At 65.1% G+C, this 115,343-nt stretch carries 105 protein-coding genes, 1 tRNA gene, 1 pseudogene and 1 riboswitch (2 of these 108 only partly in view); of the genes and pseudogenes, 85 read left to right on the forward strand and 22 right to left on the reverse strand.

The window, feature by feature from the left end; translation table 11 throughout:
- The 9 genes from WS45_RS27030 to ugpQ all read left to right on the forward strand — a co-directional run.
- On the forward strand, positions 1–540 hold the 3' end of the coding sequence (locus WS45_RS27030) for a type IV pilus secretin PilQ (protein WP_059702556.1). It extends 1,104 nt beyond the left edge of the window; the window shows 540 of its 1,644 coding nt (coding positions 1,105–1,644); its start codon lies off the left edge, out of view; its stop codon occupies positions 538–540.
- Between the two features lie 40 nt (positions 541–580).
- Complete coding sequence (gene aroK, locus WS45_RS27035; protein ID WP_059535597.1) at positions 581–1,135, forward strand: shikimate kinase AroK; 555 nt, start codon at positions 581–583, stop codon at positions 1,133–1,135.
- On the forward strand, positions 1,132–2,211 hold the full coding sequence (gene aroB, locus WS45_RS27040) for a 3-dehydroquinate synthase (RefSeq protein WP_059692381.1): 1,080 nt from the start codon (positions 1,132–1,134) through the stop codon (positions 2,209–2,211). The genes aroK and aroB overlap by 4 nt, the downstream gene beginning before the upstream one ends.
- Before the next feature lie 41 nt (positions 2,212–2,252).
- On the forward strand, positions 2,253–3,461 hold the full coding sequence (locus WS45_RS27045) for a deoxyguanosinetriphosphate triphosphohydrolase (protein WP_059692380.1): 1,209 nt from the start codon (positions 2,253–2,255) through the stop codon (positions 3,459–3,461).
- 90 nt (positions 3,462–3,551) lie between these two features.
- Complete coding sequence (gene ugpB / locus WS45_RS27050) at positions 3,552–4,886, forward strand: sn-glycerol-3-phosphate ABC transporter substrate-binding protein UgpB (RefSeq protein WP_059702558.1); 1,335 nt, start codon at positions 3,552–3,554, stop codon at positions 4,884–4,886.
- Positions 4,887–4,985: 99 nt separating this feature from the next.
- Positions 4,986–5,870, forward strand: coding sequence for a sn-glycerol-3-phosphate ABC transporter permease UgpA (gene ugpA, locus WS45_RS27055; protein WP_059535674.1), 885 nt, complete (start codon positions 4,986–4,988; stop codon positions 5,868–5,870).
- On the forward strand, positions 5,867–6,712 hold the full coding sequence (ugpE, locus tag WS45_RS27060) for a sn-glycerol-3-phosphate ABC transporter permease UgpE (RefSeq protein ID WP_059535604.1): 846 nt from the start codon (positions 5,867–5,869) through the stop codon (positions 6,710–6,712). The genes ugpA and ugpE overlap by 4 nt, the downstream gene beginning before the upstream one ends.
- 32 nt (positions 6,713–6,744) lie before the next feature.
- On the forward strand, positions 6,745–7,830 hold the full coding sequence (locus tag WS45_RS27065) for a sn-glycerol-3-phosphate import ATP-binding protein UgpC (protein ID WP_059702559.1): 1,086 nt from the start codon (positions 6,745–6,747) through the stop codon (positions 7,828–7,830).
- 28 nt (positions 7,831–7,858) lie between these two features.
- Positions 7,859–8,623 carry a glycerophosphodiester phosphodiesterase gene (ugpQ, locus tag WS45_RS27070; protein WP_059692377.1) on the forward strand — a complete coding sequence of 255 codons (765 nt, stop codon included), beginning with the start codon at positions 7,859–7,861 and terminating at the stop codon, positions 8,621–8,623.
- A 164-nt stretch (positions 8,624–8,787) separates the two neighbouring features.
- On the opposite strand, the gene WS45_RS27075 is transcribed toward ugpQ, so the two are convergent.
- A complete protein-coding gene (locus WS45_RS27075) occupies positions 8,788–9,519 on the reverse strand; it encodes an OmpW/AlkL family protein (RefSeq protein ID WP_059692376.1) in 732 nt (243 codons plus the stop codon).
- A 193-nt stretch (positions 9,520–9,712) separates the two neighbouring features.
- On the opposite strand from WS45_RS27075, the gene WS45_RS27080 reads away from it, so the two are divergent.
- The 5 genes from WS45_RS27080 to thpR all read left to right on the forward strand — a co-directional run bounded on the left by WS45_RS27080 (position 9,713) and on the right by thpR (position 19,313).
- Positions 9,713–10,426 (forward strand): transposase, encoded by a 714-nt coding sequence (locus tag WS45_RS27080; protein ID WP_059467849.1) that lies wholly within the window; start codon positions 9,713–9,715, stop codon positions 10,424–10,426.
- A 288-nt stretch (positions 10,427–10,714) separates the two neighbouring features.
- Positions 10,715–15,418 carry a glutamate synthase-related protein gene (locus WS45_RS27085; protein WP_059702561.1) on the forward strand — a complete coding sequence of 1,568 codons (4,704 nt, stop codon included), beginning with the start codon at positions 10,715–10,717 and terminating at the stop codon, positions 15,416–15,418.
- 85 nt (positions 15,419–15,503) lie between these two features.
- On the forward strand, positions 15,504–16,970 hold the full coding sequence (locus WS45_RS27090; protein ID WP_059535614.1) for a glutamate synthase subunit beta: 1,467 nt from the start codon (positions 15,504–15,506) through the stop codon (positions 16,968–16,970).
- Between the two features lie 307 nt (positions 16,971–17,277).
- Positions 17,278–18,768 carry an alanine/glycine:cation symporter family protein gene (locus WS45_RS27095; RefSeq protein ID WP_059702564.1) on the forward strand — a complete coding sequence of 497 codons (1,491 nt, stop codon included), beginning with the start codon at positions 17,278–17,280 and terminating at the stop codon, positions 18,766–18,768.
- A complete protein-coding gene (gene thpR, locus WS45_RS27100; protein WP_059702566.1) occupies positions 18,765–19,313 on the forward strand; it encodes an RNA 2',3'-cyclic phosphodiesterase in 549 nt (182 codons plus the stop codon). The genes WS45_RS27095 and thpR overlap by 4 nt, the downstream gene beginning before the upstream one ends.
- 67 nt (positions 19,314–19,380) lie before the next feature.
- Here the strand turns inward: thpR and WS45_RS27105 are convergent, their stop codons facing one another.
- Complete coding sequence (locus tag WS45_RS27105; RefSeq protein ID WP_059535620.1) at positions 19,381–21,150, reverse strand: ABC transporter ATP-binding protein/permease; 1,770 nt, start codon at positions 21,148–21,150, stop codon at positions 19,381–19,383.
- 267 nt (positions 21,151–21,417) lie between these two features.
- Positions 21,418–21,541: riboswitch (TPP riboswitch) on the forward strand.
- Between the two features lie 234 nt (positions 21,542–21,775).
- On the opposite strand from WS45_RS27105, the gene WS45_RS27110 reads away from it, so the two are divergent.
- The 29 genes from WS45_RS27110 (at position 21,776) to tatC (ending at position 43,215) form a co-directional block, all read left to right on the forward strand.
- Entirely contained in the window at positions 21,776–22,912 is a 1,137-nt protein-coding gene (locus tag WS45_RS27110) for an FAD-dependent oxidoreductase (RefSeq protein ID WP_059702568.1), read from the forward strand.
- A 32-nt stretch (positions 22,913–22,944) separates the two neighbouring features.
- Positions 22,945–23,142: a sulfur carrier protein ThiS gene (gene thiS / locus WS45_RS27115; RefSeq protein ID WP_014898319.1), complete on the forward strand. Its 198-nt coding sequence runs from the start codon at positions 22,945–22,947 to the stop codon at positions 23,140–23,142.
- A gap of 39 nt (positions 23,143–23,181) precedes the next feature.
- Positions 23,182–23,997, forward strand: a complete 816-nt coding sequence (locus WS45_RS27120; protein ID WP_039322226.1) for a thiazole synthase — start codon at positions 23,182–23,184, stop codon at positions 23,995–23,997.
- A complete protein-coding gene (gene thiE / locus WS45_RS32750; protein ID WP_063896562.1) occupies positions 23,994–25,118 on the forward strand; it encodes a thiamine phosphate synthase in 1,125 nt (374 codons plus the stop codon). Before WS45_RS27120 ends, thiE begins: the two co-directional genes overlap by 4 nt.
- A gap of 84 nt (positions 25,119–25,202) precedes the next feature.
- Positions 25,203–26,024 carry an ABC transporter ATP-binding protein gene (locus tag WS45_RS27130; protein WP_059535623.1) on the forward strand — a complete coding sequence of 274 codons (822 nt, stop codon included), beginning with the start codon at positions 25,203–25,205 and terminating at the stop codon, positions 26,022–26,024.
- On the forward strand, positions 26,021–26,788 hold the full coding sequence (gene mlaE / locus WS45_RS27135; protein ID WP_059535625.1) for a lipid asymmetry maintenance ABC transporter permease subunit MlaE: 768 nt from the start codon (positions 26,021–26,023) through the stop codon (positions 26,786–26,788). Before WS45_RS27130 ends, mlaE begins: the two co-directional genes overlap by 4 nt.
- Positions 26,789–26,812: 24 nt before the next feature.
- The gene (gene mlaD / locus WS45_RS27140; RefSeq protein WP_059702570.1) at positions 26,813–27,373 is read left to right on the forward strand and encodes an outer membrane lipid asymmetry maintenance protein MlaD; all 561 of its coding nucleotides are present in this window, start codon (positions 26,813–26,815) and stop codon (positions 27,371–27,373) included.
- Between the two features lie 32 nt (positions 27,374–27,405).
- Positions 27,406–28,371, forward strand: a complete 966-nt coding sequence (locus WS45_RS27145) for an MlaA family lipoprotein (RefSeq protein WP_059535678.1) — start codon at positions 27,406–27,408, stop codon at positions 28,369–28,371.
- 110 nt (positions 28,372–28,481) lie between these two features.
- Positions 28,482–29,111, forward strand: coding sequence for an MlaC/ttg2D family ABC transporter substrate-binding protein (locus tag WS45_RS27150; RefSeq protein WP_059535680.1), 630 nt, complete (start codon positions 28,482–28,484; stop codon positions 29,109–29,111).
- Entirely contained in the window at positions 29,108–29,383 is a 276-nt protein-coding gene (locus WS45_RS27155; RefSeq protein WP_059535629.1) for an STAS domain-containing protein, read from the forward strand. Before WS45_RS27150 ends, WS45_RS27155 begins: the two co-directional genes overlap by 4 nt.
- Before the next feature lie 192 nt (positions 29,384–29,575).
- Positions 29,576–30,502 (forward strand): ABC transporter ATP-binding protein, encoded by a 927-nt coding sequence (locus WS45_RS27160; RefSeq protein ID WP_059535631.1) that lies wholly within the window; start codon positions 29,576–29,578, stop codon positions 30,500–30,502.
- Complete coding sequence (locus WS45_RS27165; RefSeq protein ID WP_059535633.1) at positions 30,499–31,254, forward strand: ABC transporter permease; 756 nt, start codon at positions 30,499–30,501, stop codon at positions 31,252–31,254. The genes WS45_RS27160 and WS45_RS27165 overlap by 4 nt, the downstream gene beginning before the upstream one ends.
- 50 nt (positions 31,255–31,304) lie before the next feature.
- Positions 31,305–31,544, forward strand: a complete 240-nt coding sequence (locus WS45_RS27170) for a BolA family protein (RefSeq protein ID WP_006477131.1) — start codon at positions 31,305–31,307, stop codon at positions 31,542–31,544.
- A 13-nt stretch (positions 31,545–31,557) separates the two neighbouring features.
- A complete protein-coding gene (gene murA, locus WS45_RS27175) occupies positions 31,558–32,907 on the forward strand; it encodes a UDP-N-acetylglucosamine 1-carboxyvinyltransferase (RefSeq protein WP_059702572.1) in 1,350 nt (449 codons plus the stop codon).
- Complete coding sequence (hisG, locus tag WS45_RS27180; RefSeq protein WP_006751807.1) at positions 32,904–33,557, forward strand: ATP phosphoribosyltransferase; 654 nt, start codon at positions 32,904–32,906, stop codon at positions 33,555–33,557. Before murA ends, hisG begins: the two co-directional genes overlap by 4 nt.
- A gap of 24 nt (positions 33,558–33,581) precedes the next feature.
- Positions 33,582–34,898 (forward strand): histidinol dehydrogenase, encoded by a 1,317-nt coding sequence (gene hisD, locus WS45_RS27185; protein ID WP_059692366.1) that lies wholly within the window; start codon positions 33,582–33,584, stop codon positions 34,896–34,898.
- 119 nt (positions 34,899–35,017) lie between these two features.
- Positions 35,018–36,091 carry a histidinol-phosphate transaminase gene (hisC, locus tag WS45_RS27190; RefSeq protein ID WP_059535638.1) on the forward strand — a complete coding sequence of 358 codons (1,074 nt, stop codon included), beginning with the start codon at positions 35,018–35,020 and terminating at the stop codon, positions 36,089–36,091.
- A gap of 65 nt (positions 36,092–36,156) precedes the next feature.
- On the forward strand, positions 36,157–36,744 hold the full coding sequence (hisB, locus tag WS45_RS27195; RefSeq protein ID WP_006751804.1) for an imidazoleglycerol-phosphate dehydratase HisB: 588 nt from the start codon (positions 36,157–36,159) through the stop codon (positions 36,742–36,744).
- A gap of 62 nt (positions 36,745–36,806) precedes the next feature.
- On the forward strand, positions 36,807–37,427 hold the full coding sequence (locus WS45_RS27200; RefSeq protein ID WP_059535640.1) for a MarC family protein: 621 nt from the start codon (positions 36,807–36,809) through the stop codon (positions 37,425–37,427).
- A complete protein-coding gene (hisH, locus tag WS45_RS27205) occupies positions 37,424–38,065 on the forward strand; it encodes an imidazole glycerol phosphate synthase subunit HisH (RefSeq protein ID WP_059535642.1) in 642 nt (213 codons plus the stop codon). The genes WS45_RS27200 and hisH overlap by 4 nt, the downstream gene beginning before the upstream one ends.
- Before the next feature lie 175 nt (positions 38,066–38,240).
- Positions 38,241–38,996 carry a 1-(5-phosphoribosyl)-5-[(5-phosphoribosylamino)methylideneamino]imidazole-4-carboxamide isomerase gene (gene hisA, locus WS45_RS27210; RefSeq protein WP_059535644.1) on the forward strand — a complete coding sequence of 252 codons (756 nt, stop codon included), beginning with the start codon at positions 38,241–38,243 and terminating at the stop codon, positions 38,994–38,996.
- Between the two features lie 106 nt (positions 38,997–39,102).
- A complete protein-coding gene (gene hisF, locus WS45_RS27215) occupies positions 39,103–39,876 on the forward strand; it encodes an imidazole glycerol phosphate synthase subunit HisF (protein ID WP_059535646.1) in 774 nt (257 codons plus the stop codon).
- A complete protein-coding gene (gene hisI / locus WS45_RS27220; RefSeq protein ID WP_059692364.1) occupies positions 39,876–40,289 on the forward strand; it encodes a phosphoribosyl-AMP cyclohydrolase in 414 nt (137 codons plus the stop codon). The genes hisF and hisI overlap by 1 nt, the downstream gene beginning before the upstream one ends.
- Positions 40,286–40,651 carry a phosphoribosyl-ATP diphosphatase gene (locus WS45_RS27225; RefSeq protein WP_044845953.1) on the forward strand — a complete coding sequence of 122 codons (366 nt, stop codon included), beginning with the start codon at positions 40,286–40,288 and terminating at the stop codon, positions 40,649–40,651. The genes hisI and WS45_RS27225 overlap by 4 nt, the downstream gene beginning before the upstream one ends.
- A 71-nt stretch (positions 40,652–40,722) precedes the next feature.
- Positions 40,723–41,115 carry a DUF4870 family protein gene (locus WS45_RS27230; RefSeq protein ID WP_059449807.1) on the forward strand — a complete coding sequence of 131 codons (393 nt, stop codon included), beginning with the start codon at positions 40,723–40,725 and terminating at the stop codon, positions 41,113–41,115.
- Between the two features lie 29 nt (positions 41,116–41,144).
- On the forward strand, positions 41,145–41,510 hold the full coding sequence (locus tag WS45_RS27235; protein ID WP_044845951.1) for a histidine triad nucleotide-binding protein: 366 nt from the start codon (positions 41,145–41,147) through the stop codon (positions 41,508–41,510).
- 93 nt (positions 41,511–41,603) lie between these two features.
- Positions 41,604–41,834, forward strand: a complete 231-nt coding sequence (gene tatA / locus WS45_RS27240) for a Sec-independent protein translocase subunit TatA (protein ID WP_034183658.1) — start codon at positions 41,604–41,606, stop codon at positions 41,832–41,834.
- A gap of 26 nt (positions 41,835–41,860) precedes the next feature.
- The gene (gene tatB, locus WS45_RS27245; protein WP_059535650.1) at positions 41,861–42,391 is read left to right on the forward strand and encodes a Sec-independent protein translocase protein TatB; all 531 of its coding nucleotides are present in this window, start codon (positions 41,861–41,863) and stop codon (positions 42,389–42,391) included.
- A gap of 41 nt (positions 42,392–42,432) precedes the next feature.
- Complete coding sequence (gene tatC, locus WS45_RS27250; RefSeq protein ID WP_044845948.1) at positions 42,433–43,215, forward strand: twin-arginine translocase subunit TatC; 783 nt, start codon at positions 42,433–42,435, stop codon at positions 43,213–43,215.
- 225 nt (positions 43,216–43,440) lie between these two features.
- On the opposite strand, the gene WS45_RS27255 is transcribed toward tatC, so the two are convergent.
- Positions 43,441–44,646 carry a Do family serine endopeptidase gene (locus WS45_RS27255; RefSeq protein ID WP_059702575.1) on the reverse strand — a complete coding sequence of 402 codons (1,206 nt, stop codon included), beginning with the start codon at positions 44,644–44,646 and terminating at the stop codon, positions 43,441–43,443.
- 21 nt (positions 44,647–44,667) lie between these two features.
- Between WS45_RS27255 and WS45_RS27260 the strand changes: the two genes are divergently transcribed.
- The 8 genes from WS45_RS27260 to WS45_RS27295 all read left to right on the forward strand — a co-directional run bounded on the left by WS45_RS27260 (position 44,668) and on the right by WS45_RS27295 (position 50,586).
- Complete coding sequence (locus WS45_RS27260; RefSeq protein WP_059535656.1) at positions 44,668–45,414, forward strand: Nif3-like dinuclear metal center hexameric protein; 747 nt, start codon at positions 44,668–44,670, stop codon at positions 45,412–45,414.
- Between the two features lie 218 nt (positions 45,415–45,632).
- The gene (gene petA, locus WS45_RS27265) at positions 45,633–46,253 is read left to right on the forward strand and encodes a ubiquinol-cytochrome c reductase iron-sulfur subunit (RefSeq protein ID WP_059535658.1); all 621 of its coding nucleotides are present in this window, start codon (positions 45,633–45,635) and stop codon (positions 46,251–46,253) included.
- Positions 46,253–47,635: a cytochrome b gene (locus tag WS45_RS27270; protein ID WP_059535660.1), complete on the forward strand. Its 1,383-nt coding sequence runs from the start codon at positions 46,253–46,255 to the stop codon at positions 47,633–47,635. The genes petA and WS45_RS27270 overlap by 1 nt, the downstream gene beginning before the upstream one ends.
- 21 nt (positions 47,636–47,656) lie before the next feature.
- Positions 47,657–48,415 (forward strand): cytochrome c1, encoded by a 759-nt coding sequence (locus WS45_RS27275; protein WP_059686460.1) that lies wholly within the window; start codon positions 47,657–47,659, stop codon positions 48,413–48,415.
- A gap of 94 nt (positions 48,416–48,509) precedes the next feature.
- A complete protein-coding gene (locus WS45_RS27280) occupies positions 48,510–49,121 on the forward strand; it encodes a glutathione S-transferase N-terminal domain-containing protein (protein WP_006400565.1) in 612 nt (203 codons plus the stop codon).
- Between the two features lie 70 nt (positions 49,122–49,191).
- Entirely contained in the window at positions 49,192–49,713 is a 522-nt protein-coding gene (locus tag WS45_RS27285; protein ID WP_059449799.1) for a ClpXP protease specificity-enhancing factor, read from the forward strand.
- Between the two features lie 19 nt (positions 49,714–49,732).
- Positions 49,733–49,808 (forward strand) — tRNA-Thr (locus WS45_RS27290).
- Positions 49,809–50,382: 574 nt separating this feature from the next.
- Positions 50,383–50,586, forward strand: a complete 204-nt coding sequence (locus WS45_RS27295; RefSeq protein ID WP_059535665.1) for a hypothetical protein — start codon at positions 50,383–50,385, stop codon at positions 50,584–50,586.
- An 81-nt stretch (positions 50,587–50,667) separates the two neighbouring features.
- Here the strand turns inward: WS45_RS27295 and WS45_RS27300 are convergent, their stop codons facing one another.
- Positions 50,668–51,468 (reverse strand): cystine ABC transporter substrate-binding protein, encoded by an 801-nt coding sequence (locus tag WS45_RS27300; RefSeq protein WP_059535667.1) that lies wholly within the window; start codon positions 51,466–51,468, stop codon positions 50,668–50,670.
- 337 nt (positions 51,469–51,805) lie between these two features.
- On the opposite strand from WS45_RS27300, the gene WS45_RS27305 reads away from it, so the two are divergent.
- From WS45_RS27305 to WS45_RS27340, 11 genes and pseudogenes are all read left to right on the forward strand, one after another.
- Positions 51,806–54,991 carry a type VI secretion system Vgr family protein gene (locus WS45_RS27305; protein ID WP_059702577.1) on the forward strand — a complete coding sequence of 1,062 codons (3,186 nt, stop codon included), beginning with the start codon at positions 51,806–51,808 and terminating at the stop codon, positions 54,989–54,991.
- A gap of 50 nt (positions 54,992–55,041) precedes the next feature.
- Positions 55,042–59,688 (forward strand): RHS repeat-associated core domain-containing protein, encoded by a 4,647-nt coding sequence (locus tag WS45_RS27310; RefSeq protein WP_082722032.1) that lies wholly within the window; start codon positions 55,042–55,044, stop codon positions 59,686–59,688.
- On the forward strand, positions 59,672–60,250 hold the full coding sequence (locus WS45_RS35295) for a hypothetical protein (RefSeq protein ID WP_156437285.1): 579 nt from the start codon (positions 59,672–59,674) through the stop codon (positions 60,248–60,250). The genes WS45_RS27310 and WS45_RS35295 overlap by 17 nt, the downstream gene beginning before the upstream one ends.
- The gene (locus WS45_RS35300) at positions 60,250–60,606 is read left to right on the forward strand and encodes a hypothetical protein (RefSeq protein ID WP_156437286.1); all 357 of its coding nucleotides are present in this window, start codon (positions 60,250–60,252) and stop codon (positions 60,604–60,606) included. The genes WS45_RS35295 and WS45_RS35300 overlap by 1 nt, the downstream gene beginning before the upstream one ends.
- A gap of 361 nt (positions 60,607–60,967) precedes the next feature.
- Positions 60,968–62,785 carry an RHS repeat-associated core domain-containing protein gene (locus WS45_RS27315; protein ID WP_441294167.1) on the forward strand — a complete coding sequence of 606 codons (1,818 nt, stop codon included), beginning with the start codon at positions 60,968–60,970 and terminating at the stop codon, positions 62,783–62,785.
- 2 nt (positions 62,786–62,787) lie between these two features.
- Positions 62,788–63,330, forward strand: coding sequence for a hypothetical protein (locus WS45_RS27320; protein ID WP_059702579.1), 543 nt, complete (start codon positions 62,788–62,790; stop codon positions 63,328–63,330).
- A gap of 859 nt (positions 63,331–64,189) precedes the next feature.
- Positions 64,190–64,687: an Imm21 family immunity protein gene (locus WS45_RS27325; RefSeq protein ID WP_059702580.1), complete on the forward strand. Its 498-nt coding sequence runs from the start codon at positions 64,190–64,192 to the stop codon at positions 64,685–64,687.
- 27 nt (positions 64,688–64,714) lie between these two features.
- Positions 64,715–64,870: pseudogene (locus WS45_RS36580) on the forward strand (RHS repeat-associated core domain-containing protein); the annotation flags it as partial.
- 274 nt (positions 64,871–65,144) lie between these two features.
- On the forward strand, positions 65,145–65,648 hold the full coding sequence (locus tag WS45_RS35310; protein ID WP_156437287.1) for a hypothetical protein: 504 nt from the start codon (positions 65,145–65,147) through the stop codon (positions 65,646–65,648).
- Positions 65,649–65,833: 185 nt separating this feature from the next.
- Entirely contained in the window at positions 65,834–66,418 is a 585-nt protein-coding gene (locus WS45_RS27335) for a hypothetical protein (protein ID WP_156437288.1), read from the forward strand.
- 212 nt (positions 66,419–66,630) lie between these two features.
- On the forward strand, positions 66,631–66,957 hold the full coding sequence (locus WS45_RS27340; RefSeq protein WP_059702590.1) for a DUF7716 domain-containing protein: 327 nt from the start codon (positions 66,631–66,633) through the stop codon (positions 66,955–66,957).
- Between the two features lie 94 nt (positions 66,958–67,051).
- Here WS45_RS27340 and icmH read toward each other — a convergent pair whose 3' ends face one another.
- The 3 genes from icmH to tssJ all read right to left on the reverse strand — a co-directional run bounded on the left by icmH (position 67,052) and on the right by tssJ (position 69,892).
- Positions 67,052–67,834 (reverse strand): type IVB secretion system protein IcmH/DotU, encoded by a 783-nt coding sequence (icmH, locus tag WS45_RS27345; RefSeq protein WP_059532829.1) that lies wholly within the window; start codon positions 67,832–67,834, stop codon positions 67,052–67,054.
- Positions 67,831–69,177, reverse strand: a complete 1,347-nt coding sequence (gene tssK, locus WS45_RS27350) for a type VI secretion system baseplate subunit TssK (RefSeq protein ID WP_059532826.1) — start codon at positions 69,175–69,177, stop codon at positions 67,831–67,833. Before tssK ends, icmH begins: the two co-directional genes overlap by 4 nt.
- Before the next feature lie 103 nt (positions 69,178–69,280).
- The gene (tssJ, locus tag WS45_RS27355; protein ID WP_059532823.1) at positions 69,281–69,892 is read right to left on the reverse strand and encodes a type VI secretion system lipoprotein TssJ; all 612 of its coding nucleotides are present in this window, start codon (positions 69,890–69,892) and stop codon (positions 69,281–69,283) included.
- 377 nt (positions 69,893–70,269) lie between these two features.
- On the opposite strand from tssJ, the gene WS45_RS27360 reads away from it, so the two are divergent.
- From WS45_RS27360 to WS45_RS27425, 14 genes are all read left to right on the forward strand, one after another.
- The gene (locus WS45_RS27360; protein ID WP_059532820.1) at positions 70,270–70,902 is read left to right on the forward strand and encodes a tetratricopeptide repeat protein; all 633 of its coding nucleotides are present in this window, start codon (positions 70,270–70,272) and stop codon (positions 70,900–70,902) included.
- Positions 70,903–70,946: 44 nt separating this feature from the next.
- Positions 70,947–71,462 carry a type VI secretion system contractile sheath small subunit gene (gene tssB / locus WS45_RS27365; protein WP_044845930.1) on the forward strand — a complete coding sequence of 172 codons (516 nt, stop codon included), beginning with the start codon at positions 70,947–70,949 and terminating at the stop codon, positions 71,460–71,462.
- A gap of 15 nt (positions 71,463–71,477) precedes the next feature.
- Positions 71,478–72,968, forward strand: a complete 1,491-nt coding sequence (gene tssC, locus WS45_RS27370; protein WP_039320274.1) for a type VI secretion system contractile sheath large subunit — start codon at positions 71,478–71,480, stop codon at positions 72,966–72,968.
- A 70-nt stretch (positions 72,969–73,038) separates the two neighbouring features.
- The gene (locus WS45_RS27375; RefSeq protein ID WP_006477093.1) at positions 73,039–73,542 is read left to right on the forward strand and encodes an Hcp family type VI secretion system effector; all 504 of its coding nucleotides are present in this window, start codon (positions 73,039–73,041) and stop codon (positions 73,540–73,542) included.
- A gap of 62 nt (positions 73,543–73,604) precedes the next feature.
- On the forward strand, positions 73,605–74,090 hold the full coding sequence (tssE, locus tag WS45_RS27380) for a type VI secretion system baseplate subunit TssE (RefSeq protein ID WP_059465243.1): 486 nt from the start codon (positions 73,605–73,607) through the stop codon (positions 74,088–74,090).
- A 79-nt stretch (positions 74,091–74,169) separates the two neighbouring features.
- Positions 74,170–76,005, forward strand: a complete 1,836-nt coding sequence (gene tssF / locus WS45_RS27385; protein WP_059532816.1) for a type VI secretion system baseplate subunit TssF — start codon at positions 74,170–74,172, stop codon at positions 76,003–76,005.
- A complete protein-coding gene (gene tssG / locus WS45_RS27390) occupies positions 75,969–77,069 on the forward strand; it encodes a type VI secretion system baseplate subunit TssG (RefSeq protein ID WP_059532813.1) in 1,101 nt (366 codons plus the stop codon). The genes tssF and tssG overlap by 37 nt, the downstream gene beginning before the upstream one ends.
- Positions 77,070–77,113: 44 nt before the next feature.
- Positions 77,114–79,783 (forward strand): type VI secretion system ATPase TssH, encoded by a 2,670-nt coding sequence (gene tssH, locus WS45_RS27395; RefSeq protein ID WP_059702592.1) that lies wholly within the window; start codon positions 77,114–77,116, stop codon positions 79,781–79,783.
- 43 nt (positions 79,784–79,826) lie between these two features.
- Positions 79,827–80,948: a type VI secretion system protein TssA gene (gene tssA, locus WS45_RS27400; protein WP_059532808.1), complete on the forward strand. Its 1,122-nt coding sequence runs from the start codon at positions 79,827–79,829 to the stop codon at positions 80,946–80,948.
- 65 nt (positions 80,949–81,013) lie between these two features.
- Positions 81,014–83,695, forward strand: a complete 2,682-nt coding sequence (locus WS45_RS27405) for a type VI secretion system Vgr family protein (protein ID WP_059702593.1) — start codon at positions 81,014–81,016, stop codon at positions 83,693–83,695.
- 2 nt (positions 83,696–83,697) lie between these two features.
- Complete coding sequence (locus WS45_RS27410; RefSeq protein ID WP_059692348.1) at positions 83,698–85,134, forward strand: hypothetical protein; 1,437 nt, start codon at positions 83,698–83,700, stop codon at positions 85,132–85,134.
- A gap of 16 nt (positions 85,135–85,150) precedes the next feature.
- Positions 85,151–85,879: a hypothetical protein gene (locus WS45_RS27415; protein WP_156437289.1), complete on the forward strand. Its 729-nt coding sequence runs from the start codon at positions 85,151–85,153 to the stop codon at positions 85,877–85,879.
- 284 nt (positions 85,880–86,163) lie between these two features.
- The gene (locus tag WS45_RS27420; RefSeq protein WP_059702598.1) at positions 86,164–86,448 is read left to right on the forward strand and encodes a hypothetical protein; all 285 of its coding nucleotides are present in this window, start codon (positions 86,164–86,166) and stop codon (positions 86,446–86,448) included.
- Between the two features lie 24 nt (positions 86,449–86,472).
- Positions 86,473–86,922, forward strand: a complete 450-nt coding sequence (locus WS45_RS27425) for a hypothetical protein (RefSeq protein WP_156437290.1) — start codon at positions 86,473–86,475, stop codon at positions 86,920–86,922.
- Positions 86,923–87,201: 279 nt separating this feature from the next.
- Here WS45_RS27425 and WS45_RS27430 read toward each other — a convergent pair whose 3' ends face one another.
- The 5 genes from WS45_RS27430 to WS45_RS27450 all read right to left on the reverse strand — a co-directional run bounded on the left by WS45_RS27430 (position 87,202) and on the right by WS45_RS27450 (position 94,861).
- Complete coding sequence (locus WS45_RS27430) at positions 87,202–87,777, reverse strand: hypothetical protein (RefSeq protein WP_059702601.1); 576 nt, start codon at positions 87,775–87,777, stop codon at positions 87,202–87,204.
- A gap of 36 nt (positions 87,778–87,813) precedes the next feature.
- Positions 87,814–88,764, reverse strand: a complete 951-nt coding sequence (locus WS45_RS27435; RefSeq protein ID WP_059692343.1) for an OmpA family protein — start codon at positions 88,762–88,764, stop codon at positions 87,814–87,816.
- Between the two features lie 4 nt (positions 88,765–88,768).
- On the reverse strand, positions 88,769–89,758 hold the full coding sequence (gene tagF, locus WS45_RS27440; RefSeq protein WP_059607872.1) for a type VI secretion system-associated protein TagF: 990 nt from the start codon (positions 89,756–89,758) through the stop codon (positions 88,769–88,771).
- The gene (gene tssM, locus WS45_RS27445; RefSeq protein WP_059702603.1) at positions 89,755–93,714 is read right to left on the reverse strand and encodes a type VI secretion system membrane subunit TssM; all 3,960 of its coding nucleotides are present in this window, start codon (positions 93,712–93,714) and stop codon (positions 89,755–89,757) included. The genes tagF and tssM overlap by 4 nt, the downstream gene beginning before the upstream one ends.
- Positions 93,715–94,015: 301 nt before the next feature.
- Positions 94,016–94,861 (reverse strand): M15 family metallopeptidase, encoded by an 846-nt coding sequence (locus tag WS45_RS27450; RefSeq protein ID WP_059532780.1) that lies wholly within the window; start codon positions 94,859–94,861, stop codon positions 94,016–94,018.
- 121 nt (positions 94,862–94,982) lie between these two features.
- Between WS45_RS27450 and WS45_RS27455 the strand changes: the two genes are divergently transcribed.
- The gene (locus tag WS45_RS27455; RefSeq protein WP_059702605.1) at positions 94,983–95,948 is read left to right on the forward strand and encodes a hypothetical protein; all 966 of its coding nucleotides are present in this window, start codon (positions 94,983–94,985) and stop codon (positions 95,946–95,948) included.
- 213 nt (positions 95,949–96,161) lie between these two features.
- Entirely contained in the window at positions 96,162–97,190 is a 1,029-nt protein-coding gene (locus WS45_RS27460) for a transporter (protein WP_059692393.1), read from the forward strand.
- Positions 97,191–97,297: 107 nt separating this feature from the next.
- Here the strand turns inward: WS45_RS27460 and WS45_RS27465 are convergent, their stop codons facing one another.
- Positions 97,298–99,466, reverse strand: coding sequence for a M1 family metallopeptidase (locus WS45_RS27465; RefSeq protein WP_059532774.1), 2,169 nt, complete (start codon positions 99,464–99,466; stop codon positions 97,298–97,300).
- Positions 99,467–100,110: 644 nt separating this feature from the next.
- Here WS45_RS27465 and WS45_RS27470 point away from each other — a divergent pair.
- From WS45_RS27470 to WS45_RS27480, 3 genes are all read left to right on the forward strand, one after another.
- Positions 100,111–100,605, forward strand: a complete 495-nt coding sequence (locus tag WS45_RS27470; protein WP_059532770.1) for an LEA type 2 family protein — start codon at positions 100,111–100,113, stop codon at positions 100,603–100,605.
- Between the two features lie 125 nt (positions 100,606–100,730).
- The gene (locus WS45_RS27475) at positions 100,731–101,864 is read left to right on the forward strand and encodes a methyltransferase (protein WP_059702607.1); all 1,134 of its coding nucleotides are present in this window, start codon (positions 100,731–100,733) and stop codon (positions 101,862–101,864) included.
- A gap of 89 nt (positions 101,865–101,953) precedes the next feature.
- Positions 101,954–102,838, forward strand: a complete 885-nt coding sequence (locus tag WS45_RS27480; protein WP_059702609.1) for a class I SAM-dependent methyltransferase — start codon at positions 101,954–101,956, stop codon at positions 102,836–102,838.
- 55 nt (positions 102,839–102,893) lie between these two features.
- Here WS45_RS27480 and WS45_RS27485 read toward each other — a convergent pair whose 3' ends face one another.
- Together WS45_RS27485 and WS45_RS27490 are read right to left on the reverse strand one after the other, a co-directional pair.
- Complete coding sequence (locus WS45_RS27485) at positions 102,894–103,466, reverse strand: DUF1415 domain-containing protein (protein ID WP_059692336.1); 573 nt, start codon at positions 103,464–103,466, stop codon at positions 102,894–102,896.
- 81 nt (positions 103,467–103,547) lie between these two features.
- A complete protein-coding gene (locus WS45_RS27490; RefSeq protein WP_059702611.1) occupies positions 103,548–104,171 on the reverse strand; it encodes a TetR/AcrR family transcriptional regulator in 624 nt (207 codons plus the stop codon).
- 217 nt (positions 104,172–104,388) lie between these two features.
- Between WS45_RS27490 and WS45_RS27495 the strand changes: the two genes are divergently transcribed.
- The 3 genes from WS45_RS27495 (at position 104,389) to WS45_RS27505 (ending at position 107,943) form a co-directional block, all read left to right on the forward strand.
- Positions 104,389–105,672, forward strand: coding sequence for an MFS transporter (locus WS45_RS27495; RefSeq protein WP_059702613.1), 1,284 nt, complete (start codon positions 104,389–104,391; stop codon positions 105,670–105,672).
- Positions 105,673–105,830: 158 nt separating this feature from the next.
- Positions 105,831–106,436, forward strand: coding sequence for a nitroreductase family protein (locus WS45_RS27500; RefSeq protein ID WP_059702615.1), 606 nt, complete (start codon positions 105,831–105,833; stop codon positions 106,434–106,436).
- Positions 106,437–106,692: 256 nt separating this feature from the next.
- The gene (locus tag WS45_RS27505; protein ID WP_059702617.1) at positions 106,693–107,943 is read left to right on the forward strand and encodes an Hsp70 family protein; all 1,251 of its coding nucleotides are present in this window, start codon (positions 106,693–106,695) and stop codon (positions 107,941–107,943) included.
- A 102-nt stretch (positions 107,944–108,045) separates the two neighbouring features.
- Here the strand turns inward: WS45_RS27505 and WS45_RS27510 are convergent, their stop codons facing one another.
- Positions 108,046–108,249: a cold-shock protein gene (locus WS45_RS27510; protein ID WP_006477070.1), complete on the reverse strand. Its 204-nt coding sequence runs from the start codon at positions 108,247–108,249 to the stop codon at positions 108,046–108,048.
- Between the two features lie 420 nt (positions 108,250–108,669).
- On the opposite strand from WS45_RS27510, the gene WS45_RS27515 reads away from it, so the two are divergent.
- A complete protein-coding gene (locus WS45_RS27515; RefSeq protein WP_059532754.1) occupies positions 108,670–110,268 on the forward strand; it encodes an APC family permease in 1,599 nt (532 codons plus the stop codon).
- 108 nt (positions 110,269–110,376) lie between these two features.
- On the opposite strand, the gene WS45_RS27520 is transcribed toward WS45_RS27515, so the two are convergent.
- The 6 genes from WS45_RS27520 to hemA form a co-directional block, all read right to left on the reverse strand.
- On the reverse strand, positions 110,377–111,168 hold the full coding sequence (locus tag WS45_RS27520; protein ID WP_059702618.1) for a DODA-type extradiol aromatic ring-opening family dioxygenase: 792 nt from the start codon (positions 111,166–111,168) through the stop codon (positions 110,377–110,379).
- 220 nt (positions 111,169–111,388) lie between these two features.
- Complete coding sequence (locus WS45_RS27525) at positions 111,389–111,985, reverse strand: UbiX family flavin prenyltransferase (RefSeq protein WP_059702619.1); 597 nt, start codon at positions 111,983–111,985, stop codon at positions 111,389–111,391.
- 13 nt (positions 111,986–111,998) lie between these two features.
- On the reverse strand, positions 111,999–112,310 hold the full coding sequence (grxD, locus tag WS45_RS27530) for a Grx4 family monothiol glutaredoxin (RefSeq protein ID WP_011883132.1): 312 nt from the start codon (positions 112,308–112,310) through the stop codon (positions 111,999–112,001).
- A gap of 67 nt (positions 112,311–112,377) precedes the next feature.
- Positions 112,378–113,220: a peptide chain release factor N(5)-glutamine methyltransferase gene (gene prmC / locus WS45_RS27535; RefSeq protein WP_059702620.1), complete on the reverse strand. Its 843-nt coding sequence runs from the start codon at positions 113,218–113,220 to the stop codon at positions 112,378–112,380.
- Positions 113,221–113,227: 7 nt separating this feature from the next.
- Positions 113,228–114,310, reverse strand: coding sequence for a peptide chain release factor 1 (gene prfA / locus WS45_RS27540; RefSeq protein WP_059532743.1), 1,083 nt, complete (start codon positions 114,308–114,310; stop codon positions 113,228–113,230).
- A gap of 81 nt (positions 114,311–114,391) precedes the next feature.
- Positions 114,392–115,343, reverse strand: partial view of a glutamyl-tRNA reductase gene (hemA, locus tag WS45_RS27545; protein WP_059465273.1) — the 3' portion only. 347 nt of this gene lie beyond the right edge of the window; the window shows 952 of its 1,299 coding nt (coding positions 348–1,299); its start codon lies beyond the right edge, outside the window; it ends in the stop codon at positions 114,392–114,394.

Raw genomic sequence — 115,343 nt, forward strand, 5'->3', positions numbered from 1 at the left:
ATCGTTTCGAGCCCGCGCGTGGTGACGGCCGACCGCGTGAAGGCAATCGTCGAACAGGGCTCGGAGCTGCCGTACCAGGCGAAAGTCGGCAACGGCGTGAGCGGCGTGCAGTTCCGCCGCGCGACGCTGAAGCTCGAGGTCGAGCCGCAGATCACGCCCGACGGGCGCGTCGTGCTCGACCTGGACGTGACGAAGGACAGCATCGGCGAGCCGACGGCGGCCGGCCCGGCGATTCATACGAAGCACGTCCAGACGCGCGTCGAGGTCGAGGACGGCGGAACGGTCGCCATCGGCGGGATTTACGAGCAGTTGAACCGGGACGATGTGACGCGGGTGCCGCTCTTGGGCAAAATACCGGTTCTGGGCGCGCTTTTCCGACACCGCGCGCGGCGCGACCAGCGCAACGAACTGGTCGTCTTCATCACGCCGACGGTCGTCGGCGCGCGTTGCGAAACGGTCGGCGCGGGCGACGCGGATGCGGGAAAAACGGGGCCGGAAGCCGGTGGCGCAGGCTCGACAAGGCAGCCGCTTTGCCAGTAAGCTGCGCCACACACCAGCAAGATTCAAGCAGAGGAAGCCGTTGCAAGCGCGGGACCCACACGCAAACGTATTTTTCGTCGGCCTTATGGGAGCGGGTAAGACCACCGTGGGCCGTGCGGTCGCGCGCCGGCTCGACAGGACGTTCTTCGACTCCGACCACGAAATCGAGGCCCGCACGGGTGCGCGCATTCCGGTGATCTTCGAGATGGAGGGCGAGGCCGGGTTTCGCGATCGCGAATCGCAGGTGATCGCCGATCTGACGCAGCGCGAGAACATCGTGCTCGCGACGGGCGGCGGCGCGGTGCTGCGCCCCGAAAATCGCGATTGCCTGAAAGCCAACGGCATCGTCATCTATCTGCGCGCCAATCCGCACGATCTGTGGCTGCGCACGCGCAAGGACAAGAACCGCCCGCTGTTGCAGACCGACGATCCGAAGGCGCGTCTCGAAGCGCTCTACGAAGTCCGCGATCCGCTGTACCGCGAATGCGCGGACTTCATCATCGAGACCGGCCGTCCGTCGGTCAACGGCCTCGTCAACATGGTGCTGATGCAACTCGAACTGGCAGGCGTCGTCGCCAAGCCGCTACAAGCATGATTACCGTCAACGTCGATCTGGGCGACCGCGCCTACCCGATTCACATTGGTGCCGGCCTGATCGGCCGCACCGAGCTGTTCGCCCCTCACATCACCGGTTCGTCGGTCACGATCGTCACGAACACGACGGTCGATCCGCTCTACGGCGACGCGCTGCGCGCGGCGCTCGCGCCGCTCGGCAAGCGCGTCTCGACGGTCGTGCTGCCGGACGGCGAAGCCTACAAGAACTGGGAAACGCTGAACCTGATCTTCGACGGCCTGCTGACCGAGCGCGCCGACCGCAAGACGACGCTCGTCGCACTCGGCGGCGGCGTGATCGGCGACATGACCGGCTTCGCCGCCGCGTGCTACATGCGCGGCGTGCCGTTCATCCAGGTGCCGACGACGCTGCTGTCGCAGGTCGATTCGTCGGTCGGCGGCAAGACGGGCATCAACCACCCGCTCGGCAAGAACATGATCGGCGCGTTTTACCAGCCGCAGGCCGTGATCGCCGATATCGGCGCGCTTACCACGCTGCCCGATCGCGAGTTGGCGGCCGGTGTGGCCGAGGTCATCAAGACGGGCGCGATCGCCGATGCGGCATTCTTCGACTGGATCGAGGCGAACGTCGATGCGCTGAACCGCCGCGAGCCCGCCGCGCTCGCGCACGCGGTGAAGCGCTCGTGCGAGATCAAGGCGAGCGTGGTCGCGGCCGACGAACGCGAAGGCGGGCTGCGCGCGATCCTGAATTTCGGCCATACGTTCGGCCATGCGATCGAGGCCGGGCTCGGCTACGGCGAGTGGCTGCACGGCGAAGCGGTCGGCTGCGGGATGGTGATGGCGGGCGACCTGTCGGTGCGGCTCGGCCTCCTCGACGAAGCGTCGCGGCAGCGGCTCGATGCGGTGATCGCCGCCGCGCACCTGCCGGTTCGCGGGCCGGCGCTCGGCGATGCGCGCTATATGGACCTGATGCGCGTCGACAAGAAGGCCGAAGCCGGTGCGATCAAGTTCATCCTGCTGAAGCGATTCGGCGATACGCTGATCACCCAGGCGCCCGACGAAGCCGTGTTCGCCACGCTGGCGCAGACGACCCGGTAACGGCGCCCCGGATGCCCCGGCGCCCCTGACATGGAGGAGACGTGAGCGAGACATCCAGCAGCAAACCGTCCAAAGCCGGCCGCGCATCCGTCGCGGCGCTGGCCGAGCCGCCGACGCTGGCGGCGCTGGAAGCCCATCTCGCTCCGTATGCCGCCCATGCGTCGCAGTCGCGCGGCCGCCGCCATCACGAAACCCCGCCAGCGGCGCGCACCGAATTCCAGCGCGACCGCGACCGCATCGTTCATTCCACCGCGTTCCGCCGGCTCGAATACAAGACGCAGGTCTTCGTCAATCACGAAGGCGACCTGTTTCGTACCCGCCTCACGCACAGCCTCGAAGTCGCGCAGATCGCGCGTTCGGTCGCGCGCAACCTGCGGCTCAACGAGGATCTCGTCGAAGCGATCTCGCTCGCGCACGATCTCGGTCATACGCCGTTCGGCCATGCGGGGCAGGATGCGCTGAACGCGTGCATGCGCGAGCACGGCGGCTTCGAGCACAACCTGCAGAGCCTGGCCGTGGTCGATGAACTCGAGGAGCATTACGGCGCGTTCAACGGCCTGAACCTGTGCTTCGAGACGCGCGAAGGCATCCTCAAGCACTGCTCGCGCGAGAACGCGCGCAAGCTCGGCGCGCTCGGCGAGCGCTTTCTGCAAGGCCGCCAGCCGTCGCTGGAAGCGCAGCTCGCGAACATCGCGGACGAAATCGCGTACAACAACCACGACGTCGACGATGGCCTGCGCTCCGGCCTGATCACGATCGAGCAACTCGCCGAAGTCGAGCTGTGGCAACGCCACTACGACGCCGCGCTCGCCGAATTCCCGCATCTGGAAGGCCGCCGCCTCGTCCACGAGACGGTGCGCCGCATCATCAACACGCTGATCGTCGACCTGATCGACGAGACCACGCGCAATCTCGCGCGCGTCGCGCCCGCGTCGCTCGACGACGTGCGCGCCGCGCCGCAGCTCGTCGCGCACAGCGAGGCGATCGCCGCGCAGGCGGCCGCCCTCAAGCGTTTCCTGTTCAAGAACCTGTATCGCCACTACAAGGTGATGCGCATGGCGAACAAGGCGCAGCGCGTCGTCACCGGGCTGTTCGATGCGTTCATCGACGATCCGCGCCTGCTGCCGCCGCCGTACCAGTCGGACGACGACGCGCACCAGCCGCGCCTCGTCGCGCACTACATCGCCGGCATGACCGACCGCTTCGCGCTGAAGGAATATCAGCGCCTGTTCGTCGTCAACGACAACTGACTGTCACAAACGATCACTAGACTTCGCCGGTTCAATGGCGACGGGAATGTTGCACACGCTGTTGGTAACGTTTTCATAGGAGAGAGGTCGATGAAGAAGAAGCCCGCGGGGACCATGATTCGCTCGATCGCGCTGGGCGGCGCGTTGATGTTCGGTGTGCAGCATGCGGCGTTCGCCGTGATGGAGATCCAGTTCTGGCATGCGATGGAGTCGGCGCTGGGCGAGCGCGTGAATGAACTCGCCACGCAGTTCAACGCATCGCAGAGCGACTACAAGATCGTGCCGGTCTTCAAGGGCACCTACGACCAGGCACTCGCGGCGGGTATCGCCGCCTATCGCAGCGGCAACGCGCCGGCGATCCTCCAGGTCTACGAAGTCGGCACCGCGACGATGATGCAGGCGAAGAAGGCCGTCGTGCCGGTGTACGACGTGTTCAAGCAGGCCGGCGTGCCGCTCGACGAAAAGGCGTTCGTGCCGACCATCGCGAGCTACTACAGCGATGCGAAGACGGGCCATCTCGTGTCGATGCCGTTCAACAGCTCGACGCCGGTGCTGTACTACAACAAGGATGCGTTCAAGAAGGCCGGGCTCGATCCGAACCAGCCGCCGAAGACGTGGGCCGACGTGCAGGCCGCCGCGGAGAAGCTGCGCAAGTCCGGGATGACGTGCGGCTTCACGACTGGCTGGCAAGGCTGGATCCAGCTCGAGAACTACAGCGCGTGGCATGCGCTGCCGTTCGCGAGCCGCAACAACGGCTTCGACGGCACCGATGCGGCGCTCGAATTCAACAAGCCGCAGCAGATCGCGCACATCGCGTTCCTGCAGCAGATGCAGAAGGACGGCACGTTCACGTACGCGGGCCGCAAGGACGAAGCGTCCGCGAAGTTCTACAGCGGCGACTGCGGGATCCTGACGACGTCGTCGGGCGCGCTCGCGAACGTGCAGAAGTTCGCGAAGTTCAGCTACGGCACCGGCATGATGCCGTACGACGCGAACGTGAAGGGCGCGCCGCAGAACGCGATCATCGGCGGCGCGAGCCTGTGGGTGCTGGGCGGCAAGGATCCGGCGACCTACAAGGGCGTCGCGAAATTCCTCGCGTTCCTGGCCTCGCCGCCGATCGCCGCGAAGTGGCACCAGGAAACGGGCTACCTGCCGGTCACGACGGCCGCGTACGACCTCACGCGCCAGCAGGGCTTCTATGCGAAGAACCCGAGCGCGGAAACCGCGATCAAGCAGATGATGAACAAGCCGCCGCTGCCTTACACGAAGGGGCTGCGTCTCGGCAACATGCCGCAGATCCGCACGGTCGTCGACGAGGAACTGGAGCAGGTCTGGGCGCAGAAGAAGTCGCCGAAGGACGCGCTCGATTCCGCGGCCTCGCGCGGCGACGAGCTGCTGCGCCGCTTCGAGAAGTCGGGCGGCTGATCCCGCATCGCGCTCGTGCCGCCGGCCGCCGCATCGCATATGCGAGCGGGCGGCTGGCGGCGCGGTTCCTTTCCCGTTTCGCCTGACCGGATGCCCGCGATGCAATCCCGTTCCCGTTTCGGCGCGAGCCTGCTGCCGTACCTGCTCATCGCGCCGCAGCTCGCGATCACCGCCGTATTCTTCCTGTGGCCGGCCGGCGTCGCGCTGTGGCAGTCGACGCAGATGCAGGATGCATTCGGCACGTCGAGTGAATTCGTCGGCTTCGCGAACTTCACGCACCTGTTCGCCGATCCGCTGTACCTCGACTCGTTCCGCACGACGCTGGTGTTCAGCTCGCTCGTCACGGTCAGCGGGCTCGTCGTGTCGCTGCTGCTCGCCGCGTGCGCCGACCGCGTGATCCGCGGCGCGCGCGTGTACCGCACGCTGCTGATCTGGCCGTACGCGGTCGCGCCGACGATCGCGGCCGTGCTGTGGGCGTTCCTGTTCAACCCGAGCATCGGGCTCGTCACCTATGCGCTCGCGAAGGGCGGCATCGTGTGGAATCACGCGCTGAACGGCAGCCAGGCGATGTTCCTCGTCGTGCTCGCGTCGGTGTGGAAGCAGGTGAGCTACAACTTCCTGTTCTTCTACGCGGGGCTGCAGGCGATCCCGCGCTCGCTGATCGAGGCGGCGGCGATCGACGGCGCCGGCCCGGTGCGGCGCTTCTTCAACATCGTGCTGCCGCTGCTGTCGCCGACGAGCTTCTTCCTGCTGGTCGTGAATCTCGTCTACGCGTTCTTCGACACGTTCCCGGTGATCGACGCGGCCACCGCCGGCGGCCCCGCGCAAAGCACGAAAACGCTGATCTACAAGATCTTCACGGAGGGTTTCCAGGGCCTCGACATCGGCAGTTCGGGCGCGCAGTCGGTCGTGCTGATGATCATCGTCGTCGGCCTGACGGTGATCCAGTTCCGATTCGTCGAACGCAGGGTGCAATACGCATGATCGAAAATCGCAAGGGCTTCGACCTGTTCTGCCACGCGGTGTTGATCGCGGGCGTCGTGCTGATCGTGTTCCCGGTGTACGTCGCGTTCTGCGCGGCGACGATGAACGCGCAGGAAGTGTTCACGATCCCGCTGTCGCTGGTGCCGAGCACGCACCTGCTGGAGAACATCGCTTACATCTGGGGGCACGGCAGCGGCGGCACGACGGCGCCGTTCGGCCGGCTGCTCGTCAACAGCTTCGTGATGGCGCTCGGGATCGCGGTCGGCAAGATCGCGGTGTCGATCCTGTCCGCGTACGCGATCGTCTATTTCCGCTTTCCGTTTCGCAACACCGCGTTCTGGCTGATCTTCATCACGCTGATGCTGCCGGTCGAGGTGCGGATCTTCCCGACCGTGCAGGTCGTGTCGACGCTCCACCTGACGAACACGTACGCGGGGCTTTCGCTGCCGCTGATCGCGTCGGCGACCGCGACGTTCCTGTTCCGCCAGTTCTTCATGACGCTGCCCGACGAGCTGATGGACGCCGCGCGCATCGACGGCGCGGGGCCGCTGCGCTTTTTCTGGGACGTGGTGCTGCCGCTGTCGAAGACGAGCATCGCGTCGCTGTTCGTGATCACGTTCATCTACGGCTGGAACCAGTATCTGTGGCCGATCCTGATCACGACGGAGGCGTCGCTGTCGACGGCGGTGGTGGGCATCAAGACGATGATCGCGAGCGGCGACGCCGCGACCGAGTGGCAATACGTAATGGCGGCGACGCTGCTGGCGATGATTCCGCCGCTCGTCGTCGTGCTGGCGATGCAGCGCTGGTTCGTGCGCGGCCTCGTCGATTCCGAGAAATGAACCACGGACGGTAACCGGGAGAAGGACCAGGTATGGCTGCGCTGAGCTTGAAGGGCGTCAGGAAATCCTACGACGGCAAGCAGCATGTGCTGCATGGCATCGACGTGGAGATCGCCGACGGCGAATTCATCGTGCTGGTCGGGCCGTCGGGCTGCGGCAAGTCGACGCTGCTGCGGATGATCGCGGGGCTCGAGACGGTGACGGACGGCGAGATCGCGATCGGCGAGCGCGTGGTCAACGCGCTGGAGCCGAAGGATCGCGACATCGCGATGGTGTTCCAGAATTACGCGCTGTATCCGCACATGACGGTCGCGCAGAACATGGGCTACGGGCTGAAGATCCGCGGCATCGAGCGCGCGACGATCGACGCGCGGGTGGCCGCGGCCGCGAAGATCCTCGAGCTCGAGCCGCTGCTCGCGCGGCGGCCGCGCGAGCTGTCGGGCGGCCAGCGGCAGCGTGTCGCGATGGGGCGCGCGATCGTGCGCGAGCCGTCCGTGTTCCTGTTCGACGAGCCGCTGTCGAACCTCGATGCGAAGCTGCGCGTGCAGATGCGGCTGGAGATCCAGCGGCTGCATGCGCGGCTCGCGACGACGAGCGTGTACGTGACGCACGACCAGATCGAGGCGATGACGCTCGCGCAGCGCGTGATCGTGATGAACCGCGGCTATGCGGAGCAGATCGGCGCGCCGGTCGACGTGTACGAGAAGCCGGCGACGGTGTTCGTCGCGGGCTTCATCGGCTCGCCGGCGATGAACCTGATGCACGGCCGGCTGTCCGAGGATGGCGCGACGTTCACGGTCGCGGGCGGCGGCCCGGCGCTGCCGGTTGCCGGCGCGCCCGGCATCGGCACCGCGATCGCTCCGGGGCGCGACTGGGTGCTCGGCGTGCGGCCGGAGCACATGACGCCGCAGCCGGGTGTCGCGCAGGCGACGCTGCCGGTCGACTCGTGCGAGCTGCTCGGCGCGGACAACCTCGCGCACGGCCGCTGGGGCAACCACGACGTCGCGGTGCGCCTGCCGCACGCGGATCGTCCCGCGCGCGGCACGGCGCTGGCCGCCGCGCTGCCCGCGCATCGGCTGCACTTCTTCGATCCCGAGACCGGCAAGCGTGCCGGCTGACCCTGACGCACCCGCTGAGAGGCGCACGATGACTTTCCGTTCCGACTGGCCTTATCCGCGCGTCGTCGCCCATCGCGGCGGCGGCACGCTCGCGCCGGAGAACACGCTCGCCGCGTTCGACGAAGGTGCGCGGCGCGGTCACCGGATGGTCGAGTTCGACGCGAAGCTGTCCGCCGACGACGTGAGCTTCCTGCTGCACGACGACACGGTCGACCGCACGTCGAACGGCAGCGGGCCGGCAGCGGGCATGCGCTACGCGGCGCTGGCCGCGCTCGACGCGGGCGCCTGGTTCGACGCGCGTTTCGCGGGCGAGCGGATGCCGACGCTCGAGGCGGCGGCGGCACGCTGCATCGCGCACGGGCTGGCGGCGAACGTCGAGATCAAGCCGTGCCCGGGCCGCGAGCGCGACACCGGGCAGCGGGTGGCGGCCGATGCGGCCGCGTACTGGCACGGCGCGGCCGTGCCGCCGCTGCTGTCGTCGTTCTCGTTCGACGCGCTGCAACAGGCGCGCGCAAGCGCACCGGCGCTGCCGCGCGGGATGCTGTACGAGGCGGTGCCGGACGACTGGCACGCGCAGGTCGTCGGCGCGCTCGGCTGCGTATCGTTGCATGCGAACCACAAGACGCTCGACGAACCGCTCGTGCGCGCGATCAAGGCGGCCGGGCTGCGCATCCTGGTCTACACGGTCAACGATCTCGCCCGGGCGCGCGAACTCGTGCGCTGGGGCGTCGATGCGGTCTGCACGGACCGCATCGACCTGATCGGCCCCGAGGCACTGGACGACATCACGTAGCGAGCGGTCCCGCGCGATGATGGATGCGGGAAAACCCTGAGACAAAAAAACGACGCCCCGGCGGGATTTCCGCCGGGGCGTTTTGCGTCGAGGAGACGTTACGTCACGAAAAATCCGCTACAAATTGCAGCAGGATTAACCATTCCCCAAATATTCGACTACGCTTAGAAGCGGTAGCCGACGTTCAGGTACGTGACGATCGGGTTGAGCGAGATCTTCGCTTTCGAGGTTTCGGTCAGGGTGCCGACCGGCGTCCGGCGGGCGGTCGTGAAGGTCGCGGTCACGCTGACCGGGATGTACGAGATCGACAGGCCCCCGAACCAGTGCTTCGTGAAGTTGTACGTGAAGCCGGCGTTGAGCACGGGCGCCCACTGGTTGCTGGTCGTGGCGCTGGTCGGGCCGCCGAGCACGCCGTTCTCGAAGCTGCTGTTCGTGATCTTTGCGCCGGTGAACCAGACATACGTCGCGCCGACGCCGAGATACGGACGGAACTTCGCGTTGGCGTCGTTGAAGTGATAGCGAAGCAGGACGGCGGGGCTCCACTGGTACGCACGGCCGAGTACGCCGAACTTTTCGAACTGACCCTTGCCGGTAATGTCGAACTTCGGCGGTATCCCCATGACGAGCTCGGTGGAGATGTGGTCGGTGACGAAGTAGCCAGCGGCGAGCCCGAGCGTATCGGCGTCGTTGATGCCGGCGCCGGTGTTGGGAATCGATTGGTTGATGGGCGTGCCGCCGACGCGGTACAGGAACAGCGGATCGCTGCTGTCCTGCGGCGACAGGTGGAACCAGCCGGTGCTGACGTAGAAATCACCTGCGGATTGTGCTTGTGCCGCACCGCTCGCAAACGTGAATGCGAGCGCTGCAGCCCCCGTAATGGCCAGTTTTCGTTTCATTGTGTCTCCTCCGATCTAAGGCGTGCTCATTATGACGACTGCGTTTAAAACCAAACAAGCTCGTAAGTTAGAGTTTTCACCCTAGGATTAGTACGACCGTACGCTTCCGCGCCCCGCCGGGATTGGCATTCTACGCAGGTGCGCAATTTCGGACCTTCGGGTATTTCCTAACGCGTTCAAACGGACATTCAGCATGGCACGGTTAGCACGACTCTACGTTCCCGACCAGCCGCAGCACGTGATACTGCGCGGCCTGGATCAGCAACCCGCGTTCGTCGACGACCAGGACTACGAACTCTTCATCGATTGTCTGAAGGCCGCGGCACGCGATCATCACCTTTCGGTGCATGCCTACGTGCTGCTTCCGCGTCAGGTGCAGCTCCTCGTGACGCCGAGCGACGAGGCAAGCCTGCCGAAGGCGATGCAGGCGGTCGGTCGCCGCTACGTCGCGCACTTCAACCGACGTTATTCGCGTCGCGGCACCTTGTGGGAAGGCCGGTATCGCGCGACCGTGATCGAAGGCGAGCGCTATTTCCTGCTCGCGAGCCGCGTGGTCGAGATGAGCCCGGTGCGCTCGCAACTGGTCGCGACGGCCGACGCCTATCGCTGGTCGAGCTATCGGCACCACGTCGGGCTCACCGTCGACAGCCTGATCACCGACCATCCGCTCTACTGGGCACTCGGCAACACGCCATTCGATCGTCAGCGTGCGTACAAGGAGCTCTGCGAGCAGCCGCTCGACGAGCGGCAGGCCGACCAGCTCCAGCAGGCGACGCTGAAGGGCTGGGTGCTCGGCGGCGAGAACTACCGCGAGTGGGCGGCGCGCACCGCGAACCGCCGCGTATCGCCGCTGCCGCGCGGACGCCCCAGAAAGGTGCGTGAAAATACCCCGCCGATCCAGCAGTAACGCGGGAAAGGCGGATCACGAGGCGGCGCTGCGGGCGCCGCTTCTTTTTGCACCAAAACGATACGGCCCTAATAAAACAGCACCAGATCAGAGCATTCATTTAATTGGGGTTCGATCAAGCGGTTTTTGTTGCTATTCCTTTGATTCGTCGCGTATATTCCGAATTCCGGTGGCCCGGGTGAAGCTCGCCCAACCACTGTCGGCCGTGCCGTCTCCCGTCGGGAGCGGGATCGACGGCAACAAAAAATGGTTCAACGGCCCTCGCGGCCCCTTTACGACGGTGTCCCCATGAACGACCACCAGCAGCCGCTCGCCGCGGTGCCCGCCGCACAAGGTCTGTACGACCCGCAAAACGAACACGACGCCTGCGGCGTCGGCTTCGTCGCTCACATCAAGGGCAAGAAGAGCCACGAGATCATTCAGCAGGGTCTGAAGATCCTGGAGAACCTCGATCACCGCGGCGCGGTCGGTGCCGATCCGCTGATGGGCGACGGCGCCGGCATCCTGATCCAGATTCCGGACGCGTTCTATCGCGAGGAAATGTCGAAGCAGGGCGTGACGCTGCCGCCGGCCGGCGAATACGGGGTCGGGATGATCTTCCTGCCGAAGGAAAACGCGTCGCGTCTCGCGTGCGAGCAGGAGCTCGAGCGGACGGTGCGGGCAGAAGGTCAGGTCGTGCTCGGCTGGCGCGACGTGCCGGTCGACCATGCGATGCCGATCTCGCCGACCGTGAAGGCGAGCGAGCCGCTGATCCGCCAGATCTTCATCGGGCGCGGCAAGGACATCATGGTGACGGACGCGCTCGAGCGGAAGCTGTACGTGATCCGCAAGACCGCGAGCCACCGCATCCAGGCGCTGAAGCTCAAGCACGGCAAGGAATACTTCGTGCCGTCGATGTCGGCGCGCACGATCGTCTACAAGGGGCTGCTGCTGGCGGGCCAGGTCGGCGTGTACTACCGCGACCTGCAGGACGGGCGCGTCGTGTCGGCGCTCGCGCTCGTGCACCAGCGCTTCTCGACCAACACGTTCCCGGCATGGGAGCTGGCTCACCCGTACCGGATGATCGCGCACAACGGCGAGATCAACACCGTGAAGGGCAACGTGAACTGGCTGAACGCGCGTACCGGCGCGATCGCGTCGCACGTGCTCGCCGACGACCTGCCGAAGCTGTGGCCGCTGATCTACCCGGGCCAGTCGGACACCGCGTCGTTCGACAACTGTCTCGAACTGCTGGTGATGGCCGGCTACCCGCTCGTGCACGCGGTGATGATGATGATCCCGGAAGCCTGGGAACAGCACACGCTGATGGATGAGAACCGCCGCGCGTTCTACGAATACCACGCCGCGATGATGGAGCCGTGGGACGGCCCCGCCGCGATCGCGTTCACGGACGGCCGCCAGATCGGCGCGACGCTCGACCGCAACGGCCTGCGCCCGGCGCGCTACATCGTGACCGACGACGACCTCGTGATCATGGCGTCGGAAGCCGGCACGCTGCCGATCCCCGAATCGAAGATCGTCAAGAAGTGGCGCCTGCAGCCGGGCAAGATGTTCCTGATCGACATGGAACACGGCCGCATCATCGACGACAAGGAACTCAAGGACAACCTCGCGAACGCGAAGCCGTACAAGAGCTGGATCGACGCCGTGCGCATCAAGCTCGACGAGATCGAGCCGAAGGCCGAGGACGTCGCGGCCGGTCGCACGCAGGGCGCGGCGCTGCTCGATCGCCAGCAGGCGTTCGGCTACACGCAGGAAGACCTGAAGTTCCTGATGGCGCCGATGGCGCAGCAGGGCGAGGAAGCCGTCGGCTCGATGGGCAACGACTCGCCGCTCGCGGTGATGTCGAACAAGAACAAGACGCTCTATCACTACTTCAAGCAGCTGTTCGCGCAGGTCACGAACCCGCCGATCGACCCGATCCGCGAGAACATGGTCATGTCGCTCGTGTCGTTCATCGGCCCGAAGCCGAACCTGCTCGACACGAACAACATCAACCCGCCGATGCGTCTCGAAGTGTCGCAGCCGGTGCTCGACTTCAAGGACATCGCGAAGATCCGCGCGATCGACCAGTACACGGGCGGCAAGTTCAGCGCATACGAACTGAACATCTGCTATCCGGTCGCATGGGGCAAGGAAGGCATCGAGGCACGCCTCGCGTCGCTGTGCGCGGAAGCCGTCGACGCGGTCAAGTCGGGCTACAACATGCTGATCGTGTCGGACCGCAAGACGGACGCCGAGCACGTCGCGATCCCGGCGCTGCTCGCCACGTCGGCGATCCACACGCACCTCGTCCAGCAAGGGCTGCGCACGAGCACGGGCCTCGTCGTCGAGACGGGCTCGGCGCGTGAGACGCACCACTTCGCGCTGCTCGCGGGCTATGGCGCGGAAGCCGTGCACCCGTACCTCGCGATGGAAACGCTCGCGAAGATGGCGGAAGGCCTGCCGGGCGACCTGTCGCCGGAGAAGGCCGTCTACAACTTCACGAAGGCGGTCGGCAAGGGCCTGCAGAAGGTGATGTCGAAGATGGGCATCTCGACGTACATGTCGTACACGGGCGCGCAGATCTTCGAAGCGCTCGGCCTGTCGAGCGACCTCGTCGAGAAGTACTTCAAGGGCACGGCATCGAAGGTCGGCGGCATCGGCCTGTTCGAAGTCGCGGAAGAGGCGATCCGCCTGCACCGCGATGCGTTCGGCGACAACCCGGTCCTGCGCGACATGCTCGACGCGGGCGGCGAGTACGCGTACCGCGTGCGCGGCGAAGATCACATGTGGACGCCGGATTCGATCGCGAAGCTCCAGCACGCGACGCGCAGCAACTCGTACCAGACGTACAAGGAATACGCGCACCTGATCAACGACCAGACCAAGCGTCACATGACGTTCCGCGGCCTGTTCGAGTTCAAGGTCGAGCCGACCAAGGCGATCCCGATCGACGACGTCGAGCCGGCCAAGGAGATCGTCAAGCGCTTTGCGACGGGCGCGATGTCGCTCGGTTCGATCAGCACCGAAGCGCACGCGACGCTCGCGATCGCGATGAACCGGATCGGCGGCAAGTCGAACACCGGCGAAGGCGGCGAGGACGAGAAGCGCTACCGCAACGAACTGCGCGGCATTCCGATCAAGTCGGGCGAGACGCTGAAGTCGGTGATCGGCGACGAGATCGTCAGCGACATTCCGCTGAAGGACGGCGATTCGCTGCGCTCGAAGATCAAGCAGGTCGCGTCGGGCCGCTTCGGCGTCACCGCCGAGTACCTGGCATCGGCCGACCAGATCCAGATCAAGATGGCGCAGGGCGCGAAGCCGGGCGAAGGCGGCCAGCTGCCGGGCCACAAGGTGTCGGAATACATCGGCAAGCTGCGTTACTCGGTGCCGGGCGTCGGCCTGATCTCGCCGCCGCCGCACCACGACATCTACTCGATCGAGGATCTGGCACAGCTGATCCACGACCTGAAGAACGTGAACCCGAGCTCGAGCATCTCGGTGAAGCTGGTGTCGGAAGTCGGCGTCGGCACGGTCGCGGCGGGTGTCGCGAAGGCGAAGGCCGACCACGTCGTGATCGCCGGCCATGACGGCGGCACGGGCGCATCGCCGCTGTCGTCGGTCAAGCATGCGGGCACGCCGTGGGAACTCGGCCTCGCCGAAACGCAGCAGACGCTGGTGCTGAACCGCCTGCGCGGCCGCATCCGCGTGCAGGCCGACGGCCAGATGAAGACGGGCCGCGACGTCGTGATCGGCGCGCTGCTCGGCGCGGACGAATTCGGCTTCGCGACGGCGCCGCTCGTCGTCGAGGGCTGCATCATGATGCGCAAGTGCCACCTGAACACGTGCCCGGTCGGCGTCGCGACGCAGGATCCGGTGCTGCGTGCGAAGTTCAAGGGCCAGCCCGAGCACGTCGTGAACTACTTCTTCTTCGTCGCCGAGGAAGTGCGCGAGATCATGGCGCAGCTCGGCATCGCGAAGTTCGACGACCTGATCGGCCGCGCCGACCTGCTCGACACCCGCAAGGGCATCGAGCACTGGAAGGCGAAGGGCCTCGACTTCTCGCGCGTGTTCTACCAGCCGGAAGAATGCGAGGACGTCGCGCCGCGTCACGTCGACGTGCAGGATCACGGCCTCGAGCGCGCGCTCGACCACGTGCTGATCGAGAAGGCGAAGGCCGCGATCGAGAACGGCGAGCACGTGTCGTTCATCCAGCCGGTGCGCAACGTGAACCGCACGGTCGGCGCGATGCTGTCGGGCGTGATCGCGAAGAAGCACGGCCACGACGGCCTGGCCGACGACGCGGTGCACATCCAGCTGAAGGGCACGGCCGGCCAGAGTTTCGGCGCGTTCCTCGCGAAGGGCGTGACGCTCGACCTCGTCGGCGACGGCAACGACTACGTCGGCAAGGGCCTGTCGGGCGGCCGGATCATCATCCGTCCGACCAACGACTTCCGCGGCAAGTCCGAGGAAAACATCATCTGCGGCAACACGGTGATGTATGGCGCGATCGAAGGCGAATCGTTCTTCCGCGGCGTCGCGGGCGAGCGCTTCTGCGTGCGTAACTCGGGCGCGACGGCGGTCGTCGAAGGCACGGGCGACCACGGTTGCGAATACATGACGGGCGGCACGGTCGTCGTGCTCGGCGAAACCGGGCGCAACTTCGCGGCCGGCATGTCGGGCGGTCTCGCGTACATCTACGATCCGGAAGGCACGTTCGCGGCGAAGTGCAACAAGTCGATGGTCGCGCTCGAGCCGGTGCTGCAGCAGGCCGAGCAGGAGCGCACGGTCGACCGTGCGCTCTGGCATGAGGGCACGACGGACGAAGCGTTGCTCAAGGGGCTCGTCGAGCGTCATTTCCAGTTCACGGGTTCGCCGCGCGCGAAGTCGCTGCTGGAAAACTGGGACGCGGCGCGCCGCCAGTTCGTGAAGGTGTTCCCGCACGAATACAAGCGCGCGCTGGGCGAGATCGGTGCGAAGAAGGCGGCGAAGGAAGTGCTGGCCGCCTGAGCGACGAACGACATAGCGAATGCCGCGCGCGCATGATTGCCGCGCGCGGCTCCCCCACCCGATACACCGAACAGAAGAGCACCTTATGGGCAAGGCAACCGGTTTTCTGGAGTTCGAACGCCGCCACGAGGCGTACGAAGCACCGCTCACGCGCGTGAAGCACTACAAGGAATTCGTCGCGGCACTGACCGACGCGGACGCGAAGGTTCAGGGCGCGCGCTGCATGGACTGCGGCATCCCGTTCTGCAACAACGGCTGCCCGGTCAACAACATCATCCCGGACTTCAACGATCTCGTTTACCGCCAGGACTGGCAGCAGGCGATCGAAGTCCTGCATTCGACCAACAACTTCCCCGAGTTCACGGGCCGCATCTGCCCGGCGCCGTGCGAGGCAGCCTGCACGCTCGGGATCAACGACGATCCGGTCGGCATCAAGTCGATCGAGCACGCGATCATCGACAAGGCCTGGGCGGAAGGCTGGGTGAAGCCGCTGCCGGCCGAGCACAAGACGGGCAAGAAGGTCGCGGTCGTCGGTTCCGGCCCCGCGGGTCTCGCGGCCGCGCAGCAGCTCGCGCGCGCCGGCCACGACGTGACGGTGTTCGAGAAGAACGACCGCATCGGCGGCCTGCTGCGTTACGGGATCCCCGACTTCAAGCTCGAGAAGTGGCTGATCGATCGCCGCATGCGCCAGATGGAAGCGGAAGGCGTGACGTTTCGCACCAGCGTGTTCATCGGCAAGGACGCGCTGCCGGACTCGATCGGCAACATGGCGAAGGAAACCATTTCGCCGGAGACGCTGAAGGAAGAATTCGACGCGGTCGTGATCGCGGGCGGCTCGGAAACGCCGCGCGATTTGCCGGTGCCGGGCCGGGAGCTCGCCGGCGTGCATTTCGCGATGGACTTCCTGCCGCAGCAGAACCGCGTGAATGCGGGCGACAAGCTCGTCGACCAGCTGCTCGCGAAGGGCAAGCACGTGATCGTGATCGGCGGCGGCGATACGGGTTCGGACTGCGTCGGCACGTCGAACCGTCACGGCGCGAAGCAGGTCACGCAGTTCGAACTGCTGCCGCAGCCGCCGGAAGAGGAAAACAAGCCGCTCGTGTGGCCGTACTGGCCGATCAAGCTGCGCACGTCGTCGTCGCACGAGGAAGGCTGCGAGCGTGACTGGGCGGTCGCGACGAAGCGTCTCGAAGGCAAGAACGGCAAGGTCGAGAAGCTGATCGCGGTGCGCGTCGAGTGGAAGGACGGCAAGATGCAGGAAGTGCCGGGCTCCGAGTTCGAGATGAAGGCCGACCTGGTGCTGCTCGCGATGGGCTTCACGCAGCCGGCAGCCACCGTGCTCGAGGCGTTCGGCGTCGCGAAGGACGCACGCGGCAACGCGCGCGCGGCGACCGAAGGCGATCGCTCGTACTACACGTCGGTCGACAAGGTGTTCGCGGCAGGCGACATGCGTCGCGGTCAGTCGCTCGTCGTCTGGGCGATTCGCGAAGGCCGCCAGTGCGCGCGCTCGGTCGACGCGTACCTGATGGGGCATTCGGAACTGCCGCGCTGAGCTGAAGCGCGCGAGCGGGTTTCGAGGAAAACCGGGCGTCCGAAAGGGCGCCCGGTTTTTTTATGGTGCGGCGTTCTGCCGATATTCAATCGTCCGCAGGCACGCAGCCGTCGTCCGCTGTCGCCTCGCCACGCGCCCCGCATCTTTCCGAAGCGTCGCCTAACCTGATCACATCAGGCATCGATGTTCCGCGATCCGGAAACCTTTCGTTTTGTAATAATCCTTGGAAATTGTCATATCATGTCGCCCGACCGGCCGCGTTCGCGCGGCCGCCGCATTTGACTGACCCCATTTACAAGGACTCTGAATGGAAGCATTCGTGCATGGGCTGATCGACGCCGTCAACGGCGTGCTGTGGAATTACGTGCTGATCGCGCTGCTGCTCGGCGCCGGCGCGTGGTTCACGTTGCGGTTCCGGATGATCCAGCTGAAGGCGCTGCTCCTCAGCATCAAGCTGGTCGGCAGCAAGGGCGAGCCGGGCAGCATCTCGTCGTTCCAGGCGTTCGCGACCGGGCTCGCGAGCCGCGTGGGCACCGGCAACATCGCCGGCGTCGCGGTCGCGCTGACGGTCGGCGGGCCGGGCGCGATCTTCTGGATGTGGATGACGGCGCTCGTCGGGATGTCGTCGGCGTTCGTCGAAGCGACGCTCGCGCAGATCTTCAAGGTGTCGCATCCGGACGGCAGCTATCGCGGCGGCCCCGCGTACTACATCCAGACGGGCCTGCGCTCGCGCGGCTTCGGCGTGCTGTTCTCGCTGTCGCTGATCCTCGCGTTCGGCTTCGTGTTCAACGCGGTGCAGGCCAACGCGATCGCCGATGCGTTCCATACGTCGTTCGGCTGGAGCCGCGAGACGGTCGGCCTCGGCCTCGTGCTGCTCACCGCGCCGCTCATCTTCGGCGGGATTCGCCGCATCGCGTCGGTTGCGCAGGTGATCGTGCCGGTGATGGCGATCGGCTACCTCGCGCTGGCCGTCTACGCGGTCGCGACGCACGTCGCGCTGGTGCCGGGCGTGATCGCGCTGATCGTGAAGAGCGCGTTCGGGCTCGAGCAGGCGGCGGGCGGCCTGACCGGCTACGCGGTCAGCCAGGCGGTCGCGATGGGCGTGAAGCGCGGGTTGTTCTCGAACGAGGCCGGCATGGGCAGCGCGCCGAATGCGGCCGCGACCGCGAGCGTGCGGCATCCGGTCGTGCAGGGGCTGATCCAGATGCTCGGCGTGTTCGTCGACACGATCGTGATCTGCAGCGCGACCGCGTTCGTGATCCTGCTGTCGGGCCAGTACGAACTCGGCGCCGGCATGGAGGGCGCGGCGCTCACGCAGCGCGCGATCGCGAGCCACGTCGGCGACTGGGGCGGCATTTACATGGCCGTTGCGATCTTCTTCTTCGCGTACTCGTCGGTGATCGGCAATTACGCCTACGCGGAAGGCAACGTCGACTTCATCACGAAGCGGCGCGGCGTGCTGCCGCTGTTCCGCATCGCGGTGCTCGGCATGGTGATGTTCGGCAGCGTCGGGCAACTGCCGCTCGTATGGGCAATGGCCGATACGAGCATGGGGCTGATGGCGATCATCAACCTGGTCGCGATCCTCGCGCTCGGCAAGTATGCGCATGCCGCGTGGCGCGACTATCGCCGCCAGCGCGCGGAGGGTATTGCCGATCCGGTGTTCACGCGCAACACGATTCCCGAGCTCGCGCGCGTGCTGCCGGCCGACGTGTGGGGCGAGCACGGCCCGCTGCCGCAGCGTCCGGTGTCGGCCGATGCGGTGGCCGAGGCGCGCGTGGCGGTGCGCGAGTCATGAACGGCGACCGGCTCCGTGCGTTCGTCGCGCTGATGCCCGATGCGGCATCGCGCGACGCTCTGCACGCGCTGCCGGTCACCCGAGGCGCGCGGCGCACGCTGCCCGCGCAACTGCACGTGACGCTCGCGTTCATCGGCGCGATCGAACGCGCGCGTTGCGACGCGCTGGCCGCACGCCTGCCGGCGCTCGCGGCCGCGCATGCGCTGCCGTTGCAGCCGGTCGAGCGGATTGCGTGGTGGCCGAGCCTGCCGCGCGCGAGACTGATCGTCGCGGAACTCGCGCCCGATCCCGCCTGTGCGGCGCTGAATGCCGACTTGTCCGCGCTGCTGCTCGAACTGGGCGTGCCGGCCGACCGCCGGCCGTTCAGGCCGCACGTCACGCTCGCGCGGCTGCCGCGCGACGCGGACGGGCAGCCCGCGCACGGCGGTGCGACCGGGCGGCCGGTCGCGCTGCGTTTCGTCGCGCTGACGTTATTTGAAAGCCGGCTGTCGCACGACGGCGTGTCGCATGTGCCGATCGTGTCGGTGCCCGTCGGGCGGGCGTAGCGGGAAGGCGGGCGGGACGAGGAAGAGAACAAGGCCGGCGCGGTATGCGCCGGCCTTTTTGTTTCGGTTACGCGGCGACCTTGTCGCTGTCGTTCACGCGTTCGACGTTGATCGTGCCGACGTGGAACGCGGCCAGCGATTCGCGATGCGCGATGCTGACAATCGCGGCTTTCGGCAGCCGTTCGGCGAGCAGGTGATAGAGCCGCGCTTCGTTGTCGGCGTCGAGCGCGCTCGTCGCTTCGTCGAGGAACAGGAAGTCGGGCTTGTGCAGCAGCACGCGCGCGCCGGCCAGACGCTGCTGTTCGCCCGGCGACAGCACGCGCGTCCAGTGGCCGGTTTCGTCGAGGCGGCCGACGTAGTCTTCCAGCCGGCACGCGCGCAGCGCGTCGCGGCACGCGTCGTCGGTGAACGCGTCGGGCGCGGCCGGATAGGTGAGCGCGGCCTTCAGCGTGCCGATCGGCAAATAGCTGGTTTGCGGCACGAACATCATCCGCGCGCCGACCGGCGCGTCGATCGCCCCGTCGCCGAACGGCCACAGGCCCGCGAGCGCGCGCATGAACGTGCTCTTGCCGGAACCCGACTTGCCGACCACGAGCCAGCGCGAGCCGGGCTCGATCGTCACGTTGCCGATGTTCGCGAGCGCGTTGCCGTTCGGCAGCGCGAGCTTCAGCGACGAAGTCGACAGCTTCGCGGCATCGACGTAGTGCAGGTTGATGCCGCCGTGCTCGGTCGCGGGCGACAGGCTTTCCTTCAGGTGTGACGTGCCCATCACGCGCTTGAATTCACGCAGACGGTTGACGGTCGCGCGCCATTCGACGAGGGTCGAGTAACTGTTGATGAACCACGAGAACGAATCGCTGACGGTGCCGAACGCGGACGCAATCTGCATCAGCACGCCGAACGAGAATGCGCCCGCGAAATAGCGCGGCGCCGCGACGACGAGCGGAAAGATGATCGCGATCTGACTGTAGAAGGCCGTGACGAACGTGAGGCGCTTCGTGTACTTCATCACGCGCCACCAGTTGTCGCGAATGCGCGTGAACAGCGTCTGCGCGGTGCCGATCTCGGTTTTCTCGCCGTCGTAGAACGCGATCTGCTCGGCGTTCTCGCGCACGCGGATCAAGCCGAAGCGGAAGTCCGCCTCGACGCGCTGTTGCTGATAGTTGATCGACACGAGCGGGTGGCCGACCTTCTGGATGATCAGCGAGCCGACCACCGCATACAGCGCGGCCGCCCAAACCATGTACCCGGGAATCGCGACAGGCGTCGCGCCGAGCGTGATCGTCAGCGCGCCCGCGAGCGACCACAGGATCGTGATGAACGACACGAGCGTGACGACCGTCGACAGCAGGTCGAGCGACAACGTGAGCGTGGCCGTCGCGAACGACTGGAGATCGTCGGTGATCCGCTGGTCGGGGTTGTCGGCGAGGCGGTCGCGCTCGATCCGATAGAACGCGCGATCGCCGAGCCATTGGCCGAGGAAGCGGTCGGTGAGCCACTGGCGCCAGCGGAACCCGAGCATCTGGCGCAGATAGCGGCCGTAGACGGCGAGGATGATGAATGCGAACGCGAATGCCGAGAACTGCATCAGCAGACCGGGGAAGTCTTGAACGTTCTTCGACTGCAGCGCGTTGTAGAACCCCACGTTCCACTTGTTCAGCTTGACGTTGATCCAGACCACGCAGAGATTGATCGCGATGATCGTGACCAGCAGCCCCCACGCGATTTTCCATTCGGACGACACCCAGTAGGGCTTGATGAGGCTCCACGCGGATACCGGGCGCTCGTCCTGCGGCGCGTCGGAGGCGGAGCGGACGGGATCGATCGATTGGGTCATGTGCTTCCTGATGAGTAGCCGGCGCGTGCCGGGCGGAGCCGGACGCGCGCCGCGATACGGTATGCCGGGACGGAGTGCCGACTGACGGCGGGCGTCCGGATGGTGACCCGCGCGTCTTAAACGGCACTTAAGGCCGGCGGTGACGCGGCAACCGGCCGCTCGCGCGGCCGGCCTGCGGGCATTGTGCCAGAGCGGCGCGACGCGACGGCGAATTTGCCGCAAGGGGGACAGTTTGCGGCGCTTTCCGCTTTTATGGTCTAATGGCCGACGACGAAACAGGGGTGCTTCGAGCGCGGCCGACGGACAGTTCCGGGCGACGCGGCGAGGCTGAGAAAGACCCTTCGCACCCGATCCGGGTAATACCGGCGAGGGAAGTTTCTGATCCCGCCGGGCCGCGCTGGCTGCCATCCCACATGGTCAGCGCCCGAGTCCCGCCCGGCCGGCCTTTGCTGCCGGTTTCGTCCTTTTGGGTACGCGCGTTGCGCGTTACGGAAGGAATGATGACCGCTCAATCTTCAGTCTTTTGCGCTGTTCCCGATCCGCTGTCGCGTGCGTCCGCACGGGACGGTGCGCGCGCGTCGACGCTCGTCGCACGCGCCCGCGCGGTTCGCGAGGAGGGCGCGCGATGAACCTCCACGTTTCCCGGCCCGATTTCGCGGTACTCGGCGGCGGCCTCGTCGGCCGTCTGATCGCGTGGCGGCTTGCGGGCGACGGGCATCGCGTCGCGCTGTACGAGCGCGGCGGCCCGGACGGCGAGCAGTCGGCCGCGTGGATCGCGGCCGCGATGCTCGCGCCGCTCGCCGAGGCGGCGAGCGCCGAACTGCTGATCACCGAGCTCGGCGCGGCATCGCTCGCGCGCTGGCCGCAATGGCTCCCGGAACTGCCCGAACCTGTGTTCTTCCAGCAGCACGGCACGCTCGTCGTCTGGCATCAGGCGGATCGCGCCGAGGCGCCGCTGTTCGAGCGGCGCGTGCGCGCGAACGCGCCGGCCGAGCTGTTCGACGGTGGCTTCGTCGCGCTGGCCGGCGCGCAGGTCGACGCGGCCGAGCCCGCGCTCGCGGGGCGCTTCGCGCGCGGCCTGATGCTGCCGCGCGAGGGGCAGCTCGACAACCGGCAGGCGCTGCGCGCACTCGCGGCGGGCCTCGCGCAACGCGGCGTCGAGCTGCACTGGCACGCGACGATCGACGACGCGAACCGGCCCGACGCGCATTTCACGATCGATTGCCGCGGGCTCGGCGCGAAATCCGCGCTGCCCGCGCTGCGCGGCATCCGCGGCGAAGTCGCGCGCGTGCACGCGCCGGGCATCGGGCTCACGCGGCCCGTGCGGCTGCTGCATCCGCGCTATCCGCTGTACATCGCGCCGAAACAGGACGACCTGTACGTGATCGGCGCGACCGAAGTGGAGGGCGAGGACATGTCGCCCGTCAGCGTGCGCTCGGCGCTCGAACTGCTGAGCGCGGCGTTTTCCGTGCACCCGGCGTTCGGCGAGGCGCGCATCCTCGAACTGAACGCGCAATGCCGCCCGACGTTGCCCGATCACCGCCCGGCGGTGATCTGGGACGGCGCGACGACGCTGGCCGTCAACGGCCTGTACCGGCACGGCTTCATGATCGCGCCGGAAGTCGCGCACGCGGCGGTCGCGTTCGCGCAAGCGGCGCTCGGCGGCGCATTCGCCGATGCCGACGCGTTCGCCGCGTGGCGCGATGCCGCGCGCTGGCCGACGCTCCTTCATCACCGCGACGACGCGCGCCAGCCGGCCTGACGCGCGCCGCCGACCGAATTCGATCAAGCCTCATGGATATCCAGATCAACCAACAGACGCTGACGCTGCCCGACGGCGCGACGGTGGCCGACGCGCTCGCCGCGTACGGCGCGCGTCCGCCGTACGCGGTCGCGCTGAACGGCAATTTCGTCGCGCGCACGCAGCATGCGGCGCGCGCGCTCGCGACGGGCGACAAGCTCGACGTGGTGCACCCCGTCGCGGGCGGCTGAGCGCCACCGGTTCGCCCTCCGCTCTTCCAGGAAAACGACATGACGTCCCTCACTTCCGCCGACGCGCTGACGCTGTACGGCGAAACCTTCGCAAGCCGCGTGCTGCTCGGCACGTCGCGCTACCCGTCGCTGCAGTCGCTGTCCGATTCGATTGCCGCGTCGCGCCCCGGGATGGTGACGGTCGCGCTGCGCCGCCAGATGACCGGCGGCACCGCCGAGGCCGGCTTCTTCGATCTGCTCAAGCGTCACGCGGTGCCGCTGTTGCCGAACACGGCGGGCTGCCAGACCGTCGCCGAAGCGGTGACGACCGCGCACATGGCGCGCGAGGTCTTCGATACCGACTGGATCAAGCTCGAGCTGATCGGCGACGACTACACGCTGCAGCCCGATCCGGTCGGGCTGATCGAGGCGGCCGCGCAACTGGTCAAGGACGGCTTCAAGGTGCTGCCGTACTGCACCGAGGATCTCGTGATCGGCCGGCGTCTGCTCGACGTCGGTTGCGAGGCGCTGATGCCGTGGGGCGCGCCGATCGGCACGGGCAAGGGCGTCGTGAATCCGTACGGGCTGCGCGTGCTGCGCGAGCGGCTGCCGGACGTGCCACTGATCGTCGACGCCGGGCTCGGCGTGCCGTCGCACGCGTGCCAGGTGATGGAGTGGGGCTTCGACGGCGTGCTGCTGAACACGGCCGTGTCGCAGGCCACGCATCCGGAAATCATGGCGCGTGCGTTCGCGCAAGGCGTCGAGGCCGGCCGTGCGGCCTATCTCGCCGGGCCGATGGATGCGCGCGAGACTGCGCACGCGAGCACGCCGGTCGTCGGGATGCCGTTCTGGCACCAGGACGGGGGCGGCGCATGAGCGTGCGCTTCGCCGATGCATTCTGGCCGCCGGCCGACGAGCTGGCCGAAGCGGCCGAGCGGATTCGCGCCCGCCTGGGCGACTGGCCGACCGGCACGACGCCGTGGCGGCTGTGCGTCGCGGCGCCCGACGTGCCGGCCGACGGCGACGTGCTGATCGTGTCGGCCGGCGATCGTGCCGCGCAGGCGCGCGCGTCGGCTGCGTCGCGCCCCGCGTCGCCGGACGCGGTCGCGATCGAGTTCGACGAACACGGCGCGGTGCTGCATGCCGCGGGCGTGCGCCACGCGCTGGAAGCCGCGCATCCGCTCGCCGACGACTGGATCGCGGCGCTCGCGGCGTTCCTCGATTGCGGCTTCGCGCCGATCGACGCGCTGGTGCTCGCGCTCGCGTGGCGCGACGGCGACGAAGCGCGCGGGGCCGATGCGTGGCCGGTCGATGCCGCGCGGTTCCCGCGCGTCGCCGGCCTGGCCTCGGCACCCGAGCCCGCATTCCCGCCGTGCCCCGCGCAACTTGGCCTTTATCCGGTCGTCCCCGACGCCGAATGGGTCGAACGCGTGCTCGAGTGCGGCGTGCGAACCGTGCAACTGCGCGTGAAAGGCGCGGATCCGGACGCGTTGCGCCGGGAAGTCGCACGGGCGGTCGCGGCGGGGCGCCGTTATCCCGATGCGCGCGTGTTCATCAACGATCACTGGCAGATCGCGATAGAAGAGGGCGCGTACGGCGTACATCTGGGTCAGGAGGACCTGGAAACGGCCGATCTGGCCGCGATCGCGCGCGCCGACCTGCGGCTCGGGCTGTCGAGTCACGGTTATTACGAGATGTTGCGCGCGTTGCACGAGCGCCCGAGTTATCTGGCGCTCGGCCCCGTGTACGCGACCGCGACCAAGGCGGTCGCGGCGCCGCCGCAAGGCCTCGCGCGGATTGCCCGCTATGCGCGCTTCGCGGGCGCGCGGGCGCCGCTCGTCGCGATCGGCGGCGTGGGGCTCGACGCGTTGCCGGACGTGCTGGCGACGGGCGTCGGCAGCGTCGCGGTGGTCAGCGCGGTCACGGGCGCAGACGATTATCGGGCGGCGATTGTTGCGTTGCAGCAATGTTTTGCCCGACAATTTGACAATCATTGACCGCGGGGCTCGGAACGGCGTCACGACATCATTCCAATGCAGGCCCTATAATTCGGCGTTCTGCGTAAAAGGACTGTCAGCTCCGTGAGCCCCACTCCTACCGAGACACTGCTGGAACTTCGCGACGTCGACTTTGGCTACGGCGACCGCCTCGTCCTGTCGAACCTGAACATGCGCTTCGGGCGCGGCCAGGTCGTCGCCGTCATGGGCGGGTCGGGTTGCGGCAAGACGACCGTGCTGCGCCTGATCGGCGGCCTGGTGCGCGCACGCCGCGGCCAGGTGCTGTTCGACGGCGCCGACGTCGGCGCGCAGACGCGCGACGGCCTGTACGCGCTGCGCCGCAAGATGGGCATGCTGTTCCAGTTCGGCGCGCTGTTCACCGACATGTCGGTGTTCGAGAACGTCGCGTTCGCGCTGCGCGAACACACCGACCTGCCCGAAGACCTGATCCGCGACCTGGTGCTGATGAAGCTCAATGCGGTCGGCCTGCGCGGCGCGCGCGACCTGATGCCGTCCGAGGTGTCCGGCGGGATGGCGCGCCGCATCGCGCTTGCGCGCGCGATCGCGCTCGACCCGCAGCTCATCATGTACGACGAACCGTTCGCGGGCCTCGATCCGATCTCGCTCGGCATCACGGCGAACCTGATCCGCACGCTGAACGAGGCGCTCGGCGCAACGTCGATCCTCGTCACGCACGACGTGCCGGAATCGTTCGCGATCGCCGACTACGTGTATTTTCTGGCCAATGGCGGCGTGCTCGCGCAGGGCACGCCCGACGAGCTGCGCGCGTCGACCGACCCGAGCGTGCGCCAGTTCATCGACGGCGCGCCGGACGGCCCGTTCAAATTTCATTACACGAGCCCGCCGCTGGCTGCGGATTTCGGGCTCGGCGGAGGGCGCGCATGATCAGCGCGATCGGACGTTACGTCATCGGCGGCCTCGAGCGCGCGGGCTACGGCACGCGGCTGTTCGTGCGCCTCGTGCTGGAATTCTTCCCGCTGCTGCGCCGGCCGCGGCTGGTCACGAAGCAGATCCACTTCCTCGGCAACTATTCGTTCGTGATCATTGCCGTGTCGGGCCTGTTCGTCGGCTTCGTGCTCGGCCTGCAGGGCTATTACACGCTGAATCGCTACGGGTCCGAGCAGGCGCTCGGCCTGCTGGTCGCGCTGTCGCTGGTGCGCGAGCTCGGCCCGGTCGTGACCGCGCTGCTGTTCGCGGGCCGCGCGGGCACGTCGCTCACGGCCGAGATCGGCCTGATGAAGGCCGGCGAGCAGCTCACCGCGCTCGAGATGATGGCCGTCGATCCGCTCAAGACGGTGATCGCACCGCGCCTGTGGGCCGGCATCATCGCGATGCCGCTGCTCACCGCGATCTTCAACGCCGTCGGCGTGCTCGGCGGTTATTTCGTCGGGGTCGTGCTGATCGGCGTCGATCCGGGCGCGTTCTGGTCACAGATGCAGGGCGGGGTCGAGGTGTGGGCCGACGTCGGCAACGGCGTGATCAAGAGCATCGTGTTCGGGTTCGCCGTGACCTTCATTGCACTGTTTCAGGGGTATGAAGCGAAGCCCACGCCCGAGGGCGTGTCGCGCGCGACGACCAAGACGGTCGTGTTCGCGTCGCTCGCCGTACTCGGCCTCGATTTCCTGCTGACCGCGCTGATGTTCAGCTAAGCCTCAGCCAAGCCAAATTTTGGGATGACGATGAAAAAGACTGCTCTCGACTTCTGGGTCGGCCTGTTCGTGGTGGTGGGCTTCCTTGCGGTGCTGTTCCTGGCGCTCAAGGTCGGCAACATGAGCTCGCTGTCGTTTCAGCCGACCTACTCGGTGAGGATGAAATTCGACAACATCGGCGGGCTGAAGCCGCGCGCCGCCGTGAAGAGCTCGGGCGTCGTGGTCGGCCGCGTGAAGTCGATCGCCTTCGACACCAACACCTACCAGGCGCTGGTGACGATCGATATCGACGGCCAGTATCCGTTCCCGAAGGATTCGTCGGCGAAGATCCTGACGTCGGGCCTGCTCGGCGAGCAGTACATCGGCCTCGATCCGGGCGGCGACACCGAAATGCTGAAGGCGGGCGATACGATCACGATGACGCAGTCGGCGATCGTGCTCGAGAACCTGATCGGCCAGTTCCTGTACAGCAAGGCAGCCGACGCGGGTGGCGCGAAGCCGGCATCGGGGGCCGCGGCCGCGGAGGCCGCACCCGCGCCGGTCGCGGTGCCGGCCTCCGCGGTGTCCGGTTCGACCGCCCAATAACCACACGAGAGAAAGACAAGAGGGTAATGACCATGCAGACGATCCGCATCAGGCACGCCGCGCTCGCGGTGGCGGCAGTCGCCGCGTTGAGCGGTTGCGCGACCGTGCAGACGCCGACCAAGGGCGATCCGCTCGAAGGCTTCAACCGGTCGATGTACAAGTTCAACGACACGGTCGACACGTACGCGCTGAAACCGGTCGCGAAGGGCTACCAGTACGTGGTGCCGCAGCCGGTGCGCGACAGCGTGACGAACTTCTTCTCGAACATCGGCGACGTCTACATCGCCGCGAACAACATCGTGCAGTTGCGAATCGCGGACGGCGTCGGCGACATCATGCGCGTCGTGATCAACACGGTGTTCGGCGTCGGCGGCCTGTTCGACGTCGCGACGATCGCGAAACTGCCGAAGCACACGGCCGACTTCGGGATCACGATGGGCCGCTACGGCATGCCGTCGGGCCCGTATCTCGTGCTGCCGCTGCTCGGCCCGAGCACGCTGCGCGACACGGCAGGCCTCGGCGTCGACTACGTGGGCAATCCGCTCACCTACGTGAAGCCGGACAGCCTGAGCTGGGGCCTGTTCGGCGTGAACCTCGTCAACACGCGTGCGAACCTGCTCGGCGCGGGCGACGTGCTGGATGCCGCGGCGCTCGACAAGTATTCGTTCGTGCGCAACGCGTACCTGCAGCGCCGCCAGATGCTGATCGACAACGCGCGCGGCGAGGCCTCGACGGCGTCGAGCAACGACGCGCTGCCGAAGTACGACCTGCCGGACGACGGCGCGGCACCGGCGGCAGCCGGCGCGGCGGGAACGGCGGGTGCGGCCGCGGTCGGCGGCGCGACGGCGCCGGCCGGCGCATCGGGCGCGGCCGTCGCCGCACCGGCGTCGGGCGGTGCCGAAGCACCGAACCCGGCCAGCGCGACGAACGTGCCGGCAATGCAGATGACGCCGCCCGCTCCGGGCGGGATTCGTTTCCCGAGCATCAAGCTGCACTGACCCATTTACATTCGTTACAGCCGGAAACGATTGAGTCGGTGGCGCACGCGAACTTGCGCGTAAGCTACCGGCTCCAACCTACGCATCGACTCTTCATGCAGGTCACTATGATGAAAAAACTGTTCCTGATCCCCGTTTTCGCGGCGCTGTTCTCGTTCGGCAGCGCAGCCCACGCGCAAGTCGACCAGTCGAACCCGCAGGCGCTGATCAAGACGGCGACGCAGCAGGTCCTCGACGAGGTCAAGCAGCAGACGATCAAGCAGGGCGACACCAACCGCATCATTACGATCGTCAACAAGGACATCCTGCCGTACACCGATTTCCGCCGCACCACGCAGCTCGCGATGGGTCGCAACTGGCGTACGGCATCGGCCGAGCAGCAGCAACAGGTTCAGGAGCAGTTCAAGCTGCTGCTGATCCGCACGTATTCGGGCGCGCTCGCGCAGCTGAAGCCGGACCAGCAGATCCAGTACCCGCCGTTCCGCGCCGATCCGGCCGACACCGACGTGGTCGTGAAGACGGTCGCGATGAACAACGGCCAGCCGGTGCAGATCGACTATCGCCTGTACAAGTCGGCGAATGGCTGGAAGGTGTATGACCTGAACGTGCTCGGCGCGTGGCTGATCCAGACGTACCAGCAGCAGTTCAACGAGAAGATCCAGCAAAGCGGCGTGGACGGCCTGATCCAGTTCCTGACGCAGCGCAACCAGCAACTTGCCGCCGGCAAGCAGGCGTCGTGAGCGCCTTCGAAGCAGGCTCTTCGCTGACCGTCGCGAGCGCGAAGTCCGCGCTCGCGGACGGTCTTGCGCGCATCGGCGCCGGCGCGACCGCCGTCGATTGCGCGGCGCTGACGCAGTTCGACTCGTCCGCGCTCGCCGTGCTGCTCGCATGGCAACGTGCCGCCAAAGCGCGCGGCGCGACCCTCGACCTCCTCAATCTCCCGCAGAAGCTCGCCAGCCTCGCGCGCGCCTACGGCGTCGACGCGCTCATCGACGGCACCGGGCGACATTGACCCTGTCCGACCGAAGCCTGCCGCGCCAGCCGGCGCGCGCACGCTTCAGGCCGCGCGCCGCCTGCGCCGGCCCCACCAGCCGGTTTGCCCTATAATCAAGCGTTTTGCGGGGCAGCCAATCGGCGTCCGGCCCCCATTTTCTTTCGCAGCAAGCACAGAATAGGCGTCGCGGCCCTTGCGCCGCGCACAGTCATGTCAGCCATAGAAATCCGTCACGTCAAGAAGCGCTACAAATCGCTTCAGGCGCTCAAGGGCGTCAGCCTGTCGGTCGAGGAAGGCGAGTTTTTCGGTCTGCTCGGCCCGAACGGCGCAGGCAAGACCACGCTCATCAGTATCCTCGCCGGGCTTGCCCGGGCCGATGAAGGCAGTATCTCGGTGCGCGGCCACGACGTCGTCAAGGACTTCCGCGATGCGCGCCGTGCGCTCGGCGTCGTGCCGCAGGAACTCGTGTTCGACCCGTTCTTCACCGTCCGCGAGACGCTGCGGATCCAGTCCGGCTATTTCGGGCTGCGCCACAACGACGACTGGATCGACGAAGTGATGGCCAATCTCGACCTCACCGAGAAGGCCGACGCGAACATGCGCGCGCTGTCGGGCGGGATGAAGCGCCGCGTGCTGGTCGCGCAGGCGCTCGTGCACCGGCCGCCCGTGATCGTGCTCGACGAGCCGACCGCCGGCGTCGACGTCGAACTGCGCCAGACGCTGTGGCAGTTCATCTCGCGGCTGAACCGCGAGGGCCACACGATCGTCCTGACCACCCATTACCTGGAAGAAGCCGAGTCGCTGTGCGACCGCATCGCGATGCTGCGTCGCGGTGAAGTCGTCGCGCTCGATCGCACCGACGCGCTGCTGCGCCGCTTCGCGGGCCTGCAGCTGTACCTGCGGTTCTCGACCGGCGCGCTGCCCGCCGAGCTGCGCGGGCTGGAGACCGATCCGGCCGCGCGCGCGCCGGGCGAGCATCTGCTGCGCCTCACGAGCTACGACGATGTCGAGCGCATCCTTGCGCAGTGTCGCGCGGCCGGCTGCACGTTCGACGAGATCGAGGTCCGCAAGGCCGACCTCGAGGATGTGTTCGTCCAGGTGATGAACGGGGCCGAGGTCATCGAGGGTCTGGCATGAGCGGTTTTCAAACGCTGTTCTACAAGGAACTCCTGCGCTTCTGGAAAGTGTCGTTCCAGACGGTGTGCGCGCCGATCGTGACGGCGCTGCTGTACCTGACGATCTTCGGCCATGCGCTGTCGGGCCGCGTCGAGGTGTATCCGGGCGTCGAGTACGTGAGCTTTCTCGTGCCGGGCCTCGTGATGATGAGCGTGCTGCAGAACGCGTTCGCGAACAGCTCGTCGTCGCTGATCCAGTCGAAGATCACCGGCAACCTCGTGTTCGTGCTGCTGCCGCCGTTGTCCTACAGGGACATCTTCGGCGCGTACGTCCTTGCGTCCGTCGTGCGCGGGCTCGCGGTCGGCACGGGCGTGTTCGTCGTGACGATCTGGTTTATCCCGATGCATTTCGCGGCGCCGTTGTTCATCATCGCGTTCGCGCTGCTCGGCTCGGCGATCCTCGGCACGCTCGGGCTGATCGCCGGCATCTGGGCCGAGAAGTTCGACCAGCTCGCCGCGTTTCAGAACTTCCTGATCATGCCGCTGACGTTCCTGTCCGGCGTGTTCTATTCGACGCACTCGCTGCCGCCCGTGTGGCGCGAGATCTCGCGTCTCAACCCGTTTTTCTACATGATCGACGGCTTCCGTTACGGGTTCTTCGGCGCGTCCGACATCAACCCGCTCACGAGCCTCGCGATCGTCACCGGTTTCTTCGTGCTGCTCGCGATGTTCGCGATGCGGCTGCTCGCGACCGGCTACAAACTGCGTCATTGATATCGACGGCGGCGGCCGCCGCGGGCGGCGCGCGCCGACAGGAGCCCCTCATGTTGCCGACTCCCGAACAGGTCAAGCAATACATCGCCGGCGGTCTCGCCTGCACTCATCTGGAAGTCGAAGGCGACGGCCAGCATTTCTTCGCGACGATCGTGTCGGCGGCCTTCGAAGGCAAGCGGCCGATCCAGCGGCACCAGCTCGTTTATGCGGCGCTCGGCGATCGCATGAAGCAGGAAATTCACGCGCTCAGCATGAAGACGCTGACGCCCGCCGAATGGCAGAACGCATAACCGGAACCACTGAGTGCAAGTCACCGTCAACGAGCGCGACGCCGTCCAGAGCGTCGCCACGGCACACCCGGCCGCCAACGGGGAATCGCAGGGACATGGGATGGACAAGCTGGTGATCGAAGGCGGTCGCCGGTTGTCGGGCGAGATCGTCGTGTCGGGCGCGAAGAACGCCGCGCTGCCGATCCTGTGCGCGGGGCTGCTCAGCGCCGAGCCGGTCGAACTCGACAACGTGCCGAACCTGAAGGACGTGCGCACCACGCTGAAGGTGCTGAGCCAGATGGGCGTGAAGAGCGAAACGGACGGCTGCCGGGTGCAACTCGACGCGTCGCGCGTCGACAACCTCGTCGCGCCGTACGAGCTCGTCAAGACGATGCGCGCGTCGATCCTCGTGCTCGGGCCGCTGCTCGCGCGCTTCGGCGAGGCGAAGGTGTCGCTGCCGGGCGGCTGCGCGATCGGCGCGCGGCCGGTCGACCAGCACATCAAGGGCCTGCAGGCGATGGGCGCCGAGATCAGCATCGAGCACGGCTTCATCGAGGCGCGCGCGAAGCGCCTGAAGGGCGCGCGCATCGTGACCGACATGATCACGGTGACGGGCACGGAAAACCTGCTGATGGCCGCGACGCTGGCCGATGGCGAGACGGTGATCGAGAACGCGGCGCGCGAGCCGGAAGTGAGCGATCTCGCGCACCTGCTGGTCGCGATGGGCGCGAAAATCGACGGCATCGGCACCGACCGCCTCGTGATCCAGGGTGTCGAGCGGCTGCATGGCGCACGCCATTCGGTGATTCCCGACCGCATCGAGGCCGGCACGTTCCTGTGCGCGGTCGCGGCGGCGGGCGGCGACGTGATGCTGACGGGCGTGCGCCCGCACATCCTCGACGCGGTGATCGACAAGCTGCGCGAGGCCGGCGTGTCGATCGAGGAAGGCGACAGCTGGCTGCGCGTGAAGATGGACCGCCGCCCGTCGGCGGTGACGATCCGCACGTCGGAATACCCGGCGTTTCCGACCGACATGCAGGCGCAGTTCATGGCCCTCAATTCGGTCGCGACGGGCACCGCGCAGGTCGTCGAGACCATTTTCGAGAACCGCTTCATGCACGTGCAGGAGCTGAACCGGCTCGGCGCGAACATCACGATCGACGGCAACACGGCGCTCGTGACCGGCGTCGACAAGCTGTCCGGCGCGAACGTGATGGCGACCGACCTGCGCGCGTCGGCGAGCCTCGTGATCGCCGGGCTGCGCGCCGAAGGCGAAACGCTCGTCGACCGCATCTATCACCTGGACCGCGGCTACGACCGCATGGAAACCAAACTGACCGCCGTCGGCGCGAACGTGCGCCGCCTCTCCGGGAGCCAAGCATGACCGCGCCGCTGACCCTCGCCCTGTCGAAGGGCCGGATTTTCGAGGAAACCCTGCCGCTGCTGGCGGCCGCCGGCGTGCAGGTGGCCGAGGATCCGGAAACGTCGCGCAAGCTGATCCTGCCGACGACCGATCCGAACCTGCGCGTGATCATCGTGCGTGCGAGCGACGTGCCGACCTACGTCGAATACGGCGCGGCCGATTTCGGCGTGGCCGGCAAGGACGTGCTGGTCGAGCACGGCGGCTCGGGCCTGTACCAGCCGATCGACCTGAACATTGCGCGCTGCCGGATGTCGGTGGCGGTGCCGGCCGGTTTCGACTATGCGAACGCGGTGCGCCAGGGCGCACGCCTGCGGGTCGCGACCAAATACGTCGAAACGGCACGCGAGCACTTCGCCGCGAAAGGCGTGCACGTCGACCTGATCAAGCTGTACGGCTCGATGGAGCTGGCGCCGCTGGTCGGGCTGGCCGACGCGATCGTCGACCTCGTCAGCTCGGGCGGCACGCTGAAGGCGAACAATCTGGTCGAGGTCGAGGAGATCATGGCGATCTCGTCGCGCCTCGTCGTGAACCAGGCTGCGCTGAAGTTGAAGCGCGCGGCGCTCAAGCCGATTCTCGACGCGTTCGAACGCGCGTCGCAGAATGGCAATTGAGCGCATCACCGTAACGGAATTCCCATGGCCATCACCATCCGCAAACTCGATTCGACGAGCGACGGCTTCGACGCCGCGCTGCGTGCGGTGCTCGCGTTCGAGGCGAGCGAGGACGAAGCGATCGAGCAGTCGGTCGCGAAAATTCTCGCCGACGTGAAGTCGCGCGGCGACGCCGCGGTGCTCGAGTACACGAACCGCTTCGACCGGCTGGACGCCAGCAGCGTCGCCGCGCTCGAACTGCCGCAGGACGCGCTGCAGACGGCGCTCGACGGCCTCGCGCCGAAGGCGCGCGCGGCGCTGGAAGCCGCTGCCGCGCGCGTGCGTGCGTACCACGAGAAACAGAAGATCGAGTGCGGCACCCATAGCTGGCAGTACACGGAAAGCGACGGCACGGTGCTCGGCCAGAAGATCACGCCGCTCGACCGCGTCGGCCTGTACGTGCCGGGCGGCAAGGCCGCGTATCCGTCGTCGGTGCTGATGAACGCGATTCCCGCGCGCGTCGCGGGCGTCGGCGAGATCGTGATGGTCGTGCCGACCCCGGACGGCGTGAAGAACGACCTCGTGCTCGCTGCGGCGCTGCTTGGCGGCGTCGATCGCGTGTTCACGATCGGCGGCGCGCAGGCGGTCGGCGCGCTCGCATACGGCACGGCCACGGTGCCGCCGGTCGACAAGATCTGCGGGCCGGGCAATGCATACGTCGCGTCGGCGAAGCGCCGCGTGTTCGGCACGGTCGGCATCGACATGATCGCCGGCCCGTCGGAAATCCTCGTGCTGTGCGACGGTACGACCGATCCGAGCTGGGTCGCGATGGACCTGTTCTCGCAGGCCGAACACGACGAGCTTGCGCAGTCGATCCTGCTGTGCCCGGACGCCGCGTTCCTCGAGCGCGTCGAGAAGGCGATCGACGAGCTGCTGCCGACGATGCCGCGCCAGGACGTGATCCGCGCGTCGCTGGAAGGCCGCGGCGCGCTGATCAAGGTGCGCGACATGGCCGAAGCGTGCCGGATCGCGAACGACATCGCGCCGGAGCACCTCGAGATTTCCGCGCTGGAGCCGCAGCAATGGGGCCAGCAAATCCGCCACGCCGGCGCGATCTTCCTCGGCCGCTACACGAGCGAAAGCCTCGGCGACTACTGCGCGGGCCCGAATCACGTGCTGCCGACGTCGCGCACCGCGCGCTTCTCGTCGCCGCTCGGCGTGTACGACTTCATCAAGCGTTCGAGCCTGATCGAAGTCAGCGCCGAAGGTGCGCAGACGCTGGGCGAGATCGCCTCGGAGCTTGCATACGGCGAAGGGCTGCAGGCGCACGCGCGCAGCGCCGAGCTCCGGATGAAGGGGTGACGCGCGCCGGAGCCGCCGCCGATGCAGCGGTTCCGGTCGACGAGGAGGCCCGGCGCAGGGCGGCAGCCGCCGCCTTGCCGACCATTTGACGCCGGCGCGACGCACGCCGGCTTGAGACCATGACGACGCCACAAGACATCATCCGCCGCGACGTGCTCGCGATGACGAGCTACCCGGTGCCCGACGCGAGCGGCTTCGTGAAGCTCGACGCGATGGAGAACCCGTATTCGCTGCCGGCACCGCTCGCGGCGGCGCTCGGCGAACGCCTCGCGCAGGTCGCGCTGAACCGCTACCCGGCGCCGCGCCCGGGCGCGCTGCTCGACAAGCTGCGCCGCGCGATGGGCGTGCCGGCCGCATGCGACGTGCTGCTCGGCAACGGCTCGGACGAAATCATCAGCATGATGTCGGTGGCGTGTGCGAAACCGGGCGCGAAGGTGCTCGCACCGGTGCCGGGTTTCGTGATGTACGAGTTGTCGGCGAAGTTCGCGCAGCTCGAATTCGTCGGCGTGCCGCTCAAGGCCGACCTGACGCTCGACGCCGACGCGATGATCGCGGCGATCGCCGAGCACCGGCCCGCGCTCGTCTATCTCGCTTACCCGAACAACCCGACCGGCACGCTGTACGACGAGGCCGACGTCGAGCGGATCATCGCGGCCGCGCCGCACAGCCTGATCGTGATCGACGAGGCGTACCAGCCGTTCGCGGAGCGTTCGTGGCTGCCGCGCGCCGCCGAGTTCGACAACGTCGTCGTGATGCGCACGGTGTCGAAGCTCGGCCTCGCGGGGATCCGCCTCGGCTATCTCGCCGGGCTTCCGGCGTGGCTGACCGAGTTCGACAAGGTGCGCCCGCCGTACAACATCAACGTGCTGACCCAGGCAACCGCCGATTTCCTGCTCGACCACCTCGACGTGCTCGACGCGCAGGCGGCCGAACTGCGTGCGGAACGCACGCGCCTCGCGCAGGCCGTGGCCGCGCTGCCGGGCACGACGGTGTTCCCGAGCGCCGGCAATTTCCTGCTGGTGCGCGTGCCGGACGCAGCCGCCGTGTTCGATGCGCTGCTCACGGAGCGGGTGCTGGTCAAAAACGTGAGTAAAATGCATCCGTTGCTGTCCGAATGCGTGCGGCTGACCGTCGGTTCTCCCGACGAAAACGCGCGCCTGCTGGCTGCTTTGAAACTCGCACTGCCCGGTTGAGCCCACGGCGCGGCGGCGCGTGACGATCAATCCCCATTTACATCAGACTCAATCAAGGAATTGCCATGCGTGTGGCGGAAGTCGTTCGCAATACCAGCGAAACGCAGATCCGTGTGAAGCTCGATCTCGACGGGACGGGCCGGCAGAAGCTGGCCACCGGCGTGCCGTTTCTCGACCATATGCTCGACCAGATCGCGCGACATGGTCTGATCGATCTCGAGGTCGAAGCGCATGGCGATACCCATATCGACGACCACCACACGGTCGAGGATGTCGGCATCACGCTCGGTCAGGCCGTCGCGAAGGCGATCGGCGACAAGAAGGGCATCCGCCGCTACGGCCATTCGTACGTGCCGCTCGACGAGGCGCTGTCGCGCGTCGTGATCGATTTCTCGGGCCGGCCCGGTCTTGAATTCCACGTACCGTTCACGCGTGCGCGGATCGGCACGTTCGACGTCGATCTCTCCATCGAATTCTTCCGCGGGTTCGTGAACCACGCGGGCGTCACACTGCACATCGACAACCTGCGCGGCATCAACGCGCATCATCAGCTCGAAACGGTGTTCAAGGCCTTCGGCCGGGCGCTCCGTGCGGCGGTGGAGCTCGACGAGCGCGCGGCGGGACAGATTCCGTCGACGAAGGGCAGCCTCTAACTTCCGAACGGACAGGACGCCAACGACAACCTCACGGCTTCGGCGCGGCGCGCCGGCTTGCGATGGATCTGCTCAAATCGTTCATTTCGCTGCTGGCGCTGATCAACCCGATCGGCGCGGTGCCGTTTTTCCTGAGCCTGACGGCGCAGCAGTCGGACATCGAGCGGCGCCGCACGATCCGGATCGCGTCGGTGTCGGTGTTCTGCGTGATGACGGTGACGACGCTGCTCGGGCAGCAGATCATCGATTTCTTCGGCATTTCGGTCGGCTCCCTTGAAGTGGGCGGCGGCATCATCATGTTGCTGATGGCGATCAACATGCTGAACGCGCAGATCGGCAACACGCGATCGACGCCGGAGGAGCGCCACGAGGCCGAGCTGAAGGACAACATCGCGGTCGTGCCGCTGGCGATTCCGCTGCTCACGGGCCCCGGCTCGATCAGCACGGTGATCATCTATGCGGCGAACTCGCATCACTGGTATGAGCGAGCCGGACTCGTCGCGATCGGCGCGGTCCTGGCTCTGCTGTGTTTCTTCGCGATGCGGCTTGCCGAGCCGATCGCGAACTGGATCGGCCGCACCGGCATCAACATCGCCACGCGGCTGATGGGTTTGATGCTGTCGGCGCTGGCGGTGGAATTCATCGTCAATGGACTGAGGGCGCTACTGCCTGCACTGAGATGAAAACTTCGATTGCGATTGTGGATTATGGGATGGGCAACCTGCGCTCGGTCGCGCAGGCGCTCAAGAAGGCCGAACCGGCCGCCGACGTGGCGATCGTCGATACGCCGGCCGCGATTCGCGCGGCCGACCGCGTCGTGCTGCCCGGCCAGGGCGCGATGCCCGACTGCATGCGCTGCCTCGGCGAATCGGGGCTGCAGGAAGCAGTGATCGAGGCGTCGCGCACGAAGCCGCTGCTGGGCGTGTGCGTCGGCGAGCAGATGCTGTTCGACTGGAGCGCGGAAGGCGACACGAAGGGTCTGGGCCTGTTGCCCGGCAAGGTCGTGCGCTTCGAGCTCGACGGCCGGCTGCAGGACGACGGCTCGCGCTTCAAGGTGCCGCAGATGGGCTGGAACCGCGTGCACCAGTCGCAGCCGCACCCGCTGTGGGACGGCGTGCCCGACGACGCGTATTTCTACTTCGTGCACAGCTATTACGTGCGCCCGGACAACCCGGCGCACACGGTCGGCGAAACGGCATACGGCGCGCCGTTTACGTCCGCGGTCGCGCGGGACAACCTCTTCGCGACCCAATTCCACCCCGAGAAAAGCGCGGAGGTCGGGTTGCGTCTGTATCGCAACTTCGTACACTGGAAACCGTGAACGTCGTGTGCGTGCCACAGTCGGCGGGCCGGAAAGGCCCGTTCGCAAGCCCGCTATTGGCGGGAACAGGCCCTATGCGCCGAAAGAGTTGTACTAAACTAGCGAGACGGCGCGGCACCGGTTTGGCCGGTGCGCGCCGGATTCTTTTCATTTTCCACGACGACACCCGATTGCTATGTTGCTGATTCCGGCCATCGATCTCAAAGACGGTCAGTGTGTGCGCCTCAAACAGGGCGATATGGACCAGGCCACGATTTTCTCCGAGGACCCGGCGGCGATGGCCCGCAAGTGGGTCGATCTCGGCGCCCGGCGGCTGCATCTGGTCGACCTGAACGGCGCGTTCGCCGGCAAGCCGAAGAATCTCGAAGCGATCGAAGCGATCCTCGACGAAGTCGGCGACGAAATCCCCGTGCAGCTCGGCGGCGGCATCCGCAGCCTCGAGACGATCGAGAAGTATCTCGACGCCGGCCTCTCCTACGTGATCATCGGCACCGCGGCCGTGAAGGACCCGGGCTTCCTGCAGGACGCGTGCACCGCGTTCGCGGGCAACATCATCGTCGGGCTGGACGCGAAGGACGGCAAGGTCGCGACCGACGGCTGGAGCAAGCTGACGGGCCACGAGGTGATCGATCTCGCGCGCAAGTTCGAGGACTACGGCGTCGAATCGATCGTCTACACGGACATCGGCCGCGACGGGATGCTGCAGGGCATCAACATCGAAGCAACCGTGAAGCTCGCCCAGGCGGTCGGCATTCCGGTGATCGCAAGCGGCGGCCTGTCGAACCTCACCGACATCGAGAACCTCTGCGAAGTGGAGGAACACGGCGTCGAAGGCGTGATTTGCGGACGTGCGATCTACTCCGGCGATCTCGATTTCGCGGCCGCGCAAAAACGCGCGGACGAACTGAACGGCGAACTCGACGACGCCTGAGCGCGGTCGTTCCGTTCGCCGGGGTCGCCAGCAGGCGGCCCCGACCGGACGCCTCGCGCGAGGCGTCCGTAACCGGCCGTCCCATCGCGGCATTTGGCGCAACATCATGGCTCTAGCTAAACGCATCATCCCCTGCCTGGACGTGACCGCCGGGCGTGTCGTCAAGGGCGTCAACTTCGTCGAACTGCGCGATGCCGGCGATCCCGTCGAAATCGCCCGCCGCTACGACGACCAGGGCGCCGACGAACTGACGTTCCTCGACATCACCGCGACCTCCGACCAGCGCGACCTGATCCTGCCGATCATCGAGGCCGTCGCGTCGCAGGTCTTCATTCCGCTGACCGTCGGCGGCGGCGTGCGCGCCGTCGAGGACGTTCGGCGCCTGTTGAACGCCGGCGCGGACAAGGTCAGCATGAATTCGTCGGCGGTCGCGAACCCGCAGCTCGTGCGCGACGCGGCCGACAAGTACGGCTCGCAGTGCATCGTCGTCGCGATCGACGCGAAGCGCGTGTCGGCCGACGGCGAGGCGCCGCGCTGGGAAGTCTTCACGCACGGCGGCCGCAAGGGCACGGGCATCGACGCGATCGAATGGGCGCGCAAGATGGCCGAGCTCGGCGCGGGCGAAATCCTGCTCACGAGCATGGACCGCGACGGCACGAAGTCCGGCTTCGACCTCGCGCTCACGCGCGGCGTGTCGGACGCGGTGCCGGTGCCGGTGATCGCGTCGGGCGGCGTGGGCTCGCTGCAGGACCTCGCGGACGGCATCAAGGACGGCCGCGCCGACGCAGTGCTGGCCGCGAGCATCTTCCACTACGGCGAGCACACGGTCGGCGAGGCGAAGCGCTTCATGGCCGATCAGGGCATTCCGGTGAGGCTGTGATGACGACGGAAACGAAATCCCCCGCGTGGCTCGACAAGGTCCGCTGGGACGACAACGGCCTCGTGCCGGTGATCGCGCAGGAAGCGTCGACGAACGACGTGCTGATGTTCGCGTGGATGAACCGCGAGGCGCTGGCGAAGACGATCGAGACGCAGCGCGCGGTCTACTATTCGCGTTCGCGCAAGCGCCTGTGGTTCAAGGGCGAGGAGTCGGGCCACGTGCAGCACGTGCACGAGGTGCGGCTCGACTGCGACGAGGACGTCGTGCTGCTGAAGGTCGAGCAGGTGTCGGGCATCGCATGCCACACCGGCCGGCATTCGTGCTTCTTCCAGAAATTCGAAGGCACCGTGGACAGCGGCGACTGGGTCGCGGTCGATCCGGTGCTGAAAGACCCCGAACACATCTACAAATGACGCAATCGACCGAAGACACGCTGCTGCGCCTCGCGGCCGTGATCGATAGCCGCAAGGGCGGCGACCCCGAACAATCGTACGTATCGCGCCTGTTCCACAAGGGCGACGACGCGGTGTTGAAGAAGATCGGCGAAGAGGCGACCGAAGTCGTGCTGGCCGCGAAGGACGTGCGCCAGGGCGGCGCGCCGACGGCGCTGGTCGGCGAGGTGGCCGACCTGTGGTTCCACTGCCTCGTGATGCTGTCGCATTTCGACCTGAGCCCGGCCGACGTGATCGCCGAGCTCGAGCGCCGCGAAGGGCTGTCGGGCATCGAGGAAAAGGCGCTGCGCAAGCGTCGGGAGCGCGAGGAAAACGGCGGGTGACGACGCGCGGCCTGCCGCGCCGACGCCAGTGCGGTAAGCTGTAAGAATTGTCATCTAACGGGGGTAGCATCATGACCGATACGCCGAGCCAGTTTCCGACACCGTCGGTGCCGGGCGCAGCGGACGCCGAGCGACTGAAAGGTCTGCGCACGCTGACGCACGTGCTGTACGGCCTCTACGCGATTCATTGGCTGACGGGCGGCGTCACCGGGATCATCGCGATCATCATCAACTACGTGAAGCGCGACGACGTGGCCGGCACGCCGTACGCCGACCATTTCGAGTGGCAGATCCGCACGTTCTGGCGCGCGCTGATCGCCTACGTGATCGGCTTCGCGCTGATGTTCGTGGTGGTGGGATTCGTCGTCATGTTTGTCACATGGATTTGGACGCTGTACCGTATCATCAAAGGTTGGCTGTACCTGAACGACAACAAGACGCTCGATCCGCAGGCCTGGTTCTGACCGGCGCGCGGGCGTTTCGCAGGAGCAACATGAGTCACGATCCGAATTGCCTGTTCTGCAAGATCGCGGCGGGCGAGATCCCGAGCACGAAGGTGCACGAGGACGACGAATTCGTCGCGTTCCGCGACATCCGCCCGGCGGCCGAGACGCACGTGCTCGTGATTCCGCGCCGGCACGTGCCGACGCTGTCGGCGGCGAGCGAGGCCGATGCGCCGATGCTCGGCCGGCTGATGCTGCTGGTCGCCCGTCTGGCCGACCAGCTCGGCGTTGCGTACACGGGGGGCGAGACCGGGTTTCGCACGGTGATCAACACGGGCCCCGGCGGCGGGCAGGAGGTCTACCACCTGCACGCGCATATCCTGGCCGGCCCGCGCCCGTGGTTGCGGATGGGTTGACGTGGCGGGGCGTTTCCCCGCATCGATAGTCGAAGCCGGCGTGCCGCCGGCGATTTGCGCCGCGACGCGGCGTGGTTGAGGAGAGGTTTCATCATGGGTGGATTGAGCATTTGGCACTGGCTGATCGTGCTGCTGATCGTCGCGCTGGTTTTCGGTACGAAGAAGCTGCGCAACATCGGCAACGACCTCGGCAGCGCCGTGAAGGGTTTCAAGGACGGCATGAAGGAAGGCGAGACACCGGCGGATGCGCAGCAACTGCCGCGCTCGGGTTCGGTCGACGTCAACGCGAAGGAAACGACGCGTTCCGACTCGAACAAGGCGTAACGCCGGCACGCTGACAGGCATTCGCGATGCTGGATCTCGGTCTTTCGAAGATGGCGCTGATCGGCGTCGTCGCGCTCGTGGTGCTCGGCCCCGAGCGCCTGCCGCGCGTCGCGCGTACGGCCGGCGCATTGTTCGGCCGCGCGCAGCGGTACATCAACGACGTGAAGGCCGAGGTCTCGCGCGAAATCGAACTCGACGCGCTGCGGACGATGAAGACCGATTTCGAGTCGGCCGCGCGCAATGTCGAGACGACGATTCACGACAACCTGCGCGAGCACGAGAAGGAACTGAACGACACGTGGAATTCCGCGGTCGGCGGCCTTAACGAAGGCTCGGTCGATGCCGGCACGTACGGCTCCGACACGCCCGCGGCGCCGTCGTGGCGCGGCAGCACGGCCGCGCTCGCGCCGAAGCGTCGCAACTGGCGTGTGAAACAGGCGGCGACGCCTGTCTGGTACAAGCGCGCGACGACCCGCCGCACGCACGTGCAGTCGGGCGCCGCGCGTGTCGCGCGCCATCAGCCGGCCAGCCTGCGCCGGCCGACGCGCTTCTTCTGAGTCGAGCGCATGCTCGCTCGTCAATCCTACCGAGGGCCGGTGTGAGCGACCCGCAGCAGAATCCGGGCGACGCCCCGGAAGAAACCTTCATTTCCCATCTCGTCGAGCTTCGCGATCGCATCATTCGCGCGGGGCTGGCCGTGATCGTCGTGTTCCTCGGGCTCGTGTACTGGGCGCCCGACATCTTCCGGCTGCTCGCGCGGCCGCTGATGGAAAACCTGCCGAAGGGCGGCAGGATGATCGTGACCGACGTCACCGGCTCGTTCTTCGTGCCGATGAAGGTCACGATGCTCGTCGCGCTCGTGATCGCGCTGCCGATCGTGCTGTACCAGATCTGGGCGTTCGTCGCGCCGGGCTTGTATCAGCACGAGAAGAAGCTCGTCGCGCCGCTCGTCGGCAGCAGCTACGTCCTGTTCCTGTGCGGGATGGCGTTCGCATACTTCCTCGTGTTCCCGACGATCTTCCGCGTGATGGCGCACTACAACGCGCCGCTCGGCGCGGAGATGTCGACCGACATCGACAACTACCTGAGCTTCGTGCTCGGGATGTTCATCGCGTTCGGGGTCACGTTCGAGGTGCCGATCGTCGTCGTGCTGCTCGTCCGGATGGGCGTGCTGACGCTGAAGAAGCTGAAGGAGATGCGGCCGTACGTGATCGTCGGCGCGTTCGTCGTCGCGGCGGTCGTCACGCCGCCGGACGTGTTCTCGCAGCTGATGCTCGCGCTGCCGCTCGTCGTGCTGTTCGAGATCGGGCTGCTGGCCGCGCGCTTCTTCGTGCCGAAGCCGACGGAAGAACCCGAGGCGGAGAACGGCGCCGCAAGTTGATGAGACGCGGCACGCGGCGGCCGGCATGAGGGGCGCCGTCGATGCGGCCCCTCGACGACGTTGAAGCCGGACGAGCGATCGGGCGGTGCAGGTGGCGGGGGCGAACGCAGCTCCGTCACCGCGACGAAGGATCGTCGAAGCAAAGCAAAAGGGCAGCCGATCAGGCTGCCCTTTTGCATTTCCACTTTGACCGGCAAGCGGCGCCGATACGCCGCCCGCCGGACGTCACTCGCTGTCGCTGTCCTGTTCGTCGAGCGTCTGCTTCGGCGGCGGCGGGCGCTTGCCGATCACCACGCTCACGTCGAACTCCTTGCTCTTGCGCACGACGTGGACCTTGGTCGGCGTGCCCGGCTTGATCTGCGCGACGGTGTTCAGCAGCTTCGTCGTGTCGGTGATGTCGTCGCCGTTCACGCTCACGAGGATGTCGCCCGGCTTGATGCCGGCCTTGTCGGCCGGGCCGCCCTGCAGCACGCCCGCGACGATCGCGCCCGACTTCTGCTGGAGCCCGAACGACTCGGCGATTTCCGGCGTGACGTCCTGCGGCTCGACGCCGATCCAGCCGCGCGTGACCGAGCCCGTCGTGATGATGCTTTCGAGCACGGTGCGCGCGGTCGACACGGGGATCGCGAAGCCGATGCCGAGCGAGCCGCCCGAGCGCGAATAGATCGCTGTGTTGATGCCGAGCAGGTTGCCGTTCACGTCGACCAGCGCGCCGCCCGAGTTGCCGGGGTTGATCGGCGCGTCGGTCTGGATGAAGTTCTCGAACGTGTTGATGCCGAGGTGATTGCGGCCGAGCGCGCTGATGATCCCCATCGTGACCGTCTGGCCAACGCCGAACGGGTTGCCGATCGCGAGCACGACGTCGCCGACCCGCGACTGGTCGGAACGGCCGAGCGTGATCGTCGGCAGGTTCGTCATGTTGATCTTCAGCACGGCGAGATCGGTTTCGGGGTCGCTGCCGATCACCTTCGCGGTGCCGGTGCGGCCGTCGGCGAGCGCGACTTCGATCTGGTCGGCGCCGTCCACGACGTGCTGGTTCGTTAGAATGTAACCTTCAGGGCTCACGATAACGCCGGAGCCGAGGTTGGCGGCAGGTTCGTCCTGCTGCTTGCGGGCGTTGCGGTCGCCGAAGAAGTAGCGGAACAGCGGATCCTTCGCGCGCGGATCGGGCGGCAGCGAGCCATCCTTGCTGGAGAAGACGTTGACGACGGCGGGCATCGCCTTTTGCGCGGCCTCCGCGTACGACGTGGTCGCCGGTGCACCGCCGATGCCCGGCGCGACTTCACGCAGCGCGACGATCGGCGTGGCGAGCTGCTTGCCGAGCTGTCCTTGCCGTTGCAGCCATTGCGGCTTGAGCGTCACGACGATGAACATCAGCGCGAGCAGCACGGTCACCGCCTGCGCGAAGAACAGCCAGAAGCGTCTAAGCATCTGAATGGATTAGAGGTTTATATGGATCGGATCGAACTCGAATTGTACTTGAACAATACCCTTGAAACCGCGCGCTTCAAGGACTATTGCCCGAATGGCCTTCAGGTCGAGGGGCGTCGCAAGATCGAGAAGATCGCCACCGGCGTGACGGCGTCGGTCGCGTTCCTCGAGGCCGCGCTCGAATGGGGGGCGGATGCGGTGCTCGTCCATCACGGCTATTTCTGGCGCAACGAGGCGCCGCAGATCACGGGCCGCAAGTACCGGCGCCTGAAGCTGCTGCTCGCGAACGACCTGAACCTGTTCGCGTTCCACCTGCCGCTCGACGCCCATCCCGAGTTCGGCAACAATGCGCAACTCGGCGAGAAGCTCGGGTTGATCGGCGAGCAGCGTTTCGGCGATGGCGATCTTGGCTGGATGGCCACGCTGCCGATGCCTGTCACGCTCGAGCACTTCGTCGCGAAGGTCGAGCGCACGCTCGGCCGCACGCCGCTCGTGCTCGGCGACCCGGAGATGCAGCTGCGCCGCATCGCGTGGTGCACGGGCGCCGCGCAGAGCTATTTCGATGCCGCGATCGACGCCGGCGCCGACGTGTTCCTGACCGGCGAAGTGTCGGAATCCGTCACGCACGCGTCGGCCGAGAGCGGCGTCGCGTTCGTTGCGGCGGGGCACCATGCGACCGAACGCTATGGAATCCAGGCGCTTGGCGCCCACTTGTCCGAAGAATTCGATATCGAACACCTTTTTATCGATATTCATAATCCGGTCTGAGCGACGGATTTGCGGCGGCGCATCGAAATTTCGCAATGTAGCGGATGCTTAAAAGCGAAATGATTTAATCGCTCCGATAGTGGGGGAAAACCCTTAACTATCAACTACTTCGAAGGGATTTTCATCTCCGGGCCTTGTAAATGGCGACTCCATTCGCGCAAACTAGCGGCGGAATGAAAAGTCGTGACGGAAAATCCAACTCAGAAGTGGGGCGTGTGATGCGAGACAAGGAAGAAAAACGCGTCGACAGCGGCCGCCGTACCTGGCTGATTGCGACATCCGTAGCAGGTGGCGTGGGAGGCGTAGCCACCGTCATACCTTTCGCGGCGTCGCTTGCGCCGTCCGCGAAAGCGAAAGCGGCCGGCGCTCCGGTCGAGGTCGACATCAGCGGCCTGAAGCCCGGCGAGATGGTCACCGTGCCGTGGCGCGGCAAGCCGGTCTGGATCCTGAACCGTACCGACGCCATGCTGGCCGACGTCGTCAAGGCCGACAAGGAAGTGGCCGATCCGACCTCCGACAAACCCTATACGATGCCGCTGCCCGCGTATTGCGCGAACGAATATCGCTCGCGGGCCGATCGCAAGAACATTCTCGTCGTGATGGCCGTGTGTACGCACCTCGGCTGCACGCCTAGCCAACGCTTCACGCCGGGTCCGCAGCCGAACCTGCCGGACGACTGGCCGGGCGGCTTCCTGTGCCCGTGCCACGGTTCGACCTACGACCTCGCCGGCCGCGTGTTCAAGAACAAGCCGGCGCCTCAGAATCTCGACATCCCGCCCTACATGTTCACGTCGGCGACGACCCTCGTGATCGGCAAGGACGAGAAAGGAGAAGCGTGATGGCTGCCGACAACAAAGAAGTCTCCACGACAGGTGTCACCGGCTGGATCGACCAGCGCTTCCCGCTCACGTCCACCTGGAAGAAGCACGTTTCCGAGTACTACGCGCCGAAGAACTTCAACTTCTGGTACTTCTTCGGCTCCCTCGCGCTGCTCGTGCTCGTCAACCAGATCGTCACGGGCATCTTCCTGACGATGAACTACAAGCCCGATTCGATGCTCGCGTTCGCGTCGGTCGAGTACATCATGCGCGAGGTGCCGTGGGGCTGGCTGATCCGCTACATGCACTCGACCGGTGCATCGATGTTCTTCGTCGTCGTATATCTGCACATGTTCCGCGGGCTGATGTACGGGTCGTACCGCAAGCCGCGCGAGCTGGTGTGGATCTTCGGTTGTGCGATCTTCCTGTGCCTGATGGCCGAGGCGTTCTTTGGCTACCTGCTGCCGTGGGGCCAGATGTCGTTCTGGGGCGCGCAGGTGATCGTGAACCTGTTCTCGGCGATCCCGTTCGTCGGCCCGGACCTGTCGTTGTGGATCCGCGGCGACTACGTCGTGTCCGACGTCACGCTGAACCGCTTCTTCGCGTTCCACGTGATCGCGATTCCGCTCGTGCTGGTCGGCCTCGTGATCGCGCACCTCGTCGCGCTGCACGAAGTCGGGTCGAACAACCCGGACGGCATCGAGATCAAGGCGAAGAAGGACGCGAACGGCATTCCGCTCGACGGCATCCCGTTCCATCCGTACTACTCGGTGCACGATTTCTTCGGTGTCTGCGTGTTCCTGATGGTGTTCGCGCTGATCGTGTTCTTCTCGCCGGAGATGGGCGGGTACTTCCTCGAGTCGAACAACTTCGTCCCGGCGAACCCGCTGCAGACGCCGCCCGAGATCGCGCCGGTCTGGTACTTCACCGCGTTCTACGCGATGCTGCGCGCGACCACCGACCCGTTCAAGATCGTGCTGATGGTCGTGATCGCGCTGCTCGGCGTGCTCGCGCTGATCCGCGCGCGCGGCAAGTGGAAGGTCGGCCTGCCGGTGCTGGCCGCCGCGATCGTCGTGTTCATGTTCCTGACGGAATCGAAGTTCTGGGGCGTCGTCGTGATGGGTTCCGCGGTGATCACGCTGTTCTTCCTGCCGTGGCTCGACCGCAGCCCGGTGAAGTCGATCCGCTACCGGCCGCTGTTCCACAAGGTGTTCCTCGGGATCTTCGTCGCGGCGTTCCTGATCCTCGCGTTCCTCGGCACACGGCCGCCATCGCCGGTCGCGACGCTGATTGCGCAGGGTTGCGCGCTGATCTACTTCGCGTTCTTCCTCGGCATGCCCGTCTGGACGCCGCTTGGCACGTTCAAGCAGCCGCCGGAACGGGTGCGCTTCAAGCCCCATTAATGTGAGCGAGGAGAGAACGACATGAAGAAACTGCTTTCGACGCTCGCGCTGATCGGGGTGACGGCCGTGGCGCTGCTGGCGGCGCCGGCCGTGCGCGCGGAAGGTAATTTTCCGCTCGACCGGGCGCCCGATAACACGGAAAATCTCGTTTCGCTTCAGCACGGCGCGCAATTGTTTGTAAACTATTGCCTGAACTGCCACAGCGCGAACCTGATGCGCTACAACCGTCTGACGGATCTGGGCATATCCCAGAAGGAGATCGAAACGAATCTCCTGTTCACGACCGACAAGGTCGGGAACACGATGTCCGTCGCGATGCGGCCCGAAGACGCGAAGAACTGGCTCGGCACCTCGCCGCCCGACCTGTCGGTCGAGGAGCGGGCGCGCGGCCGCGACTGGCTCTACACGTACCTGCGGAGTTTCTACCGCGACGATACGCGGCCGAGCGGCTGGAACAACGCGGTGTTCGAGAACGTCGGCATGCCCCATGTATTGTGGCAACTGCAGGGGCAGCGCACTGCCAAATTCGAAGACAAGACGGACGAGGAGACGGGCGAGAAGGTCCACACGCTCGTCGGCTTCCAGCAGGTCACGCCGGGGACGTTGTCGTCGCCGGACTATGATGCTGCGGTGGCCGACCTGGTGGCCTATATGACATGGATGTCCGAGCCGGCCCAGCAGACCCGCAAGCGCCTCGGCGTGTGGGTGCTGGTCTTTCTCGGTGTCCTGACTTTCCTGGCCTGGCGGCTCAATGCCGCGTACTGGAAAGATATCAAGTAAACACGCCTGACCGGCGTGGGGCCGGCGCAAGGCGGAACCCGTGAAAGGGGTTGCGCCGCGTGCCGGCCCTCGGCTTTTTTGAGGAAACGCAAATATGATGGTTCTGTATTCCGGCACAACTTGCCCGTTCTCCCAGCGTTGCCGGCTGGTGCTGTTCGAGAAGGGCATGGATTTCGAGATCCGTGACGTCGACCTGTTCAACAAGCCGGAAGACATCTCGGTGATGAACCCGTACGGTCAGGTGCCGATTCTGGTCGAGCGCGACCTGATTCTGTACGAATCGAACATCATCAACGAATACATCGACGAGCGCTTCCCGCACCCGCAACTGATGCCGGCCGACCCGGTGCAGCGCGCACGCGCACGCCTGTTCCTGCTCAACTTCGAGAAGGAGTTGTTCGTTCACGTCAGCACGCTCGAGAACGAAAAGGGCAAGGCAGCGGAGAAGAACCACGAGAAGGCACGCCTCGCGATCCGCGATCGCCTGACGCAGCTCGCGCCGATCTTCGTGAAGAACAAGTACATGCTCGGCGAGGAGTTCTCGATGCTCGACGTCGCGATCGCGCCGCTCTTGTGGCGTCTGGATCACTACGGCATCGAGCTGTCGAAGAATGCCGCGCCGCTGATGAAGTACGCCGAGCGGATCTTCAGCCGTCCGGCCTATATCGAAGCACTGACGCCGTCCGAAAAGGTCATGCGTCGTTGATGGTGCAATGAGTGCATGACGGAGCGGGCGCGCGGCGTGCCGCGTGCCTGCTCCGGGTTCGAGGATTGTGATGCAAGAGATTTCAACGAAACCTTATCTGCTGCGCGCGCTGTATGAGTGGTGCACCGATAACGGTTACACGCCGCATATCGCGGTGAGGGTCGACAACTCGACGCGCGTGCCGCGTCAGTTCGTGCGTGACGGCGAGATCGTGCTCAACATCAGCTTCGAGGCCACGAGCCAGTTGCAGATGGGTAACGAGTGGATCGAGTTCACCGCCCGGTTCTCCGGGAAGGCGCACAAGATCGAGATTCCGGTGGCCAACGTGCTCGCGATTTACGCGCGGGAGAACGGGCAGGGGATGGCGTTCCAGGTCGATGCGGTGGCGGGCGAGGGCGAAGATTCGGGCGCGTTCGAGGACGATGCCGAGCAGGCCGACGATGCGCGACGCGACGAGTCGCCTGCGGTGCTGACGCCGGTTGCCGATCACGGCGCGAACGAAGAGCCGTCCGAAGGTGCCGATGAACCGCCGAAAACCGACGGCGATGGTTCGAAAGGCGGCAGCAGACCTCGCCTCAAGATCGTGAAATGAGGTAGAATCTCGCGCTTACGCCGGCTTAGCTCATCTGGTAGAGCAGTTGATTTGTAATCATCAGGTGGCGGGTTCGAGTCCTGCAGCCGGCACCAAATTGAACGAAGGGCCGGGAGATTTTTTCTCCCGGCCCTTCGTCGTTTCAGCGCCGCGAACCGACAAACCCGACGCGGGGCGCGCGGCAAAGCCGCTTCAGCGTATTGCATGTGCGGACGCGAGCACGCGGCATTTCCTTCTCGATTCGGTGCCGTACATTTCCCGGCCGGCCCGCGACGCCTCGTGTCAGGAGCGGCGCATTCCCTCGGTTGCAATGCCGCTCCAAGCGATGCCGTTGCGCCGCAACCAATCTTTCAGGCACTGCCTGCAAACGAGCAACGCGCCGCCGACGACGAGCGCGGTCATCGGCATCGGTCGGCCAGATGCCCCCTCCTTTACTGTCACGGCCGCGTCACGATGCCCCAATAACGTTGCACGTCCCAGCCGTGGCGTACGCATCCAGCGGATCCGATGACATCGCCCCGCTCAGGGAGCGCCTGGCTCCTCGCGACGACGTGCCCTCGTCGCAAACGGCCGCGCATTTCCGCATCCCCATGCCTTCGGGCCATTTCATCAAAAGACAGGATCGACGCCGGTTCGAACCGGATCGCGGACGATCAGGAGACAAGGACCATGCTGAGTCCGCACGAATTCTCGATGTTGCTGCGCATTGCCCGCGCACCGGACAGCGTCGACCCGTCCAACCCGGCGTTCGCCGTGCTCGTCGAAAAGCGGCTGGTCGACGATACGCAGGTGCGTGTGAATGCGGTGGCGGCGCGTCCGGCGCTCACGCCGATCGGCCAGATGCTGCTTGCGCGCTTCGACGAAGCGGCTTGAGAGAGGGGAAGCGTCATGCAGATGGGCGTCACGCCTTCGCCGCAGCGAAGGACGTGACGCAACGCAAGCGCGGCGAACCGCTTACTGCGCGACCGGCACCGTCACGTCGCTGCCGAACCAGTGCATCGAGATCTTCTTCAACGAGCCGTCCTTGCGCAGCGACTCCAGCGCATCGTTGATCGCCTTCTCGAACTTCGGATTGCCCTTGCGGAACGGGATCGCCATCTCCTGCTTGCCGCCGTTCAGCACCGCGCCCGAGCGCAGCGGCAGGTTCGACGTCTTGATCATGTACGGCAGCATCAGGCGGTCGTCGAGCGTCGCCTCGATCCGGCCCGCGGCGAGGTCACGCAGCTTTTCCGGCGCGCCGGGATACGTCTGCACCTCGATGCCCGGCACGCTGCGCGCCATCTGGTCGTAGTTGGTGCCGAGCGTCACGCCGAGCTTCTTGCCCTTGAAATCCTCGAGCGACTTGAAGTTGCGCGTGTCGTCCTTGCGCTGAATCAGCTGCGCGGCCGAATACGTGTACGGCTCGCTGAAGTCGAGCACTTCCTTGCGCTGCGGCGTGATCGTGACCTGATTGACGATCACGTCGAACTTGCCGGCCTGCAGCCCCGCGATGATCCCGCTCCATTCGGTCGGGACGAATTGCGTCTTCACGCCGAGCTTGCCGGCGACGGCATTGGCGACATCGACGTCGAAGCCCTCGAGCTGCCCCGACGTGCCGCGCGAGTTGAACGGCGGATACGTGCCTTCGAGGCCGACGCGCAGCACGCCGGCTTTCTTTACCGAGTCGAGCAGGTCTTCCGCATGTGCGGCAACGGCCGTGAAACCGAGGGCCGACGCGAGCAGCAAGCCCGACAGCAGGAACTTCGAACGTTTCATCGCAGATCTCCAGTGTTCAGTGTGGTAATCGAGCGCCGGGCATCGGTCGTGCCCGGACTGGGCCGGAATACGGGCACGTAGACACTACTCGCAACCGGGCCGCGCCGGAAGTCGAATTGGCCCTGATTGCAATCGATTTCCTCTGGCCGTGGGCGAACCGTACAGCGTCGAACAAGCGTTCGAACGGTTCGCCCGGGCCGCTCGGAGGACGCTTGAAAAACTCTTTTAAATCAGTTCTATTTTTGGAGACTCGCAGTAATTTGTCTGTAAAATCGCGCGAGCGAAATCGCATAACGCGCCATCCGAGGGCGCGTCAAAAGAAAAAAAGGCCGTTGCCATGAACATGCAGAACACTGTTGCCGCATTGCGCGGCGGGTTGCTTCAGCAGGACCGGCTGCTGAAGCTCGATACGCCATTGGGCGCCAACGTGCTGACCGTGCAGCGGGCCGTCGGCCGTTCGCGCATCGGGCGCGCGTACGAATTCACGCTCGACGTGCTGTCGACCGATAGCGATCTGGAACTTAAAAAGCTGATCGCGCAGCCCGTCACGTTGTGGATCCAGCAGGGCGATCGCAGCTACCGGCCGATCCACGGATACGTCCACACCGCGCGCCGCCTGGGCGCCGACGGCGGGCTCACGACCTATCAGCTCACGTTCGCCGATTTCACGCATTTCCTGAAGTTTCGTCGCGACCAGCGGCTCTGGAACGATACGACCGTCGACCAGATCATCAGCGATGTGCTGAACCAGCATCCGCAGGCGCGGGGGCATTTCCGCTTCGCGCTGTCGCAACCGCTGCCGAGCCGTTCGTACACGCGCCAGCACGACACCGACTGGCATTTCGTGCATCGGCTGATGGAGAGTGAAGGCCTCTACAGCACATGGCAGCAGGCCGACGACGGCAAGTCGCATACGCTCGTGATCACCGACAACCTGCAGGCGTTCGCGCCGCTGTCGCCGGAAACCGTGCGTTTCTATCGCGGCGGCGCGGCGAGCGAAGCCGATGCGTTCACGCAATGGTCGGGCTCGCGCACGCTGCAGAGCGTGACCCGAACGACGCGCACCTTCGACTACAAGAATCCGTCGCAACCGTCGAACCCGAAGGGCACGACGCTGCCGACGATGAGTGGCCAGGGCGAATTGCCCGACCAGCTCGAAGTGTACGAGTACACGGGTGCGTACACGTATCTGGACCAGACGCGCGGCGACCATCTGACGAAGGTGCGGATGGAGGAATGGGAGTCGCACGCGAAGCGCTTCCATGGCGCGGGCGGTGTGCGCGCGATCGATGCGGGCCGGCGCTTCACGCTGTCGGACCATCCCGAACACGATCGCGATCCGGCTGACCAGCGCGAATTCGCGGCGATCGGCGTCGAATGGTGGATCGAGAACAACCTGCCCGTGGCGAGCAGCAGCGCGGACTTTCCGTACAGCCTGCGCGACGCGTTGATGCAAGCGCAGGAAGGCTACGGTGCCGATCCGGCGTTTCGCGTGCCGCACGACGATGGCTCGGTCGGCTTCTATCTCGTCGAAGTCGAGGCACAGCGCGTGAGCGTGCCGTATCGCAGCCCGTTCGAACACGAGAAGCCGAAGATGCATCTCGAGACGGCGATCGTCGTCGGGCCGCAGGGCGAGGAAGTCTATACCGACGAGCTGAACCGGATCCGCGTGCAGTTCGTGTGGGATCGCCTCAATCCGGGCAACGAGAACGCGTCATGCTGGGTGCGCGTCGTGCAGTCGGATACCGGCGGCGGTTACGGTGGCGTGCATGTGCCGCGGATCGGCGAGGAAGTGCTGATCGATTATGTCGGCGGCGATTGCGATCGGCCGCTCGCGGTCGGGCGTGTGTACAACGGCGCGAACCAACCGCAGTGGCATAGCGACGGGATTCTCTCCGGCTATCGGTCGAAAGAATATTCGGGCAGCGGCTACAACCATCTCGTGATGGACGACGCGACCGGACAGAACCGCGTGCAGCTGATGAGCAGCAGCGCGAACAGCCTGCTGCATCTGGGCTACCTCATCGACCAGAACGGCAATTCGCGCGGGGCGTATCTCGGCAGCGGCTTCGATCTGCGTTCGGATGCGTATGGCGCGGTGCGGGCGAGCCAGGGGCTGTACGTCACGACTCATCCGAAGGCGCCGAACAGCCAGCCGCTCGACGTGAAGGAAGCGCAGCAGCAGCTCGTGACGGGTGAGAGTCTGGTCGAGGCGATGTCGGGCGTGAGCGAGCAGCATCAGGCGGAAAGCCTGAAGGATGCGCACGAGACGATGCGCGCATTCACCGACGCGACGCAGGACAGCACGTCGGGCAGCGCGTCCGGCGGCCGCACGGCGGGTGGCGGCACGGGCAGCGCGAATGCGTTCAAGGAACCGGTGATGCTGTTCGGCAGCCCGTCGGGGATCGGGATGTCGACGCAGCAGTCGCTGCACTTAGTCGCGAACGATCACGTGAACGTCGCGAGCGGACAGAGCGTGCATGTCGCGGCGGGCAAGTCGCTGATCGGCAGCATCGGGCAGAAGCTGAGCCTGTTCGCGCAGAACGCTGGGATGAAGCTGTTCGCGGGCAAGGGCAAGGTCGAGATTCAGGCGCAGTCGGACAACGTCGAAGTCACCGCGCAGAAGGCGGTGAAGGTTGTGTCCGCAACCGATCGGATCGAGATCGCGGCCGATCAGGGGATTCTGCTGACGAGCGGCGGCGGGTATATCCGCATCAAGGACGGCAACATCGAGATTCATACGCCTGGCGCGGTGGATGTGAAGGGTGCGTCGCATACGTTCGCGGGGCCGGCAAGCATGGGGTATCCGTTGCCGAGCCCGCGGCCGGATCAGCCGGGGCAACTGGAGCTGTTTCACAAGTACGTGAATGGAGAGGCGGTGAAGGGCGGGCTGTTCACGGTGAGAGACGTGAACGGCGCCGTGCTGAAACAGGGCGCGCTCGACAACAGCGGCCATACCGTCGTGAGCGGTTTGCCGCCGGGCGCGGTGCGCGTCGAATTCGGCAAGGACCCGCGCGAATCGGATCAGCCGGCGAACTATTTCAAGCAGGCGAAGTGGCCGGCAGAGCCGGTCGCGCCGTCGCCGGAGGCGGCACAGGCAGCGGCGAGCGGGCAGCTTGCCAGCCAGCTCCAGGGAATGGCGCCCGCTGCGACCACGGCGGCGTTGGGCCTCGTGAGCGGTGGCGGCGCCGGCGCGGCGCTCGGCGGTCTCGCGAGTTCCGCGTTGCCGGCTGCCGCGAGTGCGCTCGGTGGGGCAGGCGCCGTTTCCGCGCTGCAGACGGCTTCGAGCCTGGGCAGCGCTGCGAAGCAGGTGGCCGGGATGGTGCAGGCCGCACGGCAAGGTGGGCTCGCGGCGTTGGCGACGCCGGCTGCGAATGCGGCGTCCGGTGCGCTGCAGGGCGCTGTGCCGGGTGTTGCCGGAATCGCCGGCAAGGGCGCTACGGCGGTGGCATCGGCTTCGGCTGCCGGTGTCACCGGCATGAAGCTGCCGACCAGCGGGTTCGGCGGTCCGTTGCAATCCTGAGAGGGCGGCGTGTTAGCCGTCTGCAAAAAACGATTTGAACGAAAAGCGACATGGCACAACAACTTCCACCGGGCGCCGAGAAGGAACAGGCCGTTCCCTGGCTCAGCGACATTTCGACGAAAGATGTAGCGGCTGGCGGCGACCGCATCAATCAGTGGCTGCTCAGCATCAGCGGTAACCACATTTCGTTCGAAGATCTGAAGACGGTCGCGAGCGCGGTGCCGATCATCGGCAACCTGATGGCGTTTTACGATGCGGTGTGCGACATCGTGACGATCATCGAGAAGCGCAGAGCCGATTTGCTCGACTATCTGGGCCTTGCGATCAACTTGATCGGCGTGATTCCGGTTCCGCCGCCGCTGGCGTCGTTCCGGCTGTCCGCACGTCCGCTGCTCGCGCTCGTGCGCAACCAGTTGCTCGTATCGCGCGGCAATCTCGCGGCAGCACTCATTTCCGTGCTGGTCACGCACGTCAACGCCGCGGCCGCGACCGAAATCGAAAGTTTTCTGAACACGCTGCAGCAAGTCCTGACCGACCTGCTGAACGACTGCGCGGCAAAAGCGCAGGAATTGATGGTCGGCATCGCGAATGGACTCGAACTCGCGCTGCAGGGGCGGCTTTTCGATAGCAGTACAAACGTGCGGCGCACCGAGGCGGTCGCTCGCAAAATGGACGAGCGGTCCTGGTACAACCCGATGCTCGTCGTCGACGCGATCGAATACGGCTACGAAGGCTCCGTCGCGCTGGGGAAAGAAGCCGGAAACGCGGTGGCAGGGACGGCCGCGAAGCTCGCGCCGGATTCGTGGCTGCAACCGTTCCGCGATATCGTCGCGTTCCTGAAGGCCGAAGCACCAAAAGTCGCGAAGGCGATCCGCGAGTTGAACGGCAGCGAAGAAGGCAAGATGCTGTGGCTCATCGCGCAGCTGGTCGCGGCCGTCGCGCAGGTGCGCGCGCGCGGAAAGCTGCATGAAAAAGCCGCCGACGTGCCGCCCGGCGGCAAGGGGCAGGCACAGCACGAGCGTCCGCAGGGGCCGCTCGGCGCAATCGAACAAGAGAAGAAGCCAGGCGGCGCAGGTCCGAGCCCATGCAAGGGCTGCCCGATCGCGTCGCCCGGCTCGATCGATTTCGCGTTCGGCGATGAGACATTCACGCACACCGATTTCGAATTGCCAGGCGCGTTGCCCGTCGTATGGGCGCGGACGTATCGATCGCGCCTGTCCGCATACGACAACGGCGAACTCGGCGCGCGGTGGCTCACGCCGTACACCACCCGCATCGATGTCGAAGGCGACACCTGGTTTTACCGTGATGGGAACGGACGTAGCATCGAATATCCGGCGCTTGCAGTCGGGGGCGTGCACGACGATCTCTCCGAAAGCCTGACGCTGTCGCGCCTCGACGACACGTGGGCGACGGTCGCATATGGCCACGACGAACTGCACGTGTACGAACGACGCGGCGATGCATTCCGACTCGCGATGCAGAAGGATCGCGCCGGCAACACGATCACGCTCGACTACGACGTACTCGACCGCCTCGTCCGGTTGATTGATGCCAGCGGCAACGTGCTGTCGTTCGAATATGACAAGCAAGGGCGCATCGTGTTGATCGAGCAGGTCCTGCAGGACGGCAAGCGCCGCACTCTGGCGATTTATGCCTACGACGACGCGGGAGACCTCGTGCGCGCGATCGACCGGCACGGCAATGCGTGGAGCTATGCGTACCGTCGACACCTTGTCACGCGCTATGCCGACCGTACTGGCCGCGGAATGACGCTCGAGTGGGACGGCGCCGACACCGACGACAATGCCGATGCGAAATGCGTCCGCGAATATGCGGACGACGGCAGCCTCGACATCCGCCTTGCGTGGCATCCGAAGATCCGGCTTACCTACGTGACCGACGCGCTCGGTCAGATGACGCGCTATTACTACAACATCAAGGGCTACATTTATCGAGTTGCATACCCGGACGGCACCGAGGAGTGGTTTCGGCGTGACGAGCACAACAATCTGGTGCTGCACATCCTGCAGGACGGCAGTATCGAACAGATGCGTTACGACGCGCGTGGCAACCGTACGTGGCACGAACGCGCGGACGGCAGCATCATCGAGATGGCCTATGATGACAAGGACCAGATGATCAGGCTCGTCGATCCGAACGGGCACGTGTGGCAGCGCAAGTACGACGACGCCGGCAATCTCGTCGAGGAGATCGATCCGCTCGAGCACGCGACGAAGTACGCGTACAACGACAAGGGGCTGCCGACGCAAATCACCGATGCGAAGGGCGGGACGAAGGCGCTCGAATACAACGATGCCGGGCAGCTCACGAGCTACACCGATTGCTCTGGAAAGAAGACGGAGTGGCAGTACGACGATATCGGACGCGTGGCAGAGGCCAAGGATGCGTCCGGTGGCATAGTCGCCTATGGTTACGGACCGAACGGGCAGCTGTCTGAGATTCGTTCTCCCGCCGGCGTCGAGCACGTGCAGTACGACGCTGAAGGCAGATTGCTGCGGCATACCGATCAACTGAACCGGTCGACGCGATACAGCTACGATGCGGCAGGCCGCATTGCGAGTCGCGCCGACGCGCTTGGGCAGACGATTGCGTATCGCTACGATCGTCTCGGCCGGCTTACCGCACTGATCGATGCGAACTTTGCGACGTATCAGTTCCACTACGATCCGGCGGGACGGCTGATCGAAGAGATCGGCTTCGACGGCAAGTCGACGCGTTACCAATACGACAAGGAAAGCGGCAGCCTCGTCTGCGTCGACGAAGCCGGCTGCGTGACGTCGGTCGACCTCGACGCGACCGGACGGCTGATGAAGCGCGCCTCCGGCGAAAGCGAGGAACGGTTTGCGTACGATCGGAGCGGCCGGCTCATCGACGCGGTGAACCGCTACAGCCGTGTGCAGTTCTTCTTCGATCCTGTCGGCAATCTCGTCCGAGAGCATCACGCATACGATCTGTTCGGCGAGCGACGCAGCTACGTGTGGCATCACGAATACGACGAACTCGGCAATCGGCGGCGCACCGTGCGACCGGACGGCCACGCGATCGACTGGCTGATGTATGGCTCGGGGCACGTGCACGGGATGCTGCTGGATGGCGACGAGCGTGTGCAGTTCGAGCGCGACGATCTGCATCGCGAAACGGTGCGGCTGCTGTCGAGCAAGGTCGGGCAACGCACGCACTACGATCCGGCTGGACGGGTGCTGCAACAGACGATTCAGCGGTCCACGTCGCCAGCGCCGCTCGCCGAGCGGCGGTATCGCTATGACGCGGCCGGTCAGTTGTTGCGGATCGAGGACAGCCGCAAGGGCGGCATCGACTATCGGTACGATCCGGTCGGACGGCTGACCGAGGCAATCAGCCCGGTTGCGAAGGAGCGGTTCTCGTTCGATCCCGCGAGCAACATTGTCGATCCGGTGCGAGCGAGCGACACGCCCGCGTCGCGGCCGAGCCTGGTGCGGCCGGAAAGCACATTGCCGGCAGAGGTGCCGAAGGTGCTGGGCAACCTGCTGAAGGCGTATGCGGGGATGCACTTCGAGTACGACGCGCGGGGCAATCTCGTGCGCAAGCGTACGCCGGCGGGCGAGCAGGAATACGAGTGGGATGCGTTCAACCGTTTGCTGTCGGCGCGCGTCGCGGAGACGTCGCGGCAGAGTGACGCGCGGTACTTCTATGACGCCTTTGGCCGCCGGATCGCGAAGGAGGTGAACGGCGAGCGGACCGTGTTCGGGTGGGATGGCGATACGCTCGCGTACGAAAGCGATGGTGAGCGCGGCACGCACTATATCTACGAGCCGGGGACGTTCGTACCGCTCGCGCAGTATGTGGCCGAGCCGGTTGTTGGAATCAAGACGCCGGCGTGGAAGAGCAGTGATCGTTACGTGCCGGAGGAAGATCCACTGCAGAAGGTGCCGCAGCGTCGGGCTGACGCGAAGCTTTTCTATTACCACTGCGACCAGATCGGCACACCGCAGTTGCTGACGGATGACGATGAGGACGTCGTTTGGGAAGCTTCGTACAAGGCGTGGGGGGAAGCGTGCGAGGTGATCGCGCGCGCGTCGAAGGCGGCGGGGATCGTGGCGAGGAATTCGTTGCGGTTCCAGGGGCAGCAGGAAGATCATGAGACTGGGCTGCATTACAACCGGCATCGGTACTATGACACTGCGTCCGGGCGGTTCGTCAGTAAGGATCCGGTTGGGCTGGCTGGTGGAATCAATGTCTATCAATACGCGCGTAACGCTGTACTATGGGCCGATCCGCTCGGCCTCACGCCTTGCAGCTTGATCCGCTATAAAATTAGAGACAGCCTCGCGCCAATGGCGGGCTCTCGTCAAACGGGTATCAATCGTGCCTGGAAAGCCGAGCAGGAACTCGTGAAAGCCACCGGTTCGGGGACTGTAGATTGGACGCCAGCACAGATGGATGAATTGCTTAGCAACGGAAAGGTAACCGGGTTCACCGGGCATCATATAAACAATGTTGAAAGCAACCCCGCATGGGCCGGAGATCCTCGAAATATTGTCTTTCTGTCGAATGGGCCCAACGGGGGCGACCATCTGAACAGCCTGCAGGGGCATCGCGGTAATTACCAAAACGCAACATCGGGCCGCTTGATCGACCGTGCGGCAATGATTAGTCAGCATCAGAGAGCAAACGAAAATGCAAACTGCCGATAGTGTTTTTCGTGAAATACGTACGATTCTCGGAGCGCATGCCAGTGTAGTCGATCAAGCGACCACACCTGCTGCATCAATATCGGCTGGATACAAGGAAGTTGCCACGTGGATATCGGCCTTGCAAGGAGCGGATCTGACAATTCCTTGGTCCGCGGAGGAGCTTCACCTGTACGGAAGTCAGACGACGTTAGAGGCGGCGCAAATCGGGTATCGGGTCGATGCTTCGGGGGGACGTCTGTCTGCATGGAAGGACGAGTGGCTCGTGCTTGGACAGATAAGCGGAGACCCGATCATCGGCGACTTCAGCAAAGAAGACTGCATTATTCTTTTTGCACGTCATGGATCTGGCTCATGGCGAGCAAATCATGTTTCAAACGACATAACGACCTTTGCCGATGTGTTGCACATCTGGTGTGATCTCTTTATCACGAAATATGCAAAGGACGTTTACGACGATACACTGGCTCTCCGATCGGATTTCCTAGCCCAATTGCGGCAACGAGTGAGTCAAAAATTATCGAATACCCAAACCGATGTATTCATGAGCATGGTCGATGGTTAGTGTTGCTCCCGACCATCGCACCGGTTAAGAGCGCCGAGCTGCGTTGCGAGCCGGAGCGATTGCCGTCGAGCAAGATCGGGCAACGTACGCATTACGATGCGGCGGGACGCACGGCTGCAACAGACGATCCCACGATCCGCGGCTCCAAGTCGCTTGCCGGGCAGCGGTATCGTTACGACGCGAAGGATCAGTTGCCGCCGGTCGAGGACAGCCGCAAGGGCGAGGTGCGTGGTGGGCGCGTTGCCTCGCTACGAGCGAAGCAACGAAGTACTCAGCGAGGCACGAGTAACGCGCGCCCGATGCACCTGCAGCCATCGCAAGCGGTGACAGCAAAGAAAAAGGCCGCTTGCTGCTAGCATGCCGAGCGTCGAGCAGGTGCAATACGACGCTGAAGGCCGGTTGTTACGGCATACCGATCAACTGAGCCGGTCGACGCGATACGGCTATGACGCCGTCGGCCGAATCGCGAGTCGCGCGGATGCGCTCGGGCAGACGCTCGCGTATCGGTATGACCGTCTCGGCCGCCTGAGTGCGCTCACCGATGCGAACTTTGCGACGTGCCAGTTCCATTACGATCCGGCCGGGCGGCTGATCGAGGAAGTCGGCTTCGACGGCAAGTCGACGCGCTATCAGTACGACAAGGAAAGCGGCAGCCTCGTCTGCGTCGACGAAGCCGGCCGCGTGACGTCGGTCGACCTCGACGCGACCGGACGGCTGATGAAGCGCGCCTCCGGCGAAAGCGAGGAACGGTTTGCGTACGATCGGAGCGGCCGGCTCATCGACGCGGTGAACCGCTACAGCCGTGTGCAGTTCTTCTTCGATCCTGTCGGCAATCTCGTCCGAGAGCATCACGCATACGATCTGTTCGGCGAGCGACGCAGCTACGTGTGGCATCACGAATACGACGAACTCGGCAATCGGCGGCGCACCGTGCGACCGGACGGCCACGCGATCGACTGGCTGATGTATGGCTCGGGGCACGTGCACGGGATGCTGCTGGATGGCGACGAGCGTGTGCAGTTCGAGCGCGACGATCTGCATCGCGAAACGGTGCGGCTGCTGTCGAGCAAGGTCGGGCAACGCACGCACTACGATCCGGCTGGACGGGTGCTGCAACAGACGATTCAGCGGTCCACGTCGCCAGCGCCGCTCGCCGAGCGGCGGTATCGCTATGACGCGGCCGGTCAGTTGTTGCGGATCGAGGACAGCCGCAAGGGCGGCATCGACTATCGGTACGATCCGGTCGGACGGTTGCTCGAGTCGATCGGACTGGCCGGCAAGGAGCGGTTCGCATTCGATCCGGCGAGTAACATCATCGATCCGGCACGCGTTGAGACGGCTCGCAAAGAGAGCAGGCCGAGCCCGGTGCGTGCGGAAAGTTCGTTGCCTCCCGAAGTGCCCAAGGTATTGGGCAATTTGCTGAAGCAATATGCCGGGCGGCATTTCGAGTACGACGCGCGTGGCAACCTCGTTCATCGCAGATCGCCGGCGGGCGAGCAACGTTACGAGTGGAATGCGTTTAATCGGATGACGGCTGCGAGCGTGCAGGAGACTGCGCGCAGCAGTGAGTCACGGTATTACTACGATGCGTTGGGCCGCCGGATTGCGAAAGAGGTGAACGGCGAGCGTACGGTGTTCGGTTGGGACAGAGATACGCTGGCGTATGAGAGCGGTGAGCACGGCAGCACGCACTACTTGTACGAAGCAGAATCGTTCGTGCCGATGGTGCAATACGTCGGTGCACCGGTCAGTGGCTGCGAGACACCGTCGCGTGGCGATACAGATCGCTACGTGCCGGAAGATGATCCGCTGCAACGGGTGCCGGAGCGGGCAGGGCAGGTGCATGCCTTCTATTACCACTGTGATCAGATCGGCACTCCGCAGGTACTGACGGATGACGATGGCGATGTGGTGTGGGAGGCGTCGTACAAGGCGTGGGGTGAAGCTCGCGAGGTGATCGCGCGGGCGTCGAGGGCGGTAGGGATCGCTCCGAGGAATTCGCTGCGGTTCCAGGGGCAGCAATTTGATGATGAAACGGGGCTTCATTACAACCGGTATCGGTACTACGATCCGAGTAGTGGGCGCTTCGTGTCGAGCGATCCGATTGGGTTGGCTGGCGGGGTCAACGTCTACCAGTACGCGCCGAACCCGATAAGCTGGATTGACCCGCTTGGCCTCGCGAAGCGCGGCCCGAAAACCGGCGGGTGCGGCCCACATAACGAAATGATTGCCGCGTGGGGGCAAGAGGTGGCAGATGCTGGAGGAATAGTCATTGCCGGTGGCGGAGTCGAAAAAGAAGTACTGGTCGGGACCCTCGGTGGATTCAAAGGGGGCCGACGTCCAGACATTATCTACACTGATTCCGACGGCAAGACAATCTTCGGCAATGTTGGCAAGGTGCGCGCTGATGGCGTGACGCCAGTGAAGCGGGAAGAGCAGGCAATGGATGACTTGCGCACAAAGACGACGGGGAAGAACGTTCCAGACGACGTCCAGTTCCGAGCCTACAATTGCTGTCCGTGTAAGGGGAAATAGGCATGGATCGCAATGTGTTTATGACGTTCGACGACTTCGTGAAGATCAATACGGAGTTACTCGAAAGGACGGGGCTGGCACTGTATCGTTCGGAAAGCTATGACCATCCGTTTGTGCATGTCGAGCGTGTCGACGCTGATGTGTGGCGGGACAGTGGATTGCGTGCGCTGGCTCTATTGATCGGTGATCCTGGGGATGCTCACAATATTCTTGGGCCGCGTCAGTTCGACGTTAAACGCCCTGCTCGCGTAGGCTTTGTTAGCGTGCGGTACGGGGGAGACGACGAATATGCGATTGGTGCAACGCATTATGGCGCGGACGGTTCTAACACTGAGAAATTGATCAATCGTGAACTCAACAAGTTGTTGCGCCAATATGCTCATAAAGGCGTGATTGACGTCGAAGGCAATAGCGGACGGATTTCCGATAACTACTACTGGACAGACGCGGCACTGGCTAGCCATAAGAATTGGCATCAGTTCATTGGAACAGGCGTTCGCAAAGACCGCAACAAGGACCCCGGTTACCGGCCGAAGCCGGACTGAAGCGAGGGCCGCATGAGCGGCCCTTGCTGTTTCTGGACTAGAGGCTCGAACGCGGCCCGGAGATTGGCCAACGTGCACTTACGCATTTCTCCCCCGATCGGGGAGAAATGCAGCGGCTGCCGTCAGTCTGCCGTCGGCTAGGAGAGCCGCTTTGCAACTTCGCGGCGAGCGTCGTCGTCGAAGGCGGCAGTTGACCATGTTCATGCTTACGATCCAACCGGTAAAGTCAAGGTCGTGTCGCCAGATGACGGAAACTCGCACTTCCCTACTAAAGGTGAATAGAAATGCAAGGTATATCGAGCCAAGACTATTTTGAAACGAGTGATGGGACTGTTCGAATATGGATCGAACAAGGTTCGTCCATCCATATCAAGGCGGTTACAAAAGAGAATGACCCGGTCGAGCTGTCTGAGTCGGAGGCGTTGGAAATAGCAGAAGTTCTTAGGCACTTTGCGAGCCGAATCTGACCGTTTGTAAAGCTAGACCAAGGGCCGCGTTAGCGGCCCTTGTTGTTTGTGTGATGAGTTGAAGCTTGGCGTTCAAGTGGCGGCGAGCGTACGGTGTTCGGTTGGACGGAGATACGCTGGCGTATGAAAGCGGTGAGCACGGCAGCACACATACTCGTACGAAGCAGAGTCGTTCGTGCCGATGGTGCAATACGTCGGTGCACCGGTAAGTGGATGCGAGACACCGTCGCATGGCGATGCAGCTCGCTATGTGCCGGAGATTTCGTTCCCGACCACCAAACTCCGAACGCGCTGAACGAGGAGGGGAGGGCCCAGCGGCTGTATCCTCACTGTAAGCGTTGCAGTCTCAAACAGGCTGGCCAAGTCACGTGGGCAAAGAGGAGGAAAGGCTAATGAGCAAGTACGTTTTTTCAAACTGGCTCAACAGTTCAGGCGGACCATTGGTGGTAATGGAGGAGGCAAAGGCGTCGCTATGGAATGGCACGGGTGGAAGCCCGTCTGATTTCGATTTGGCATGCCAATCTGTTGACTACGCCAGCAAGCTGACATTGCACGGATCAGATGTGCTTGTCTTGGGCGACGAGCCATTGCAAGCAGCGATCGCTACGTCTGACAGCAGGCAACTGATCGTTCGCTGGAAGTGGGCCGATAATGAGGCGGATGTGCGTGCTGCAATCGAGCACATCGATTTCAACACGATAAACATTATCGAAAAATTGACAATCAACTGGGTCAATCAGCCACTTGTTGTGTTTGATGCCGCTGACATATTTGATCCCGCTCAATGCCTGAGATTCACAGCGCATTCTGGCTCCAACGAAGTGTCAACGTTCATCCACCAGCCGACTTCGAGGACATCTCTACTGGTGCACGCGATTGCCGCCGTGTAGCTGGATGTGGTGACATGGAAAGTGTAGACGGGGCTGCACTATAACCGGCATCGGTACTACGATCCGAGTAGTGGGCGCTTCGTGTCGAAAGATCCGATTGAGTTGGCTGGCGGGGTCAACGTCTATCAATACGCGCCGAACCCGACGCTGTGGATCGATCCCCTTGGTTTGCAAAAGAAACCATCGGTTCCACCGCATATATCGCGGCAGAAGCAAGCGGGTCGTGTACTGGGTGGGCCCCAGTATGACAATCGAGTTAAACAAGGTAAGCCCACCTCGTGCTTCTGTGATTGGGACGATGCAGTGCAGTACACAGATGAGGCTTGGAGCAAGGGTAGCCCCGTCCCTGGGCGCCCGAATGTACGGGACCACGATTTCAAGACGCCCATTGGTTTTGGCCCCAACGGAGGCACTCAAACTTCAGTGCGCGTTCACCAAGACAATGGAGGAAAAATACATGGACATCCCAAAGGCCCAGAGACCCCATGATTCGAATTTTGATTGGGAAAGATTCTCGCGTTCCGTTATTGATTCGTACGGGAGTTTTGAATCCCCGGACTACTCGTTCGTTAAAGAGAATCTTGCTGCGACAAAGTACCCAGGTGTGATTCAATTTCTTGAAAAGAATTTTGATTTCCATGAGGATACCGAGCCCAACACCGACGTAAGTTACGGATATTTCGTGAGGGGTGATGGTGCGGATTTCATATTGCGAATATCGTTTGTTGGTCCGTATTACTATTTATCGTCGTTGTCGGCGGACGGAAGTCAAGACTCACCGAGTATTGATCTGCCATCAACCAATTCAGTGTACCCACTGATAAAGAACATGGAGGAGGCTGGTATGATTTTTACTCCTGTTGAGGTCTTGAATAAAAAATTTAATTTCGGTAATCAATTCTCAAGTGTCTACTCGATTCTTTACTGTTACGAGGATGAGCCGTCCTGGATCGAAATGTAGGGGATGGATGTCTCTTGAACGTTTGATGCCTTGGCGACGCTGGAGAACCTGTTGTCGTTCTTTGGTCGCACGAGACAGGGCATGCGTCAGCGATTGCAGATAGCTTTGCAGCCTTCCTAACTACGCCCGGTCGACCGGGATAGCGATGAAGGAAGCATCGACACTCAATAAAATAAGGATCCTCCATGCGGCGTTCACTTCTTGCGCTTATCTTGCTTGCGACCGTAACGGCAGCGTCTGCCGATAACACTGATTCAAGGGCCGCGGATGCGCCTGATCTGGTGCATCTCAAACCTTATGCCGCGAACGGCGTCAGCTTCCAGCTTCCTTCGAACTGGACGGTTACGTGGAGTGGCCGGCTGGAGGATACGAATGGGCAGGGGGTCGATATCGAAGCCGACAAGGCGGCATTCGAGGTTCTGACGTTGGGTGTCACGGTTCAGGTTGTGCCCACCAAGGTTGCGCCGACGCTAAAGGGAACGGCGGCGTATCTCTACAACCTGCAAGTCGACGACAAGCCTGCTCAGTACACGAAAGCGAATTACGAGCCGATCGTGCTGAACGGCAAATATCCCGCGCTCGCATCGCGCTACTCGCATAAGATTTTCAAGGACGACCGGGTGTATGCGCATCGGCTGGACCTGATTGCGAGCAAGCCTTGCGGCGACGGCTGGACCTGCATCATTTTCTCGACAGGTCTGGCCGCCAACGAAAATCCCGCGAAGCAGGGCATGGCGAAGATCTACGAGACAGTTCGCTACCAACCCTGAAGATCCGTCCGACGCGGGAAATTGGACGCGATCTCGAATGTGGGTACCGCGTCCGCCAACTGACCGGCACACTGCCGCTGCCAACCTCGCGCATAAGACATTGGCATAATCACGCCTTGCCGGCACGAACGCCGCGGCGCAGGCGCACTCGTGCAACTGCCGCATCTCGCTCCGAGCGCATTGACTCCAGCCCAGTTACCACCGCACTACCCATGTCGACCCTCACCACGACCACCGCGTCGTTGAAACACATTCTCGAACACCCAGGCGATTTCTCCGGTTGGCTCTGCTTGCCGCCGATGCCATGGACGCTCGATACGGACGGCGTATTCACCGAAGACGCCAACGACGCCAACGACCCCGAGACCGACACGCCTCCCGCCACTGCCCCCCAACCCGGCTGGCGCGTCACGCTGTCCAGCGCGACGATCGAGGACATCGTGATCAACGCGCATGACCAGGTCGATGAACCGAGCGTGGCGCAATTGTTCGATGCGTTCGTGTTCTACGTCGACAACGAGGAATTCATTCTGCTTTGACGACGCGCGACGACGCGCACCACGCGCCACAGCAAAAAAGGACCGCCGCGCGGTCCTTTTTTCATGAAGCATCAACACCCGAACGAAGCGCGCCTCAAGGCAACGAAATCGTCAAATTAGCCGACTCCGGCCCCACCTTGATCACCTGCGAATAAGGCGCCAACGCCTGCAGCGTCTTGTCCTTCAGATAAGTATTGAGCCCGAGATACCCGAGCAGGGCCACCAGCGCAAACACGGCGCCGATCGCCCAGACCGGCACCTCGCGCTTCAACCGATGCGCGATCTGGTCCGGCAGCGGCCAATGCGGAGCGAACGCGGCGCGCTTGCCCTTCATATGCGCGATCTCGTCCCCCAGCCGCGCGGTGAGGTAAGCGAGCTTCTCCGGCCCCTCGAGCAGATACTTGCCCTGAAACCCGAGCAGCAGGCACATATGAAACACCTCGAGCGACTGCAACCGCGCCGCGCCCTGCGCCCGACATTCCTCGAGATACTGGAAGAACTTCTCCCCCGCGAGCTGCTCGCCGAACAGCACGAGCTGCAGCGGCCGGCGTTCCCAGTCGGTCCGGATCTTGAACTGCGACGACAGCACCATCTCGTCGACGGCCGCGCAATACGCGAACTTCGCGCCATACACGTCCTCGGCCGGAATGTTGAGCTTCTTCGCGCCGCGCTCGAAATCCGACAGAAACTCCTGGATCTTCGTGCTGAATTCGCTCGCGCTGTCCGGCTCGCGGCCGTTCTTGAGCAGGAACAGCATGAAGAACCCGTCGTACAGCAGGTCGAGCAGCGAACGGGCCTGGAACGAGGCGTCGGTCGACGCCGGGGTATGCAGCGGGGCCGGCGCGTTGTCGCCGAACAGGGAAGGCGCGTAGCTCATGATGTGACCGCGATCAGTTCGAATTTCAGGTCATTGATGCCAGTCGGCGCGTAGATCATCGCGGACTGGGCCTGCAGCATGCGCTCGTAGAGCGCACCGCGCGAATCAAGCTGGAAATAGCACGCGCCGGGCCGCACCGGAATCGCGGGCGGTACCTGCGGCATGTACGACAGTCGCACGCCGGGCATTGCCGACAGCACCAGTTTGTCGACGTCGTCGGGCGCGCCGACCTTGAAGCGTGCCGGCACCGCATCGACGAGCTCGACACTCGGCATGTCCGCGGACACGGCCAGGTAGAACTCGGTCTTGTCGTCGATCTTGCCCGAATCGAGGCGGCCGAGATGGAACGACGGACGCACTTCGTCGAGCGTGATCGCGAAGTAGCGCGTCGAGATCACGGTATCGAGCAACTCGCGCAGCATCAGGTCGAGGCGCGCGAAGCTCGGGCCCGGATCGTCATGGCGATACACGGGCAGGTCGGCGAGCGTGTAGCCCTTCGAAAACGTCATCAGCTGGCCCGCGAGGCGCAGCAGTTCCTGGAACAACCGCTCCGGATGCAGCGCCGCATGCTGGTGCAGGTGCGCGAGCGTCGCGAACGCGGCGTTTGCGGTGTGCAGCAGCCAGAACGACGCGATGTCGCCCGAGCGGAATTCGATGATGTTCTTCGACGGCTCGCGGTGAAAGCCGTACAGCGCGTTCACCTTCGCCTGCAGCGCGTCGACGAGCTGGCGCAGCCGCTGGTGCAGGATCGGCGAAGCTTCGATCGCGAGGCACGGCGGCACGAAGCTGTCGTCGATCTCGAAGCCGGACGTCGCGGTGCGGCGCACGCGCACGAGCGGCACCGACAGCAGCTGGTCGCGCGGCTCGCTGTGCGCGATCAGCTTGACCTGCGTCTTGAGGAACGTGATGTCGGCTTCGGCGGCGTCGGTGAAGTTGTCGGCGACGCTCGTCTGCTCGCTGACGAAACGCGTCATGAAGCCGGCGGCCGGATCGTCGCTGTAGTTGGTGCCGTTCTCGCGCAGCGGATGCAGCGCGAGGTAGAAGACGAATTCGTTGATGCCGTCGGGCAGCGTGTCCAGCGCGATCGGCGGCGGCAGGTCGTCGGCCTGCGGCGCGGCATACAGCGCGCCGTCCGGGAACACGAGCGCAAGCTCGGCCACGCGCAGCACGTTGCTGCCGAGCGCATCGCGGTCGATGCGCACCGAGCGCACGCCCCAGTTGTACGGCTGGATCGCCTGGATGGATTCGAACAGGCGCGCCTCGTGATAGGCGTCCTGCCGCTGAAAGTGTTGGGGCCGGAGGAACAGCCCTTCCCCCCAAAGCACCTTGGCCGAATAACTCATGTCAAATCCGGTTAATGTGGCGTTGCGATGTAATCGATTTGTTCATGCCCGAATTAAATCGCCAATTTGTTAACTCTTGTTAATTGACATTCGTGCGTCATGCTTAACCGCAGGTGACCGACGAAAGCAAATTCAGCGGTTGCGAAGGCGCGCCCTGTTGCGGTGCGATGACCGAGCCGTCGGCGACCGTCATCGCGCAATTATGCAGGCCGATGATTATGCCGGATTTCTCCGACTTCGCCGGGTCGAACGTCAGTTTCCAGCGCTGGATGGCGGGATCGCGGAACAGTGCGACGATGCCGAATGCCTGCGCTTCGCGCGACACTTTTTCGGTTGCCGTATAGCGCTGGCCCGGAATCAGCGTGATTTCACGCACGTTCAGCAGATCGGTGCCCAGCGCGGCCTTTTCCTTGGCCGGATCGGTGAATGCATCGAATGGCGCCTGCTGGAACGAAGTCGGATCCTTCAGCGCGTAGAGCCGCACCACTAAAGCGAGCGGCTTGCGATCGTTCGCGGCGTTGAGGTTCGGCGCGGCGGCGAGCGTGAGCCCGATGTTGCGCGGCGGCTTCTGGGCATCCGGCAGTTCGGGCTTGCCGATGCCGGCGGCCTGCATCACGGCGCTCGCGGCGGAGCCGAGCAGCGGGGCGGCCGCGCATCCGGCCAGGAGCGCGCAGGCAATCAGCGGCAGCGCATAGCGAATCATGGACGATCTCATCGTTTTTCCGGCGTGCGGCCTTTAACTCCCCTGTCAAAACTACCGGGCATTTCCGCGTTCGTCGCGAATGCCGGCTTATCTGCCGTTCAACTATTAAGCACACGTGCGGCGCATCGCGCTTCCGGAAATTTTTTCCGTCACCCGCGCGAAGCGTTGTCGAGCAAGTAAAACTTGCGCATTCCGGTCGCTCGAAAAACCGTCGCCGGGCCGTTGCCGGAGACGTTTCGAGGGGGTAGCGCACGGATTTAAAAGGAATTACTCTGCACGCAGCGATTGAATTATGAAAAATTGATCGGTACTATACCCGCGCGCTTCTTGCAAAGCAAAAGAACCAGATTCTCAACGATTTTAATACTCACGCGCCGGTGGATATAACGATGAAAGACCGTCTCTTCGCAAAATTGTCTGGGGTAGTGCTGGCTTGCGGCGTGATCGCCGGTTGTGCGAGTCAGCCGCCGGCGCCGACTGCCGAGGTGTTCAACAAGTCGCTGGCCGATGCGGACGCCGTTGCGAAGTCGGGTGACCAGGACAAGGCGCTCGGCCTGTACCAGCAGCTCGCGAAGTCGGATCCGACGCGCGAGGAACCGTGGTCGCGCATCGCGCAGATCCAGTTTGCCCAGAACCACTATGGCCAGGCGATCGTCGCCGCGCAGGAGGCACTGCAGCGCGACGCGACCGATCGTCAGGCGAAGAGCGTGCTCGCCGTCGCGGGGCTGCGGATCGCGACGCAGTCGCTCGGCGAGCTGCGCCAGGATGCATCGCTCGCGGGCGATGCGAAGTCGGACGCGCAGGCGCTCGCGAAGCAACTGCGCGACACGCTCGGCGAATCGGCGCTGTTCCCGCCGGAGCAGCGGACCACGAAGGCGCGTACGGCGCGTCGCGTGATTCATCGTCCGAAGGCTGGCGCGGCGCCGGCCACCGAGGCGGCTGCAGCCGCAACCACCGCGCCGACGCCGGCCGCCGCGCCGCAAAAGGGCGGCGCCGATCCGTTCAGCGCGCTGCGCAACTGACCGCAACAGACGCGATAACCACAACTAACCTGGGAGCCGTCGAGATGGCCAAGAAAGAAAGCATTCAGAAAAGCTTGCAGAAAATACGGCCGCCGCGCGTCCAGCTGACCTACGAGGTCGAGAAGGGCGACGCGATCGAGGTGAAGGAACTGCCGTTCGTCGTCGGGGTCGTCGGCGATCTGGCGGGCCAGTCGGAAGTCGAGCAGCCGAAGCTGCGCGACCGCAAGTTCGTCAACATCGACCGTGACAACTTCGACGACGTGATGAAGGCGATCGAGCCGCGCGCCGCGTTCCAGGTGGAAAACCGCCTGAGCCCGGAAGGCGGCAAGTTCGCAGTCGACCTGAAGTTCCGTTCGCTGTCGGATTTCAGCCCGGACGAAGTCGTCGAACAGGTCGAGCCGCTGCGCCGCCTGCTCGAGGCGCGCTCGAAGCTCGCCGACCTGCGCAACAAGCTCGCCGGCAACGACAAGCTCGAGGATCTGCTGTCCGAGGTGCTGAAGAACACGCAGCAGCTGCAGGAGCTCGCGAAGGGCACCGGCGGCGACAAAGACGGCGAATGACGACGGAGTGTTGAGATGAACCAGCAAACGGCTGCGGCCCAAGCGAGCGGCGCGGAATACGCCGCCGGGACTTCGCTGCTCGACGATATCGTCGAGAAGAGCAAGGTCGCGAAATCCGATTCCGAGCATGCCCGTGCGAAGGACCTGATCGGCGAACTCGTGCACCAGGTGCTCGACGGCACGGTGATCGTGTCGGACAACCTGTCGGCGACGATCGACGCGCGCGTCGCGGAACTCGACCGCCTGATCTCCACGCAGCTGTCCGCGGTGATGCACGCGCCGGAATTCCAGCGCCTCGAAAGCACGTGGCGCGGGATGGACTACCTGGTCAAGGAAAGCAACACCGGCCAGACGATCAAGATCAAGGCGCTGCACGCACCGAAGCGCGACCTCGTGCGCGACTTCAAGGGCGCGAGCGAGTTCGACCAGAGCGCGCTGTTCAAGAAGGTCTACGAAGAAGAGTTCGGCACGTTCGGCGGCTCGCCGTTCGGCGCGCTGATCGGCGATTACGAGATCTCGCGCCAGCCGGAAGACATGTACTTCATCGAGCAGATGTCGCACGTCGCGGCGGCCGCGCACGCGCCGTTCATCGCGTCGGCGTCGCCGGAGCTGCTCGGCCTCGAGTCGTTCTCCGACCTCGGCAAGCCGCGCGACCTCGGCAAGGTGTTCGACACGGTCGAATACGCGAAGTGGAAGTCGTTCCGCGACGCCGAAGATTCGCGCTACGTCGGCCTGACGCTGCCGCGCTTCCTCGGTCGCCTGCCGTTCAATCCGAAGGACGGCCAGACCGCGGAGAACTTCAACTTCGTCGAGGACGTCGACGGCACCGAGCACGACAAGTACCTCTGGTGCAACGCGGCATGGGCCTTCGCGGCACGCCTGACGGCCGCGTTCGACGACTTCGGCTGGTGCGCGGCGATCCGCGGCGTCGAAGGCGGCGGCCTCGTCGAGGACCTGCCGACCCACACGTTCAAGACCGACGACGGTGAAGTCGCGCTGAAGTGCCCGACCGAAATCGCGATCACCGATCGCCGCGAGAAGGAGCTGAGCGACCTCGGCTTCATCCCGCTCGTGCATTGCAAGAACTCGGATTACGCTGCGTTTTTCGCCGCGCAATCGGTGCAGAAACCGAAAAAATACAGCACCGACAGCGCGAATGCGAACGCCGTCCTGTCCGCCCAGCTTCAGTACATCTTCTCGGTATCGCGCGTCGCGCACTACCTGAAGGCGATGATGCGGGACAAGATCGGCAGCTTCGCATCGGCGCAGAACGTGGAGACTTTCCTCAACCGGTGGATTTCGCAGTACGTCCTGCTCGACGACAACGCGTCGCAGGAACAGAAGGCGCAATTCCCGCTGCGCGAGGCATCCATACAAGTGTCGGAGATTCCGGGCAAGCCGGGCTCGTATCGTTCGGTCGCGTTCCTGCGCCCGCACTTTCAGCTCGACGAACTCTCGATTTCTCTGCGACTTGTCGCTGATCTGCCCAAACCGGCAAATTCATAAGCGAGTAAATCGCCCGGGCGGGCCGCCTGGGTAGGACGTTAAAACCACCTCTTTGGGGAGTCGAAGGGCCATGTTACATATGCACTTGCAGTTTGGTAGTCCGGCGGTGAAGGGCGAATCCGCGGACAAAGACCATCAGGGCTGGATCGAACTGAAATCGTGGGATCACTCGATCGTTCAGCCGCGTTCGGCAACGGCATCGACCGCGGGCGGTCACACGATGACGCGCTGCGAGCACGGCGACATGATTTTCACGAAGGAAATCGATTCGTCGAGCCCGCTGCTGTATCAGCACGCATCGGGCGGCACGACGTTCGATGAAGTGACGGTCCATTTCTCGCGCGCGGACGGTGAAGGCAAGCGCGTGCAGTATCTGGAAGTGAAGCTCAAGTACGTGATCATCTCGAGCATCGCTCCGAGCGTTCGCGAGGAAGGTCTGCCGCTCGAGACGTTCTCGCTGAAGTACGCGGCCGTGCAGTGGAAGCAGACCCAGCAGAAGATCGGCGGCAACCAGGGCGGCAACACGCAAGGCGCCTGGAGCCTGACGAAGAACGACAAGACCTACGCGGTCTAACGTCGGTTGCGGCAACGGGGCGTTCGGCGTCCCGTTGCCGTTTTCGCTGTGTACGCCGGCCGATGAAACGATTCGAACCCAGTTTTCTCGACAAGCTGTTCGACGACGAACCGCACCTGCCGGCCTCGGCCGCGATGCGGCAATTGTCGCTGGACGAGCTCAAGAACACGGTCGCCCGCGACGTCGAGGCGATCCTCAACACCCGTATCGCGCACACCGAAATCGAGCTGGCCGCGCTGCCGGAATGCCAGAAGTCGGTGCTGACCTACGGGCTGAACGATTTCGCGGGGCTGAGCCTCGCGAGTCACTACGACCGCGCGTTCATCTGCAAGTCGATCCAGCAGGCCATCGCGCGCCACGAGCCGCGGCTGCAGCAGGTGCAGGTGACGTTCGAGCTGAACGAGCAGTCGACCAACGCGCTGTACTTCGCGATCCAGGCGCTGCTCGTCGTGCATCCGGCCGAGGAGCCGGTGAGTTTCGACGCGATGCTGCAGCCGTCGACGCTGCAGTATTCGGTCACGCGCACGCGCGCGGCCAGAATGCTGTAAATCAAGCCGCCGAGCGGGCCGGACCGCCCGGTGATGGTTCAGGGTCCGGCAGGAAATATTGAGGTTCTCGGGGTCGTCGATGGAAGAATTGCTGCCGTACTACGAGCGCGAATTATCGTTTTTGCGGCGCTATTCGCGAGATTTCGCCGAACGTTATCCGAAGATCGCCGCGCGGCTCGCGTTGTCCGGCGAGCACTGCGAGGATCCGCACGTCGAGCGGATGATCGAGTCGTTCGCGCTGCTCGGCGCGCGCATCAACAAGAAGCTCGACGACGACTACCCGGAATTCACCGAAGCGCTGCTGGAAGTGCTGTATCCGCACTACCTGCGGCCGTTCCCGTCTTGCTCGATCGCGCAGTTCACGCCGGCCTCGCCGGGCCAGCAGACCGAACCGGTCGTGATCGACCGCGGCACCGAGCTGAAGAGCCGTCCGATCCGCGGCGTGCAGTGCCGCTTCCGCACCGCATACGACGTGACGCTCGCGCCGATCCGCATCTCGGAGGCGCGCTTCACGCCGGTCGCGCTCGCGCCGAGCGCGACGGTGCTGCCGTCCAACGCGACGGGCGTGATCTCGATCACGTTCGAATCGCTCGCCGCGCAGCTCGATCTCGGCGCGCTGAAGCTGCCGACGCTGCGCGCGCACCTGCACGGCGAGCAGTCGTTCGTCGCCGCGCTGACCGATTGCCTGTTCGTCAACGTGCTCGGCGCGTATGTCGAGCCCGAGCGCAACGGCCGCTGGACCGCGCTGCGCAAGCTGCCGATCGCGCACGCCGGCTTCGACGAGGACGACGCGCTGATCGACTACCCGGCGAAGTCGCACCCCGCGTATCGCCTGCTCACCGAATACTTCGCATTCCCCGACAAGTTCGATTTCGTCGATTTCGACCTCGCGGCGATCGCGCGCGCGTCGGGGCGCTGCCAGCGCGCGACGCTGCATCTGGTGCTGCAGGACGTGCGCAGCGATTCGCACGTCGCGCGGCTGCTCGAGTTGCTCACGGCCAGCCATTTCCGGCTGTTCTGCACGCCGATCGTCAACCTGTTCCGCCAGCACGGCGAGCCGATCCGCATCACGCACCGCGCGGTGTCGTACCCGGTGATCGCCGAAGCGCGCCGCGCGTTCGCGTACGAGGTGTATTCGATCGATTCGGTGAAGCTCGTCCGGCAGCAGGCGCATGAAGAATCGGTGATCGAGTTCCGGCCGTTCTATTCGCTGCATCACGGCGAGTCGGCGCGGATCGGTCATTACTGGTTCGCGCGCCGCAACGACTGGGTCGCGCAGAAAAGCCCCGGCTACGAAACCGAGATCTCGATCGTCGACATCGACTTCGAGCCGACCTCGCCGCAAACCGACACGCTGAGCCTCGACCTCACCTGCACGAACCGCGACCTGCCGTCGATGCTCGCGTTCGGTCTCGAAGGCGGCGACCTGTTCCAGGAAGGCGGCGCGCAGACGAGCGGCATCTCGCTGTTGCGGCGCCCGACGCAGAGCGTGCGCTTCGAGCGCGGTCGCGCCGCGCACTGGCGGCTCGTATCGCATCTCGCGCTGAACCACGTGTCGCTGGTCGCGCACGGGCTCGCGCCGCTCAAGGAAATGCTGACGCTGTACGACCTGCGGCGCACCGCCGTGTCGATGCGCCAGATCGACGGCCTCGCCGGCGTCGAGCAGCGCGGCGCCGTGCAGTGGCTGCCCGGCAAGCCGTTCGCGACTTTCGTGCGCGGCATCGAGATCCGCCTGACGATCGACGAGGAGCACTTCGTCGGCGCGAGCCTCGCGTCGTTCGTGCGCGTGCTCGACAGCTTCTTCGGGCTGTACGTCCACCTCAACAGTTTCGTTCAACTAGTCGTGGTGTCGAAGCGCACCGGCGAGGAGATCATCCGATGCAAGCCCCGGACCGGCGAATCGATCCTGGCGTAGTCGACGCGCTGCTCGACGAGCCGCACCGCTTCGAGTTCTTCCAGGCGGTGCGCGTGCTCGAGGGGCTGTTCGCGCGGCAGGCGTCCGATGCGCCCGGCGCATGGCGGCAGGGCGACGTCGTCGCGCAGCGCATCGAATTCCGCAACACGCTGTCGCTCGGATTCCCGCCGAGCGAGATCGAAGGCGCCCGTTCGTTCGACGACGGCGGCACGCTGCTCGATTCGGGCGAGCAACGCGGCGCCGCGCTCGCGGCCGGCGAGCTCGGTCACGTCGAGCTGACGCCCGCATTCTTCGGGCTGCTGGGCGGGCAGGGCGCGCTGCCGCTGCACTACACCGAGCAGATCGTCGCGCGCGAGCACCTGAAGCGCGACCATGCGGCGCGCGCCTTCTTCGACGTGTTCTCGAACCGCGCGACCGCGCTGTTCTACGCGGCGTGGAAGAAGTACCGGCTGCCGTTCCATTACGAACTCGACCGCGACGAGCGCTACCTGCCGCTCCTGCTCGCGATCGCGGGCGTGCCGAGCGACGAGGTGCGCGACAGCCTCGCGGCCGGCGCGGGCGGCGTGCTCGACGAGGCCGTTGCCGGCTACGCGCTCGCCGCGCGGCACCGGCCGATGTCCGCCGCCTACCTGCAGCGCACGCTGTCCGATTATTTCCGCGTGCCCGTGAAGATCGACCAGTTCGTCGGCAAGTGGTACGACGTGCCGCCCGACCAGCTGAGCGTGCTCGGCGAAGTCAACGCGGTGCTCGGCGCGACGGCGCTCGTCGGCGAACGCGTGTGGCAGCGCGACATGCGCGCGCGGATCGTCGTCGGCCCGCTGTCCAAGCGCGACTACGAGGCATTCCTGCCGGGCGGCGCGCAGGCCGTCGCGCTCGAGCGGATGCTGACGCTGCTCGCCGGCGTCACGCTCGAATACGAGGTGAAGCTCGTGCTGAAGCGCACCGAGGTCGGCGCGAGCGTGCTCGGCGCGGGCTCGCGGCTCGGCTGGGACGCGTTCCTCTGCACGCGCGACGCGGTCGACGACCGCTCGGATGCCCGCTACGAACTGCACGTGATTCACTGATTCCGAACGACAACAAACACGCAAACGAACCTGAGATCGACGCCATGAGCACGCCTCTGAAGACCCTGATCACGAAACTGAATCCGCTGTGCCGGCACGCGACCGAGCGCGCGGCGAGCGCGTGCCTGGCGCGCGGCCACTACGAAGTCGATCTGGAGCATCTGTTCCTCGCGCTGCTCGAGGAAGCGACGGGCGACCTGCCGCTCGCGCTGCGCGCGAGCCGCGTCGATCCGCATGCGCTGCGCGCCGATCTCGAACGTGAACTCACGCGCCTGAAGACGGGCAACACGCGCACGCCGGTGTTTTCCGTGCACCTGATCGCGCTGTTCGAGCAGGCCTGGCTGATCGCGTCGCTCGATTCGCAGCTCGGCCGCATCCGCTCGGGGCACCTGCTGCTCGCGCTGCTGACCGCGCCCGATCTCGCGCAGTTCGCGCAGCGTATGTCGTCGCAGTTCGCGGAAATGAACGTGACGGACCTGAAGCACAAGTTCGACGAAATCATGGCCGGTTCGAGCGAGGCCGAGCCGCGCCAGGCGGATGCGGAAGACGGCGACGTCGCGCCGGCCGCCGACGGCGCCGCGCCCGCGGCCGGCCCGTCGAAGACGCCCGCGCTCGACACGTACACGACCAACCTCACGCAGCGCGCGCGCGACGGCAAGATCGACCCGGTGATCGGCCGCGAAGCCGAGATCCGCCAGGCGATCGACATCCTGATGCGCCGCCGCCAGAACAACCCGATCATGACCGGCGAGGCCGGTGTCGGCAAAACGGCGGTCGTCGAGGGCCTCGCGCTGCGGATCGCGGCGGACGACGTGCCGCCGCCGTTGCGCGGCGTCGCGCTGCACGTGCTCGACATGGGCCTGCTGCAGGCCGGCGCGAGCGTGAAGGGCGAGTTCGAGAACCGCCTGAAGAGCGTGATCGACGAGGTGAAGAAGAGCGCGCACCCGATCATCCTGTTCATCGACGAGGCGCACACGATCATCGGCGCGGGCGGCCAGGCCGGCCAGAACGACGCGGCGAACCTGCTGAAGCCGGCGCTCGCGCGCGGCGAACTGCGCACGATCGCCGCGACGACGTGGAGCGAATACAAGAAGTACTTCGAGAAGGATGCGGCGCTCGCGCGGCGCTTCCAGGTCGTGAAGGTCGAGGAGCCGAGCGAGCCGCTCGCGGCCGCGATGCTGCGCGGGATGTCCGGGCTGATGGAGAAGCACTTCAACGTGCGGATTCTCGACGACGCGATCACCGAGGCCGTGCGCCTGTCGCATCGCTACATCAGCGGTCGCCAGCTGCCGGACAAGGCGATCAGCGTGCTCGACACCGCGTGCGCGAAGGTCGCGCTCGCACACAGCGCGACGCCGGCGGCGATCGACGACACGAAGAAGCGCATCGAGCGCATCGACGCGGAAATCGCGTCGCTGGAGCGCGAGGCGGCGGGCGGCGCGGCACACGACGAGCGGCTCGGCGAGCTGCGCGGCGCACGCGACGCGGCGCTCGCGCAATTGACCGAGGACGAGGCGCGCTATGAAGCCGAGCGTTCGATCGTCGCCGAGATCACCGTGCTGCGCGAGACGCTCGACAAGGCGCGCGGCCCGTCCGAAGACGGCGAGCCGGTCGACGTGCCGGCCACGCGCGAGAAGCTGGCCGAACGCGTCGCGGCGCTGCATGCGCTGCAGGGCGGCGAGCCGATGGTGCCGCTGCAGGTCGACGGCCACGTCGTCGCCGAGATCGTCGCCGCGTGGACCGGCATTCCGCTCGGCCGGATGGTGAAGGACGAGATCGACACCGTGCTGAACCTGCAGCCGCTGCTGACCGCGCGCGTGATCGGCCAGGACCATGCACTCGACGCGATCGCGCAGCGCGTGCGCACGGCGACCGCGAACCTCGAGGATCCGAACAAGCCGCGCGGCGTGTTCATGTTCGTCGGCCCGTCGGGCGTCGGCAAGACCGAGACCGCGCTCGCGCTGGCCGACATCCTGTACGGCGGCGAGCGCAAGATGGTCACGATCAACATGAGCGAGTATCAGGAAGCGCACAGCGTGTCGGGCCTGAAGGGTTCGCCGCCGGGCTACGTCGGCTACGGCGAGGGCGGCGTGCTGACCGAGGCCGTGCGCCGCAATCCGTATTCCGTCGTGCTGCTCGACGAGGTCGAGAAGGCGCACCCGGACGTGCTCGAGATGTTCTTCCAGGTATTCGACAAGGGCACGATGGACGACGCCGAAGGGCGCGAGATCGATTTCCGCAACACGCTGATCATCCTGACATCGAACGTCGGGTCGGCGGCGGTGATGCAGGCATGCCTGAACAAGCCGGCCGAGGAGCTGCCCGATCCGGACGCGCTCGCCGAGGCGCTGCGCCCGCAGCTGTACAAGACGTTCAAGCCGGCGTTCCTCGGCCGGATGAAGGTCGTGCCGTACTACCCGATTTCCGACGACGTGCTGGCCGAGATCATCGAGCTGAAGCTCGAACGGATCCGCCGCCGCATCGAAGCGAACCACAAGGCCGCGTTCGAGTGGGACGAATCGCTCGTCGACGCGGTGCTCGCGCGCTGCACCGAGGTCGATTCGGGCGCCCGCAACGTCGACCACATCCTGAACGGCACGCTGCTGCCGGAGATCGCGGGCCACGTGCTCGGCCGGATCGCCGACGGCGCGGCCATCGCGCGCATCGCGGTGCGCGCGGACGAGGCCGGCGAATTCGCGTACACGGTCGAATGAGCCCCGCGCGCGACATCTCATGCATCAACGGATTCACTGAACCATGCCGATCAATCTCCCCGAGCTGCTGACGCCGATCAGCGACGCGTCGCCCAGCGGCGACGACCTGCTGTTCTCGAACGAATTCGACGCGATCCAGGACGCGCGGCGCTATGACGATCCGACGCTCGACCAGGGCGAGTGGGTGACCGAGATCAAGGAGGCCGACTGGGGCTTCGTCGTCGATCACGCGGGCGAGCTGCTGCGCACGCGCACCAAGGACCTGCGGCTCGCCGTGTGGCTGACCGAGGCGCTTGCGCTGGAGGACGGCATCACCGGCCTCACCGAGGGTTATGCGCTGCTGGAAGGCCTGTGCCGAGACTACTGGGACACCGTGCATCCGCTGCCCGAAGGCGACGACGTCGAATACCGGCTCGGCAACGTCGCGTGGCTGTCCGGCCGCACGGCCGAGCTGCTGCGCGGCATTCCGGTGACGGACGGCGCGTCGAACGCGTTCACCACGCTCGACTGGGAAGTCGCGCTGCACGTGGCGCAGGCCGTGAAGCGCGACCCCGAACACGCCGACGACATCGCGCGCGGCAAACCGTCGGTCGAGCAGGTCGATGCGTCGCGGCGCGTGACGTCGATCGCGTTCTACACGACGCTGCTCGCGAACCTGAAGGCGTTCGAGTTCGCGCTCGATGCGTTCGAGGAGCGGCTCGTCGAACGCGCGGGCGATTCGGCGCCGAGCTTCCGGCAGGCGCGCGACGCGTTCGAGACCGTGTATCGGCTCGTCGAGCGCTTCGCGCGCGAGCAGGGTTATACGGGGAGCGCGCCGCATGCGCCGTCGGCGCCGCAGGCGCAGCCCGAGCGTATCGAGCCGAGCTTCGGCGACACGTTCCACAGCGAGGAGACCCACGTGCAGTCGCAGACCGCTCCGCGTCCGCCGGTGACGCAGATGATCGCCGGCATCCAGAACCGTGCGCAGGCCGTCGACCAGCTGCGTGCCGTCGCGCGTTACTTCCGCCAGACCGAGCCGCACAGCCCGGTCGCGTATCTGGCGGACAAGGCCGCCGAATGGGCCGACATGCCGCTGCACAAGTGGCTCGAGAGTGTCGTGAAGGACGACGGGTCGCTGTCGCACATCCGCGAACTGCTCGGGGTAAGGCCCGACGAGCAGTCCTGAACGACGGAACCTTGACCTGAGAGCGCGGGCCCGGCTGGCTCGCGGCAACAAGAACAGGAAGACGCATGAACGTGACCGAACTGGCACAGGCGATCCGCGGCGGCCTGATTCAGCAGGACCGCTTGCTGAAGACGGACATCCCGTCGCTGCCGAACAATGCGCTCGTGCCGCGCCGCGCCGTGACCCGTTCCGAGCTGGGTCGCGATTTCAGCGTGACGCTCGATCTGGTGTCCACGGCGAGCGACGTCGAGCTCAAGACGCTGATCGCGCAACCGATCACGCTGTGGATCCAGCAGGCGGACAAGTCGTATCTGCCGATCAACGGCTATGTGCACACGGCGCGGCGGCTCGGCGCCGACGGCAGCCTGTCGAGTTACCAGCTGCGCTTCGCGTCGTGGATGCATTTCCTCAAGTTCCGCAGCGACATGCGGTACTGGCAGGACAAGCCCGTCGACGGGATTCTCGCCGACGTGTTCGACATGCATCCGCAGGCCAGGGGCCGATACCAGTTCGCGTTGTCGAAACCGTTGCCGTCGCGGTCGTACTGCCGGCAGAGCGAAACGGACTGGAACTTCGTGCATCGGCTGATGGAGGATGAAGGGCTGTTCGGTTTCTGGCGGCACGGCGAAGACGGGAAGTCGCACACGCTCGTCATCACCGACGACGTGCATGCAGTCGATGCGCTATCGCCGAATGCCGTCACGTTCGACCGCTCGGGCACGGGCACCGAAACGGCCGGTTTCACGCAATGGGCCGCGTCGCGGACGCTGCAAAGCACGCTGCACACGACGCGCACGTTCGACTACAAATCGCCGTCGTCGGCGGGCAATCCGAACGGCACGTCGCTGCCGACGAAGGCCGGCCAGGGCGACCTGCCGGGCCAGGCGGAAATCTACGAATACACCGGCGCGTACACGTATCCGGGCCAGGACCGCGGCGAACATCTGTCGAAGATTCGCCTCGAGGAGTGGGAGTCGCGCGCGAAGCGCTTCTTCGGCGTCGGCGGCGTGCGCGCGATCGATGCCGGCCGGCGCTTCACGCTGACCGGTCATCCCGAGCACGATCGCGATCCGGCGAGCGACCGCGAATTCGCGGCCATCGGCGTCACGCGTTACATCGAGAACAATCTGCCGATCTCGGACCACGAAGCGAACTTCCCGCATAGCCTGCAGGATCAGTTGGCGCAGGCGAAGGCCGGTCACGGTGAGGCGGCTGCGTTTCAGGTCGGTCATGACGACGGTTCCGCCGGGTTCTATCTCGTCGAGGTCGAGGCGCAGCGCGCGAGCGTGCCGTATCGCAGCCCGTTCGAGCACCGCAAGCCCGCGATGCAGCTCGAGACGGCCGTCGTCGTCGGGCCGAAGGGCGAAGAGGTGTACACCGACGAGCTGAACCGGATCAAGGTCATGTTCGTCTGGGACCGGCAAAGCGAAGGCCGCGAGACGGCATCGTGCTGGATGCGCGTCGTGCAGTCGGATACCGGCGGCGGCTACGGCGGCGTGCATATTCCGCGGGTCGGCGAGGAAGTGCTGATCGGCTACATCGGCGGCGACTGCGACCGGCCGATCGTCATGCACCGCGTGTACAACGGCGCCGTCAAGCCGCAGTGGCATAGCGACGGGATCCTGTCGGGCTTCCGGTCGAAGGAGTATGCGGGGTCGGGCCACAACGAGATGGTGCTCGACGACGCGACCGGGCAGAACCGCGCGCGCCTGTTCAGCAGCAGCGCGAATTCGCTGCTTCACCTCGGCTACCTGATCGAGCAGAACGGCAATACGCGCGGCGCGTATCTCGGTTCCGGCTTCGACCTGCGCACGGATGCGTACGGTGCGATGCGCGCCGGGCAGGGTTTGTACGTGACGACGCATCCGAAGCAGGCGAACAGCCAGCCGCTCGACGTGAGCGAGGCGAAGCAGCAGCTCGTCAACGCGCAGGGCTTGGTCGATTCGATGTCGCAGGTCAGCGAGATGCATCAGGCGGAGAGTCTCGGCACGGGTCACGAGGCGCTGAAGCAGTTCACCGATGCAACGCAGAACAGCGTGGCGGGTGCGAGCGCGGGCGGGGGCAGGACGGCCGGCGGCGGGACGGGGAACGCGAATGCGTTCAAGGAGCCGGTGATGCTGTTTGCGAGCCCGGCGGGGATTGGGGTGGCGTCGCAGCAGTCGGTGCATCTGGCAAGCGACCGGCAGACCAATATCGTCAGTGGTCAAAGTACGTTCATCACCAGCGGGAAATCGCTGGTGGCGAGCGTCAAGGAAAAGCTGAGTCTGTTCGCGCAGAACGCGGGGATGAAGCTGTTCGCCGGGAAAGGTGCCGTCGAGATACAGGCGCAGAACGACAACGTCGAGATGGTCGCGCAGAAGACGATCAAGGTGCTGTCGGCGACCTCAACGATCGAAGGCGTCGCGAAGGAGGAGATTCTGCTGACTTCCGGTGGCGCGTATGTCCGGATCAAGGGCGGCAACATCGAGATTCATGCGCCGGGCAAGATCGACGTGAAGGGCGGACAGCATGCGTTCAGCGGACCGACGAGCATGCACAAGACGTTCAAGGCGGAAGGCAAGAAGGCTGACATGCGGATTCGCTATGTGGATGCCGACGGCAACGTGCCGCACGGGGAGCCGATCAAGTTCACGACGGAAGACGGGACCGAGCATAGCGTCGCGCTCGACGCGGAAGGCAAGGCGGAATTGAAGAACATCGATTTTGACGAGTTCGTGGCCAGTCAGGTCAAGCGGACGGGAGAGTGAAAATGGGCGGCAAGGCGCTTGTTCAACATAACGTTTGTATTGATCTGCCGGGGGAGCCGGTGAGTTGCTGGGCCGAGTCGGATATCACGGTGCTGCTGCGCAAGCATCGGGATGTCATATTCGAGATCAGTGTAAAAAAAGATGCGGTTTACACAATCGAGGCAGATAAGGACTGGTTTTATGACGTTGGCCTGAAGAAGCGTGTGCAGAAGGGGCAATTTCACGACGGGCAGCGTTATCACATATGGATTGGTCGCGATTTTAAGGGAAGTATCCTGCTAAAATCGAATGGCCGGTTGGTGCAAAGTTATTCAATAACCGATTTCAATTTGCTTGAGGCGAGTTCTGATCCGAAAATGAAGCCGGAGCCAATTATTTTGGCAATCGGTGGATTTCAGGGGGCGATTCCAAGCGGCGCTAATACCTCGCCTGGCGTCAACAACATATTCTCCAGTTCCGCGTCGCTGGTTTGTCGTAACACTGATGGCAACATGCCGGGTACCGCCTGGTGGGGGCAGTTGACACCGCTGAACTTCAGAGATGGAGCATCTGCGCCGGAGCTACTATTTCCTTCTTCGGCTCCGTTGGCTCAACAGAATGTCGATGAGGATCTTATCGTTCATGTTTTTGAGGTGTCTCTCGCTGGGGCGCCGGCTGCGGTTTTGCGACTGGCAGGTGAAGGTGGAGCGCCGACCGCGCTGAAGATTGATGATAAAGAGAAGGTTATCACGCGGAACTGGATTATCAGTCAGCTCGCTGGTGGTCTTGCGTATACCAAGGATAATTGGCAGGATTTGCGCGGTGTTTTTGATAGAAAATTCGTATTTATGGCGATCAAGCATCAGAAGGTCGGTGTGAAATATTATTTGGCCTTCAAGGGGAATAGCTCGATCAGGAAAATGATTGTCGATACCGTTTATAAGATAAAGAGTACAAAAATAATGGCGATTACGGCTGGTGCCGCTGAAGGCGTGGCGAAGGCCGCCGGTACATCGGCGAAAGCATGGGTGGGAGCCTTCAAAGGGGCAGGCGGCATTGCTTTTATATTGACGATCGGACTGGACGTGGCCGAGTGGTATCACGATTACGAACAGATGGATTCGAACGGGAAGCGTGGGAGGGGGCTTGCTGATCTTGCTGCTAAGGTCGGGATCGATATTATGGCGGCCGGTGTTTCGTCCATACTGGGTGCGGTTGCCTATTATTTGGCTACGACCATACTTACGGGTCTGGGAATCGCCGTGGGTGGATGGGTTGCCGGTCTGGTTGCGGTTTTCGTACTCGGTGTGGGTGCATTTTTCTTTTATATAATTGGTGTAGAGGATAATCACTATGCCTACACCAAAAAGGCGGCTAAACTCGTGCGGGATACGGCGAAGTATCTCGAGAAGAATTATCCGAAAGATTATAATGGCTATCCTATGATAGTAACGTATTGAAATGAGGGGGCGAGAATTGTCGCAGCGTTTTGGCGCGCTTTTCAAGGCTAATCTGATGTTGGGGGCTTTTCTTGTCGGTTGCACCTATATTCTTGGTTTGCCGCTATTTTCAGGGAGTACGCTTCCGTTGAAGTTGTCCGTTTTTTGGGTGGTGGCTGCGATGATCGGGCAAATTGTTGCCTGGCGCGCAGATGGCGGGCGGGGGAGGCTGTTTTTGTATGGAATATTCAACGTATTGGGTGCTTGCTCGCTTTATTTGTTTGTTGCCGGGATATCTTGGGTTTTTTATTTTTCGTCGGCATCGATGCCTTTTGAGGTTCGCTTTATTTGTATCGCTGTGGCGGTCGCCGGGACGATTTTGTGGGGCGTTCTGATTGGTCGCCGGGTATCTGCAGTGCTTAATAAGCCGGATTTTTTGGCGCATGTGTTCAAGGATGCTGGCAATGAAATTGAGTACCGTTTGCCAGGAATTCAACAGGTGAATGCATACGCGGATGCTCGAGGTTTGGGTGAGCAATTTTGCTTGGGGCTCGTATTGCTAGCAGCTCCGGCTGTGTTTTTAGCATCGAGGGTTGTGATACCGTTTCCGGCGTCGAGAGACTTGCTTCTTTTTGTCGCGCTGCTGTTGTGTCCTGCCTCGCAACTTTTTATGGGTATCATCGTAAAGGCTTACTTGCTGATGATTCGCTTGCCACTACGGCTGGAGCGTGCCCGTGGGAAGCCTGTCATATTGATCGATGAATAAGCGTATGGAAGTAGCCCGTCCATCGGATGGTTCACAGAAATCATCCGTGGGATTGGCCATCAGTCGAATTAAATGGTGTTAGATGATTGTGGGAATGCCTGCTCTAAATCGGGGGCAGCAGCTTTCGTTGAAAGTAACGCCGTGGCGCGACGTCGAATCGGTCAACACACTGTCAAAGCGAAGCAGGAAACACCAAAGATGGGGCCGGCGGACATCGGTGGGGAGATTGGGCAAGTACGTTGCTCTGGCGCTAGCGTGAGGTCCGCGGGAATTTCGACTTGAAAATGATGAAATCCCACCTTGACGATGGTTCGCCGATAGATCAGCACGGAAGGCTGGCCGTGATCGAGCTGGCGCTCGGTATGCTCGTGGCCGGCATCTATTACGTTTTCTCGCAACTAGGTGTGGTGGCGCACTGGGTGTGGAAGTTGACGCTGGCGGTACAGTGCTTTGTGTCGATCGTGTTGTATGTTCACTATTCGATGAATCGGCGGTCACGGAGACTCTGGGTCGAAGGCATTGTCTTGATGCTGGCGCTAGTTCCGTGGTTGATGATTGCATTCGTCTGATTGTTCTATGTGTTGTATATCCCGATGCAGGCTTTCCTGAAAGCTTCGGTGGTGTTGGTGTGTTTTGCCATTATCGTGTGGCACGCTACCATGGTTCTTTCAGATTTTCGACGCGCCGTGAAGAAAAAAGCAGTCGTGAATACCATTTACCATGATGATGGCAAGAATCTGATTCTGCGCCATTCATGCTGCGGGTACATCGATCACTTGACGTCGAGAACCCCGTTGAAAGCAGCATTGATGTCGGTAATCGCATACTTGATGCCTTTTGCTGCGGCGATCGGATCGAATGCAAACCATGTTCTGGGCGAGAGTGTTGGATCGAACGTACTATGCATAGTCATGTCGCTCCTCGGATTTCCGATGTCCATCTCGATCATCGGAAATACATATGTGAAGACCATATTTTTTCGAGTGTATTTGACATTGAAGCTTGAGCGTCAGACTGGCAAGAGGGTCATTCTTGCGCAGTGAAATGAGGCGCTCTCTGCGAGTCGGCAAAGACTGTTGGTGCCGTAAGTTCGATTCGCCGGCTACGGCGCCGCTTCCGGAAGACGTTTCGCCATGAGGGTGTCCCGGGGCAGGTGCAGTGCTTGCCCGAGCCAACGGAGCAACGAACGATGACTCTACGGGACGACAAGAAGTAGCCGCATGATCAATGAACACCCGATCCTCGGGCCACGGACTACGGCGATCAGTCGCCCTTAGGTGGCGGCGGCCAAGCGCGATCCGAAATCAGCCTGTATGTCCGAATCACTTACCGCTGACCCGATTCCGCGCCCGCCGCATCTTGCGCCTCACCGCGTACTTGTTGCGATCCTCGATCCACGGCAGCATCGAAATGCTCATCGCACACAGCATCAACCCGCCGACCAGCGCAAACAGACCGAATCCGATTTCACGTACCCATTCCCTGCCCACAACCGCTTCGTTGCGCCGGGCAATACCTGGAAACATCGGCGAAACGCGCAGGCCATCGTTCGCGGCGTCGCTGCAATACGTCTTCGTGAACGCGGCGAACTGTTCGCGACTGATGTTCGAAGCGGCTGATCGCGAATAAACGGGCGAGCCGGCAGGCTGCCACGTTGTCTCGTAGTGCTGCGTCTGCCCTGCACCATAGCGGAAGACGGCGCGCGCCTCCCATGTCGCGTCGGACTTGCCATATCGCAGAGACAACTCGCATTGCTCGACGAAGGCGGGGACATGAGGCCACGCACCGGCGCGAACGAGGATGGCCGAATTGATCGCGCCAGCCACGCCCATCAGCACGAAGACAACACCGACGACCAGAAGAATGGCGGATCGCAAGCAGCGCAAAGCGAATTTCATCGGATTTGCTGGATTCTCTGCCTCTGAATGCTTCGCCTACTGCCCCACCCTGAACTCGATCCGCCGATTCCTCGCCCGCCCCTCCGCCGTATCGTTCGGCGCAATCGGCTGATCCGGCCCGACGCCCGTCGTCGTCATCTGCTGCGGCGGGATGCTCTTCGTGATCAGATAACCCTTCACCGCATCCGCGCGCGCCTGGCTCAGCGCGATGTTCGACGTCCGGTTCCCCGAGTTGTCGGTGTGGCCGATGATGTCGACCGTGCGGTTCTGCAGCTTCGACAGCGCGGCCGCCATCTGGTCGAGAATCTGCTTGCCTTGCGGTGTGAGCGTCGCGCTGCCCGTCTCGAACTCGATCGTGCGGTTCGCGAGCGTCTGGTCGAGCAGCCCCTGCTCGGACGCCGACACGCGCAGCCCGTTCTTGATCGTGTACGTCGGATTCAGCGTGTTCGCCATGTCGCTCGCGAGCTGCTGGCGCTGCGCCTCGTTGTGCACCTCGCCCTTCATCTCGATCTGCGTGCCGTTGATCTTCAACTGGCCCTTGCTGATCTGCTTCAACTGCGCGCCGAGCAGCTTCTGCACGTTCGCGCTCCAGTTCGGCGGCGTCGCGACGTCGCCGACCTCGATCTGGTCGACCACGTTCGTCGCGCCGTAGGTGTCGCGCAGTTTCTGCAGCACGGCGGCCTTGGTCGCCTCGTCGGGCACCTTGCCGCCGACCACCACCTGGCCGGGCGTCGCGTTCGCGGGAGGCGGCGAGATCGTGCCGGCCGTGCCGTGCACCACCGTGCCGGACGCCGTGGCCGGCGCGGCGCCGGGGTTGGCGTTCGCGGGCAGGGCCGCGGTCGCGACTGTGCCGTTGCCGACCGGCGTGACGGTCGCGCCGCCGGTGTTCTGCGCGTGGGCCGCGCCGCTGGCGACGAGGCCGGCGGCGGCGAGGGCGGCAACGAATGCCGAGCAGCGCGTGCGGCGGACGTGAATCGTGCGTTGCATCCCGTCAGCCTCCGATGAACGCTTCGCGGAACGCGTCGATGGCGACGCGCAGCGAGAGTTGCGGTTGGTCGAGGTAGCTGACGAGCTTGCTGATCTGCTGATCGTTTTGCGCATGGGCGTCGATCCATTCGGGATCGTCGATGTCGATGTTGTGGGCGGCGTAGGTCTGCGGGTCGACGACGCTCAGCAGCGTCTTCGACGACGCGCCGTTGAAGCCGATGATCAGCCGTTCGCGCTCGGCGATCGTGCCGATGAAGATCGCGAGCTCGAAGTCGGCCTGCGCGACGAACGGTGCGATCAGTTCGAGCCAGAACGCGGCGACGAGGCTGCGATAGAACGGGTCGACCGGCAGCGGCAGCGTCAGGCCGCGCTCGATGTGCGACGAGCCGCTCTGCATCACGGGCCGCAGCAGCGAGCCGAGCGCGAGCATGGCGCCGCGCAGCCGGACCGGATGGCCGCTTTCGAGCAGCATCTGCTGCAGGCCATACAGCGACTGGTGTTCGATGAAGTCGTTGAAGGTGCCGTCATGCGACGTGCCGGGTCCGCCGACGTCGATCGGCACCTGCGTGTCGCCGAGCGCCTGCAGCGCGCCGGGCGGCTCCTCTTTCGCGAGCAGCGGCGGCATCTGCGCGGCGACGCGCGACCACAGCCGGGCGAATGCGAGCGGGCTGCGCGCGAGGAACGCGAGCGGCCGGTCGACCTCGAGCGCGGTCGCGCCGAGAAACGGGAAGCGGCGCATCGACACGTCGTGGCTCGCGACCATGTGCCCCGCGATCGCGAGCTTGCTGCGCGAGCCGAGGAACGCGAAATGCATCGGCTTCGCATCCTCGTAGACGATCTTCCAGCGCGGATCTTCCGCGAGCAGTTCGAGCGCCTGCGCGATCCAGCGATCGAGCGTCTGCAGCAGCTGCGGATTGTGCGGGCTCTTCACGAAGTCGCCGCGCGACGGAATCTTGCCGAAGTAGGCGATCTGCGCCTGAACGGTTTGCGTCATTGCGCCCCCTGTGCATTCGTTGCGGCGGCGGCCGCGACGGCCGGCGCCGGCGCCGGTGCCGGTGCCGCGGCCGGCGTGCCCGTGCCCGCCTGCGTCGCGTTCTGCGCGGCGCCCGCGCTCGCGTCGGCGACCGACGACGGCAGCTGCAGGCCGCGCAGGCTCTGCTGCTGCGGCTGGTCGCCGCCGCCGCTCGTCGGCTGCGACGTGCTGATGATGCGCATCGTCACCGACACGTTCACGCTGCCCTGGACCCACGTGAGGTCGAAGGTGCCGTCCGGACGGCGCTTGCGCTGCGCCGAGTTGATCAGCTTCTCGAGACCGTAGCGGCCCGGTTCGTTGACGAGCTGCACGGTGCGGCCGTCGAAGGTCGTCGCGGACAGCGTCGCGCCCGGCGAGCCCTGCGGGTTCGGCCACACGAAGTTGGTCCACTGCGGCGGCGTGTTGCGATAGCGCAGTTGCTGGCCGTCGATCGCGATCGTGTATTCCGTCGTGCCCGTGCTCGGCTGCGGCAGGATCTGGAACACGGTCTGCGGTTCGGCGGCCGCGGCCGCGCCGCCTGCGGCGCCGCCGGCGAGCGGGGCGACCCAGCGCGCGAAGCCGTTCGTGAAGTCGGGCGTGAGGCCGATGCCCATGTCGCCCCACGTGCGGGCGGCGAGCGTGTCGCCGCGGCGCACCGCGAGCGGGCCCAGCGTCGTGCCGACGAACTTCGCGATCGCACCGTCCGGACCGAACACCTGCGCGATTTCACCGGCGCCGGCCTCGACCTTCGCGTTCGCCGCGAACGGGTACTTCGTCGCGAGCGAGCTCTGGAACGGCTGGTAGACCTGCGCGTTCCACACCTTGTTGACTTCGGCGCTCGCCGGCTGGATCACCACCGAGAACGCCTGCATCAGCGGGCGCACCAGCAGCGGACGCAGCGACTTGCGTTGCGAATCGGTCAGGCCGGTCAGCATCTGCTCGTCGACGAACTTCAGCGAATCGGCCAGTTCCGAACCGTTGCCGTCGAGCGTCTGCTGCATCAGCTGGCGCGCGCCGGGGCCGGGGTCGCCCTGGTTCTTGATCACGTTGAAGCGCGTGCGGACCTTCGACAGCGAGTCCATGTAGCCCTTGAGCATCGACGTGCCGTCGTGCGTCGCGACGATCCGCGCGAGCCCGATGAATTCCTGGCCGATCGGACCCATCGGCACCTCGGCCGGATTGCCGTTGATGTCGATGTTCGCGGCCGCCATCTGGCCGGCCTGCGAGCGCGTGAACAGTTGCTTGACCCAGTTCACGACGCCGGTCTGCGCCTTCTTGATCGCGACGTTCGCCAGCGACGGGTTGTCCCACGACGTCTGGTCGTACGCGGTCTCGAGGATCTTGCGGATCGGCGAATCCTGCGGGTCGCCGAGGCGGTTCATCCCGTCGACGGCCTGGCCGAAGCTGCTGAAGCCCTGCACCGCGATGCCCTGCATGAACTTCTGCCAGTGCTGCGCGTATTCGGTCTTGTACATCCCGACGAGCGTCTTCTGGATCTGCTCGGGGCTGCCTTCCAGCGTCAGGTCGTCCTGCGTCGACGTGTTCAGCACCCAGTCCTTCGCCTGCAGTTCCTTGGTCGCCGCGTCGCGGATCGCCGGCTGCACGTAGTCGAACCACGCCTCGCGCGTGAACGTGCCCGGAATCGCATAGCTGCCGGCGACCAGCCCCTGGTTGCCGTCGCCGACGATGCGCGCGATGGTCATCGGCGCGAAGCGGGTCGACGCGCGCGCCTTGATTTCCTCATAGACGCGCTGGCGGGCCGGCATGCCGCGCACGACGCGGCGCAGGTTCTCGCGGGTCTGGTCGACGAGCGCGAGATTCGCGTCGATCATCGGCCAGTCGTCGTCGTTCACGCGCGCGAGGTAGAACGAGATCATGCGCTCGGCGCTCTTGATCATCTCGTCGCGCGGCATGTTGCCGCGATTCGTCTCGAGCCAGCCGCGCCAGAAGCGGGCGAGCTGGTCGGTCAGGTGCGCCTGTTCGACGTGGCGCTTGTCGGACAGCATCAGGTACGTCTTCAGCGCGTTGTACGCGTCCTGCACGTTGGTCGGCGACGCGTCGCTGTACAGCCCGCCCTGCGGTGCCGCCGCCTGTTGCGGCGCGGCGGCCGTCGCGGCGGATGCGCCCTGCGCGGCGCCGGCGAGCGGCGTGGCGCCCGGCGGGTTCGTCGACACGGGAATCGCGCCGCCCTGCACGGCGCCCGATTCGGGCGGGCGCGTCATCGGCACGAGCTGTTCGGGGTGCGCGTTCACGTCCTTCATGAACGACGCGAGGTTCTGCGAGACCGGCGCCAGCAGGATCTGGCGCACGCCGTTGTAGTACTCGGTCAGCAGGTGCTGTTCGAGACGGTCGCCCTGGTACAGCCCGAGCGACACCGACACCGGCTTGTCGCGGCGGAACTGCTCGAGCTGTTCGATCCGGTCTTCCAGGATGTCCATCGCCTGCAGACGCGACTGCAGGTCGTTGCGGCCCTGTTGCAGGCGCGTGACGTTGTCGAGGTCGGCCTGTACGTTCGCGACGAGCTGCTGGTTGCCGATCGTCGACCAGGTCCAGCCGCCGAGCGCGAGCGCGAGCGCCGCGACGAAGCCGAAGAAGGTCGCGTAGCGCAGCCGGGTCTTGGTCGGGCTCGCGAACTGGCGCACGGTCTGGCGGTCCGCGAAGATCACCTTCGAGAACAGGTCGCGCAGGAAGAAGCCGTTCTTCGAAAACGCGCTGTGCGGCTTGGGCAGCGCGCTCGCGTCGAGGCCGAAGCGGTGCGCGATGCGCTGCGCGGCGGCGCTGTTGGTTTCGCCTTCCTGCAGCGCGCTGGTGAAGTAGAAGCCGCGGAAGATCGGCTTGTACTGGAACGGGTTGTTCTCGAACAGCGTCGCGAGGAACGCGCGCAGCGCCGGCTTGATCGTCGAGAATTCGAGCGGGAAGCTCAACTGGCCCGGCGACAGCTGGTTGCCGCGCGACAGCGACAGCTGCGCGACGCTGATTTCCTTCAGCCCTTCGTAGAGTTCCTCGAAGTGCGTGTCGAACTGCGCGACGACGTCGCGCTTGTCGTCAGGCTCGTAGGGCAGGGTGGCGCCCCACACGCGGTCGTATTCGTGCTTGTCGCTGCTGCTGAAGAATTCGGTGAAGCCGGTGATCAGGTCGGCCTTCGTGAACATCACGTAGACCGGCGCGAACACCTCGAGCTTTTCCGTCAGCTCCTGAACGCGCTGGCGGAGGTTTTTCGCGAGGTTGATCGCGAATTCGGGGCGGTTGCCGGTCAGTTCGGCGATGCTCGCGGTAACGATGATGCCGTTGATCGGCGCCTTCGGGCGATAGCGCTTCAGCAGGCCGAGGAAGCCGAGCCATTCGCTGCGGTCTTCCTCGTGCACCGAGTAGCGGCCGGCCGTGTCGAGCAGGATCCCCTCGGTCGTGAAGAACCAGTCGCAGTTACGCGTGCCGCCGATGCCGTGGATCACGGCGCTGTTCTTGTCCGCGAACGGAAACTGCAGGCCGGAGTTCAGCACCGCGCTGCTCTTGCCGGCGGCCGGGTTGCCGATGACGATGTACCACGGCAGCTCGTACAGCGCGGAGCCGCCCGACACCTGGCCGATCTTCGACGTCTTGATCGTCTTGACCGCGTCGGACAGGCGCGTGCGCAGCACGTCGAGGTCGGCCGTCTTCGTGTCGGGTGCGAGCGCGGCCGCGGCCGGCGCGGCGATCTTGCCGCTTTCCGCCTGCTCTTCCAGCACCTGGCCGAGCTGCTGGTTCGCGCGCTTCACGCGCCAGCGGCGCACCAGCGCGACGCCGAGCCACAGCACGAGGATCGCCGCGAAGGCGATCGCCGCCCACAGGAGCGGCAGCTGCAGCATGTCGGCGACGATGAAGAGAATCGCCGCTAGCGCGATGATCCCGACAATCGAGAGCGTACGCGGATGAGTCAGCACGTTGAGGATGCGTTGCATAGGACGTTCAGGTTCCGGTGCGATTCGGTGAGGCGACGCAGGCGCGCCGAGCGGCAAGCGTGGCGCCGCGGTGTGTCGCCATGCTGTCAAACGGGATGAAAGGGGCTGGCATCAATGCGCCCGCGGCATCGGAGAAGGCGCGCGCAATAATGAAAGGACGCTGTGAGAATTAAAACGGAAGCGGCGATCGGAAAAAATCGTGCAACGGAATGCCCGATCGATTGCGCCGCTCAAATCGTTTCCTGCCGGATGATTAAAAAGCCCCATGCCGCCCTCATTATTTCTTGTCCGGCAGCCCTGACTAGCTGCCGCGTCCCAGTTTAAAACCGGGTTTATGGTATTCCACGTGCCCGAGATCCATCATTTTCCATCGGCCCCCCCAGGTCAGGCCGACCTGCTCGGCAACCTGTCCGTACAACTGGTAGCCGCGCATCGCCCAGGGATCTTTCTCGGAAATGACCAGCTTGCCGTCGCGCAGAAACGCGTTGTCGGCCGCGAGCCCGAATTGGTGATAACTCTGGAAGGCCGCCGCATTGGTCACGTTGGTGCCCATCTGCGCGAGCCGATTCTGTCGTTCCGGGCTCCGATAACCTTCCAGCAGCGCCATCTCGTAACCATATTGTTCGTGCATGATCTTGTAGACCAGCAACAAACGCGTACGGAAATCGGGATCCAGCAGGTTCCAGTCGCGGCTTGCATCCTTCAGTGCCGGCCGCACCTGTTCGACTTCCTTCGTGGCAAAGACTTCCGGCGGCAACGGCGGGGGCGGCACGAGTTGTTCGCCCTGCAGCAGCGCGGCGATCTTTTCGTCGGGCACGCGCGCCGTGTCGTCGTACTGAAACAATTGCCGACCGCGTAACGCAATGGCCACCAATGGCGGCGTCGCAAGAATACCTGCCGATACCATAATCATCAAGCGCCGCCGAATCAGTAAATTTTGCACATCGCTTAATGCGCCGCGCGTAACGGTTGCCGATTTAACAATTTGACTTCGCGTGCGTGCGGCGCGAGCGTTCGCACGGCGTGTCAGACGGCCGTGAAACTGGGCGACGGATTCGAAAACCGCCGTGCGGATACCCGGTAAAAGCAACAGTGCCGCGACCGCGACGGCAAGGGCGAAATAGGCGACGAGTGCGACGGCAATCAACGAAATCCCCGGAAATTGGAATTGATTGTGTTTTGCAATGCTTGCTCTTAGAATCAGGCTGCTTTGAGAGGCCGGGCTATATTATCGCGGTGAATTAAACCAGGATTCAATGAGACGCTGAATGAGTGCGCCGGAAAATTCAAATTCGAAAACCCCGCCGAGCCTGCTGTCCGATACCAAACCGGCAGGCGAGGGCGGACCGCAGCAGTCGCGCATTCTCGCGAATCTGGAAGGACGTGTCACGCCGCCGGCCGAAGCGCCGCGCCGCTCGCTGAAAGGGCCGATCGCGGCCGTCGTCGCGCTCGTGGTCGCCGTCGGCGGCTGGGGGGCATGGCGCTGGCAGCAGCAATCCGGCGAGCAGGCCGTCGTGGCCGCCGCGCCCGCGCAGGCAGCGGCGAAGGCCGAGGCGGCCAGCGGCGCCGCCGTGCAGGTCGCGCAGAATGCCGCGTCGGCCGCTCCCGCCGCGCAACCGGCCACGATCGTCAATGACGATGCGGCGTCCCAGACCGTTGCGTCCGCATCGGGCGCATCGGGCGCGGACAACAGCCGCCTGTCGCGCGCGCTCGCGAACGGCGCCGACGACGCGTCGGGCGCGGCCACGGCAGGCGCCGTCGCCGCGACGGCCGCCGCCGCCGCTGCGACGACGAAATCGGCGAAGGCCGACGCCGCGCAGAGCGGCAAGGTCGCCGCACGCGGCAAGGCCGATGCGAAGGCCGACGCGAAGGCGGAGGCCCGCAAGCACCACAAGGAACAGCAGGCGGAGCTCGCGCAGGCGAAGAAGCGTCATGACGCGACGACCCGTACCGCGAGCGCGAAGGCCGCCGGGAAGGACGACCCGGATGCGGACCTGCTCGCCGCGCTCGTCGCACGCACGAAGCCGGCCGACAAGAAGGTCGCCGCGCAGAAGGGGCAGGCCGTGCCGACCAAGACGGCCGCCACGACGGGCGGTTCGCTCGCGGCGCGCGTGAAGGAGTGCTCGGAGCGCGGCTTCTTCGAGGATCAGCTGTGCCGCTGGCGCGTCTGCGACGGCCACTGGGGCAAGGATCCGGCCTGCCCGACCGCCGCGCAGTCGGAGACGCGGCAGTAACCACGCGTCACGCCGGCCTGCTCGTCGCACATGCGCCGCCCAATGGGCGGCGCGTTGTTTTTGGGGCCGCCGGACACCCGACACCGGACGTCCGTATGCGACGCCGTCACGAAAATGTCGCATGCGTCGGGCATACGTTTCCTTTCAATTTCCCGGCGTGGCGCCGCAATGCGCGATGCGCGGCGCGGTGCGCGCCGCACCACCTTCGACACGATGGACCTGATCGTACAGACTTACGGCGCCGATACGTCCGGCATGGTGTGCGGATTCCGCTTCGTCCCGGGCGGCTCGGGTGCGATGCTCGACGCCGACGCGGCCGCTGGATGGCTGCGCACGTGCCGCGAGCGCGATGCGGCCGCCTCGGACGATTTCGTCTGGCTGCACTTCAATCTCGCGCACGGCGCGAGCGAGCGCTGGATGCGCACGCACCTCGGATTGCCCGACAGCTTCTTCGAATTCCTTCACGAAGGATCGCGCTCGACGCGCATCGAGCAGGAGGACGGCGCGCTGCGCGCGATCGTCAACGACGTGATGTTCAACCTCGAGCTGACGCCGTCGGAAATCGCGACGCTGTTCGTCCACGTCGAGCGGCGCATCATGGTCACTGCGCGGCTCAAGCCGCTGCGCTCGGTCGACACGCTGCGCGCCTGCGTGCGCGACGGCGAGCGGTTCCGCTCGCCGGCCGAACTGCTCGTGCACCTGCTGCGCGACCAGGCCGACCTGCTGATCCAGATCATGCGGCGCACGAGCATCGACGTCGACCGCATCGAGGATCGCTTCCTGTCGCAACGGCTCACGTCGAATCGCGTCGAACTCGGCGCGATGCGCCGGACGCTCACGCGGCTGCAGCGCATGCTCGCGCCCGAGCCGGGGTCGATCTTCCGGCTGCTCGCGAAGCCGCCCGCGTGGCTGCATGCCGAAGACGTGCAGGAGCTGCGCGAGTCGACCGAGGAGTTCTCGCTGGTGCTCGCCGATCTGTCGGGGCTCAACGAGCGGATCAAGCTGTTGCAGGAAGAGATCGGTTCGCGGCTCGACGAGCAGAACAACCGGACGCTGTTCACGCTGACGCTGGTGACCGTGATCGCGCTGCCGATCAACATCGTCGCGGGCTTCTTCGGGATGAACGTCGGCGGCGTGCCGTTCTCGGAGAACAAGCACGGGTTCTGGCTGATGGTGCTGCTGGTCGCGGGCTTTACCGCGCTCGCCGCGTGGTGGGCGTTTCGCCGGCGCGACGATCGCTAGCGGCGGTCACGAAAAAACAGGCCCCGTATCGGGGCCTGACAAAGGACGTGAAAGATCGAACGCCGGCCGGCGCCGCGAACTGCGCGGCACCGGTCGGCCGGACGACGTTACTGAACCAGCGTCTTGCGCGGCTTGAACATGCCCTGGTAGCGCAGCGACGGACGTTCCTTCACCGTCGGCGCGATGCCGCCGAAGCTCGGCGTCTGGCGCAGCTTCATCGCGGCCGGCGAGGCGACCGAGCCGATCGACGTCGAACGCGAAGCCGGCGCGAGGTTGTTCGCGACCAGCAGCGCGGCCTCGCTCTTCAGGTTCGCGAGCAGCACCGGATCGGTCGAGCCGTTGACCTGCGTGAGCAGGCCGCTCCACGCGGCGTCGCTGTAGTTCACGACGTAGTAGTCGAGACCGCTCGGATCCGCGACCACGCCCGTGCAGCCGTCGATCCGCGTTTGCGTCTGCGTATCCTTCAGCGCGAGCGTCGTGTGTTTCGCGAGACCCTGGCCGTACGCGAGCGTGATCGGTACCGTCCACTGCAGGCCCGGATACGCGTTCTTGTTCGGGAACGGCTGCTGTTTCAGCGTGACGATCGTCTGGTTCTTCGTCATGTCGCACTGCGTATCGAGCGAGATCAGCGGCACGCCCGTCTGGCGCACGTAGCTGTCGCCGATCGGGCCGACCGGCTGGCCGCTCGCCTTCGACAGCGCATCCCACAGGCGCTTCGGCGTGCCGTTACCGAACGAGTAGTCGACCAGGTATTGCTGCAGGCCCTTGCGCAGGGTTTGCTCGCCGAGATAGTTCTCGAGCGTCTTCAGCACGTGGCCGCCCTTGTCGTACGTGAACGCGCTCGCGCTCAGCACGAAGTCGTTCGACGCCCAGTCGTTGAAGTTCGGCGCGACCGGGAACGCGTTCGGGCCGATGTCGCGATTGATCACGCGATACTTGTTCTTCACCTGATCGAGCCAGCTGAACTCGTCGGGGAAGAACTGGATCGTCGTCTTCGTCTCGAAGAACGTCGCGAACGATTCATTGAGCCAGACGTTGTCCCACCAGTCGGTCGTGACGAGGTCGCCGAACCACTGGTGCGCGACTTCGTGCGTCAGCACCTCGTTACCGTAGCGCGACATCGGCTGGCCCGGTTGCGGCAGGATGTCGTCGGCGAACTCGAGGATCGACCCCCAGTTCTCCATCCCGCCGAAGTTCAGGTCCTTCTGCTCCTTGAACGCGTCGTTCGCGGCGACCGTGTCGAACTTCGTCAGCGGCAGCGGGATGCCCGTGTAGCGGTAGTAGAAGTCGAGCGCCTGCTTGGTGCGGTCCATCGCCGGCTTCGCCCAGTCGCTCATGCCCGGCGGCGTGAACACGCGCAGGTGCAGGCCGCCCTTGCCGCCCGGCAGCGGGCTCGAGAAATCGTCCTCGTAGGTGTCGAACATGCCGCCGCCGAAGAACAGCAGGTACGACGGCATCGGCGGCGTCTTCTCGAACTGCACGAGCTTGTAGCCGCCGCCGACGTTGGTCGACGGCTTCTCGGCCGCGTTCGACACGACGCGCCAGTTCTGCGGCACTTCGGCCGTCACTTCATAAGTCGGCCGGAATGCCGGCTCGTCCCAGCCCGGGAACCACTGGCGCGACAGGTTGGTTTCGCCCTGCGTGAGGATCGCGCCGCTCGTCGTGCCGTCGGTGCTCTTCAGGTCGACACGGAACACGCCTTCCGCGGCCGAGCAGCCCGGATACGGATCGTCGCCGCAGCTGCCGCCCGTCTGCGTGGCCGGATCGTCGTACGACTTGAAGTTGATGATGCCCGACCACTCCATGTGCAGCGAATAGTTGCCCGGCGCGATGGTGCCGGCGACGGGGCGCAGCTGGTAGAAGTCGCCCTTGTCCTGCGGCGTCGCGATCAGCTGGATGTTGCCCGGCTGCAGCGTGATGCGGCCGTTCGTGAACTTGATGCGGTGACCGGCGATCACGATGTTGTTGACCGGCTTCAGCACCTTGATCTCGACATCGGCGCGCCCGTCGAACGCGTTCAGCGCTTCGTTCGGGCGGAACCACAGCCGGTAGTTGACGGGTACCACGGTGTCCGGCAGCTCGACAGGCGACACGCTCTTGTCGACGTTGGACGCGCTCGGCGGCGTGTTGGCCGCGGGCGACGAGCTCGAGTGCGGCGCGCCGGCGGAGCTGAGCGCGGAAGCCGAGCCGACGCCGCTGTCGTCGCCGCCGCACCCGGCGAGCGCGAGCGCGGCGACCAGCGGCAGGTAACGCATCTTGTGAATGTTGATCGACATGACTGAAACCTCGATTGTTGAAAGAATCGTTCAGTGCTGCGAAAACGCCGGCAAAAGAAATCCCTCGCCGTTAATCAACGGCGACGAGAAATTCCAATGACGGATTATTCGAAAAGACGGCGGCCGACTACGTGAAGGTAATCATGGTTTACTGCCCCCTCTGTGTTTCCGGATGTCGGTTAACTTGCCGGTTCAAAATGGCCGGGCGCGTGTTGTACTGAATTGATTTCGCGCGCACGACACGGGGCCGCCCGCCCCGCACGGGGCGTGCATTCCCTTTGAACCGACAGCCCACGGGGCTGGCCGTACCAGGCCGCAGGACGGAAGGACGGCATGTCGCCGTTCCGTAAAATCGCCGTCATGCGGCTTGAAGGTTTGTCGGCCTGCTCGAAGGATGCGTAAATATACTTGATGGTTTTGGGTAAAGGAAACGAAAAAATTAGAAAGTGCTTCGATTGAATTTTTTGCGCGCCATTGAATGCTGGGAGGCATTAATTCGCTCTCCGTTCGACTGCTTGTTTCCGTAGTTTTAATCTATTAACGATCTCGGCGGCGCGCGGAAACTACGAATCAGGGCGGAGCGTGGCGCGCTCGGTACAATGCAGCGACGATCCGTCAATCGATTGCCGCAAGGAGGCCTGCCCATGCCACGAGCCCTGTTCCGTATCGCGCCGCTGCGCGCCATGCTGCTGCTGTTCGCCGCCGTCTTCGTGCTCGGCGGTTGCGCGGGCCTGACGCGCGAGCCGGTGAGCGTGACCGTCGCCGGGCTCGATCCGCTGGTCGGACAGGGCCTCGAGATGCGCTTCAGCCTGAAACTGCGCGTGCAGAACCCGAACGACACGCCGATCGAATACGACGGCATTTCGGTCGCGCTCGAACTGAACGGCACGCCGTTCGCGAGCGGCGTCAGCGATCGCTCGGGCGTCGTGCCGCGCTTCGGCGAGGCCGTGATCGACGTGCCCGTTTCGGTGTCGGCGTTCGCCGCCGCGCGCCAGGCGTGGAACCTGCCCGGCGCGGCGGCCAACGGCGAGTTGCCGTACGCGCTGCGCGGCCGGCTCGCGGGCGGCGTGCTCGGCACCGTGCGCTTCAGCGATGCGGGCACGTTGCGCATGCCTGCGATGCCGGGGTGGGGCGGGTAGGTTGCCCGCGCGACGCCGGGGCGGTCGCGCGCGCTTTGCCGCGCGGGCAAAGCGCGGTATGGTGTGGTCCGCGCGGCGCGCTCCTGTAGCGCCGCCTGTCTGAAGCCAACCGTAGCCGAGCTCGCGTGACCGATTTCCCCGTTTTCCACTGGACCGACGCCGACGGCGCCGAACATGCCGTGCGCTGGCGCTCCGAAGCCGGCGTGCAGCCGCCCAGGCGCGCCGTGCCCGCCGACGACCGCCTCACCGCCGACGCCGCGTACCGCCTCGCGTGCGAGGGCACGGCGCTCGTCTGGCAGGGCGACTTCCAGAACGCGCGCCAGCTCGTGCAGGCGATGGCGCGCCGCGTCGAACGCAAGCCGAAGAAGGCGAAGGCCGCGGTGGGCGTCGACGCGTTCAACCTGCACCGCCTCGCGCAATCGCAGCGCGCCCGGACGCTCGGGATGCTGCTGATCCCGCTCGACGCCGACTACACGATCCCGCTGCGCCGCGCGCCCGACGTGCGTGCCGCGTGCGAGGAAGCATACGGCCCGGGCGGCGCGCCGTCGGTCGTGTCGCTGCGCGAGCTGCTCGGCCTCGTCGGCGCGCACGAATGGCGCAAGAAGGGCGTGCCGATTCCGGCGCTCGGCGGCGCGCCGATCCATCCGCATTACGGTGTGTTTTCGCCGGTGCGCGGCGAATACGTCGAACTCGTCGCGCGCACGCCGCTGCCCGCGACGTCGCTCGCGTTCGACATCGGCACGGGCACCGGCGTGCTCGCGGCCGTGCTCGCGTCGCGCGGCGTCGAACGCATCGTCGCGACGGATCAGGATCCGCGCGCGCTCGCGTGCGCCCGCGAGAACGTCGCGCGGCTCGGTCATGCCGAGCGCGTCGAGGTCGTCGAAGCCGACCTGTTTCCGGCCGGCCGCGCGCCGCTCGTCGTCTGCAATCCGCCGTGGGTGCCGGCCCGTCCGAGCGCGCCGATCGAATATGCGGTCTACGATCCCGACAGCCGCATGCTGCGCGGTTTCCTCGCGGGGCTCGCCGACCATCTCGAACCGGGCGGCGAAGGCTGGCTGATCCTGTCCGATTTTGCCGAGCATCTCGGCCTGCGGCCGCGCGACACGCTGCTGCAGTGGATCGACGAAGCCGGTCTCGTCGTGCTCGGCCGCGAAGACATCCGCCCCGCGCACCCCAAGTCCACCGACGCGGACGACCCGCTGCACGCGGCGCGCCGCGCCGAGGTCACGTCGCTCTGGCGGCTCGGCGCGCGGGCCTGATCGCGTATTTTCGGTAAACTGTCGCCATTCCTCACGAATTCCCGCCGCCGGGCCGTGGTCGACCGACCGTGGCCCGGCGCCGCTTCACGATGTCGAACAAGACCTACGAAATCCGTCCGGAGCAGTCCGTCGAGCTGCTGAAGGAACTGCACATCCTCACCCGCGACGGCAAGCTGAACCAGGACAGCCGCCGCAAGCTGAAGCAGGTCTATCACCTGTTCCAGTTCATCGAGCCGCTGCTCGCGAGCGTGCAGGCCGACAAGGGCGGCGTGACGCTCGTCGATCACGGCGCCGGCAAGTCGTATCTCGGCTTCATCCTGTACGACCTGTTCTTCAAGCAGCAGCCGGGGCACGGCACGCCGGCGTTCGCGTCGCACGTGTACGGGATCGAGACGCGCGAGGAGCTCGTCACGCGCTCCACCGAACTCGCCGCGCGACTCGGGTTCGGCGGCATGTCGTTCCTGAACCTGTCGGTCGCCGATTCGATCACGTCGCCGAAGCTGCCCGAAACGGTCGATGTCGTCACCGCGCTGCATGCATGCGACACGGCGACCGACGACGCGATCCGTTTCGCGCTCGCGAAACGCGCGCAGCACATCGTGCTGGTGCCGTGCTGCCAGGCGGAAGTCGCGGGCGTGCTGCGCAGGAACAAGGGCAAGTCGCTCGCGAACGCGCTGACGGAAGTGTGGCGGCATCCGCTGCATACGCGCGAATTCGGCAGCCAGATCACCAACGTGCTGCGCTGCCTGCAGCTCGAGGCGCACGGCTACCAGGTCAGCGTGACCGAGCTGGTCGGCTGGGAACATTCGATGAAGAACGAGCTGATCATCGCGCAGTACAAGAACCTGCCGCGCCGCAAGCCCGCCGAGCGGCTGAACGAGATCCTCGGCATGTTCGGGCTCGCCGAACTGAACGAGCGCTTCTTCGCGTCGGCGCCCGCGGCGGGCGAGGCCGTCGAGTCGGCTTCGGACTGACGCAGGCCGACGCGCGGCCCGTTTGCCGCGCGGCATCCGGCCGTCGCGCGACGCGTCAGACGTCGTCGCCCGGCCGGCGCATCCATTCGCGCCAGCCGTCGTGGCCGAGGCGGCGCAGCGTTTCCTGGTTTTTCTCGTAGATCGCGGACGCGTCCGGGAACGCGTCGACCGCGCGCGCGATGCTGTCCTCGCGCAGCAGGTGCAGGATCGGATACGGCGCGCGGTTCGTGTAGTTCTCGATGTCGTCGGCTTCGCTGCCTTCGAACCGGTACTCGGGATGGAAGCTCGCGATCTGCAGCACGCCGTCGAGCCGCAGTTGCCGCACGAGCCGGTCGGCGAAGAACAGCGCATCGTTGTAGTCGACGAAATCCGCGAAGGCGCGCGGATAGATCACGAGCGTCGTGTCGACCTGCTGCGGATCCGCCGCTTCGAGCGCGCGCAACTCGGTTTCGAGGTCGGCGAGCGCGTCCTCGAGCGTCGTCGCTTCGCTGATCGCATAGCGCACCTGCTCCTTCACGTAGACGCTCTTCGCGAACGGGCACAGATTGAGCCCGATTACCGCGCGCGCGAGCCAGTGCCGCGTGGCGGCGAGGATGTCGTCGTGCGAATCGGGGCGGGTATCGGTCATGGCGAGGGCAGTCGGGTCAGGCGGCAGCGAGGGCCGCATTGTAGCGGAGCGGGCACGCGAGGTTCGCGCGTGCACCGCCCGTCATGCGCAGGCGGCTTCGATCAATTGAGTGACCAGCGCGGGCGCGGTGCCGATCGGCGTTTCGCCGTGCCGGTAGGTCTGGCTGGCCGCGTAGATGCCCTCGACCACGAGCGCGAGCGCGTCGGCGAGCGCTTTCGGCTGCCGGGCGCCTGCGCCTTCGCATAGCTCGACGAGCCGCTTCATCAACTGCTCCTTGTTCTGCGCGACGCGCTCGCGCGCCGGATGCGACGCATCGGGAAATTCGGCCGCGACGTTGACGAACGGGCAGCCGCGATAGTCCTTCTGCGTCGCGCGCTCCGCGAGATCGACGAAATACTGGATCAACTGCGCCTTGGGCTGGCCCGGATGCTTCGCGACGCTCGAATCGAAGCGCTCGAAGAAGCACGCATCCATCCGTTCGAGATACGCGAGGATCAGCTCGTCCTTCGACGAGAACTGGCGGTACAGGCTCATCTTGTTGACGCCCGCGCGTTCCACGACCGCCTCGACGCCGACCGCGCGCACCCCTTCCTTGTAAAACAGCTCCTCGGCGGCGCGCAGCAGGTGTTCGTGCGCGGCGGCCGCGGCGATCGGCTGGCGCGTGCGGCGTGCCGGCGGCTTGTTGGCTGCCTCGATGCCCGACATGATGACCCTCGACTGCGTGGTGAATTGCTTGACATGTTACCGACTGGTAACTACGATCGCAACACACTTGTGACCGAGCGGTAACAATGCCGACCGGATCGACAGACGAATGCCAGGTATCGGCCCGGGTCAGCCGATGCTGCGTGCGGCGGAGGTGGCCTGGTGGTGAGGCGGGGCAGGCGCGCGGGCGCCGGGCCGCCAACTGGAGAGCGATGACATGAACTGGGCAGTGACACGAATCGGCGGGCGTTTCCACTACGGATGGCTCGCGGCGGCGGTGGTTTTCCTGATCCTGCTGGCCGCGGCCGGCACGCGCGCGACACCGAGCGTGCTGATGGTGCCGCTCGAGCGCGAACTCGGCTGGAGCCGCGCGGCGATTTCGCTGGCGATTTCGGTGAACATCGCGCTGTACGGCCTGACGGGCCCGTTCGCGGCCGCGGCGATGCAGCGCTTCGGGCTGCGGCCGACGATCCTGACCGCGCTGGTGACCATGAGCGCGGGCGTCGCGCTGTCGTCGATGATGACGCAGAGCTGGCAGATGGTCGTGATCTGGGGGCTGATGGTCGGCTGCTCGACGGGTGTCGTCGCGCTGACGCTGTCGGCGACCTTCGTCACGCGCTGGTTCCATGCGCGGCGCGGCCTGGTGATGGGCATCCTGACGGCGAGCACGGCCACCGGCCAGCTCGTGTTCCTGCCGATGCTCGCGGCGATCGCGCAGCGACACGGCTGGCGGCCGGTCGTGCTGGTCGTCGCGGTGGCGGCCGCGATCGTGATTCCGCTGGTCGCGTTCCTGCTGCCCGAGCGGCCGGCCGACGTGAAGCTGCGCCCTTACGGCGAGCCGGCCGACGCGCCGCCCGCGCCCGACGCGACGAAGGAGAACCCGCTCGCGGTCGCGTTCCGCACGCTGCTGACGGCGAGCCGCTCGCGCGACTTCTGGCTCCTGTTCTTCAGCTTCTTCATTTGCGGTGCGAGCACCAACGGCTATGTCGGCACGCACCTGATCGCGATGTGCAGCGACTACGGGATGACCGAAGTGCAGGGCGCATCGCTGCTCGCGGCGATGGGCGTGTTCGACCTGTTCGGCACGACGCTGTCGGGCTGGCTGTCCGACCGCTACGACAACCGCGTGCTGCTGTTCTGGTACTACGGGCTGCGCGGATTGTCGCTGATCTACCTGCCGCATGCGTTCGGCATCGATTTCTTCGGGCTGCCGCTGTTCGCGATGTTCTACGGGCTCGACTGGATCGCGACCGTGCCGCCGACGGTACGGCTCGCCACCGACGTGTTCGGCAAGGCCGCGGCGCCGGTCGTGTTCGGCTGGATCGTTGCCGGCCATCAGCTCGGCGCGGCATTCGCGGCGCTCGGCGCGGGGCTGCTGCGTGCCAGCCTCGGCACTTATACGATCGCGTCGATGATCTCGGGCGGGCTCTGCATCGTCGGCGCGCTGATCGTGCTGCGGATCAACCGCGGCCCGTCCCGCGCGGCCGCGCAGGCCGCCTGAGCGCGGCGCTCCGGCCGGCCCCTGCGCGGGCGCGGCCGGTCAATGCGGAATCGGTGATTTGCATTGCGCGGGATGACCGGGCGCGTGACGCCTCAAGCGGTTATGCTTGCGGTTCGCCGGGCGTTCGCGCCCCTTCATCGATGTCAGCGAGGAACCGCATGTCCGTCAAACCTGCACCCACCACTGTTTCGATTCACGACCTGATCGCGGGCCGCTGGAGCCCGCGCGCGTATTCGGACGAGCCGATCAGCGGCGCCGATCTGCATGCGGTGCTCGAAGCCGCGCGCTGGGCGCCGTCCGCGTACAACGCGCAACCGTGGCGCTTCATCGTGTTCGACCGCACGCAGGACGAAGCGGCGTTCAAGCGCGCATTCGCGACGCTGGTGCCGTTCAACCAGGGCTGGAACGCGCCGGCGCCGGTGCTGATCGCCGTGACCGCGCACACGCTCACGGCGAAGGGCGAGCCGGCGCCGACCGCGCTGTACGACGCGGGCGCCGCCGCGATGTCGCTGGTGCTGCAGGCGCATGCGCTGGGTCTCGCCGCACACCAGATGAGCGGCTTCGACGCGAAGGCGTTCCGCGACGCATTCGAGATTCCGGCCGACGTCGCGATTCCGGCGATCATCTCGCTCGGCCACTACGGCAACGTCGACAAGCTCGATCCGGTGCTGCGCGATCGCGAAAAGGCGCCGCGCACGCGTCACGCGATCGGCGAAGTCGTCTATGCGGGCGCATGGAAGAAGGGTTTCGACGCCGCAGCCTGATCCGCAAGCCGGCAGGCGTTCGTCGAGCACCCGGTCCGCGTCAGTTGCCGGCGCGCCGCAAGCGGGCGGCGTGGAGGCGTGGCGTGCGATCGATCCCCTGTCCGCACCCGTCGCCGGCGCGCCGCGGGTGCGCCCGATCGCGGCCCCGGGCCGGTTGCACCGGCATCGGTGGGCGATCCGGTTGTGATCCGGCGGGCTTCATGTTAAAAAGCCCGTCCTTTCCGTTTTCGCGCCGGCCATGCTGCGGCACCTTCCCATGACTTACTGCGCGATCGATTTCGGCACGTCCAATTCCGCCGTGGCACTGCCCGACGGCGACGGCATGCGCCTCGCGCCCGTCGAGGGCGACCACCTGACGCTGCCCACCGCGATCTTCTTCAACAACGACGAGCAGACGGTCGAATATGGCCGTGCGGCGCTCGCATCCTATATCGACGGTTTCGACGGCCGCCTGATGCGCTCGATGAAGAGCATCCTCGGCTCGCCGCTCGCGGAAACCACGACCGATCTCGGCGACGGCAGCGCGATGGCGTACACGGAGATCATCGCGCGCTTCCTGACGCACCTGAAGCGCAAGGCCGAAGCGCGCGCCGGCGCGCCGATCGGGCGCGCGGTGCTCGGCCGGCCGGTGTTCTTCGTCGACGACGATCCGCGCGCCGACCGCCTCGCGCAGGACCAGCTCGAAGCGGCTGCGCAGTCGGTCGGTTTCACGGACGTGCATTTCCAGTACGAACCGATCGCGGCCGCTTTCGACTACGAGTCGCGCCAGCAGGCCGAGCGGCTCGTGCTGGTCGCCGACATCGGCGGCGGCACGTCGGACTTCTCGCTGGTGCGCGTCGGGCCGGAGCGCATGGCGCGCCTCGAGCGCAAGGATGACGTGCTCGCGCACCACGGCGTGCACGTCGCGGGTACCGATTACGACCGTCGCGTCGAGCTGGCGGCGATCCTGCCGGCGTTCGGCTACCGCTCGCTCGATCCCGAGGGGCGCGAGCTGCCGAACCGGATCTATTTCGACCTGGCGACCTGGCATTTGATCAACACGGTCTATACGCCGAAGCGGCTGGGCGAGCTGAAGCTGATGAAGCATCTGTACCAGGACGTACGACAGTACGACCGGCTCACGCGCGTGGTCGAGCAGCGGCTCGGGCATGCGCTGATGGCGCGCGCGGAAGAAGCGAAGATCGGCGTGGCGGCGGGCGGGGAGACGATGATCGACCTGAACGACGTGGAAGAGGATCTGCAGATCGCGTTCGACGCCGAACGCCTCGTCGATGCGAGCGTCGACGACACCGCGCGCATCGTCGATGCCGCGCGCGAAACGGTGCGGCTTGCGGGTGTCGCGCCGCGCGACGTCGGCGCGCTGTATTTCACCGGCGGCTCGACCGGGCTCGCGTTCCTGTCGGGTGCACTTGCCGGCGCGTTCCCGGACGCGCAGCCGGTGTTCGGCGATCGCCTCGCGAGCGTCGCGACCGGGCTCGGCATTCACGCGCAGCGGCTGTTCGGCTGACCGAACGCCATTCGGATCGGCGGCGGCCGCAAGGCTGCCCGCGCCGGAAAACAAAAAGCCCCGCCGAAGCGGGGCTTTTTTACACGAAATATCGCGCCGAACTTAGACCGGACGGATGTTCGCAGCTTGCAGACCCTTCGGGCCCGTCTTCACTTCGAATTCAACCTTCTGGTTTTCTTGCAGCGTCTTGAAGCCTTCGACGCGGATTTCCGAGAAGTGCGCGAACAGATCGTCGCCGCCGCCTTCCGGGGTGATGAAGCCGAAGCCCTTTGCGTCATTGAACCACTTGACGGTACCGGTTGCCATGTTACTTGTTCCTAAAAAGATAAAACGGGGCCGAGGCCCATGGGTGCGGAAAATCAAGGAAGGGGGTAATGGGACCAACCGGAGTACCGTTGATGGGCGAACTACGAAAGAACCAATTCACTCGCCGCTTGAAATCCTGCAACGTTGTTTATACGGCTATTCGGGCGCGCGGTCAACCGTATTTCCATGCACTCAGGGTTATTGCGGAGTTAAGGTTTACAAACCTTGCAAATGACGCGAATTTTTTGTAGGGGCCGAACGATTTTGGCGCCAACTTGGAGGTGCAACCGTTAAACTACGCGCCGCGTGGAAGGGTTGCCCCGATCGGGTGATCCTTCCCCCCAAAATTGCATGCGCGGTGCTATCCGAGCCGATCCCGGACAGCGTGCCGACCATGCTTTTTGAGACATAGGAGAGGATGTGAAGAGTTCTATTCAACGGAACATCGGCCCGTTTGCACTCATGCTGACGGGACTGGGTTCGATTATCGGCTCGGGCTGGCTGTTCGGCGCCTGGAAGGCTGCGAAGATTGCCGGTCCGGCGGCGATTTGCGCATGGGTCATCGGCGCGGTCGTGATTCTCGCGATTGCGCTGACGTATGCCGAACTGGGCGCGATGTTCCCCGAGTCGGGCGGCATGGTGCGCTACGCGCGCTACTCGCACGGTTCGCTGGTGGGCTTCATCAGCGCATGGGCGAACTGGATCGCGATCGTGTCGGTGATTCCGATCGAGGCGGAAGCATCGATCCAGTACATGAGCACGTGGCAGTATCCGTGGGCGCACGCGTTGTTCGTGAACGGCGAGCTGACGACACCCGGCCTGCTGCTGTCGGCCGTGCTGGTCGTCATCTATTTCATGCTGAACTACTGGGGCGTCAAGGCCTTCGCGCGTGCGAACACCGCGATCACGATCTTCAAGTTCCTGATCCCCGGCCTCACGATCCTCGGCCTGATGATGTCGAGCTTCCATTCGGAAAACCTCGGCACCGCATCGAATGCAAGCTTCGCGCCGTACGGCTGGTCGGCCGTGCTGACCGCGGTCGCGACGAGCGGCATCGTGTTCGCGTTCAACGGCTTCCAGAGCCCGGTGAACCTGGCCGGTGAAGCGCGCAATCCGTCGCGCAGCGTGCCGTTCGCGGTAATCACGTCGATCCTGATCGCACTCGTGATCTACGTGCTGCTGCAGATGGCGTACATCGGCTCGGTGAACCCGGCCGACGTCGCGAAGGGCTGGGCGCACTTCAACTTCTCGTCGCCGTTCGCGGAACTCGCGATCGCGCTGAACCTGAACTGGCTCGCGATCCTGCTGTATGTCGATGCGTTCATCAGCCCGAGCGGCACCGGTACGACCTACATGGCGACGACCACCCGCATGATCTACGCGATGGAACGCAACAACACGATGCCGAAGATGTTCGGCAACGTGCACCCGATCTACGGCGTGCCGCGCCAGGCGATGTGGTTCAACCTGCTCGTGTCGTTCATCTTCCTGTTCTTCTTCCGCGGCTGGAGCTCGCTCGCGGCGGTGATTTCGGTCGCGACGGTGATCTCGTACCTGACCGGCCCGATCAGCCTGATGGCGCTGCGCCGCGCGGCGACCGACATCGAGCGTCCGCTGTCGATCCCGCTGATGAAGCTGATCGCACCGTTCGCGTTCGTCTGCGCGTCGCTGATCCTGTACTGGGCGAAATGGCCGCTGACGGGCGAAATCATCCTGCTGATGATCGTCGCGCTGCCGGTGTATTTCTACTTCCAGGCGAAGTCGGGCTGGACCGGCTGGGGCGCCGACCTGAAGGCCGCGTGGTGGCTGGTCGCGTACCTGCCGACGATGGCGGTGCTGTCGCTGATCGGCAGCAAGGAGTTCGGCGGTTACGGTGTGCTGCCGTACGGCTGGGACATGCTGATCGTCGCGGCCATCTCGCTGGTGTTCTACTTCTGGGGCGTGAACACGGGCTATCGGACCCAGTATCTCGACGAGCGTGAGTCGCACGACGAGATCCTCGAAGGGGTCGGTGCCTGACGCCTGACCCGCCACCGGAATCGGCGGTGGCGGAAAGCGTTGAAAAAGCCCGTCCGAGCGCTGCTCGGGCGGGCTTTTTGTTTGCTGCCGCCGGCCGTGTCGCCGGATTCAGGCGGCCGCGCTCCCGAACACGTAGTTCGTCATCGCGAGCACGCGTTGATACGTGCCGAGCGACTGGATGCCGAGCTGGTAGTCGTCGTCGGCCGCGCCGAGCGCGGTGAACACCGGCAGCAGGTGCTCGTCGGTCGGATGCATCAGCGCCGCATGCGGCGCCTGCCGGCGATAGTCGAGCAGCGCGTCGACATCGCGCGCGGCGAGCTTCGCCTCGAACCAGTCGGTGAATTCCGCGACGCGCGGGTCCGCATCCTCGGGCGCCGCGCTGAAATCGGCCGCGCGCAGGTTGTGCGTGATCTGGCCCGAGCCGATCACCATCACGCCTTCGTCGCGCAGCGGCCGCAGCGCGCGGCCGAGCGCGAAGTGATGGGCGGCGTCCGCACGCGGCTGGATCGACAACTGCGCGACGGGCACGTCGGCCTCCGGGAACATCAGCAGCATCGGCACCCACGCGCCGTGATCCAGGCCGTGCTCGGTCGTCGCAGTCGCGATGCCGGCTGCATTCAGCAGCGCGGCCGCCCGTTCGGCGACCTCGGGCGCGCCTGGCGCCGGGTACTGGATTTCGTACAGCGCGCGCGGGAAGCCGTAGAAGTCGTGGATCGTTTCAGGATGCGCGGCCACGCTCGCGACCGGCTGTTGCGTGCCCCAGTGCGCGGACAGCATCAGCACCGCGCGCGGACGCGGCAATTCAGCGCCGAGGTGCGTGAACGCACCGGAGGGGAGTGTCGGGTCGATCGGCAGCGTCGGGGCGCCGTGGGACAGATAAAGCGAGGGCAAGCGGTTCATGGTGGGGAGCCTGCAAAAGGGATTTGCCTGTGACTATAGGCGTACACCAAACATTGATAAACTGGCTAAATGGAATTTGATTGAATCTTGTTTGTTGATAATTGGGCGGCTTCGGGCCTTCGATGGCAGGCCGAGGCTTGAGATTGCCGGATCGAGCGGGAAGGCGGCTGAATCGGCGAAGATGCATGAAGAACGGCGCCGAAGCGCCGTGTCGAGCGGCTTACCCTGCTGGCCGGATGCCAGCCCACGGTGTCGTCATCGGTGCACTGAGTGCGAACAGATCCAGGACGCGGGTGACGGTCTGGTCGACAAGTTCCTCGATCGTCTTCGGCATCGCGTAGAACGCGGGCAGCGGGGGAAACACGATGCCGCCCATTTCGGTCACGGCGGTCATGTTGCGCAAATGCGCGAGGTTGAATGGCGTTTCGCGCACCATCAGCACGAGGCGGCGGCGTTCCTTCAGCGTGACGTCGGCCGCGCGCGTGATCAGGTTGTCCGACAGGCCGTGCGCGACGCTCGCGAGCGTCTTCATCGAGCAGGGCGCGATCACCATCCCGTCGGTCGCGAACGAACCGGATGCGATCGTCGCGCCGACATCGCGCACCGAATGCACGACATCCGCCCGGCTTTCGACCGCGGCCTTCGACAGCTTCAGTTCATGCTGGATATTGAGCCAGCCGGCGTTCGAAACCAGCAGATGCGTTTCGACGCCGCCGGCGGCGCGCAGCAGTTCGAGCAGCCGCACGCCATAGACCGCGCCGGTGGCGCCGGTGATCGCGACGATCAGCCGGCGTGGCGGCGCGCTGGGAGATGCCATCGGGAAGGGGGCGTTACGCGGCGGCGAACAGTTGCTGCAGTTCGCCGGACTGGTACATCTCCATCATGATGTCCGAGCCGCCGATGAATTCGCCCTTCACGTACAGCTGGGGAATGGTCGGCCAGTTCGAGAATTCCTTGATGCCCTGGCGGATTTCGTCGTCTTCCAGCACGTTGACCGTCTTGAACTGGTCGACGCCGCAGGCCTTCAGCACCTGCACGGCGCGGCCCGAGAAGCCGCACATCGGGAATTGCGCGTTGCCCTTCATGAAGAGCACGACCTGGTTTTCGTCGACGATTTGCTTGATACGTTGTTGGGTGTCCATGACTGACCTTGCGTTTGCGGGGCGTTAGAACGAAATGATAGCGGATTTCAACCGGGCGGGCCGGCCATCAGCCGGGCCGGCGGCCGCCCGTCGTGCGTTCGATCGCGGCCAGATCGGCGAGCGATTCGACCGCGATGAAGCCGCGTGACAGGAGCAATGCGCGCACGGCTTCGGCCTGGTCGTAGCCGTGCTCGATCCATAGCGTGCCGCCGGGCTTCAGATAGGCGCCGGCGCCTGCAACGATCGTGCGGATCGCGCTGAGACCGTCGGCATCGTCGGTGAGCGCGCCGCGCGGCTCGAACCGCAGGTCGCCCTGCGCGAGGTGTGGATCGTGCTGCGCGATGTACGGCGGGTTGCTGACGATCGTGTCGAACGCGAGCAGCGGATCGAGCGCGGCGTACCAGTCGCTCTGCAGCCAGTGCAGCGGGCCGCCGGGGCGTCGCGCGTCGAGCAGCTTGCTCGCGTTGCGTTGCGCGACTTCGAGCGCGGCCGGCGAACGGTCGAGCGCCCACACGCGCGCATCGGGCCGTTCGGCGGCGATCGACACGGCGATCGCGCCGCTGCCGGTGCCCAGATCGAGCACCGCCGGATGCGGCCGTCCGTCGATCGCGTCGAGCGCGGCTTCGACGAGCAGTTCGGTTTCCGGGCGCGGGATCAGCACATCGGGCGTCACGTCGAACGGACGGCCGAAGAATTCGCGCATCCCGACGAGCTGCGCGACCGGTTCGCCGGCCGCGCGGCGCGCTTCGAGCGCGTGGTAGCGCGCGATCGCGGCCGGCTCGAGCGGGGCGTCGCCGCGCGTGATCAACTGCGTGCGGGTCCAGCCGAGCGCGTATGCGAGCAGCACGCGCGCATCGACCGGGTCGAGCGGCGACGCGCGCAGCAGTTCGTCGGCGGTGGTGTCGGGCATCGCGGCCTCAGTCGGTGTCGCCGAGCGACGCGAGCAGTTCGGCCTGGTGTTCGGTGACGAGCGCGCCGATCAGTTCGTCGAGATCGCCGTCCATCAGCGCCTCGAGCCGGTACAGCGTCAGGTTGATCCGGTGGTCGGTCATCCGGCCCTGCGGGAAGTTGTACGTGCGGATCCGTTCCGAGCGGTCGCCGGAGCCGATCAGGCTCTTGCGCGTCGCCGCTTCCTTCGCGTGCTGCTCGTGATACTGCTTGTCCTTGATGCGCGCGGCGAGCACTTTCAGCGCGCGATCCTTGTTCTTGTGCTGGGAACGGTCGTCCTGGCACTCGACGACGATCCCGGTCGGGATGTGCGTGACGCGCACCGCCGAATCGGTCTTGTTGATGTGCTGGCCGCCCGCGCCCGACGCGCGGAACGTGTCGATCCGCAGGTCGGCCGGATTGATCTCGACCTCGCCGATCTCGTCGGCTTCCGGCATCACCGCGACCGTGCAGGCGGACGTGTGGATGCGCCCCTGCGTCTCGGTTGCCGGCACGCGTTGCACACGATGGCCGCCCGATTCGAACTTCAGGCGCGAGTACGCGCCCTGGCCCGCGATCCGCACGATCACTTCCTTGTAGCCGCCGAGGTCCGACGGGCTCTCCGACATCATCTCGACCTGCCAGCGCTGACGTTCCGCGAAGCGCAGGTACATGCGCAGCAGGTCACCCGCGAACAGCGCCGATTCGTCGCCGCCGGTGCCGGCGCGGATTTCGAGGAAGATGTTGCGGTCGTCGTTCGGGTCCTTGGGCAGCAGCATCTTCTGCAATTCGCCTTCGAGGCGAACCATGCGTTCGCGCGCGCTGCGAATTTCCTCTTCGGCAAAATCGCGCATCGACGCATCGGCGAGCAGTTCCTGCGCGGCCGTCTCGTCGCTGCGCGACTGGCGCCACAGCGCGTACTGCTCGACGACCGGGCCGAGTTCCGCGTGTTCGCGCGTCAGCTTGCGGTACTGGTCGAGGTCGGCCGTGACGTTTTCGCGGCTCAGCAGGTCGTTCAGTTCGGCCAGCCGGATAGACAGCTGGTCGAGCTTGCGTTGCATGCTCGTCTTCATGGTGTGGAGCGGCGCTCCCGGGCAAGGGTATTCGAAAAGGATAGGCCGGCTCGCGGCCGGCGGCAGGGCAACCGGCCGGCGCTAGTGGCCGGACTGGTCGTTCGAGCGCGGCGCGTGCTGGTAGAAGCCGCGCATCAGGTCGATCAGCGAATCGCGGTCGGCGCCGTTCACGCGGTTGAGCGCACTCGTCGGGCCGTGGATCAGCTTGTTGGTGAGCGCCTGCGACAGCGCTTCGAGGACTGCCGCCGGATCGTCGCCGCGCGCGAGCAGCTTTTGCGCCTTCTCGACTTCCGCGCGGCGCAGCGCGTCGGCCTGCGTATGCATGTGACGAATCACCGGCACGACGCTACGCGTGTCGAGCCACTGCATGAAGTTCTGCACACGCGTCTCGATGATCGTCTCGGCTTGCGCAACCGCGGCCTGGCGCGATGCGTTGCCTTCGCGCACGATCGCGCCGAGATCGTCGACGGTGTAGAGGAACACGTCCTTCAGCTTGCCGACTTCCGGCTCGATGTCGCGCGGTACCGCGAGGTCGACCATGAAGATCGGCCGATGGCGGCGTGCCTTCACCGCGCGTTCGACCGCGCCGAGGCCGATGATCGGCAGCGTCGACGCGGTGCACGACACGATGATGTCGAATTCGTGCATGCGGGCGGGCAAATCCGACAGCGGCATCGCGCGGCCGTTGAAGCGTTCGGCGAGCCGCTGGCCGCGTTCGGCCGTGCGGTTCGCGACGACGAGCTCGCGCGGGCTCTGCGCGGCGAAGTGCGTCGCGCACAGCTCGATCATCTCGCCGGCGCCGATGAACAGCACACGCTGATCCGAAACCTTTTCGAAGATGCGCTGCGCGAGGCGGACGGCGGCGGCGGCCATCGACACCGACTGCGCGCCGATCTCGGTCGTGCCGCGCACTTCCTTCGCGACGGCGAACGTGCGCTGGAACAGCTGGTTCAGGTAGGTGCCGAGCGCGCCGGCTTCCGTCGCGGTGCGCACCGCGTCCTTCATCTGGCCCAGAATCTGCGTTTCACCGAGC

Source organism: Burkholderia sp. RF2-non_BP3 (genome assembly GCF_001522185.1).
In the GTDB taxonomy this organism is placed as follows: domain Bacteria; phylum Pseudomonadota; class Gammaproteobacteria; order Burkholderiales; family Burkholderiaceae; genus Burkholderia; species Burkholderia diffusa.

Bases quoted from the DNA above. Each gene is read 5' to 3' on its own strand.
- WS45_RS27305 (WP_059702577.1), top strand. From the start codon at position 51,806: ATGAACATGCAGAACACTGTTGCCGCATTGCGCGGCGGGTTGCTTCAG.
- WS45_RS27200 (WP_059535640.1), top strand. From the start codon at position 36,807: ATGGATCTGCTCAAATCGTTCATTTCGCTGCTGGCGCTGATCAACCCG.
- prfA (WP_059532743.1), bottom strand. From the start codon at position 114,310: ATGAAGACGAGCATGCAACGCAAGCTCGACCAGCTGTCTATCCGGCTG.
- hisI (WP_059692364.1), top strand. From the start codon at position 39,876: ATGACGACGGAAACGAAATCCCCCGCGTGGCTCGACAAGGTCCGCTGG.
- WS45_RS27090 (WP_059535614.1), top strand. From the start codon at position 15,504: ATGGGCAAGGCAACCGGTTTTCTGGAGTTCGAACGCCGCCACGAGGCG.
- WS45_RS27255 (WP_059702575.1), bottom strand. From the start codon at position 44,646: ATGCTTAGACGCTTCTGGCTGTTCTTCGCGCAGGCGGTGACCGTGCTG.
- thiE (WP_063896562.1), top strand. From the start codon at position 23,994: ATGAGCGTGCGCTTCGCCGATGCATTCTGGCCGCCGGCCGACGAGCTG.
- WS45_RS27150 (WP_059535680.1), top strand. From the start codon at position 28,482: ATGAAAAAACTGTTCCTGATCCCCGTTTTCGCGGCGCTGTTCTCGTTC.
- WS45_RS27225 (WP_044845953.1), top strand. From the start codon at position 40,286: ATGACGCAATCGACCGAAGACACGCTGCTGCGCCTCGCGGCCGTGATC.
- WS45_RS27490 (WP_059702611.1), bottom strand. From the start codon at position 104,171: ATGTCGGGCATCGAGGCAGCCAACAAGCCGCCGGCACGCCGCACGCGC.
- WS45_RS27110 (WP_059702568.1), top strand. From the start codon at position 21,776: ATGAACCTCCACGTTTCCCGGCCCGATTTCGCGGTACTCGGCGGCGGC.
- WS45_RS27520 (WP_059702618.1), bottom strand. From the start codon at position 111,168: ATGAACCGCTTGCCCTCGCTTTATCTGTCCCACGGCGCCCCGACGCTG.
- WS45_RS27315 (WP_441294167.1), top strand. From the start codon at position 60,968: ATGAAGCGCGCCTCCGGCGAAAGCGAGGAACGGTTTGCGTACGATCGG.
- tssM (WP_059702603.1), bottom strand. From the start codon at position 93,714: ATGCAACGCATCCTCAACGTGCTGACTCATCCGCGTACGCTCTCGATT.
- WS45_RS27085 (WP_059702561.1), top strand. From the start codon at position 10,715: ATGAACGACCACCAGCAGCCGCTCGCCGCGGTGCCCGCCGCACAAGGT.
- WS45_RS27170 (WP_006477131.1), top strand. From the start codon at position 31,305: ATGTTGCCGACTCCCGAACAGGTCAAGCAATACATCGCCGGCGGTCTC.
- WS45_RS27320 (WP_059702579.1), top strand. From the start codon at position 62,788: ATGGATCGCAATGTGTTTATGACGTTCGACGACTTCGTGAAGATCAAT.
- ugpA (WP_059535674.1), top strand. From the start codon at position 4,986: ATGCAATCCCGTTCCCGTTTCGGCGCGAGCCTGCTGCCGTACCTGCTC.
- hisH (WP_059535642.1), top strand. From the start codon at position 37,424: ATGAAAACTTCGATTGCGATTGTGGATTATGGGATGGGCAACCTGCGC.
- WS45_RS27375 (WP_006477093.1), top strand. From the start codon at position 73,039: ATGTTACATATGCACTTGCAGTTTGGTAGTCCGGCGGTGAAGGGCGAA.
- WS45_RS27495 (WP_059702613.1), top strand. From the start codon at position 104,389: ATGAACTGGGCAGTGACACGAATCGGCGGGCGTTTCCACTACGGATGG.
- aroB (WP_059692381.1), top strand. From the start codon at position 1,132: ATGATTACCGTCAACGTCGATCTGGGCGACCGCGCCTACCCGATTCAC.
- tssA (WP_059532808.1), top strand. From the start codon at position 79,827: ATGCCGATCAATCTCCCCGAGCTGCTGACGCCGATCAGCGACGCGTCG.
- WS45_RS27080 (WP_059467849.1), top strand. From the start codon at position 9,713: ATGGCACGGTTAGCACGACTCTACGTTCCCGACCAGCCGCAGCACGTG.
- WS45_RS27505 (WP_059702617.1), top strand. From the start codon at position 106,693: ATGACTTACTGCGCGATCGATTTCGGCACGTCCAATTCCGCCGTGGCA.
- grxD (WP_011883132.1), bottom strand. From the start codon at position 112,310: ATGGACACCCAACAACGTATCAAGCAAATCGTCGACGAAAACCAGGTC.
- hisF (WP_059535646.1), top strand. From the start codon at position 39,103: ATGGCTCTAGCTAAACGCATCATCCCCTGCCTGGACGTGACCGCCGGG.
- WS45_RS27325 (WP_059702580.1), top strand. From the start codon at position 64,190: ATGAGCAAGTACGTTTTTTCAAACTGGCTCAACAGTTCAGGCGGACCA.
- tssG (WP_059532813.1), top strand. From the start codon at position 75,969: ATGCAAGCCCCGGACCGGCGAATCGATCCTGGCGTAGTCGACGCGCTG.
- WS45_RS27480 (WP_059702609.1), top strand. From the start codon at position 101,954: ATGTCGAACAAGACCTACGAAATCCGTCCGGAGCAGTCCGTCGAGCTG.
- WS45_RS27075 (WP_059692376.1), bottom strand. From the start codon at position 9,519: ATGAAACGAAAACTGGCCATTACGGGGGCTGCAGCGCTCGCATTCACG.
- WS45_RS35295 (WP_156437285.1), top strand. From the start codon at position 59,672: ATGCAAACTGCCGATAGTGTTTTTCGTGAAATACGTACGATTCTCGGA.
- WS45_RS27335 (WP_156437288.1), top strand. From the start codon at position 65,834: ATGCGGCGTTCACTTCTTGCGCTTATCTTGCTTGCGACCGTAACGGCA.
- ugpQ (WP_059692377.1), top strand. From the start codon at position 7,859: ATGACTTTCCGTTCCGACTGGCCTTATCCGCGCGTCGTCGCCCATCGC.
- WS45_RS27285 (WP_059449799.1), top strand. From the start codon at position 49,192: ATGCAAGAGATTTCAACGAAACCTTATCTGCTGCGCGCGCTGTATGAG.
- WS45_RS27120 (WP_039322226.1), top strand. From the start codon at position 23,182: ATGACGTCCCTCACTTCCGCCGACGCGCTGACGCTGTACGGCGAAACC.
- tssK (WP_059532826.1), bottom strand. From the start codon at position 69,177: ATGAGTTATTCGGCCAAGGTGCTTTGGGGGGAAGGGCTGTTCCTCCGG.
- WS45_RS27295 (WP_059535665.1), top strand. From the start codon at position 50,383: ATGCTGAGTCCGCACGAATTCTCGATGTTGCTGCGCATTGCCCGCGCA.
- WS45_RS27300 (WP_059535667.1), bottom strand. From the start codon at position 51,468: ATGAAACGTTCGAAGTTCCTGCTGTCGGGCTTGCTGCTCGCGTCGGCC.
- tssB (WP_044845930.1), top strand. From the start codon at position 70,947: ATGGCCAAGAAAGAAAGCATTCAGAAAAGCTTGCAGAAAATACGGCCG.
- tssH (WP_059702592.1), top strand. From the start codon at position 77,114: ATGAGCACGCCTCTGAAGACCCTGATCACGAAACTGAATCCGCTGTGC.
- petA (WP_059535658.1), top strand. From the start codon at position 45,633: ATGCGAGACAAGGAAGAAAAACGCGTCGACAGCGGCCGCCGTACCTGG.
- WS45_RS27455 (WP_059702605.1), top strand. From the start codon at position 94,983: ATGAGTGCGCCGGAAAATTCAAATTCGAAAACCCCGCCGAGCCTGCTG.
- tssE (WP_059465243.1), top strand. From the start codon at position 73,605: ATGAAACGATTCGAACCCAGTTTTCTCGACAAGCTGTTCGACGACGAA.
- WS45_RS27230 (WP_059449807.1), top strand. From the start codon at position 40,723: ATGACCGATACGCCGAGCCAGTTTCCGACACCGTCGGTGCCGGGCGCA.
- WS45_RS27275 (WP_059686460.1), top strand. From the start codon at position 47,657: ATGAAGAAACTGCTTTCGACGCTCGCGCTGATCGGGGTGACGGCCGTG.
- tatB (WP_059535650.1), top strand. From the start codon at position 41,861: ATGCTGGATCTCGGTCTTTCGAAGATGGCGCTGATCGGCGTCGTCGCG.
- tssF (WP_059532816.1), top strand. From the start codon at position 74,170: ATGGAAGAATTGCTGCCGTACTACGAGCGCGAATTATCGTTTTTGCGG.
- thiS (WP_014898319.1), top strand. From the start codon at position 22,945: ATGGATATCCAGATCAACCAACAGACGCTGACGCTGCCCGACGGCGCG.
- WS45_RS27160 (WP_059535631.1), top strand. From the start codon at position 29,576: ATGTCAGCCATAGAAATCCGTCACGTCAAGAAGCGCTACAAATCGCTT.
- WS45_RS27270 (WP_059535660.1), top strand. From the start codon at position 46,253: ATGGCTGCCGACAACAAAGAAGTCTCCACGACAGGTGTCACCGGCTGG.
- WS45_RS27105 (WP_059535620.1), bottom strand. From the start codon at position 21,150: ATGACCCAATCGATCGATCCCGTCCGCTCCGCCTCCGACGCGCCGCAG.
- tatA (WP_034183658.1), top strand. From the start codon at position 41,604: ATGGGTGGATTGAGCATTTGGCACTGGCTGATCGTGCTGCTGATCGTC.
- ugpE (WP_059535604.1), top strand. From the start codon at position 5,867: ATGATCGAAAATCGCAAGGGCTTCGACCTGTTCTGCCACGCGGTGTTG.
- WS45_RS27145 (WP_059535678.1), top strand. From the start codon at position 27,406: ATGCAGACGATCCGCATCAGGCACGCCGCGCTCGCGGTGGCGGCAGTC.
- WS45_RS27360 (WP_059532820.1), top strand. From the start codon at position 70,270: ATGAAAGACCGTCTCTTCGCAAAATTGTCTGGGGTAGTGCTGGCTTGC.
- WS45_RS27065 (WP_059702559.1), top strand. From the start codon at position 6,745: ATGGCTGCGCTGAGCTTGAAGGGCGTCAGGAAATCCTACGACGGCAAG.
- WS45_RS27280 (WP_006400565.1), top strand. From the start codon at position 48,510: ATGATGGTTCTGTATTCCGGCACAACTTGCCCGTTCTCCCAGCGTTGC.
- WS45_RS27430 (WP_059702601.1), bottom strand. From the start codon at position 87,777: ATGAAATTCGCTTTGCGCTGCTTGCGATCCGCCATTCTTCTGGTCGTC.
- WS45_RS27510 (WP_006477070.1), bottom strand. From the start codon at position 108,249: ATGGCAACCGGTACCGTCAAGTGGTTCAATGACGCAAAGGGCTTCGGC.
- hisB (WP_006751804.1), top strand. From the start codon at position 36,157: ATGCGTGTGGCGGAAGTCGTTCGCAATACCAGCGAAACGCAGATCCGT.
- WS45_RS27410 (WP_059692348.1), top strand. From the start codon at position 83,698: ATGGGCGGCAAGGCGCTTGTTCAACATAACGTTTGTATTGATCTGCCG.
- tagF (WP_059607872.1), bottom strand. From the start codon at position 89,758: ATGACGCAAACCGTTCAGGCGCAGATCGCCTACTTCGGCAAGATTCCG.
- WS45_RS27420 (WP_059702598.1), top strand. From the start codon at position 86,164: ATGATGAAATCCCACCTTGACGATGGTTCGCCGATAGATCAGCACGGA.
- hisG (WP_006751807.1), top strand. From the start codon at position 32,904: ATGACCGCGCCGCTGACCCTCGCCCTGTCGAAGGGCCGGATTTTCGAG.
- mlaE (WP_059535625.1), top strand. From the start codon at position 26,021: ATGATCAGCGCGATCGGACGTTACGTCATCGGCGGCCTCGAGCGCGCG.
- thpR (WP_059702566.1), top strand. From the start codon at position 18,765: ATGAACGGCGACCGGCTCCGTGCGTTCGTCGCGCTGATGCCCGATGCG.
- tssJ (WP_059532823.1), bottom strand. From the start codon at position 69,892: ATGAGATCGTCCATGATTCGCTATGCGCTGCCGCTGATTGCCTGCGCG.
- WS45_RS27260 (WP_059535656.1), top strand. From the start codon at position 44,668: ATGGATCGGATCGAACTCGAATTGTACTTGAACAATACCCTTGAAACC.
- WS45_RS27465 (WP_059532774.1), bottom strand. From the start codon at position 99,466: ATGTCGATCAACATTCACAAGATGCGTTACCTGCCGCTGGTCGCCGCG.
- WS45_RS27485 (WP_059692336.1), bottom strand. From the start codon at position 103,466: ATGACCGATACCCGCCCCGATTCGCACGACGACATCCTCGCCGCCACG.
- WS45_RS35310 (WP_156437287.1), top strand. From the start codon at position 65,145: ATGGACATCCCAAAGGCCCAGAGACCCCATGATTCGAATTTTGATTGG.
- WS45_RS27235 (WP_044845951.1), top strand. From the start codon at position 41,145: ATGAGTCACGATCCGAATTGCCTGTTCTGCAAGATCGCGGCGGGCGAG.
- WS45_RS27310 (WP_082722032.1), top strand. From the start codon at position 55,042: ATGGCACAACAACTTCCACCGGGCGCCGAGAAGGAACAGGCCGTTCCC.
- WS45_RS27165 (WP_059535633.1), top strand. From the start codon at position 30,499: ATGAGCGGTTTTCAAACGCTGTTCTACAAGGAACTCCTGCGCTTCTGG.
- WS45_RS27470 (WP_059532770.1), top strand. From the start codon at position 100,111: ATGCCACGAGCCCTGTTCCGTATCGCGCCGCTGCGCGCCATGCTGCTG.
- WS45_RS27095 (WP_059702564.1), top strand. From the start codon at position 17,278: ATGGAAGCATTCGTGCATGGGCTGATCGACGCCGTCAACGGCGTGCTG.
- hisD (WP_059692366.1), top strand. From the start codon at position 33,582: ATGGCCATCACCATCCGCAAACTCGATTCGACGAGCGACGGCTTCGAC.
- hisA (WP_059535644.1), top strand. From the start codon at position 38,241: ATGTTGCTGATTCCGGCCATCGATCTCAAAGACGGTCAGTGTGTGCGC.
- WS45_RS27340 (WP_059702590.1), top strand. From the start codon at position 66,631: ATGTCGACCCTCACCACGACCACCGCGTCGTTGAAACACATTCTCGAA.
- tssC (WP_039320274.1), top strand. From the start codon at position 71,478: ATGAACCAGCAAACGGCTGCGGCCCAAGCGAGCGGCGCGGAATACGCC.
- prmC (WP_059702620.1), bottom strand. From the start codon at position 113,220: ATGCCCGACACCACCGCCGACGAACTGCTGCGCGCGTCGCCGCTCGAC.
- WS45_RS27500 (WP_059702615.1), top strand. From the start codon at position 105,831: ATGTCCGTCAAACCTGCACCCACCACTGTTTCGATTCACGACCTGATC.
- icmH (WP_059532829.1), bottom strand. From the start codon at position 67,834: ATGAGCTACGCGCCTTCCCTGTTCGGCGACAACGCGCCGGCCCCGCTG.
- ugpB (WP_059702558.1), top strand. From the start codon at position 3,552: ATGAAGAAGAAGCCCGCGGGGACCATGATTCGCTCGATCGCGCTGGGC.
- WS45_RS27405 (WP_059702593.1), top strand. From the start codon at position 81,014: ATGAACGTGACCGAACTGGCACAGGCGATCCGCGGCGGCCTGATTCAG.
- hisC (WP_059535638.1), top strand. From the start codon at position 35,018: ATGACGACGCCACAAGACATCATCCGCCGCGACGTGCTCGCGATGACG.
- mlaD (WP_059702570.1), top strand. From the start codon at position 26,813: ATGACGATGAAAAAGACTGCTCTCGACTTCTGGGTCGGCCTGTTCGTG.
- WS45_RS27435 (WP_059692343.1), bottom strand. From the start codon at position 88,764: ATGCAACGCACGATTCACGTCCGCCGCACGCGCTGCTCGGCATTCGTT.
- WS45_RS27525 (WP_059702619.1), bottom strand. From the start codon at position 111,985: ATGGCATCTCCCAGCGCGCCGCCACGCCGGCTGATCGTCGCGATCACC.
- WS45_RS27460 (WP_059692393.1), top strand. From the start codon at position 96,162: ATGGACCTGATCGTACAGACTTACGGCGCCGATACGTCCGGCATGGTG.
- WS45_RS27425 (WP_156437290.1), top strand. From the start codon at position 86,473: ATGCAGGCTTTCCTGAAAGCTTCGGTGGTGTTGGTGTGTTTTGCCATT.